At 60.8% G+C, this 115,343-nt stretch carries 102 protein-coding genes, 2 pseudogenes and 1 riboswitch (2 of these 105 running past the window's edge); of the genes and pseudogenes, 46 read left to right on the top strand and 58 right to left on the bottom strand.

The genetic code is table 11. The features are described 5' to 3' along the window. The 8 genes from QWU43_RS05465 to QWU43_RS05430 all read right to left on the bottom strand — a co-directional run. Positions 1–581, bottom strand: the 5' portion of a protein-coding gene (locus tag QWU43_RS05465) for a hydantoinase B/oxoprolinase family protein (protein ID WP_370917332.1). It extends 1,738 nt beyond the left edge of the window; 581 of the gene's 2,319 nt are visible here — the first part of the coding sequence; its start codon is at positions 579–581; the stop codon falls past the left edge of the window. 25 nt (positions 582–606) lie between these two features. Then, positions 607–2,733, bottom strand: a complete 2,127-nt coding sequence (locus QWU43_RS05460) for a hydantoinase/oxoprolinase family protein (protein WP_370915110.1) — start codon at positions 2,731–2,733, stop codon at positions 607–609. Positions 2,734–2,760: 27 nt separating this feature from the next. Next, positions 2,761–3,195: an acetone carboxylase subunit gamma gene (locus QWU43_RS05455; RefSeq protein ID WP_370915111.1), complete on the bottom strand. Its 435-nt coding sequence runs from the start codon at positions 3,193–3,195 to the stop codon at positions 2,761–2,763. Between the two features lie 30 nt (positions 3,196–3,225). Further along, positions 3,226–5,133 carry a hydantoinase/oxoprolinase family protein gene (locus tag QWU43_RS05450; protein WP_370917331.1) on the bottom strand — a complete coding sequence of 636 codons (1,908 nt, stop codon included), beginning with the start codon at positions 5,131–5,133 and terminating at the stop codon, positions 3,226–3,228. Between the two features lie 639 nt (positions 5,134–5,772). After that, entirely contained in the window at positions 5,773–7,002 is a 1,230-nt protein-coding gene (locus QWU43_RS05445; protein WP_370917330.1) for an MFS transporter, read from the bottom strand. Between the two features lie 557 nt (positions 7,003–7,559). Beyond that, the gene (locus QWU43_RS05440; RefSeq protein ID WP_370915114.1) at positions 7,560–8,390 is read right to left on the bottom strand and encodes a hypothetical protein; all 831 of its coding nucleotides are present in this window, start codon (positions 8,388–8,390) and stop codon (positions 7,560–7,562) included. Positions 8,391–8,567: 177 nt separating this feature from the next. Beyond that, complete coding sequence (locus QWU43_RS05435) at positions 8,568–9,392, bottom strand: (2Fe-2S)-binding protein (protein WP_370917329.1); 825 nt, start codon at positions 9,390–9,392, stop codon at positions 8,568–8,570. 47 nt (positions 9,393–9,439) lie between these two features. Then, on the bottom strand, positions 9,440–10,999 hold the full coding sequence (locus tag QWU43_RS05430; RefSeq protein WP_370917328.1) for a carboxylesterase/lipase family protein: 1,560 nt from the start codon (positions 10,997–10,999) through the stop codon (positions 9,440–9,442). Positions 11,000–11,290: 291 nt separating this feature from the next. Between QWU43_RS05430 and QWU43_RS05425 the strand changes: the two genes are divergently transcribed. From QWU43_RS05425 to QWU43_RS05415, 3 genes are all read left to right on the top strand, one after another. Then, a complete protein-coding gene (locus QWU43_RS05425; protein ID WP_370915117.1) occupies positions 11,291–12,148 on the top strand; it encodes a hypothetical protein in 858 nt (285 codons plus the stop codon). Positions 12,149–12,295: 147 nt separating this feature from the next. Next, on the top strand, positions 12,296–16,144 hold the full coding sequence (locus QWU43_RS05420) for an ABC transporter ATP-binding protein (protein WP_370917327.1): 3,849 nt from the start codon (positions 12,296–12,298) through the stop codon (positions 16,142–16,144). A gap of 177 nt (positions 16,145–16,321) precedes the next feature. Further along, positions 16,322–20,119 carry a multifunctional oxoglutarate decarboxylase/oxoglutarate dehydrogenase thiamine pyrophosphate-binding subunit/dihydrolipoyllysine-residue succinyltransferase subunit gene (locus QWU43_RS05415; RefSeq protein WP_370917326.1) on the top strand — a complete coding sequence of 1,266 codons (3,798 nt, stop codon included), beginning with the start codon at positions 16,322–16,324 and terminating at the stop codon, positions 20,117–20,119. A gap of 117 nt (positions 20,120–20,236) precedes the next feature. Here the strand turns inward: QWU43_RS05415 and QWU43_RS05410 are convergent, their stop codons facing one another. Continuing rightward, entirely contained in the window at positions 20,237–20,938 is a 702-nt protein-coding gene (locus QWU43_RS05410; protein ID WP_370915120.1) for a hypothetical protein, read from the bottom strand. Positions 20,939–21,182: 244 nt separating this feature from the next. Here QWU43_RS05410 and QWU43_RS05405 point away from each other — a divergent pair, with 244 nt between their 5' ends. Beyond that, positions 21,183–22,268 carry a magnesium and cobalt transport protein CorA gene (locus QWU43_RS05405; RefSeq protein ID WP_370915121.1) on the top strand — a complete coding sequence of 362 codons (1,086 nt, stop codon included), beginning with the start codon at positions 21,183–21,185 and terminating at the stop codon, positions 22,266–22,268. 4 nt (positions 22,269–22,272) lie between these two features. Here the strand turns inward: QWU43_RS05405 and QWU43_RS05400 are convergent, their stop codons facing one another. Beyond that, the gene (locus tag QWU43_RS05400; RefSeq protein WP_370915122.1) at positions 22,273–22,797 is read right to left on the bottom strand and encodes a general stress protein; all 525 of its coding nucleotides are present in this window, start codon (positions 22,795–22,797) and stop codon (positions 22,273–22,275) included. A gap of 132 nt (positions 22,798–22,929) precedes the next feature. Here QWU43_RS05400 and QWU43_RS05395 point away from each other — a divergent pair, with 132 nt between their 5' ends. The 3 genes from QWU43_RS05395 (at position 22,930) to QWU43_RS05385 (ending at position 26,130) form a co-directional block, all read left to right on the top strand. Next, entirely contained in the window at positions 22,930–24,255 is a 1,326-nt protein-coding gene (locus tag QWU43_RS05395; protein WP_370915123.1) for a magnesium transporter MgtE N-terminal domain-containing protein, read from the top strand. 56 nt (positions 24,256–24,311) lie between these two features. Further along, the gene (locus QWU43_RS05390; RefSeq protein ID WP_370915124.1) at positions 24,312–24,932 is read left to right on the top strand and encodes a DUF1003 domain-containing protein; all 621 of its coding nucleotides are present in this window, start codon (positions 24,312–24,314) and stop codon (positions 24,930–24,932) included. 67 nt (positions 24,933–24,999) lie between these two features. Further along, the gene (locus tag QWU43_RS05385) at positions 25,000–26,130 is read left to right on the top strand and encodes an Mrp/NBP35 family ATP-binding protein (protein WP_370915125.1); all 1,131 of its coding nucleotides are present in this window, start codon (positions 25,000–25,002) and stop codon (positions 26,128–26,130) included. Between the two features lie 78 nt (positions 26,131–26,208). On the opposite strand, the gene tatB is transcribed toward QWU43_RS05385, so the two are convergent. The 3 genes from tatB to sigE all read right to left on the bottom strand — a co-directional run bounded on the left by tatB (position 26,209) and on the right by sigE (position 27,963). Further along, positions 26,209–26,703 carry a Sec-independent protein translocase protein TatB gene (gene tatB / locus QWU43_RS05380; protein WP_370915126.1) on the bottom strand — a complete coding sequence of 165 codons (495 nt, stop codon included), beginning with the start codon at positions 26,701–26,703 and terminating at the stop codon, positions 26,209–26,211. A 51-nt stretch (positions 26,704–26,754) separates the two neighbouring features. Then, entirely contained in the window at positions 26,755–27,168 is a 414-nt protein-coding gene (locus QWU43_RS05375; RefSeq protein WP_370915127.1) for an anti-sigma factor, read from the bottom strand. Between the two features lie 129 nt (positions 27,169–27,297). Then, the gene (gene sigE, locus QWU43_RS05370) at positions 27,298–27,963 is read right to left on the bottom strand and encodes an RNA polymerase sigma factor SigE (protein WP_370915128.1); all 666 of its coding nucleotides are present in this window, start codon (positions 27,961–27,963) and stop codon (positions 27,298–27,300) included. Between the two features lie 176 nt (positions 27,964–28,139). Between sigE and QWU43_RS05365 the strand changes: the two genes are divergently transcribed. Next, complete coding sequence (locus QWU43_RS05365; protein ID WP_370915129.1) at positions 28,140–28,799, top strand: O-methyltransferase; 660 nt, start codon at positions 28,140–28,142, stop codon at positions 28,797–28,799. A 122-nt stretch (positions 28,800–28,921) separates the two neighbouring features. Here the strand turns inward: QWU43_RS05365 and glgC are convergent, their stop codons facing one another. Then, on the bottom strand, positions 28,922–30,139 hold the full coding sequence (glgC, locus tag QWU43_RS05360) for a glucose-1-phosphate adenylyltransferase (protein ID WP_370915130.1): 1,218 nt from the start codon (positions 30,137–30,139) through the stop codon (positions 28,922–28,924). A gap of 345 nt (positions 30,140–30,484) precedes the next feature. Between glgC and glgA the strand changes: the two genes are divergently transcribed. Together glgA and QWU43_RS05350 are read left to right on the top strand one after the other, a co-directional pair. Then, a complete protein-coding gene (gene glgA, locus QWU43_RS05355; protein WP_370915363.1) occupies positions 30,485–31,672 on the top strand; it encodes a glycogen synthase in 1,188 nt (395 codons plus the stop codon). A 56-nt stretch (positions 31,673–31,728) separates the two neighbouring features. After that, complete coding sequence (locus QWU43_RS05350) at positions 31,729–33,183, top strand: GH32 C-terminal domain-containing protein (RefSeq protein WP_370917325.1); 1,455 nt, start codon at positions 31,729–31,731, stop codon at positions 33,181–33,183. A gap of 63 nt (positions 33,184–33,246) precedes the next feature. Here QWU43_RS05350 and QWU43_RS05345 read toward each other — a convergent pair whose 3' ends face one another. From QWU43_RS05345 to dapE, 7 genes are all read right to left on the bottom strand, one after another. Further along, positions 33,247–34,113: a methyltransferase domain-containing protein gene (locus QWU43_RS05345; RefSeq protein ID WP_370917324.1), complete on the bottom strand. Its 867-nt coding sequence runs from the start codon at positions 34,111–34,113 to the stop codon at positions 33,247–33,249. A 233-nt stretch (positions 34,114–34,346) separates the two neighbouring features. Further along, the gene (locus tag QWU43_RS05340) at positions 34,347–34,514 is read right to left on the bottom strand and encodes a DUF3117 domain-containing protein (protein ID WP_198735586.1); all 168 of its coding nucleotides are present in this window, start codon (positions 34,512–34,514) and stop codon (positions 34,347–34,349) included. 104 nt (positions 34,515–34,618) lie between these two features. Then, on the bottom strand, positions 34,619–34,915 hold the full coding sequence (locus tag QWU43_RS05335) for a cell division protein DivIVA (protein ID WP_370915133.1): 297 nt from the start codon (positions 34,913–34,915) through the stop codon (positions 34,619–34,621). Positions 34,916–34,978: 63 nt separating this feature from the next. Beyond that, complete coding sequence (locus QWU43_RS05330; RefSeq protein ID WP_370915134.1) at positions 34,979–35,761, bottom strand: glucosyl-3-phosphoglycerate synthase; 783 nt, start codon at positions 35,759–35,761, stop codon at positions 34,979–34,981. Next, positions 35,758–36,570, bottom strand: a complete 813-nt coding sequence (folP, locus tag QWU43_RS05325; RefSeq protein WP_370917323.1) for a dihydropteroate synthase — start codon at positions 36,568–36,570, stop codon at positions 35,758–35,760. Before folP ends, QWU43_RS05330 begins: the two co-directional genes overlap by 4 nt. Positions 36,571–36,625: 55 nt before the next feature. Continuing rightward, entirely contained in the window at positions 36,626–37,426 is an 801-nt protein-coding gene (locus QWU43_RS05320; protein ID WP_370915135.1) for a TIGR00730 family Rossman fold protein, read from the bottom strand. Between the two features lie 123 nt (positions 37,427–37,549). Next, positions 37,550–38,665: a succinyl-diaminopimelate desuccinylase gene (dapE, locus tag QWU43_RS05315; protein ID WP_370917322.1), complete on the bottom strand. Its 1,116-nt coding sequence runs from the start codon at positions 38,663–38,665 to the stop codon at positions 37,550–37,552. Positions 38,666–38,790: 125 nt separating this feature from the next. On the opposite strand from dapE, the gene QWU43_RS05310 reads away from it, so the two are divergent. From QWU43_RS05310 to QWU43_RS05280, 7 genes are all read left to right on the top strand, one after another. Then, positions 38,791–39,714, top strand: a complete 924-nt coding sequence (locus QWU43_RS05310) for a DapH/DapD/GlmU-related protein (protein ID WP_370915137.1) — start codon at positions 38,791–38,793, stop codon at positions 39,712–39,714. 253 nt (positions 39,715–39,967) lie between these two features. Further along, on the top strand, positions 39,968–41,365 hold the full coding sequence (locus QWU43_RS05305; protein WP_370915138.1) for an amino acid permease: 1,398 nt from the start codon (positions 39,968–39,970) through the stop codon (positions 41,363–41,365). 88 nt (positions 41,366–41,453) lie between these two features. Next, a complete protein-coding gene (gene dapD / locus QWU43_RS05300; protein ID WP_370915139.1) occupies positions 41,454–42,431 on the top strand; it encodes a 2,3,4,5-tetrahydropyridine-2,6-dicarboxylate N-succinyltransferase in 978 nt (325 codons plus the stop codon). Positions 42,432–42,545: 114 nt separating this feature from the next. Then, the gene (locus QWU43_RS05295) at positions 42,546–43,148 is read left to right on the top strand and encodes a GNAT family N-acetyltransferase (protein ID WP_370915140.1); all 603 of its coding nucleotides are present in this window, start codon (positions 42,546–42,548) and stop codon (positions 43,146–43,148) included. A 148-nt stretch (positions 43,149–43,296) separates the two neighbouring features. Continuing rightward, the gene (locus tag QWU43_RS05290; protein ID WP_370915365.1) at positions 43,297–44,649 is read left to right on the top strand and encodes an amino acid permease; all 1,353 of its coding nucleotides are present in this window, start codon (positions 43,297–43,299) and stop codon (positions 44,647–44,649) included. Between the two features lie 170 nt (positions 44,650–44,819). Next, positions 44,820–45,068, top strand: coding sequence for a helix-turn-helix transcriptional regulator (locus tag QWU43_RS05285; protein ID WP_370917321.1), 249 nt, complete (start codon positions 44,820–44,822; stop codon positions 45,066–45,068). After that, complete coding sequence (locus QWU43_RS05280; protein WP_370917320.1) at positions 45,068–45,556, top strand: hypothetical protein; 489 nt, start codon at positions 45,068–45,070, stop codon at positions 45,554–45,556. The genes QWU43_RS05285 and QWU43_RS05280 overlap by 1 nt, the downstream gene beginning before the upstream one ends. Here the strand turns inward: QWU43_RS05280 and QWU43_RS05275 are convergent, their stop codons facing one another. From QWU43_RS05275 to typA, 8 genes are all read right to left on the bottom strand, one after another. Beyond that, positions 45,557–46,117, bottom strand: a complete 561-nt coding sequence (locus tag QWU43_RS05275; protein ID WP_370915143.1) for a GtrA family protein — start codon at positions 46,115–46,117, stop codon at positions 45,557–45,559. 192 nt (positions 46,118–46,309) lie between these two features. Continuing rightward, complete coding sequence (locus tag QWU43_RS05270) at positions 46,310–47,056, bottom strand: pseudouridine synthase (RefSeq protein WP_370917414.1); 747 nt, start codon at positions 47,054–47,056, stop codon at positions 46,310–46,312. Between the two features lie 83 nt (positions 47,057–47,139). Further along, complete coding sequence (gene dapC, locus QWU43_RS05265) at positions 47,140–48,255, bottom strand: succinyldiaminopimelate transaminase (protein ID WP_370915146.1); 1,116 nt, start codon at positions 48,253–48,255, stop codon at positions 47,140–47,142. A gap of 82 nt (positions 48,256–48,337) precedes the next feature. Further along, positions 48,338–48,655, bottom strand: a complete 318-nt coding sequence (fdxA, locus tag QWU43_RS05260) for a ferredoxin (protein WP_198735573.1) — start codon at positions 48,653–48,655, stop codon at positions 48,338–48,340. 78 nt (positions 48,656–48,733) lie between these two features. After that, positions 48,734–49,144, bottom strand: a complete 411-nt coding sequence (locus QWU43_RS05255) for a hypothetical protein (protein WP_370917319.1) — start codon at positions 49,142–49,144, stop codon at positions 48,734–48,736. Continuing rightward, positions 49,141–50,064, bottom strand: a complete 924-nt coding sequence (gene mshB / locus QWU43_RS05250) for an N-acetyl-1-D-myo-inositol-2-amino-2-deoxy-alpha-D-glucopyranoside deacetylase (protein ID WP_370915148.1) — start codon at positions 50,062–50,064, stop codon at positions 49,141–49,143. The genes QWU43_RS05255 and mshB overlap by 4 nt, the downstream gene beginning before the upstream one ends. Before the next feature lie 7 nt (positions 50,065–50,071). Then, complete coding sequence (locus QWU43_RS05245) at positions 50,072–51,709, bottom strand: ABC transporter family substrate-binding protein (protein ID WP_370917318.1); 1,638 nt, start codon at positions 51,707–51,709, stop codon at positions 50,072–50,074. A 301-nt stretch (positions 51,710–52,010) separates the two neighbouring features. Further along, positions 52,011–53,924 carry a translational GTPase TypA gene (gene typA, locus QWU43_RS05240; RefSeq protein ID WP_370915150.1) on the bottom strand — a complete coding sequence of 638 codons (1,914 nt, stop codon included), beginning with the start codon at positions 53,922–53,924 and terminating at the stop codon, positions 52,011–52,013. Between the two features lie 461 nt (positions 53,925–54,385). Here typA and QWU43_RS05235 point away from each other — a divergent pair, with 461 nt between their 5' ends. The 4 genes from QWU43_RS05235 (at position 54,386) to QWU43_RS05220 (ending at position 57,702) form a co-directional block, all read left to right on the top strand. Beyond that, positions 54,386–55,129 carry a hypothetical protein gene (locus QWU43_RS05235; protein ID WP_370917317.1) on the top strand — a complete coding sequence of 248 codons (744 nt, stop codon included), beginning with the start codon at positions 54,386–54,388 and terminating at the stop codon, positions 55,127–55,129. Positions 55,130–55,135: 6 nt separating this feature from the next. Continuing rightward, positions 55,136–55,678: a DUF402 domain-containing protein gene (locus tag QWU43_RS05230; protein ID WP_370917316.1), complete on the top strand. Its 543-nt coding sequence runs from the start codon at positions 55,136–55,138 to the stop codon at positions 55,676–55,678. A 172-nt stretch (positions 55,679–55,850) separates the two neighbouring features. Next, positions 55,851–56,690, top strand: a complete 840-nt coding sequence (locus QWU43_RS05225; RefSeq protein WP_370917315.1) for a formate/nitrite transporter family protein — start codon at positions 55,851–55,853, stop codon at positions 56,688–56,690. A 130-nt stretch (positions 56,691–56,820) separates the two neighbouring features. Next, positions 56,821–57,702, top strand: a complete 882-nt coding sequence (locus tag QWU43_RS05220; protein ID WP_370917314.1) for a trypsin-like serine protease — start codon at positions 56,821–56,823, stop codon at positions 57,700–57,702. A 93-nt stretch (positions 57,703–57,795) separates the two neighbouring features. On the opposite strand, the pseudogene QWU43_RS05215 reads toward QWU43_RS05220, so the two are convergent. The 12 genes and pseudogenes from QWU43_RS05215 to QWU43_RS05160 form a co-directional block, all read right to left on the bottom strand. Continuing rightward, positions 57,796–57,978 (bottom strand): annotated as a pseudogene (locus tag QWU43_RS05215) (ABC transporter ATP-binding protein); the annotation flags it as partial. Positions 57,979–58,161: 183 nt separating this feature from the next. Further along, positions 58,162–58,383: a hypothetical protein gene (locus QWU43_RS05210; RefSeq protein ID WP_370915155.1), complete on the bottom strand. Its 222-nt coding sequence runs from the start codon at positions 58,381–58,383 to the stop codon at positions 58,162–58,164. Further along, entirely contained in the window at positions 58,380–59,123 is a 744-nt protein-coding gene (locus QWU43_RS05205; RefSeq protein WP_370917313.1) for a hypothetical protein, read from the bottom strand. The genes QWU43_RS05210 and QWU43_RS05205 overlap by 4 nt, the downstream gene beginning before the upstream one ends. 1,912 nt (positions 59,124–61,035) lie before the next feature. Continuing rightward, complete coding sequence (locus QWU43_RS05200) at positions 61,036–62,718, bottom strand: dipeptide ABC transporter ATP-binding protein (RefSeq protein WP_370917413.1); 1,683 nt, start codon at positions 62,716–62,718, stop codon at positions 61,036–61,038. Positions 62,719–62,765: 47 nt separating this feature from the next. Further along, positions 62,766–63,773 (bottom strand): ABC transporter permease, encoded by a 1,008-nt coding sequence (locus tag QWU43_RS05195; protein ID WP_198735564.1) that lies wholly within the window; start codon positions 63,771–63,773, stop codon positions 62,766–62,768. Then, positions 63,766–64,692, bottom strand: a complete 927-nt coding sequence (locus tag QWU43_RS05190; RefSeq protein WP_198735563.1) for an ABC transporter permease — start codon at positions 64,690–64,692, stop codon at positions 63,766–63,768. Before QWU43_RS05190 ends, QWU43_RS05195 begins: the two co-directional genes overlap by 8 nt. Positions 64,693–64,899: 207 nt before the next feature. Beyond that, a complete protein-coding gene (locus QWU43_RS05185; protein ID WP_370917312.1) occupies positions 64,900–66,486 on the bottom strand; it encodes an ABC transporter substrate-binding protein in 1,587 nt (528 codons plus the stop codon). Between the two features lie 308 nt (positions 66,487–66,794). Then, positions 66,795–67,187: an NUDIX domain-containing protein gene (locus QWU43_RS05180; RefSeq protein ID WP_370915158.1), complete on the bottom strand. Its 393-nt coding sequence runs from the start codon at positions 67,185–67,187 to the stop codon at positions 66,795–66,797. An 11-nt stretch (positions 67,188–67,198) separates the two neighbouring features. Continuing rightward, a complete protein-coding gene (locus QWU43_RS05175) occupies positions 67,199–67,729 on the bottom strand; it encodes a hypothetical protein (RefSeq protein WP_370915159.1) in 531 nt (176 codons plus the stop codon). Positions 67,730–67,740: 11 nt separating this feature from the next. Then, entirely contained in the window at positions 67,741–68,499 is a 759-nt protein-coding gene (locus QWU43_RS05170; RefSeq protein WP_370917311.1) for an energy-coupling factor transporter transmembrane protein EcfT, read from the bottom strand. Next, a complete protein-coding gene (locus QWU43_RS05165) occupies positions 68,492–70,033 on the bottom strand; it encodes an ABC transporter ATP-binding protein (RefSeq protein ID WP_370917310.1) in 1,542 nt (513 codons plus the stop codon). Before QWU43_RS05165 ends, QWU43_RS05170 begins: the two co-directional genes overlap by 8 nt. A 6-nt stretch (positions 70,034–70,039) precedes the next feature. Next, positions 70,040–70,675 carry an ECF transporter S component gene (locus QWU43_RS05160; RefSeq protein ID WP_370915162.1) on the bottom strand — a complete coding sequence of 212 codons (636 nt, stop codon included), beginning with the start codon at positions 70,673–70,675 and terminating at the stop codon, positions 70,040–70,042. Beyond that, positions 70,673–70,810, bottom strand: a riboswitch (TPP riboswitch). It overlaps the preceding gene by 3 nt. Before the next feature lie 191 nt (positions 70,811–71,001). Between QWU43_RS05160 and QWU43_RS05155 the strand changes: the two genes are divergently transcribed. The 3 genes from QWU43_RS05155 to QWU43_RS05145 all read left to right on the top strand — a co-directional run bounded on the left by QWU43_RS05155 (position 71,002) and on the right by QWU43_RS05145 (position 73,318). Continuing rightward, the gene (locus tag QWU43_RS05155) at positions 71,002–71,652 is read left to right on the top strand and encodes a DUF4232 domain-containing protein (protein WP_370917309.1); all 651 of its coding nucleotides are present in this window, start codon (positions 71,002–71,004) and stop codon (positions 71,650–71,652) included. Between the two features lie 200 nt (positions 71,653–71,852). Then, entirely contained in the window at positions 71,853–72,278 is a 426-nt protein-coding gene (locus QWU43_RS05150) for a DUF3592 domain-containing protein (protein WP_370915164.1), read from the top strand. A gap of 107 nt (positions 72,279–72,385) precedes the next feature. After that, positions 72,386–73,318, top strand: coding sequence for a DUF808 domain-containing protein (locus QWU43_RS05145; RefSeq protein WP_370917308.1), 933 nt, complete (start codon positions 72,386–72,388; stop codon positions 73,316–73,318). Between the two features lie 67 nt (positions 73,319–73,385). Here QWU43_RS05145 and QWU43_RS05140 read toward each other — a convergent pair whose 3' ends face one another. The 3 genes from QWU43_RS05140 to QWU43_RS05130 form a co-directional block, all read right to left on the bottom strand. Next, the gene (locus QWU43_RS05140) at positions 73,386–73,628 is read right to left on the bottom strand and encodes a hypothetical protein (RefSeq protein ID WP_370915166.1); all 243 of its coding nucleotides are present in this window, start codon (positions 73,626–73,628) and stop codon (positions 73,386–73,388) included. A 252-nt stretch (positions 73,629–73,880) separates the two neighbouring features. Beyond that, positions 73,881–74,231 (bottom strand): divalent metal cation transporter, encoded by a 351-nt coding sequence (locus QWU43_RS05135; RefSeq protein WP_370917307.1) that lies wholly within the window; start codon positions 74,229–74,231, stop codon positions 73,881–73,883. A gap of 269 nt (positions 74,232–74,500) precedes the next feature. Next, positions 74,501–76,609: a DUF262 domain-containing protein gene (locus QWU43_RS05130; protein WP_370917306.1), complete on the bottom strand. Its 2,109-nt coding sequence runs from the start codon at positions 76,607–76,609 to the stop codon at positions 74,501–74,503. Between the two features lie 781 nt (positions 76,610–77,390). On the opposite strand from QWU43_RS05130, the gene QWU43_RS05125 reads away from it, so the two are divergent. Then, a complete protein-coding gene (locus QWU43_RS05125) occupies positions 77,391–77,693 on the top strand; it encodes a helix-turn-helix domain-containing protein (RefSeq protein WP_370917305.1) in 303 nt (100 codons plus the stop codon). Positions 77,694–78,016: 323 nt separating this feature from the next. Here QWU43_RS05125 and QWU43_RS05120 read toward each other — a convergent pair whose 3' ends face one another. Continuing rightward, entirely contained in the window at positions 78,017–78,154 is a 138-nt protein-coding gene (locus QWU43_RS05120; RefSeq protein WP_370917304.1) for a hypothetical protein, read from the bottom strand. 444 nt (positions 78,155–78,598) lie between these two features. On the opposite strand from QWU43_RS05120, the gene QWU43_RS05115 reads away from it, so the two are divergent. The 5 genes and pseudogenes from QWU43_RS05115 to QWU43_RS05095 all read left to right on the top strand — a co-directional run. After that, a complete protein-coding gene (locus QWU43_RS05115) occupies positions 78,599–80,818 on the top strand; it encodes a hypothetical protein (protein WP_370917303.1) in 2,220 nt (739 codons plus the stop codon). Continuing rightward, a complete protein-coding gene (locus QWU43_RS05110; protein WP_370917302.1) occupies positions 80,815–81,144 on the top strand; it encodes a DCL family protein in 330 nt (109 codons plus the stop codon). Before QWU43_RS05115 ends, QWU43_RS05110 begins: the two co-directional genes overlap by 4 nt. Further along, complete coding sequence (locus tag QWU43_RS05105) at positions 81,137–81,454, top strand: hypothetical protein (RefSeq protein ID WP_370917301.1); 318 nt, start codon at positions 81,137–81,139, stop codon at positions 81,452–81,454. The genes QWU43_RS05110 and QWU43_RS05105 overlap by 8 nt, the downstream gene beginning before the upstream one ends. Before the next feature lie 29 nt (positions 81,455–81,483). Beyond that, positions 81,484–82,023, top strand: coding sequence for a hypothetical protein (locus QWU43_RS05100; protein WP_370917300.1), 540 nt, complete (start codon positions 81,484–81,486; stop codon positions 82,021–82,023). Next, positions 81,969–82,442, top strand: a pseudogene (locus QWU43_RS05095) (relaxase/mobilization nuclease domain-containing protein); the annotation flags it as partial. The gene QWU43_RS05100 and the pseudogene QWU43_RS05095, both read left to right, overlap by 55 nt. Before the next feature lie 18 nt (positions 82,443–82,460). On the opposite strand, the gene QWU43_RS05090 reads toward QWU43_RS05095, so the two are convergent. Continuing rightward, positions 82,461–82,583, bottom strand: coding sequence for a hypothetical protein (locus tag QWU43_RS05090; RefSeq protein WP_370917299.1), 123 nt, complete (start codon positions 82,581–82,583; stop codon positions 82,461–82,463). 247 nt (positions 82,584–82,830) lie between these two features. Between QWU43_RS05090 and QWU43_RS05085 the strand changes: the two genes are divergently transcribed. Beyond that, positions 82,831–83,793 carry a hypothetical protein gene (locus tag QWU43_RS05085; protein ID WP_370917298.1) on the top strand — a complete coding sequence of 321 codons (963 nt, stop codon included), beginning with the start codon at positions 82,831–82,833 and terminating at the stop codon, positions 83,791–83,793. 47 nt (positions 83,794–83,840) lie between these two features. Here the strand turns inward: QWU43_RS05085 and QWU43_RS05080 are convergent, their stop codons facing one another. The 5 genes from QWU43_RS05080 to ychF form a co-directional block, all read right to left on the bottom strand. Then, positions 83,841–84,383 carry an antirestriction protein ArdA gene (locus QWU43_RS05080; protein WP_370917297.1) on the bottom strand — a complete coding sequence of 181 codons (543 nt, stop codon included), beginning with the start codon at positions 84,381–84,383 and terminating at the stop codon, positions 83,841–83,843. Between the two features lie 114 nt (positions 84,384–84,497). After that, positions 84,498–86,072 (bottom strand): recombinase family protein, encoded by a 1,575-nt coding sequence (locus QWU43_RS05075; RefSeq protein WP_370917296.1) that lies wholly within the window; start codon positions 86,070–86,072, stop codon positions 84,498–84,500. 208 nt (positions 86,073–86,280) lie between these two features. After that, complete coding sequence (locus QWU43_RS05070; protein ID WP_370917295.1) at positions 86,281–87,234, bottom strand: hypothetical protein; 954 nt, start codon at positions 87,232–87,234, stop codon at positions 86,281–86,283. Beyond that, positions 87,231–88,220, bottom strand: coding sequence for a site-specific DNA-methyltransferase (locus QWU43_RS05065; RefSeq protein WP_370917294.1), 990 nt, complete (start codon positions 88,218–88,220; stop codon positions 87,231–87,233). Before QWU43_RS05065 ends, QWU43_RS05070 begins: the two co-directional genes overlap by 4 nt. Then, positions 88,217–89,314, bottom strand: coding sequence for a redox-regulated ATPase YchF (gene ychF / locus QWU43_RS05060; RefSeq protein WP_370917293.1), 1,098 nt, complete (start codon positions 89,312–89,314; stop codon positions 88,217–88,219). The genes QWU43_RS05065 and ychF overlap by 4 nt, the downstream gene beginning before the upstream one ends. A 332-nt stretch (positions 89,315–89,646) precedes the next feature. Between ychF and QWU43_RS05055 the strand changes: the two genes are divergently transcribed. From QWU43_RS05055 to QWU43_RS05035, 5 genes are all read left to right on the top strand, one after another. Beyond that, complete coding sequence (locus QWU43_RS05055) at positions 89,647–91,275, top strand: sodium-dependent transporter (RefSeq protein WP_370915177.1); 1,629 nt, start codon at positions 89,647–89,649, stop codon at positions 91,273–91,275. Continuing rightward, positions 91,272–91,463, top strand: a complete 192-nt coding sequence (gene metS, locus QWU43_RS05050) for a methionine/alanine import NSS transporter subunit MetS (protein ID WP_370915178.1) — start codon at positions 91,272–91,274, stop codon at positions 91,461–91,463. Before QWU43_RS05055 ends, metS begins: the two co-directional genes overlap by 4 nt. Before the next feature lie 181 nt (positions 91,464–91,644). Further along, on the top strand, positions 91,645–93,141 hold the full coding sequence (locus QWU43_RS05045) for an AI-2E family transporter (RefSeq protein WP_370917292.1): 1,497 nt from the start codon (positions 91,645–91,647) through the stop codon (positions 93,139–93,141). A gap of 36 nt (positions 93,142–93,177) precedes the next feature. Next, complete coding sequence (locus tag QWU43_RS05040; RefSeq protein WP_370915180.1) at positions 93,178–94,326, top strand: DNA recombination protein RmuC; 1,149 nt, start codon at positions 93,178–93,180, stop codon at positions 94,324–94,326. 83 nt (positions 94,327–94,409) lie between these two features. After that, positions 94,410–95,618 (top strand): DUF6542 domain-containing protein, encoded by a 1,209-nt coding sequence (locus QWU43_RS05035; RefSeq protein WP_370917291.1) that lies wholly within the window; start codon positions 94,410–94,412, stop codon positions 95,616–95,618. Between the two features lie 163 nt (positions 95,619–95,781). On the opposite strand, the gene QWU43_RS05030 is transcribed toward QWU43_RS05035, so the two are convergent. Then, positions 95,782–96,753 (bottom strand): 4-hydroxy-3-methylbut-2-enyl diphosphate reductase, encoded by a 972-nt coding sequence (locus QWU43_RS05030; RefSeq protein WP_370915182.1) that lies wholly within the window; start codon positions 96,751–96,753, stop codon positions 95,782–95,784. Positions 96,754–96,871: 118 nt separating this feature from the next. On the opposite strand from QWU43_RS05030, the gene xseA reads away from it, so the two are divergent. Then, positions 96,872–98,110, top strand: a complete 1,239-nt coding sequence (gene xseA, locus QWU43_RS05025; RefSeq protein ID WP_370915183.1) for an exodeoxyribonuclease VII large subunit — start codon at positions 96,872–96,874, stop codon at positions 98,108–98,110. A gap of 52 nt (positions 98,111–98,162) precedes the next feature. Beyond that, on the top strand, positions 98,163–98,438 hold the full coding sequence (locus QWU43_RS05020; protein ID WP_370915184.1) for an exodeoxyribonuclease VII small subunit: 276 nt from the start codon (positions 98,163–98,165) through the stop codon (positions 98,436–98,438). 27 nt (positions 98,439–98,465) lie between these two features. On the opposite strand, the gene QWU43_RS05015 is transcribed toward QWU43_RS05020, so the two are convergent. Beyond that, positions 98,466–99,032 carry a DUF4245 domain-containing protein gene (locus tag QWU43_RS05015; RefSeq protein WP_370915185.1) on the bottom strand — a complete coding sequence of 189 codons (567 nt, stop codon included), beginning with the start codon at positions 99,030–99,032 and terminating at the stop codon, positions 98,466–98,468. 371 nt (positions 99,033–99,403) lie between these two features. Here QWU43_RS05015 and glpX point away from each other — a divergent pair, with 371 nt between their 5' ends. After that, positions 99,404–100,405, top strand: a complete 1,002-nt coding sequence (gene glpX, locus QWU43_RS05010; protein WP_370915186.1) for a class II fructose-bisphosphatase — start codon at positions 99,404–99,406, stop codon at positions 100,403–100,405. Between the two features lie 381 nt (positions 100,406–100,786). Further along, positions 100,787–102,193, top strand: a complete 1,407-nt coding sequence (locus QWU43_RS05005; RefSeq protein ID WP_370917290.1) for a class II fumarate hydratase — start codon at positions 100,787–100,789, stop codon at positions 102,191–102,193. Positions 102,194–102,955: 762 nt separating this feature from the next. On the opposite strand, the gene QWU43_RS05000 is transcribed toward QWU43_RS05005, so the two are convergent. From QWU43_RS05000 to QWU43_RS04990, 3 genes are all read right to left on the bottom strand, one after another. Continuing rightward, entirely contained in the window at positions 102,956–103,486 is a 531-nt protein-coding gene (locus tag QWU43_RS05000) for an N-acetyltransferase family protein (RefSeq protein WP_370915189.1), read from the bottom strand. Between the two features lie 183 nt (positions 103,487–103,669). Beyond that, a complete protein-coding gene (locus tag QWU43_RS04995; protein ID WP_370917289.1) occupies positions 103,670–104,395 on the bottom strand; it encodes an LGFP repeat-containing protein in 726 nt (241 codons plus the stop codon). A gap of 153 nt (positions 104,396–104,548) precedes the next feature. Further along, the gene (locus QWU43_RS04990) at positions 104,549–105,259 is read right to left on the bottom strand and encodes a LysR family transcriptional regulator substrate-binding protein (RefSeq protein WP_370917288.1); all 711 of its coding nucleotides are present in this window, start codon (positions 105,257–105,259) and stop codon (positions 104,549–104,551) included. A 23-nt stretch (positions 105,260–105,282) separates the two neighbouring features. Between QWU43_RS04990 and QWU43_RS04985 the strand changes: the two genes are divergently transcribed. The 5 genes from QWU43_RS04985 to pcaD all read left to right on the top strand — a co-directional run bounded on the left by QWU43_RS04985 (position 105,283) and on the right by pcaD (position 112,643). After that, positions 105,283–105,699: a DUF5997 family protein gene (locus QWU43_RS04985; protein WP_370915192.1), complete on the top strand. Its 417-nt coding sequence runs from the start codon at positions 105,283–105,285 to the stop codon at positions 105,697–105,699. 188 nt (positions 105,700–105,887) lie between these two features. Then, complete coding sequence (locus tag QWU43_RS04980) at positions 105,888–107,954, top strand: bifunctional UDP-sugar hydrolase/5'-nucleotidase (protein ID WP_370917287.1); 2,067 nt, start codon at positions 105,888–105,890, stop codon at positions 107,952–107,954. Positions 107,955–107,965: 11 nt separating this feature from the next. Next, on the top strand, positions 107,966–110,659 hold the full coding sequence (locus QWU43_RS04975; RefSeq protein WP_370917286.1) for an ExeM/NucH family extracellular endonuclease: 2,694 nt from the start codon (positions 107,966–107,968) through the stop codon (positions 110,657–110,659). Positions 110,660–111,239: 580 nt separating this feature from the next. After that, the gene (locus tag QWU43_RS04970; RefSeq protein WP_370915195.1) at positions 111,240–111,512 is read left to right on the top strand and encodes a metal-sensitive transcriptional regulator; all 273 of its coding nucleotides are present in this window, start codon (positions 111,240–111,242) and stop codon (positions 111,510–111,512) included. Between the two features lie 333 nt (positions 111,513–111,845). Further along, positions 111,846–112,643, top strand: a complete 798-nt coding sequence (pcaD, locus tag QWU43_RS04965; RefSeq protein WP_370917285.1) for a 3-oxoadipate enol-lactonase — start codon at positions 111,846–111,848, stop codon at positions 112,641–112,643. Between the two features lie 148 nt (positions 112,644–112,791). On the opposite strand, the gene glyA is transcribed toward pcaD, so the two are convergent. Beyond that, a complete protein-coding gene (gene glyA / locus QWU43_RS04960; RefSeq protein ID WP_370915214.1) occupies positions 112,792–114,102 on the bottom strand; it encodes a serine hydroxymethyltransferase in 1,311 nt (436 codons plus the stop codon). 174 nt (positions 114,103–114,276) lie between these two features. Between glyA and coaA the strand changes: the two genes are divergently transcribed. Next, positions 114,277–115,203, top strand: coding sequence for a type I pantothenate kinase (gene coaA, locus QWU43_RS04955; protein ID WP_370915215.1), 927 nt, complete (start codon positions 114,277–114,279; stop codon positions 115,201–115,203). Between the two features lie 42 nt (positions 115,204–115,245). Here coaA and QWU43_RS04950 read toward each other — a convergent pair whose 3' ends face one another. Further along, a protein-coding gene (locus tag QWU43_RS04950) for a flavodoxin domain-containing protein (protein WP_370917284.1) crosses the window boundary here: on the bottom strand, positions 115,246–115,343 show its 3' portion. The gene runs 439 nt beyond the window's last position; 98 of the gene's 537 nt are visible here — the last part of the coding sequence; the start codon falls outside the window, past its right edge; the stop codon is at positions 115,246–115,248.

The following is a 115,343-nucleotide window of genomic DNA, read 5'->3' as shown; positions in this document are numbered from 1 at the left end:
CAGGCACCGTTCTCGCCTTCGTGAATCGTCGCGGCGACCCAGGCGATGAGCTGACCATCACGGATGATCGGCATGATCATGGACTGGTCTGTGTTGTGGACGTTTCCGTAGCGGGCATCGTTGTGGATGAAACCGTCGCCTTCGTTGATGCCGACGGTGGGCTCATCCTTCCAATACTTCATGATGTACCGGATGGGATGGTGCAAAATCGCCGAGAAAGCGATGACCCCATGGCAGGAGAGGTAGGAGACGTCACCTTCTGCGGTGTATATGGCGGTGGTGAGGTCACCCCATTTCGCTCCCGGGGCCGCTCCCTGAGCCTCACACATCTCATATCCCTCATCGAGGGCACCCGAGATACGCTTACGGATTCGTTCAACCTGGATACGGTCAATCCCTTTTCCGATGCATTCCTCCTCATAGGGGGTACGCTCGGCGATGCTGTGGCTCCGCATGATCTCCGGGTCAGGTCCGAGGAACAGCGTGGTCTCGTCCATGAAGGCGTCAACCCATTCCTGTTCTTGCGGGGTAAGGTTCTTGCCTTGGACGGAGGTTGTTGTGTCTTTGTCGACAGCGGTCATTGCATTCTCCTCGTGGTGTCAGTCATCAGTCCTGCAGGAGCCAGACGGCGCCCTGCTCGGTGGGTTCCAGGCGCCATCCCGGCTCGACCAGGAAGGTGGTGTTCTCCGTGGTGACGATCGCCGGTCCCTCAATGATCGCGGCAGCGGTCAGGGCGCTCTGGTTGTACAGCGGAGTGTCAATGGCCTTGTCTTTTCCGACGAAGTGGACCCGACGTTCCCCGATCGACTCCGGGGTTGTCCGTTCTCCGCCGTTGGCGAGTGACTCGAAGTTGACGGTGTCGCCCTCAACGTAGGAGGCGACTCGAACCGTGTTGACTCGGATTCCAGCCTCGGGAGCGGCACAGTTGGAACCGAATCGGTGGCTGTAGACATCACCGAAGGTCTTGATCATGTGCAGTACATCCCCGACGCCGGTCATCCGATTGATGTCCAGTGTCACAGCCTGGGTGAGGAGCTGGTTTCCGTAACGCATGTCCAGTTCCAGTCGGTACTTGACGTCCTCGGCCGCGAAGCCTTGTCTGCGCAGGTCCTCTCGTCCCTTGGCCTCGAGTTCTTCGACTATTTCATTGAACTCGGCGTAGTTGTCGTACAGTGCCCGGGTGGTGGCGTTGTACATCGTGATGTGTGTGCCCCGCTCATGGAAGTGGAGCTGCTGCATGTTCCCCGCACCGCAGGCGGAGAACACAGAACTGAACGGGGGAACAAGAACCTTGGTGATACCGGCGTGCCGGGCGATACCACAGGCATGGAGGGGACCGTTTCCGCCGTAGGCCAGCATCGTGAAGTCCTCGGGCAGGTAGCCGCGTACACGCAGTTCCTTGCCGATGCCGATGGCCATCTGCTCATCGACGGAGTTCTTGATGATCTTCGCGATGTCGAGGACGTCCATGTCCATCTCGTCGCAGAGAGTCTCCTCGATGGCGAACACCGAACGCTTCGGATTCAGTTTGATGTACCCGTTCGCATAATTGTCCGGGTCGAGGTACCCGAGGAGAAGGTCTGCGTCAGTGACGGTGGGACGCAGCCCGCCCCGGTCATAGCAGGCCGGTCCTGGGTTGGATCCGGCGGATTCCGGTCCGATTTTCACCGACTGGTGGATGCGGTCGTAGCTGGCAATGGATCCACCACCTGCACCGAGGGTGTCGAGGTGCACCATGGGAACGCTGACCAGCCATCTGTCGATGGTCGGCATGAAGTCGTAGTGCTTCACGCCTCCTTCAGGAACGAGTCCGATATCGAAGGAAGTTCCACCCATGTCGGTGCTGATGACGCTTCCGATGTCGGTGGATTTCGCGAGGTGCTCCGCGGCACCGACACCGGCGATGGGACCGGAGTGGATGGTCTGCAGTGCGTCTGTCGAGTTCATCTGCGCCATACCGCCGGAATTGTGGTTGACCAGCATCGGCTTGGTGTACCCGGATTCACGGAGGTTGTTCGAGAGTTGGCTCAGTGCGTGGAACATGATCTCGTGCAGGAATGCATCGACGATCGTGGATGTGGCCCGGACGTACTCACCTTTTCGTCCGGAGACCTGGTGCCCGAGCAGGACCGGGACGGCACCCAGCTCGTGAGACGGATACTCCTCCAGGATGATCTCCTGGATCTGGAGTTCGTGGACCGGATTCTCGGTGGCGTTGGTCAGCGATACGACGATGGCTTCGGCACCGGCATCCATCAGCTCCCGGACGACGTTCCGGACGTCATCCTCCCGCAGTGCAGCGACGACTTTACCCGCGGAGTTGACCCGCTCCTTGACGGAACGGATCAGTGCACGGGGAACAAGGGGTTCGGGGCGTTCCGCAGCCGGCATGTTCTGTTGCATGGAGTAGTCGAGACCTTCACCGTAGCCCCGGCCTCGGGACAACGGGATCGTGTCCTCGAAGCCGTGTGTGACGATGGCTCCGACCTTCGGTCCCTTGCGTTCGATGAGAGCGTTGGTGCCGAGTGTCGTGGCGTAGCGCACCGAGTCAACCCCGGACAGGGCGGTCTCGCGGTCGAGTCCGGCGCGTTCACACGCCAGATCGAGCGCCTCATTGAATCCGAGAGCTAGGTTGTGGTGCGTGGTCAGTGCCTTCGCCTCGACGTAGGTGTCGTCCCAGACGAAGAAGCAGTCGGTGAATGTGCCGCCAATGTCGACGGAGATGCGTTTCATGGATGTCTCCTGGTTTCGTTTCGCAACTCAACGCTGTGAGTCGGCGGCTTTTTTCTTGAGTTCGGCGGTGTACTTCTGAGCGTCCTCGCCGGGGCCGTAGTTAAAAACTTCCTCTGGATCAACACCCCGTTCCTCCCATTGCTTGCGGAGAGCAGCGACGTCGATGACCATGTCACGGGTCGGCGGGTGTCCCGGCGGGACGTACTCGGTCTCGAGCTGGGTGGCACAGCCGGGGCAGTAGAATTCCAGGATCCTGCAGTAACTCGGGTCCGGAGAGAACGTGTACTCGTAGCGCTCGGGGTCGATGATCGGCTGATGGATCTCGGTCGGATCCCGGTCGTACACCAGGCAGCCGGGTTTGTAGTTCCGGTTTGCGTCACCGATGTCGTGACCGCAGTTGCGGCACAGCCACCGTTCGGTGTCGAGATCGATGAGCAGATACTCGGTCATGGGGACTCGCACAGTGTTTTCCTTACTGTCTCGTGATGGTGGTCAGCGCTCGTCGCTGATGATGAGATCACCGTTGCTGGTCACGGTGAACACCCAACCTGGGGTGACCCGCGCGGTGAAGAACGGCCCCTCGATGATCGCCGGCCCTGCCGCCCTCGCCCCTGGAGCTTGATCTTCGAGTACGTAGACGGGAAGATCCCGGATCTCATCGGCTCCGACGCGAACGGCGCGGATCGTGGTGGAAACGGCATCGGATGCTTCGACACTGTCGTCGTCCCCGAGATCGGCGTGCGGCAGAACCTTCTTCACATCCAGGCACAACATCAGGTTTCCCTCCAGATCACCGAGATCTTCTCCGTGCCGGTATCCACGTGTCGAGATGACTTCACCTGATTCATCGTGCTGCTCGAGTGCCCATTCGGTCTCGCATTCCGCGAGGCTGTATCCCTCCTGGAACATGTCCCGTTCAGCGCGGTGCAGCAATTCATCATGATGACGTTGCAGGCTCTCAGCATCGGTACCGGTGATGCTTATCTCGTAGGTCTTCCCGATGTCGGAGAAGGAGATGCCGAACGCAGAGAACACTGCTGCCATGCGTGGAATGAGGACACGCTTCACTCCGGCTTTCTCTGCGGCACCGCACGCGCTCATTGGACCTGCCCCGCCGAACGCAGCGAGCGTCGTGTCGTCACGCACTAGGTCACGGAACGTTTCCGCCATTGTCTCGAGATATGCGTCCTCCATCCGGATCAACGCCTCTTCGAGACTGATACCGAGGGGCTCGGCAATGGTGGAAGTGATGACCGCACGACTCCGGGAAGCATCGAGGTGCATCTGGCCGTTGAGGTAGGTGTCGGGGTCGAGGACACCGAGAAGTACCTTGACATCGGTGATCGTGGCGTCTTTTCCACCTAGACCGAAGCATGCCGGGCCGGGGGCTGCACCGACGGAACGGGGACCGACGACGATCTTGCCGTCGCGGACGCCGATGATCGAACTGCCGCCCACACCGGAGCTGTGCACGCTGGACATCGGGAAAGAGATCGTCGCTTCCCCGACCTGTCCGCGTCGTTTCGTCTCGATGGTGCAGTTGTCGACGACGCCGACGTCGGTCGTCGTACCACCGACATCCATCATCAGAACATGGTCGAGCGAATAACTCCGGGCGAGGGCGGCGGTGCCCTCCAATCCACCACGGGGGCCGGAAGAATAGGTGCGCAGAGCAACTGACTTGGACACCCGCGACGATGCACCGTCATTGCGGTAGACGAGTAGTGGGTTGGTGACCTTGTTGTCCCTAAGACGGGACTGTGCCTGGTAGAGGAAGCGTTCCATCACCGGATGCAGGAACGTGTTGACTACTGATGACCAGGCACGGCGGGCGTCATCGATGTCCTCGACGAATTCCCAACTGCACAGCACCGGGACGGAGCCGAGTAGCTGCCTGGGAAAGTTACGGAGAAGGAGATTACGCACGGTCCGCTCGGATTCCGCGTCGCGCCCGACGACCACGAGACGTGCAGCACCATCGGTGGTGAGCTTGTTGACGGTCTGTACGAGACTGAACTCAAGTGTGTCATCGGAGATGTCGAATGTCTCAACCCGGGTGCCGACCAGGTCGGTGAAGAGCGCAGAGTGGTCATCGTCGGACTGCATGGCGTCAACCACCGCAAGGTCTTCGACGAGTAGTCCGATGGACGGCCCCTTGCGTTCAACGAGAGCGTTGGTCCCCTGAGTCGTGGAGTAGCGGATATGCTCCGCCTCGTGGAGCAATCGGACCAGGTGACGCTCGCCATAGAGGTTTGCGGATGCCTTCGCGATTCCCTCAAAGAGACACTCCGACAAATCAAAAGGTGTGGTGAGGGTTTTAGTGAAGGAAAATTCTCCCCCGTCCCACACACAGATATCAGTCAGGGTTCCACCGTTATCGATGTTAATGAGGTGTTTCATATGTCCTCCTCACGCGACCTTGAACGAAGATCGCGGCGTTCCAGAAACGTCCGTGTTACTGGTACCAAAACTGTAACAGCGTTTTACGCATAAAGTGAGGGCTGTCACATAAATTGGTCAGGAGTGCATTGTGACCCAGGTCATGAGATAAAACGGGGGTAGGCGGGGGTACTTTAGCTACCCCATAGATCGGCCATGATGCGCGACCGCAAAGCCATCAACCGTGAGACCACCCCACCCACAACCCCAGGGCCAACCTTCAGACCTGCAACTTCCCGGAATATGGAACGAAACTACTGCCCCATCAATGCCTACAACCCCCAACGGGGGCTAACAAACCAAACCTTGAAACCCGGCAAGATCTTTGATCAGGAATCAGATATTTGCACGGCAAATATAAATATATAGCTCAATGAATACCAACCAAATACAGGCCAACACATCGGAAATGTCCGATCAAAAAATTGCCAATTTTGCAAAGTTGTTTCAACAATGAGAAACGCTTTTCATTAACCTGGTTGTAGAAAAAACGCGCTGGCATTGGGAAGATGGGTAGACAATCACATTTCATTAGTTAGCTATCTGTAACCCCACATCACTTGCCCGACCGGACACTTCAACCAATGGGCCCGGCAGATATCAGGATGTAGACACAGGCGCTACCGTCCGCTTTCCGTCAAAGGTCTCCCGACCAAAGAACCATGCGGACGCAGCCAACAGACTCACCGCACCACACGCGGCAAAGGCGGCACGGTATCCGAGCGCGTCCGCGAGGGCACCCACAATGACAGGACCGGCGATCGCTCCGAAATCCTGCGCCATCTGGAAGTTGGCGAGCACCTTCCCCCCCGAACGGTGGTTGCCGATAATGTCCGCCAGCGTCGCCTGCTGTGAGGGCAGGAACAACCCAGCTCCCACACCCGCCCCGACCGACACCGCCAGAAGCGTCCAGGGCTGTGAGGTCAGTCCGATCGCCGCCGTAAAAATCCCGTTGACCACAAGTCCTGCAAGGATGAGCGGTTTTCTCCCGATCCGATCGGCAAGGCGACCCGCAATCTGGAGTGCAGAGGCATTCCCGACCGCGAATGCAGCGAGCGCGATTCCCGCTACTGCACCCCCGGTATGGAATGCTGCGGCCGCGAACAAGGGCAGGAGCGCGATCCGGACCCCGAGATTCGCCCATCCGTTGGCAAAACCACCGATCAACGCACTTCGATAAGCTGAGTCACGGATCGCCTCCCCGAACTGCATCGGCGGAGCCGTGTTGTCGTGGTCATAGCCATACACCGCAACCGCGCTGAGTTTCCACCAGACAATGAAGGCTGCAAGAAACAGAGCCGCCCCGTAGATCAGGAACGGGGTACGCATCCCCAGCACCGACAGGGCGGCACCGATCACGGGTCCGACGATTGATCCCGTGAGAAATGCAGTGGCATAGACCGACGACGAGCGCCCCCGTATCTCCGGCGGGGAGATTCTCACGATCAACCCCATCGCAGACACCGTGAACATCGTGGATCCGATCCCCCCGACCGCACGGAGGGCGACGAGCTGCCAGTACTCCCGGGCGAAGGCGATCAACCCGGTCGCGACTGCAACGGTAACGAGTCCAGTCAGATAGACGCGCCGCGAGCCGATACGATCGACCAGCCGCCCCGACACCGGCGCGAAAACGAGTCTGGATGCCGCGAACACGGAGACGACAAGACCAGCAGCCGCCATCGAGACACCGAAACTCCGGGCGAACTGAGGAAGAATCGGAGCTATGAGCCCGAAACCCACGGCGATGATGAATGCCGCGGACACGAGCACCCAAATTTCCTCGGGAATACGGGTTCTTGGCCGATCCTCGGCAATCTCTCTCGTCACACATTCAGGCTAACCTCGAATGCCCCCACTCACACACTCGTCAACGCCCCAGGTGTCAGACGCCACCCCCAACCCCAAGTTCGAATACATATTTGGTTCAGGAGCGGTTCATGTCCACCACGTCACATGTGGCCGGAGCCTGTTCAACACGGAAGAAATACCGGGGATCCAACCCTGTAGGTCACTTCTATCAAGGTTGTACAGCCGTACCACCCGACGTCCCCTCTCCTCCGGGAAGAGAACGCCAGTGCCGGGCATAACGGCCTTCACCGAATCCGACGAAGCCGCACACGACAAATGGAATCCGTACGCCCCCGATACGACGACCACGTTAGCTCACCCGCCCCTTCCACATATTGGCGGACACTATCCGTTCGGTTATGCGAGACTCTCAGACAACCTCCACGACAAATCACCATCCACCGGATCTGACCGCGAGAACATACACATATGAGCGGTGGCGGTCACTGGATCGGAGGGTGAGGCTGTGTGATTGAGCCGACGGGAGAAGCCCCTCCAATCTTTCTGTTGGCACGTGGAACGTACCTTATCTGCCACTATTCGTCCGTGACATCCCTGCCAAGGTCTTCCTCATCCACGCCATCGAGATCGAAATCCTCGAGATCGTCCTCCTCATCACCGTCCTCATCGCGGGGCTCCCCGAAAAAGAGGTCATCGTAGTCATCGGCGGTGCTGGAGAGTTCCTCTTCCCATTCCGCGACGTGCTCGGCTATGAAGGGCATCACCGTGAGCAGTCGCTTGAAATCCGTATAGGCGCCTAGCCCCATAGTCTGTTCCGGGAGGATCAGCCCCTCTGCGATGAAGTACCCGATGAGTTCCTCAATCAACGCGTCATCGACAGGTCCGTCGACCCCGTTGAGCTGATCATCCAGCAGAGCCTCCAAGTCCGGATCAAACGTCGTGAGAGTCACGGTAGCCACTGGTTCACCGTCAACGATGTCGATCACGATGTCGAGCTCGGAGTTCTCGGCAGCAGGAGAACGAACAGTGATCGGTTCCCCCTCCACTGCTGTGAACTGAAGTTCCCCAAAACGGCCGTCCGGGTCAGTGACGAGTTCATCGACAAGATCAACGATCGCATCCGTCGCCATGTGGTCAAGCACCGCGTCCACCGCCGCATCAACCGAGAAAACCGCTGATACGAGGACCGCCTCAAACTCCTCCTCGTCACCGGCCAGCGCGGGGTCGGTGACAGCGGCATCCGGTGCCGCTGCGATGTAGATGTTCGCTGCAGGAAGCAGTTCATTGGTCACATCGAACTGGATCTCGACACCGGACGAGATCGGTACGAACAAGGTGTCATCGTTGACGCGCGATTCAATCCCCTCGGCGTCCAGGGCGGCGGCAAGATCCTCATAGAAGCTCATGTAGGTGATGCACCCTTCCGGTGGCTGGCGTTTGTGTAGTGGGCGCCGGGAACCTCAATGCTCCTTCGACACCCGGATCCGGACTCAATCGCCGGAACACCTGACAGCCTAGTGCCGCAAAGCATGACGCGGTGCGTCACACCGACGGACGCACCGAGCCCCTCCCCCGTTCAGCAGCTAACCGCCGAATGCGGAGAGCAACTTCCGCTCCCGTTCATCTGGCTCCTGCCGAGGGCAAGACAGACACTTCCCCACCGTCGGCGAATGATAGATCATGCAGCACGAGGCTCTCTTCACCACCGTGCGGACATCATCAGGCTCATCTCCAGCAGACACCGCCGCCATGTCGGTCGGGAAAATACGCCCCCCGATGATGTCGAGAAAACGGGGCTCGGGTACCACGACACCATCCGGAACACCGGCGGCCAGTCCTGCCACCAGTTCACCGGCTACACGAACACCGAGATACGGATCGAACACCTCGTTTCCTGCTTCCACCGCAGCCTGGGCGAGGCCGTCGGCGGCCACGGCCCAGAGCGGGGCCGACCGGACTCCCGTATTCCGGGAGATCGCACACACCACCGGCTTGACAGAACGGGCGAGATCCCTCCCCGCCGCTCGCCACGCAACCGCCGACCCCGCACCGACACGACCTGGCGTGAAACCGATCCAGAATCCTTCCCCGGGGTCTCCGTACCGTTCAACGGTGCCACTGAGAAACAGTTCTCCTCGATCAAGGTCGAGGTCGGGAACACAGTCATACCCGACCATTACCGTCACCGATGGACCGACGATGGAGTTCACGGCGGAAAACCACCACAATTGGCCCCCATGTCTCGGATCGCTAACTCCGAAAAGCTGTCCGGCGGCGGCGACCGCCCGTTCTATGACATCCGACTCCGCAGCTTCTCCCACGGTGAGGGGACGACTGCCGTCACCGGGTTCAACCGCTGCACGAAAGCGCGGATGGTCCGCGAGCAGCCGGGCGAACACGCCATCCATCCGGTACCTCCTGCGACAACTTGATCTTCCCGCGCCCTCTGACCCGATCACCCAGGTTTCGTCGCCTCCGGCGACACCCCCCGAATGTCCAGCATATCCGGGCGCCCTGCCCCCCATTCCCTCATGTCGTAGTCACTCCATGCCTGCCGGAGGCGGGAACGTGGATCATAGGTTACATGAGATCGAGCATCGAAGATCCGGGTCGCACGTCCGGGACCATTGTCTCCTCCCAACCGGTACCGGGGCCATCCAGACCCCGGAACTGAGTGATGGATGAAATTTCCCCAATAGGCTTGCATCTCAGTGGTCACCCCACTCAAGTCCTCCACACCACCGAAACGGGTGATGCTGCGGGTCCGGGACTCCTTGTGTGCTGCGAAAACCGCAGTGAGTTCAAATGAGTGCATCGCACCGAGGCCGATCCACCGCAATGCCGCCGGGGCATAGTCGAACCTGTACATCCAAGTGTCGACGCAACGGGAATGATTCTCCGCGATCCGGAGCGACGGTGCCCAAAACACAGCGTCGGTAACCATCCTGGCGAAGTCGGATCTTTCGATGGCCCCGTTGTACGCCTGAAGAACTGCCGCAGAATTCGAGTGGTCGTAGGCATCCAGCATCCGGGCAGCAGCCCTGCTCCGTGCGTTCTGTCTGATGTAGAGGAGCTTCGTCACCGAAGCTTCGTCGTTGTTCGTGCCGATGAGCAGAGGAACCTTGTTCTGGCGGCCCGCTGCGAAGGTGTCAAACGGATGCTCCGGAAGTAGGTCCCCGTCCACGGTCGGGCCATAACAGGAATTGAGCTGAAGCAATTCCCGGGAACGCCACATCATCGACTGCCCGGCACGGACCAAGTCACCGGCGTCTTCGAAACGAAGTTGACCGCAGGTGGTTTCCAGGGGAAAGGCCATCGACGTAACAAGTTGCTGTGCCCAATACGCGGACTGCACGGGAGCGTGCAACGTCGCGGCGGGAGCAGACTGCACGATGGCCTTGTGGAAGAGACCTTCCGCTGCAGGCACACACAACAACGTCGTCACCGCCGCCCCACCCGCAGATTCCCCCATGAGCGTGACATTGCCGGGATCGCCACCAAAAGCCTCGATGTTCCGGTTGACCCAGTTTAGGGCGAGTAGCTGGTCATGCACAGCGGGATTGGCGACGCAATCGCCGTCTCCGAGGCTGCGGAGGTCAAGGTACCCGAAGACACCCAGCCGGAAATTGACGGAGACGTAGACGACGTCGAGGTTTCGGACGAAATTGTACCCGCGCAACATCGTTTCGTGGGAGGACCCCACGATGAAGGATCCGCCATGGAAGTAGACGACGACGGGAAGCCCGTCTTCCTCGGTGTCCGGTCGTACGATGTCGAGATTCAGGCAGTCCTCGGCTCCTCGGACCGAGTCCTTGTAGGAGTATTCGGGCTGGGGCGCGACCGGCCCAAATTCAACACAATCCCGTACTCCTCTCCATGGTTCTGGGCTCGTGGGGGCCCGCCATCGGAATTCTCCGGAGGTGTCGGATCCATAGGGCACACCGCGCCAGGTACGTATTCCCGACAGCACGGTGCCACGTACGAGTCCTGCAGTGGTGACTGTGATATCGTCCATTGCCCTACACCGTAGTAATCCCGACAGCCACCGGGGAATCGACCCGGCCGCCGGATATAAAGTCGCAGGCAGCAGGCTCTCCGGGCAGGAACCGGGGCGAATCGCCCACCGGTAACTGTCACCGTTCGGACACGAAATGGTAGCAATTATTCGGTCATATGCTGCTTGTGTCGCACCAACTTCCGGTGGCATCTACGATGTAGCGCACCACCGACGCCGAGATTCTGGCGCACCCCGGCTCAACCTCTGCCGGGGCCACCCACAAACACAAGAAATGAGTGAGTGACACCCATGGGTCTCTTTGGACTCTTCGGAAAAGACAAGAACGACACACAGGATAACCGTCCCGTAACCGACGCCGTCGGTTCCGACCCGAAGGCACTGGAAGGCCGTACCGGAGCAACAGGCCGGATGCTGATCTCAGGACTGGACAAGGCCGTACATATCCAGGCAGACACGATCGCCAGGTACGTGGACTGGATGCGTGCAAAGAATCCTGACCTCAATCCGCGGGAGCTGCAGAAGGCCATCGACAAACATTTCTCCGTCCTGGCCACCGGTTCCGGTGGTGCAGCGGGAGTCGCTGCCGCTGTTCCGGGGATCGGGCTGATCACCGGTGCCGCGGCGATCGGGGTGGAGTCGCTCGTCTTCCTCGACCTCGCCGCGTTCTACACCATGGCGTCCGCGAGACTCCGCGGTGTGGACATCCACGATCCGGAACGCCGTCGGGCGCTGATTCTCGTCGCGCTCACCGGATCTTCCGGAACTGCACTCGTCGACGCTGCAGTCGGTGATCTGTCCGCGGGGGCGGGCAGCCGCTCATTCACCACAGCGCTGTCGAGTTTCTCAGGTGCGAAGCTCACCAACGTGAACAATCGCATGGTCAATCTCGCGGTGAAGACGATGGGCAAGAAACTCCGTCGTGCATGGTTCGGCAAGATCATGCCGTTGGGCATCGGTGCGGTCGTCGGTTCTTTCGCAAACCATCGTCTCGCGGACAAGGTCGTATCCAACGTCGGTGAATCACTCGGTGGTCTGCCCGCGGAGTTCTCAACGCCGATCCCTGATGATGTCCCCGAGGACATCGACGTACCCGCCGAGATCGCCCGTGATCTGGCTGAAGCCGACAACTCGGATGAGCGAGAATAGCGCACCCCGCTTCTCTTTACCGGCACCGCACCCCATCACCGGGGGGCGGTGCCTTCGTCATTCTCCGCACCCGCCCCGGAGACAACCCGAGGTCGGCCGGTCTGGGATGATTGGTCCGAAGAAACCACGGCAGGAGGATCGGTCACCATGACGTCAGTCGACCATACGGGTGCACCCGGTGTGGGAATCCGCTCGGCCCTACTCCGGCTTCTCCGCGCAGCAACCCAGCGCCGGATCCCGGCGGTGACCGCTCTTGTGGCGACGATCCTGGTGACCCTGTTCGAGACGGCCACTCCCCTGCTTACCCGAGATGCCGTCGACATCGCGCTCGGGATTCACCCGGGGGAAAGAGTACCCGGCCTATTTCCCGGGATAACTCCGTTGAACACGGTCGTCATCATGCTCTGCACCGTGGCTGTTCTACGCTTCCTCTTTCAGTTTGCCCGCCGGTTCACCGCCGGTGCCGTGGCGTTGGAGACCCAGCGGAGACTCCGGGTCCGACTTCTGGAGTCCTTGCTGAAGTTGGATGGTCCGGGACAGGACGCACTGCACACTGGACAGGTGGTGAGTCGGTCGATCTCAGACATCAACACGGTGCAGGGACTTCTGGCGATTCTGCCGTTGACATTCGGCAACATCCTGAAACTTCTTCTGACAATGGTCGGGATGCTCTGGTTGTCACCGCTTCTCGCACTCGTCGCCTTGGCAACGCTACCGGTCGTTGTTCTGCTCGGTGCACGAGGCAGACGGAGTCTCTTCGCCTCCACCTGGTCTGCACAGCAGAAGGCTGCGGACCTGGCGACCCGTGTCGAGGAAACGGTAACCGGAGTTCGGGTTGTCAAGGCTTTCGGACAGGAAGAGAACGAGATCTCCCGGATGGACAAGGCGGGACGCGAGCTCTACGCCCACCGCATGCGCGCCGCCCGCATCAACGCGCGGTTCCAACCCGCGCTGGACCAGTTACCTATGATCGCACTGGTCGTGAACATCGCCTTTGGTGGCTGGCTCGCACTGCACGGCGGCATCACGGTGGGTACGTTCGTGGCCTTCTCCACTTATCTGACGACCCTCACCACCGTTGCACGGGTACTCACCGCAACAGTTGTCCGCCTGCAGATGGGGGCAAGCTCGGTGCAACGGGTCTTCGAGGTGATCGACCTCCGGCCTGCTGATGCTATCGCCGTGACCGACATCGGATCGCGGGTACCAGCGGGTCCACTCGGACTACGGATGGAGGAGGTCACGTTTTCCGACGGCGAACGTCAGATCCTCTCTGGACTATCCCTCGATGTACCCAGAGGGTCGACGGTGGCGGTGGTCGGTCCTCCCGGATCCGGTAAAACGATGCTCGTTCATCTGCTGGGTGGCTTCTACTGCCCGGACTCCGGCCGTATCCTGTTCACAGCACCGGGGCAACCGGACACCGGTTTCGCGGAGATCGACCTCCAGGATCTCCGTTCAGATCTCGTATGTGTCTTCGACGAGCCCTTCCTCTACTCCGCTACGGTTCGAGAGAACATTGCGGTAGGTGCTGGGGATCACTCCGTCGGGGATGACGAGGTGCTCGCCGCAGCCCGCGCAGCGCAGGCACACGAGTTCATCATGGACCTCGAACACGGATACGACACCCCTGTAGGGGAGAGGGGACTCACGCTGTCCGGTGGTCAGCGTCAGCGCATCGCACTCGCACGGGCACTGCTCGCACACCCGCGAGTGCTGGTCCTCGACGACGCAACCTCCGCAGTGGATGCAATCACCGAGGCAGCCATCTACCGGGCGCTCAAGGACTATCTCCCTGATGTCACCGTACTGACGGTCGCGCACCGCAGTTCCACGCTCGAGCTCTCCGATAAGGTCGCTCTCATGTTCGATGGTCGAGTGATCGAGTCGGGGACGTTGGAGGAGATGAGTACCGCCCCCCGTTTCGCGGAGCTCATGGACCTTGCGCTGAGGCCCCCACATACCGGGTGTGGACCAGCATCTGAGCTCTGCAGCGCAAATGAACCGGATGACGAAGACCTCTGGCCGAAGGTCCGGGCCGATAACGGGGTTCGGTGGAATCCCAGCCCCGGGATCGCCCGTGCGGTTCCAACCGCCGGAGGGTGGGGGCGCGGTATCGGGACGGTACCACCCAGTGCCCGGCTCCTCGCAGAGGTCGAGGACCTTCCTCCGGCGACTGAAGACCCGGGAATCGATTGCCGACCTCTGCGTGCGGACATCGGGGAGTTTTCTCTCCGAACGCTTCTCCGTCAGGCCCGTGGTCTGACCTGCGCGGTGATCATCCTCCTATTCGTCGCTGTCGCGACGGATCTGGCGTTCCCAAGCCTGGTCAGAACGGCTGTCGACGACGGAGTCATCGGGGGCGATACGACAGCACTGTGGTGGGCATCGGCTGCTGGCGGAGGTGTCGTATTCATCGCGTGGTTCGCCGCCGTATGGCGTACGGTGTTGACGGCCAGAACCGGGGAGCGCCTGCTGTTCGGCTTGCGACTCCGCTCCTACGCACACCTGCAGCGACTGGGACTCTCCTATTTTGAGTCGACCATGTCCGGAAGGATCATGACCCGGATGACCACCGACATCGACGCTCTGAGTTCCTTCCTTCAGACCGGCTTGGCCCAATCCGTGGTGGCGATCGGGACACTGGTCGGCATCGGCACTGTTCTGGTAGCCACCGACCCGGTTCTCGCCCTCTGGGCATTCTGGTCAGTGCCCGTCATCATCATCGCGACCATCATCTTCCGGACTATCTCGGCCCGCCTCTACACCCGGGCACGAGAGCAGGTGAGCACGGTCAACGCCGACTTCCAGGAGTCCGTTACCGGTTTACGTACGGTCCAGATGCACTGTACCGAGGAGCACCGCCTCGCTACCTTCATTTCACGCGCCGACGCCTACCGGCGGACGCGAGTCCGCGCCCAGATCGCCGTAGCACTCTATTTCCCTGGTATCGCGTTGGTCTCCGAACTATCCCAAGCCATGGTGCTCGGTGTCGGTGCGGGTCTCGTGATGGAGGGGATGATCAGCGCAGGCGTCCTGGTCGCCTTCATCATGTACATCGGACAGTTGTTTAGCCCAATTCAGCAGTTAAGCCAGATCTTCGACAGTTACCAGCAGGCATCCGTCGGCTTGACTCGCATCACCGATTTCCTCTCGACACGGAATGATGTCCCGGACACCGGTCGCCGGGAGGGGTGCGAAGCAGCCGCATCCGGGCCGATTTCCCTCGATTCAGTTTCTTTCGCATACCCGGGTTCACGGGACCGGGTCGTCACAGAAGGTCTCAACCTGCATTTCGAACCTGGGAAAACGGTGGCGGTGGTCGGTCCGACTGGTGCAGGAAAGTCAACCCTGATCAAATTGCTCGCCCGGTTCCACGATCCGGTCGCGGGTTCCGTCCGAGCCTCCGGTGTCGATATTCGGGATTTTCCGCTGTCGCAGTGGCATCACCAGATCGGCCTGGTCCCACAGGAACCGCATCTTTTCACCGGCACAATCGCGGAAAACATCTCGTACGGCCGTCCCGGAGTCGACCGTGCCACGATCACTGACGCAGCACGACGGGTGGGAGCCCTATCCGCCATCGCTCGTTTACCGGCCGGTTTCAATCATCCCGTCGGTGAACGTGGGCGGGGCCTAAGCTCAGGACAACGTCAGTTGATCGCTCTAGCCAGAGCTGAACTCGTTGAACCGAAGCTGCTGCTTCTCGATGAGGCAACAGCCACCCTCGATCCCGCCACCGAGGCCGCGGTTCTCTCCGCTGCGGAACGTGTCACCGGAGGACGTACCGCGGTCATCGTCGCGCATCGGCTTGCGACCGCCGCGCGGGCCGACCGAATCCTCGTGATTGACAGGGGCCGAATCATCGAGGACGGAGTGCACACCGAATTGTTGGAGAGCGACACCCTCTACCGCGACATGTGGGAGGCGGCCACACGTGTCGGAGCCGTCGGTCTTCGGTACGTTCGCTCAGCACCGGACACCGGAAAACGGTAACGTGAGCGCGGTGCGGTGTCCGTATTGATGTGTCCCCGCTCCCGCCGCGGCACGATTCAGATCGATCCCACGTCGCGACGATGCGACAGAACGGGGTTGCGGCAACTAGCCTGTAGTCAACGACTACAGTGGACATACTGACGTAGGTTAACCAAGGAAATGAGGCGAGCACCTGCCGTGAGCAGCGCTAGTACTTTCGGCCAGAACCAGTGGCTGGTAGACGAGATGTTCCAGCAGTTCCAGAAGGACCCCGGGTCCGTGGACAAGGAATGGCGGGACTATTTCGAGACACAAGGTGCCCCTTCAAGCACCCCCGAAAAAACCCCCGCTGCAGCCGTGCAGAAGCCCGCTGAGCCAACGTCCGGCAAGCGAGCACAGGCCCCCGCGGTCAGTGCGGCATCTTCACAGCCAACTGCCCCTGAAAAGGGGATAGGTATCCAAGCTGAGAAGGAGAAGCCTAAGGCTCCCGCCGCCAAGGCACGCGATCACGCGCCGAAGTGGGAGGGCTCTTCGACCCATTCGCGGGACAGCGCCGCAGAACGGCTCTCGAAGTCCCCGCTGGGCCGCATCGGTGATCTCCCCGAGGCCGGTAAGCAGCAACTGACGGGGATCGCGAAGGCCATCGCGAAGAACATGGATCTCTCCCTTGAGGTCCCCACCGCAACATCCGTGCGCGACATGCCCGCACGGCTCATGTTCGAAAACCGCGCGATGGTCAATGACCAGTTGCGCCGTACCCGTGGTGGAAAGATCTCCTTCACCCACATCATCGGCTACGCGATGGTCAAAGCCACCATGGCACATCCCGCGATGAACAACTCCTACGATGTCATCGACGGCAAGCCGACCATGGTCGCCCACGAACACATCAACCTCGGCCTCGCCATCGATCTTCCGCAGAAGGACGGCTCCCGTGCACTGGTCGTCGCGGCCATCCGGGAGTGCGAGCACCTCTCCTTCTCCGAGTTCGTCGATGCCTACGAAGACATCGTCGCTCGCGGCCGCAAGGGAAAGCTGACCGGTAGGGACTTCTCCGGCGTCACCATCACGCTGACAAACCCGGGCGGTATCGGGACACGGCACTCGGTCCCGCGCCTCACCAAGGGGCAGGGAGCGATCATCGGTGTCGGTTCGATGGACTACCCGGCGGAGTTCGCCGGTGCCTCGGAGGACCGTCTAGCGGAACTTGGTGTCGGCAAACTTGTCACCATCACCTCCACATACGATCACCGCATCATCCAGGGGGCGGAATCGGGTGAGTTCCTGCGCACAATGAGCCAGCTCCTCACCGATGACGCATTCTGGGACCACATCTTCGACTGCATGCAGGTTCCCTACACGCCGATGCGCTGGCGTCAGGACATCCCGAACACCGGAGTGGACAAGAACACCCGTGTCATGCAGCTCATCGAGGCGTATCGCTCGCGTGGTCACCTGATCGCCGATACCAACCCATTGCACTGGAACCAGCCCGGGGTGCCGATCCCGGATCACCGCGACCTCGACATAGCCACCCATGGCCTGACACTGTGGGATCTCGACCGGAAGTTCTCCGTCGGCGGGTTCGCCGGCCGCGAGCAGATGACCCTACGGGAGGTTCTGACGACCCTCCGGCAGGCGTACACCCTCAAGGTCGGTTCCGAGTACACACACATCCTCGACCGTGACGAACGAACCTGGCTGCAGGACCGTCTCGAGGCGGGCATCAACAAACCCACTGGCGCAGAGCAGAAATACATCCTCCAGAAGCTCAACGCAGCGGAGGCCTTCGAGAACTTCCTCCAGACCAAGTATGTAGGGCAGAAGCGGTTCTCCCTCGAAGGGGCCGAGAGCCTGATTCCCCTCATGGACGCCTGCATCGACACCGCCGCCGGACAGGGACTCGACGAAGTCGTCATCGGTATGCCGCACCGCGGCCGGCTCAACGTCCTCGCCAACATCGTCGGCAAACCGCTCCGTAACCTGTTCAACGAGTTCGAGGGTAACTTCGACCCGGCCCAGGCCGGCGGCTCCGGTGATGTGAAGTACCACCTCGGAGCCGAGGGGCAGCACATACAGATGTTTGGTGATGGTGAGATCAAGGTCTCCCTCACAGCAAATCCCTCCCACCTCGAGGCCGTGAACCCGGTCATGGAGGGTATCGCCCGCGCCAAACAGGACATCCTCGACAAGGGGGAGGACGGCTACTCCGTTGTCCCGCTACTGCTCCACGGTGACGCAGCTTTCGCGGGCCTCGGTATCGTCCCTGAGACCATTAACCTCGCGCAGCTCCGCGGGTACACCGTGGGTGGCACCATCCACATCGTGGTGAACAACCAGATCGGCTTCACCACGACCCCCGACTCCGCCCGTTCAATGCACTACGCCACGGACATCGCCAAGGGATTCGGTTGCCCAGTGTTCCACGTCAACGGCGATGATCCCGAAGCCGTCGTGTGGGTCGGGCGCCTCGCCACCGAGTATCGCCGCAGGTTCGGCAAGGACGTCTTCATCGACCTCGTCTGCTACCGTCGTCGCGGACACAACGAAGCCGATGACCCGTCGATGACGCAGCCGCAGATGTACGAGATCATCGACAACCGGGACACCGTCCGTACCCGGTACACCGAGGATCTTCTCGGCCGTGGTGACCTCTCATCCGAGGACGCCGAGGCCGTCATCCGTGACTTCCACGATCAGATGGAGTCCGTCTTCAACGAGGTTAAGCAGGCCGGTAAGAAGCAGGCCTCCGCTCAAGAGGGAATCACGAGCTCCCAGAAACTACCGCACGGGTTGGATACCTCCATCACCAAGGCCGACATCCTCGAGATTGGGGACGCCTTCGGTAGGACCCCGGAAGGTTTCACCATCCACCCGCGTGTCCAGCCGGTAGTGAAGAAACGCATGGAGAGCGTCCATGAGGGCGGCATAGACTGGGGTTGGGGCGAGCTCATCGCCTTCTCATCTCTCGCGAACTCCGGCAAACTCGTGCGTCTCGCTGGCGAGGATTCCCGCCGTGGTACGTTCACCCAGCGCCACGCCGTTCTCATCGACCCGAAGACCTCCGAGGACTACAACCCACTCAATGCACTCGCTCAGTCGAAGGGCAACGGTAAATTCCTCGTCTATAATTCCGCACTCACCGAATATGCGGGTATGGGCTTCGAATACGGTTACTCCGTGGGTAACCCGGATGCCGTTGTCGCCTGGGAGGCACAGTTCGGTGACTTTGCCAACGGTGCGCAGACCATCATCGACGAGTACGTATCCTCCGGCGAAGCCAAATGGGGGCAGACCTCCGGGGTCATCCTGCTTCTACCGCACGGCTACGAGGGCATGGGACCGGACCATTCCTCTGCGCGCATCGAGCGCTACCTGCAACTGTGCGCGGAGGGTTCCATGACCGTCGCACAGCCGTCGACCCCGGCGAACTACTTCCATCTGCTGCGTCGCCACGCACTGAGCGAACTCCATCGCCCATTGGTTGTATTCACTCCGAAGTCGATGCTGCGGATGAAGGACGCGGCAAGCCCCGTCGAGGATTTCACCGAGGTACGCAAGTTCCGCTCCGTGATCAACGACCCACGTCTCGTCGACCGCGACAACAACGTCATCGGTGATGTCGACAAGGTCACCACCATTCTGCTGGTCTCCGGCAAGCTCTACTACGAGTTGGAGAAGCGCCGGAAGAAGGACGGCCGCGAAGACGTCGCGATCATCAGGTTGGAGATGTATCACCCGATACCGCACAACCGACTCAAGGAGGCATTCGAGTTCTACCCGAACGCCACCGAAGTCCGGTTCTGCCAGGATGAGCCCGCTAACCAGGGAGCCTGGCCGTTCCTCGCCCTCAACCTCCCAGAGCGGGTCCCGGACATGCCGCCGCTGAAGAGGATCTCCCGCCGTGCGCAGTCCTCGACCTCGACCGGCATCTCGAAGGTCCATCAGTTCGAGCAGCAGCAGCTCATCGAATCGGCATTCGCACCGGACGCCTGAGAGAGCGAGAACCCGGCGAACGGAAAGACCCCGCCCTCACGTTTTCAGTGGGGCGGGGTCTTTCCGTTCACGATGCTTTCCGGTTCTTGCCTCGGTTGATCGCGATGCACTCCGTACCTATAACCCCTCAGCCTGCAGGTACGGAACCACTGCGGCAGATACCGAGTTGGAGTCCATGGCCTTACCTGTCAACTCACGGATGTCAGCGGTCGAGATCGTACCGCCAACGGAATTAAGGATGAGCCGGTCCCGACGGTCGAGCATCGGTTTCCGGTATACGGGCACAATGTTCTGCGGCAGTTCCGGACCGTCATAGTTCTCGCATCCCAGCGCATTCGACGGATCGGTCGCCATCATGTTGCCGGGAAGCGAACCCACCATCGCCGCATACACCTTCTCCCGCCATTCCCCCGAATTTCTGTCGACCTCACCTGATTCAACAGCAGCCGTGTACTCCCTGGAGAGTTCAGCCGCAGCCACGGGGTTGAGCTGATGGAGCAATTCTCCAGTGCATCCCACCACGAGGTCAGCTCTCCGCTCATTGAGCCTCTCGATACGCTGGTTGTCATTCGACGCGGTCTCCAGAGTCAGGTACGCATCACGCTGATGGGACCGTAGCGTCCGCTGATACATCTCGCCGAGTATCCGCTGCTCAATCGACGAGGAGTTCACGGATATCTGCACGGGCCGGAACTCTGATTCCCCGGGAGGGGCTGCGGGTTCGGGCGCGCAGGCGGACAGGAGAGGGGCACCGACCACCGAAGCCAGAACAACCCGGCGTACCCATCGCAAAACCTGGCGTGAGTCAGCGTGCATCATGAAGTCTCCTGGATAGTACGGGACAGCTTCGTGGCGGTACACGTTATTCGGGCATCGCCGACACCCCGTTTCAGCTCTCGGGAGACCACTCTACTGCGGATAGCGCATGATGCGCCCAATTTCCCTCCCGAAGGATGTTGTACGCGCATCGGAACTCGGTACACTCACTGCTGATCAACGGTGCCCGGAGCCCCTTCCGTGCCAACTCGACCCGCCCGCACCGCCAGAAGGAGACCCAAGCCCGATGCCCAGTATTCGTCGTGTCCTCAAACCCAGGACTTCTCCCGCCGACAAGGTCTCCCCTTCTCCGATGCATCCGGATGCCCCGGTCGAGGAAGCGATCGAACGCTGCACCGTGTACGTCGACGGAGAGGACGACGGTCACCGGCACACCTACCGCAGTGCACTCCGGCATGTCCGGAACGAGGGCCGTGGCTGGGTCTGGCTCGGTCTCCTGGAGCCCAATGAACGCCAGATGATGGAGATCGCTGACGCGTTCAACATTCACGAGCTCATCGTCGATGATGCGGTCAATGCTCATCAGCGTCCCAAAGTGGAACGATACGACCAGCAGTTGTTCATGGTCGTACGTTCAGTGATGTTCAAGGAACATGAGTCAGTAAACGACGCCTCGGAGATCATTGAGACCGGTGAGATCCAGATGATCCTCGGGCCCGATTTCATCATCACCGTCCGACACGGGAAACCCTCAAATATCAAGGGCCTACGCAAACGCGTGGAGGAGGATCCCGAACAGACAGCTCTCGGCCCCTCATCCGTTGCCTGGATGATCATGGACGCCGCCGTCGACGAATACGTCCGGATCAGCGGTGAACTCGCCGCAGACGTCGACGAACTGGAGGCCGAGGTATTCACCCCGAACGAACGATTCGATATCCAGACCATCTACATGCTCAAACGAGAGATACTCGAGATGCGGCACTCGATCGATCCGCTCGCCGCCGCACTCCGGTTACTGCTCGAACGTAACAACGACATGCTGCCCGGTGAACTCATCCGGTACTTCCGGGATGTGCTCGACCACGAGTTACTGGCCGTCGACAATGTCCGGGGTCTTGATGAACGACTTTCCGCACTGATAGATGCGGGTGTAGCAAAGATCACACTCCAGGAGAATGACGACATGCGAAAGATATCCTCCGTCGCAATCATGGCCGCCGTCCCCACCGTGATCGCCGGTATCTACGGCATGAACTTTGAATACATGCCCGAACTCGGCCTCAAGTACGGCTACTATCTAGCGCTGCTGCTCATACTCGGATCGGTGGTGTTCCTGTGGTGGCTACTCCGGCGCAAGAATTGGTTGTGACAGATCACCGCTGCACGTTGTAACGACCGACGAGGTTCGCACGGGCAATTTCATCCCGAGCACGGCGAGCATGTTCCGGGGCACAAAGGACGTCGTACCGCCCGGCGACGATCTGCGTTGTGGTCGCAAAGTCCCGGCGCCCCTTAGACGCCGCATACGGCACCGCCGCCGCAATCAGCCCGAAGATGACCCCCATCACAATGCCGTAGATCATCGGCGCCAGGAGACTACCGAAACTGTCGCTGAACAGGATCATCAAGACACCGACGAAAAGCCCCATCCACGCCCCCGACACCGCACCAGCGGCAAGAACCCGGCCCCAGGTGAGTCGGCCAACGACTCGCTCAACCTCCATCAGATTTACCCCGACGATTGTGAGCTCGTTGACCGGGAAATCACCGCGGTCACTCAACATGTCCACTGCAGCCTGTGCTGAGGCGTAGTCCTCAAAACTGCCCACTGGCCATCCCTCCGGGCGGCAACGTTCCCCGGTCGAGTTCCGGTTCGGACCGGTACCGAAAGGTGTCATGCCCACAATCTCCTCCTGCGGTGTGACGGAAGTGTCCTCCGCCGGGACCCGGCGGGTTCATCGTCCTTCCGTATAACGGCCGTACTCGGGGGAATGTTCCCCTGGCAGGCAAGCACAGTAAACTAGATTCTCATGAGCCAAATCACCCGTGTCTACGTCGGCCGCCTCTCGGGCATGATCGTCCGCGGCCCCGACACAGACGTCATCGGACGTGTCCGGGACATCGTCATCGCGGTGCGCCCCATCGGACAGACCTCTCGGGCGCTAGGCCTCGTGGTCGAGATGCTGAACAAACGCCGGATCTTCCTTCCGATGCTCCGGATCGCCGAGATCGCACCCCAGGAAATCGTTCTCGCCACGGGTTCGGTTTCCCTCCGAGCATTCCAGTCCAGGACCGGTGAGCTCAGTGTCCTGGCGGACATCGTCGGATCAAAGGTTCAGGTTGATGACCCTGAGCTTGATCATCTCCACGGACGCGCGCTGGAAATCGCAGATGTCGAGTTGGAACGCACCCGTACCCGCGACTGGGTGATTTCCCGAGTTGCCGTCTACCATGAGAAACCCAAATTCGGTCGACGCCCGAAGTTGGACGTCGTCCCCTGGACACACGTACACGGAATCTCCGCCAGTGGCACAGGTGACCCGGATGAAACCGCGGAGCTGATCGCCCAGTTCGATGACATGCGTCCCGCCGATATCGCGACACAGCTTTACACAATGCCCGCGGCACAGCGGGAACAGATCGCCGTTGAGCTCGACGACGAACGCCTCGCTGACATCATGCAGGAGCTCCCCGAGGAACGTCAGGCGGAACTCCTTGAGGCGCTCGACTTCGAACGGGCAGCAGACGTTCTGGAGGAGATGGATCCCGATGATGCTGCGGACCTCCTCGGTGAGCTTCCCGACGCCAAGGCTGCAGCCCTGCTGGAGGAGATGAATCCGGAGGAATCCGCTCCGGTCCGTCGACTGATGAGCTTCTCGCCGGACACCGTGGGTGCGCTCATGACTCCGGAGCCACTCGTTCTCACCCCGCAGACGACCGTCGCGGAGGCACTCGCCTTCGCTCGCGACCCAGAACTGCCGACTTCCCTTTCTTCCATGGTCTTCGTTGTTCGGCCCCCCACAGCGACCCCGACAGGCAAATACCTGGGATGTGTCCACCTGCAGCGGCTGCTTCGGGAACCCCCCGGGTCCCTCATCGGTGGTTGCCTCGATCCTGATCTCCCGCCGCTGTTCGCGGACGATGACCAGGAGACAGCCGCACGATACTTCGCCACCTACAATCTCGTCTGCGGGCCGGTCCTCGACGCCGACAAGCACCTCCTCGGTGCCGTCGCCGTCGACGACCTACTGGACCACATGCTCCCCGACGACTGGCGTGAACGGGGTCTCCGTCCTGCCCCCGACCCCAGTGGACAGCATCCTCTCCTTCGTTCCACCCCACGCACGACCCGCTGACAGACACACCACAATCACCCCGTTCGACCCTCTCTGACCATCGTGAAGGAGCCCCCGTGGCTGATTACCAGCGCAGTGACCTCGATACTCCGGTTGCCGGCCAGCGCCGAAAGCTGATCAACATCGACGGCGACTCGGTCGGCGCCTTCGCAGAGAAGGTTGCGCGATTCTTCGGCACCGGCGAATACCTCTTCTGGCAGACGGTATTCGTGATGATTTGGATCGCCCTCAATGTAGGTGCCTGGAAGTTTAGTTGGGATCCGTACCCATTCATCCTCCTCAATCTGGCTTTCTCCACACAGGCAGCTTATGCCGCCCCCCTGATTCTTCTTGCGCAAAATCGGCAGGAGGACCGTGACCGCGTGGTGATCGCGGAGGATCGTCGGCGTAGTGAGCAAACCAAAGCCGACACCGAGTTTCTCGCCCGCGAACTTGCAGGTGTACGGATCGCCGTCGGGGAGACCGTCACCCGTGATTATCTCCGCCGTGAACTTGAGGATCTCACCGACATGCTCGAACGTCTCGAAGCGAAAATCGACGATGAGTCCGCTGCACGCCAGGCCCGTGAACACCGGCGGCGGGGGGCCCACGACGGGAAAGACCTGCTCGCAGAACCGACCATGGGTGAGATCAACGACCGCGATGACACAGATGGTTGGCCGCATCCACAGCGATGATCCTCATCATCACGCCCACCAGCCCCGTGGGTAGTCACGGTCCGGGGCGCGCTAGGATCGGTGGGTGATGACTACCGTGACTGAATCCGAAGTCCGCGCCGCACTCTCCAGGGTCATCGACCCCGAGATCGGGCGCCCCATCACCGAGCTTGGTATGGTGAAATCCATCGTCATCGATGGTTCCTCCGTGCAGGTCGAGATTTATCTGACCATCGCCGGTTGCCCGATGAAATCCACCCTGACGGAGAATTCACGAGCAGCGGTGGCCGAAATCGATGGGGTGACTGACGTCACTGTTACCACTGACGTGATGAGCGACGAACAGCGCCGAGAGCTGCGTACCAGTCTGCGGGGCGCATCCGCTGAGGTCGTGAATCCCTTCGCGCAACCGGGATGCACCACGCGCATTTACGCAGTGGCCAGCGGAAAAGGCGGCGTCGGAAAGTCGTCCATGACCGTTAATCTGGCCACGGCGCTCGCCGCACGGGGCCTATCCGTCGGCATTCTCGATGCCGACATCTACGGGCATTCGATCCCGCACATGCTCGGTTCCGAGGAACGCCCACATCAGGTCGACGACATGATCATGCCGCCCATGGCTCACGGTGTAAAAATGATCTCGATCGGTCATTTTGTCGAGGGAAACGCACCCGTCGTCTGGCGCGGACCCATGCTGCACCGGGCGATCACCCAGTTCCTCACAGACGTGTTCTGGGGTGACTTGGACGTCCTTCTCCTGGATCTACCACCGGGTACGGGTGATGTCGCAATTTCCGTCGCCCAACTCGTGCCCAATGCTGAACTTCTCATCGTCACCACCCCCCAGGCCGCTGCCGCCGAGGTCGCGGAACGCGCAGGCTCAATCAGCCAGCAAACCCGACAGCGGATCGCCGGTGTCATCGAGAACATGGGCGCTATGGTCATGCCCGATGGTTCGACGGTAGATGTTTTTGGTGCCGGTGGTGGACAGACCGTCGCCGATCGGCTTTCAATTCTCACCGGAACCGAGATCGACCTTCTCGGCGAGATACCCCTTGACCCGGCTCTACGCGCAGGCGGAGATGTCGGTGTACCAGTGGTCATCGCACACCCTGACTCCCCGACTTCCCAGGCGATCGGTAAGGTCGCGGACAAAATTGCGGTACGGCGGGAGTCCCTCGCCGGTAGATCCCTCAACCTCGGTGTCGCTCACCGTTAGCACACTACGAGGAGTGCCCCTCCGCGGAATCGGAGGAGCACTCCTCGTCCAACAGATGATCCGGTAATCTCCCGGCCATCATGTGACATCCGACCAGTCTCCCGCAGCGACACCATCATCTGTATCGGGATGTCCGGTCGACCGCTCTGGCATATGCCGTTCTCTGTCGGGTCGTTCGACCCGAACGGTTTCCTCTGCCGCCCGTACGACTGTGGTGTTCTGCTCGGCCGCGCGCTGCCGATGAGCCTCGCCCGCAGTTCCCTCCGACATAATCTTCTTCGGGTCGAAGGAATCCAAGAAACTATCGTCTCCGTCGAAAAGGGTCTTGGCCAGAACAGCCCGCGGCCCCATTCGCTGCAGCGCAGCGAACTCCCCGATCGAACCCGTTATATCCTCGAATTCTGGACCGAACTCATCGCTCATCGAACGCTTCGCATCGTCAATCGCCCGCCGCGCCGCGAGAATCGCCGCACGGACATCCTGAATAACACGGGGGAGCCGTTCCGGTCCAATAACAATGAGACCCACGACAAAGAGAACGAATATTTCGGACCAACCGACACTGTTGAACACTCCTTCATCCTAACGGAAGGAAGGTGGTACCGTGCTCACCAGATTTTATCGTCACCATCCGCGAGATCGACGCACCGCACGGTAGAGAATATCCATCTTGTCGAGCAATGTCTGAGGCGGTGAACAGACCGAGTCTTCCACTCCTGGTCCCGCTGGACAGGACTGTGCGATGGAGTTCAATCGTTCCAGAAGGGAACTGGGCACACGGATATCATCATTCTCACCGCAGGTACGGAGCCGCTCGGCGGCGCGACGCTGCTGATCAACGTCATCCCTGCATTCCACACAGTGAACCATGTGAACCCGGGCCCGATGCGCGGCTCCCGGTGACAACTCACCGTCAACGAACGCGGCGACAGCTTCAGGACTCAGGTGTTCAACAGAAGCGAATTCCCTGGGCCGATTGCCTCGGCGCCACGGCCCCCCGTGCGGTGTCCACCCGTCCTCGGGCTGCTGTTCAACCATATCGAACCGCCTCCCTGCACATCTCTGTTACCAAGCCGAGCCACATCCCGGGTCCCTCACTGTATCTGCCGACAAGAATACGCTGTTCGGCGAATACAGTGCACCGGGCCTCCCGTTCGGGTGATCCAGTCAGCGGCTGAGAGGGATCAGAAGCTGAGCATCAGCATCGGTGCGGGCAGCCAATTCCAGACTGTTCCGAAGTTGGCTACGCCCCCGGTGGATACGTGAACGAACCGTACCCATCTTCACCCCGAGGGTGTCCGCAATCTCGTCGTAGGTCATTCCGAGCACATCACACAGTACGACGGCGACCCGAAACTCAGGACTCAGAGCATCAAGAGCCCGTTGGAGCACCGGGTCGAGGTTCGAGAAGTTGAACGCCTGTTCAGGGGTCATCTCGGTACCGGGCACACGATCATAGTCCTCCGGCAGTGCCTCCATCCGGATACGACTCCGATGTCGGACCATATCCAGGAAGAGATTCGTGGTGATGCGATGAAGCCATCCCTCAAAGGTTCCGGGCCGGTAGCTCTTGAGAGAACGGAACACCCGCATGAAGGTTTCTTGCGTGAGATCCTCCGCGTCGTGCCGGTTGCCGGACAAACGGTAGGCAAGCCGGTAAACCCCATCAGCATGCTCCTCCACCAGCTCGGCCCATGTCGGCATTTCCGCGGCACCCGCATCGAATGCGGCAGTACCACAGAGCGATACGGACCCGTCGACATCGGGGATCGCCTGAACTTCAGAAGGCCTGGGTGCTCCGGAGGGATCGGACATCATGCTTTGATTATCCATCAGAGAACTATCGTACAACGAAGCCCGCCCTTAAACCATCCTGATTTTCCCGCGTCAATTCAGTAACGCCCCCGGACCCATCCCGAGGCCATCCGTGACATTTTTCGCTGAAACCACAAACACGAAAACCGGCGGGTTGTCTCGCTTTTCGGCTCACCGGCCATACACTTGTACACGTGAGTGACACTGCCTTCAACAACCTCTGTTCCTACATCACCGGAACCACCGACACCCCACCTGAACTCGTCTGCGCCCGAAGCGATGCGGAAGAGTTCGGCCTGACCGTACCCGATGAGATCACCGGTTCACTCCTTTCTACGCTCGCCGCGACCGCCACCAGAGAAACCTCGGCAGGTGCAATCGCCGTCACTCCCGCAGCCGCTGTCGTGGGGCTGTATCTGTTAGAGGGCCTCGGCGCACGAGGTACTCTCACCTGCATCGACCCCGAAGCCGAACATCAGAAGCAGGCCCGCGCGACGTTCACCGCAGCCGGATACCGGCCAAGCCGATTTCGATTCCTCCCGTCACGTCCGCTTGAGGTGATGGGGCGCCTCGCACCGGGGTCCTATCAGCTCGTCTACGGGGACATGCGGCCGAGCGATCTCCGGGCCTTCATCAACGCCGCTTGGCCACTGCTCGGTGACGGCGGGGTCCTCATTCTCGCGGACTGTCTACTCGACGGCACACTGTCCGACGCAACCCGCCGCGATCGCGACACGGTCGCGGCCCGGGAAGCGGACGACCATGCCCGCCAGATGGATGATGCTCTGATAACAAGATTGCCCTTGGGTGCAGGTATGACAATCCTCACCAAGCGTTCCTGCCCTACCGTCTGATTTTCTCGGACATAAAGAAGTGCGTTCGGCAGAAACCCTGCCGAACGCACTTCTTTCCGTTATCGCCTTGCCACCGATGTCACCGCGCCGAGCGCGGCGACCAGTGCAACCTGCCCGGCAGGCTAGACGACGACGTTTTTTCCGATACAGACAACTCCACCGGCACTCACGGTGAAGCGCCCTGCATCCCGTTCATGGTCAACCCCGATGAACTCCCCTTCGGAGATCACAACATTCTTGTCCAGGATCGCGTGGCGGACCACAGCGTTCTTGCAGACACGCACACCCGGCATGAGAACAGACCCTTCAACTGTCGCCCCTTCCTCGACGATCACGTTCGCCGACAGCACCGAGTTCCGAACCGTTCCACCGGAGATAATCGACCCCGATGCCACCATGGACGACTGGGCGATACCTCCCTGAACGAACTTCGCTGGCGGGTAATTACCGGTATCCGTGTTATGGATCGGCCAGCGGCGGTTATACAGGTTGAACACCGGGTGCACGGAGATCAAGTCCATATGTGCCTCATAGAAGGCGTCAATGGTACCGACGTCACGCCAATAGCCGCGATCACGGTCGGTGGCCCCGGGAACCTGGTTGGATGAGAAATCATAAACGTTCGCTTCCCCACGTTCCACGAAGAAGGGGATGATATCCCCACCCATATCATGGTCCGAGCCCTCATTTTCGGCATCAGCCTTCAGCGCATCAACGAGAGCCTTCGTGGTGAAAACGTAGTTACCCATCGATGCGAAGGTCATCTCCGGGTCGTCAGGAGTCGCCGGTGGATTAGCGGGCTTCTCCAGGAACTCAGTGATCTTTCCGTCGTCACCGGACTGGATGCAGCCGAATGCATTCGCCTCTGAACGGGGTACACGGATACCGGCGACGGACACGGAGGCCCCGGACGCGATGTGTTCCTCGACCATCTGGCGGGGATCCATTCGGTACACGTGGTCAGCGCCGAAGACAATGACGTACTCGGGATCCTCGTCGTAGATGAGGTTGAGGGACTGCAGGATCGCGTCAGCGGACCCTGTGAACCATCTCTTCCCGAGGCGCTGCTGAGCGGGCACGGGCGTGATGTACTGACCTGCCAGTCCGGCGAGCTGCCAAGACTGAGAGATATGCCGGTCAAGGGAATGGGATTTGTACTGTGTCAGAACACAGACGTTCATGTACCCGGCGTTGACCAGGTTGGAAAGGACGAAGTCGATCAGCCGGTAGGTGCCCCCAAAGGGAACAGCGGGTTTCGCACGGTCTTCCGTCAAGGGAGACAGGCGCTTACCTTCACCGCCGGCGAGGACGATGGCTAGGACATGTGGTTGGCTCCTCACGAGATCCACTGTATAAGAGAATTGCTGTCTATGGAGGGGTTCGATCAAATTAGATACTTTTCGATCTGATAACCGCTATGACAATGGTCACCTCCTGCATCCGTCACAGCATCGGCTCCGATGGGTGCCAGCCGCTCACGATAGGTACGGACACCCCCGACACCTCCCAAACACACACCCGGGCACCCGGCACCTCCGAAGCACCCCCGTGCGGTGACTCCGGAAAACACATACCCGCAGTACGTAGCATTTGCACTGCCCCCTGTCCGTTCCCGGAATGTGGCATACCTCTCCCCCGTCCCGACGTCGCTGCATGCCGCGATAAGCACGGCTATCGTCGTGGATATGCGAGTAGGAATGATGACCAAGGAATATCCCCCGGAAATCTACGGCGGAGCTGGAGTCCATGTGACCGAACTGACACGGTACATGCGAAAGCTCGTCGAGGTTGACGTGCACTGCATGGGAGCGGAACGGGATGAGCCCCGGACGTTCGCCCACGGTGTCGACCCCGCCCTGGCCGACGCGAATCCGGCCATCAGGACGCTATCAACGGGACTCCGCATGGCGAGTGCGGCAACGGGAATCGACGTGGTGCACTCACACACCTGGTACGCGGGCCTGGGGGGACATCTGGCCGCCCGCCTCTACGGAATCCCGCATGTGGCCACGGCACACTCCCTGGAACCCCATCGCCCGTGGAAGCGTGAACAGCTCGGCGGCGGCTACGAGGTTTCGAGCTGGTCAGAACGAAACACCATGGAATACGCCGACGCGGTCATCGCCGTGAGCGAGAAGATGAAGGGTGCCATTCTTGAGGCATATCCACGCATCGACGCAGACAGGATCCACGTTGTCCTGAACGGCATCGACTGTGAACTGTGGCAACCACGCCCGACATTTGACGACGCCATCGAAGCCCGGGGTTCCTCGGTATTGACGGATCTCGGGGTGGATCCAGACAAACCCATCGTCGCTTTCGTCGGCCGGATCACCAGGCAAAAAGGGGTCGGTCACCTCGTCAAGGCCGCCAAACTCTTCGCCCCGGACGTCCAACTGGTTCTCTGTGCCGGTGCTCCCGACACCGAGGAGATCGCCGCGGAGACGACCGCTCTCGTGGAGGAACTTCGTTCTGTACGAGGCGGCGGAGTCTTCTGGGTGACGGAGATGCTACCCAAGGACAAGATCCAGGAGATCCTCACCGCCGCAGACACCTTCGCCTGCCCTTCTATCTACGAGCCACTCGGAATCGTCAACCTCGAGGCAATGGCATGCGGCACCGCCGTAGTAGCCTCGGATGTCGGAGGCATCCCCGAGGTCGTGGTCGACGGGGAAACGGGGACTCTCGTGCACTATGACGAGAATGATCCGGAAACCTTCGAACGGGATCTCGCGGCAGCAGTGAACGACATGGTTTCGGATAGAGAGCGTGCCCGCAAGATCGGGGAGGTCGGCCAGCGCCGCGCCGTCGAGAAGTTCTCCTGGGCGAAGATCGCCGAGCAGACCATCGACGTCTATTCATCGCTAATGTGAATGACGCCGACAGCTCCTGACCCCACCTCTGACACCGATTCCGGAGTCCATCACCCATGACCTACACCACCCACCGACCTGAACTGCATGTCACTGCGGAGCAAGGGGTTCTCAATGCCCCCGCTGGCGCGATCCGGGATGCTGATATCTGGCACGTTTTCCTGCAATACCAGCCCTCAGCGGGGGCACCCGCACGTTGGGCTCATCAGGTCCTTGACGTGACCAACCCCTATGACTGGGACATCTGCGATGATGTCCTGGCACCCGAGGGAAACGAGATTCAGGTGCGTGCCGGCTCCGTTGTTCCCGTCGGTGGGGCCGGAGCAGCAGAACTCTTCTTCACCTCCGTCACACCAACCGGAACCGAGGTACACGTCGCGGCAGTTCCATCACTCTCCGGAACGGTCACTGACCTGGATGATGACGCACTCGCACTCGATTCCTCGGTCTCCCGGCTCGGTTGTGTTGTGGGAGATCAAGACGGCTGGCACAATTTTCGGTCCCCATGCGTCCTCACGGATGGTCCCGGACGCTGGCTGATGCTCGCCGTCACCGGGCACGTCGATGAACCTCGACTCGTCATACTAGATTCTCCAGACCTCCGTGAGTGGGCCATACGGGGGCCCATGAGTTTCGACGGCGATCCGGGCGTCAGCGGTGGTCACTGCATGGTGAGTCCGAGGCTCCTCCGGCTCCGTGACGAGGTCAACGGGGAGCTGCGTGATGTCCTTCTGACCACCGTCGAACAGGAGGGGAACGGCCCCGACGTCTCCGGTTACCTCGTGGGAACCCTCAACGGTGCCCGTTTCACCGTGCACACCCCATTTACCCGAATGGATTTCGGCCACGATTTCACCCGCCCCCGCAACACCAACTTCATCGGTACCGGTACCGGCGAACAACATCAGGACAGTGCTCTCGTGTTCGGGCTGATGAACGGTATCGGGCGTAAGGATGACCCCACCAGACACAAGAGCCTGACCACAGAAAACTGGGCGAACTGCCTCTCCATGCCACGCCTGGTCACGCTTCAGGATGGAAGATTGTTCCAGACTCCGACCCCCGGTCTGCCGGAGGTCATTCCCGGAACGACTGCGGCCCGCATGTTCACCGCGATGCTCGACGTGAGGAACGGATCAGTCAGCGTCGATGTGCTCGACGGCGCCGGCGATACCGCACTCACAGTCACTCATCACGGAGATCATGTGACCCTCGACCGATCGATGAATACGGCCTACCCCGGTGACGTCGCGGCCTCCGGTCCGCTCGCAGAGGCTGACACCGACTCACTGACCGTCATTGTCGATGGCTCAACGGTGGAGGTCTTCGTTGACGGTGGAGTTGCGGCACTCGCCAGTCGCGTGTACTTCAGCAATGGGTGCACCGGATTCACCGTGCGCACCGACGGCGAGGCTCAGGTCCTTCAAACCATGAACCTAGGGCCCCTCCCACACGACTCCACCGAACTTGGTGATGTCGTGGACGGATTCGATCCTGCATCCTCAGCCTGACCGGACGAATACGACGAGGGGCGGCCCCCTTTTACTGGGCCGCCCCTCAATCGTCGGTAGGCGTCAGCGCAACTGAAGACGGGTGATCGTCGCACGCGCAGTGAGCGTCATGTGCTCCGGGATGCGCGCAGCACGCTCTGCCAGTACATCAGCCGGGATATGGCGGGCCGACGGGCTCATCCCCGTCTGCGTCGCAATGGACTCCTGATCGAGGCGCATGGTGAATTCAACCAGCTCCGGCTCACAGACCGTGTCGAACCACTCCGCTGCCTGTTCAATCGCTTTCTCAGTCTCCCCCTCCGGAACATCAAGAATACCGAGCGGCTCCCGCAGCTCCGAGAGATGTCCCACCTCCGCAGTGAGAACCACCACCTGACCACCGGGTTTGAGCACACGGGCGAACTCCGCGGGGTTAGAAGGCGCGAAGACAACGGTCAGAACATCCACCGAGGAATCCCGTAGCGGTAGTCTGCGCCGTACATCAGCCACGACAGCTCCGACACGAGGATGGCATGCAGCGAGACGTTCCGCTGCGGGAACCGAAAGATCTATCCCCACACCGCGCGCCCCCTCGACATCATCAAGCGTATGCGAGAGATAATATCCGGTGCCCGCTCCGATCTCGCAGACAACCGGATGCGCGTCATCGGTGACCCCGGCATCATCGAGCGCGAGTTGCACAGCACCTGTCACCGCTTCAACGAAGGGTGCGTAATGTCCCCGGGAGAGGAATGTCTCTCGGGCAGTGACCATTCCGTCGTCATCGGCACGATCTGCATGAACGCCATCGATCATCAACGTCACGTACCCCGAACCGGCGATGCCGTAGTAGCGCCCCGAGGGACTGCCGAACCAGGAACGGTCGCTGTCAAGGGTCAACGGACTTCCATCGACTGGATCCGCCAGGACATCGGAGACATCTGTGAGCACGTCTGGAAAACTCCTTACCGTTGGTGAGGGGAACCGCCGACGGGGGGTTCCCGCTGGCAGGCCGGAATAATGGGGGAACAGCCGTTCAGCGCGGTTCATGATACCCGTAGTACCGCAAGAGGCGGTCGATCAGTGGGGTGGTCAACGGCTCCTGAGCGATACCCCAGGAATGTTAAAAGAAGACCGTCCCGTGAAGATGTCAGGGACGGCCCGGGGTAACAAGATGAGCCGGATCAACCCGCGGCCTCGACGAGCAGAGCGCCGAGCTCCGCAGCCTCCTCCTTGTTGAGTTCCACCACGAGACGTCCGCCACCATCGGTGGGGATACGCATCACAATCTTGCGCCCCTCTTCCGCGGCTTCCATCGGACCGTTACCCGTCCGGGGCTTCATAGCTGCCATTACGTCCCAGCTCCTTCACAAGCTTGTGTTTTAAGAAGTATCGCCTTCCAGCCTAGTCTTTTTTCAGGACAACGGTCCCGGGGAACAGCCCACACCGGCTGGAATCAGGCACCTTTCCCATGGCACCGGTTGAGTTCGGAACGCAGCGCCGCAATCTTTTCCTCGTAGGTCGCCACCAGCCGATCAACCTCCTCCATACGATAACCCCGGAGCGTCACCGGGAGACGGATGTCCTCCGGCCGGTCGGCCCACACCGCCGAGTCGTTGGCTGCACCTATGTCAGGAAGCTGTTCATCGAGCGGAGGGAGACTCTCTCCCCGTCCGAACAACACCCCGAACACCACAGTGAATACGACGACGAGCACGAGCAGTACACAGATGTAGATGATCCAGGTAAGCACGATAACAACTCCTAGCAGACGATCTCCATCCGCGATAGTCGGTCAGCCTCAACGCGAACAAGGCTACCCGTCGACGGTGCCATGATGCAGCGTCGACAACGGAGGACGCTCCGGGACGATACACCCGTGTCCAGGAATAACCCCGTTTCGGGACAGAATCGTGGCGACAACCGCATCAGCGACAGGTTCAAGATCTCCCGTGGATTTGTTGCGGTGTCTCCGCACTCCGAGATCAACGGAGGTTACGGAGTCTGGACCAAATCTGGCGGAGACATCGAGAAGCAGTCCCGCTTCCACCCCCCAACCCGAGACGAACGGTAACTCCACCGCGGTAGAACGCCGTATCGCATACTCCCCGGTCAGTGGCTGACGAATATGCACGAGCTCCGGATTCAATGCCCTGAGCAGGGGGCGGGCCGTCAACGTCGTCACCCGCCCACCGCCGTCATCATCATCTCCGAGGGGACGACGATGATCCCCCTTGACGAGCTGGACACGCGAATCGACAAAGGGTGCACACAGCGCCCGGACCATACCCGGAACCGGATCGACGAGGTCAGCGTCGATGAACACCACGACGGAGCCCCGCGCCGCGGCTGTTCCCCGCCACAGCACCTCGCCTTTACCCGGACGGACCGCCACATCAGGTAACGCCGCTTCCCGGGTCAATACCATCGCCCCGGCTTCCCTGGCCCGGGCGATGGTCCGATCGGTCGAACCTGAGTCGATCACCAGGATCTCCCCCGGCGCGTCCGCCGACACCGCAGCAACGACGTCAGCCACGGTCTCCTCCTCGTTGAGTGCTGGGATGACCACACTCACGTACTCCACGGGAAACCCGGTCACGCGAGACCTCGAACCGCAGCGACCGGTGGAACATCCCCCTTAATCGCCGCTGTCATCCGGAGGACGTCCACCGTATCCGCCACCTCGTGAACACGGAAGGCCGCCACACCACGTGCCGCCGCCCAGGCCGTCGCCGCGAGTGTGCCCGCAACCCGACTCTCCAATGGTCGTCCCACAGTCTCCCCGATGAAATCCTTGTTGGAGAGCGCCATCAGCACCGGCCAACCGGTACTGACGAGCTCGTCGACGCGGCGGAGAAGTTCAAGTCCGTGATAGGTGTTCTTGCCGAAATCGTGAGTTGGGTCAATCAACACGAGATCCTCGGGGACTCCGCACGCGACGGCTCGTTCCGCAAGTGTGGTCGTCTCGGAGATCACCGCTGCGACGACATCATCATAGTGCACACGATGCGGCCGGGTCCGGGGAACGGCGCCGCCGGTGTGGGAACAGACATAACCGACACGATGCGCTCCCGCGACCTCAACAAGTTCCGGATCATGCCCGGCCCAGGTGTCGTTGACCAGACGCGCACCGGCGGTGATCGCGGCATCCGCGACCCCAGCCCGCCACGTGTCCACTGACACAGTCACACCGGGATGCCTGTGAGCGGCGGCTGCGATGAGGGGAATGACGCGATCAATTTCCTCGGTTTCGTCGACGACGTGACCAGGTCCTGCTTTGACTCCACCGACATCGATGATCGTGGCGCCGTCCGCCACCGCGGCATCGACACGGGCAACAGCATCATCAAGGGCGAAGGTCGCGCCACGATCGTAGAAGGAATCAGGGGTCCTATTGATGATGGCCATGACGGTCGGAAGAGAATCCGCCCGCCCGTAACCAGGATGACCGGGACGCACCCCGTTACATCCGCGATTCAGCATCAGCATCACGGGCAGAATTTTCCTCGGCGTCCCGTACCAGACCCTGATGGGCTCGACGAATGTGGTCGACAGCTTCCTCTGGGGAATCCGTCACCATGATCAAATCCAGGTCCTCGGGTGAGATCATGCCGTTGACAAGCAGTTGTTCCCGGATCCAGCCGACCAGTCCAGACCAGAAAGAGGTGCCCAGTAACACGATCGGATAGTTCGTGATCTTGCCGGTCTGGACCAGGCAGAGCGCCTCGAAGAGCTCGTCGAGCGTACCGAATCCACCCGGCAAGCAAACGAAGGCCTGGCTATACTTCAGGAACATCGTCTTGCGGACGAAAAAATACCGGAAATTGATCCCGAGATCGATATAGGGGTTGAGCCGTTCCTCGTGAGGTAGCTCAATCCCCAACCCGACGCTCAGCCCACCTCCCTCGGTCGCCCCCCGGTTTCCGGCCTCCATCAGCCCTGGCCCACCGCCGGTGATCACGGCGTAATCAGCCTCAGCCAGCCGTGTACCGAGTTCCCGGCCGAGATCGTAGTATCCCGTGCCTTCGGATTGGCGTGCGGAACCAAACACCGTGACTGCGGGGGGCATTTCCGCCAGGGCACCGAAGCCATTAACGAACTCGCTCTGTATGCGCAGCACCCGCCACGGATCCTCATGCAGCCAATCGGTCGATTTCTGGGTGTCCAAGAGTCGTTGATCGGTCGTGGAGTCCTGCTTCCCACCGTGCCGCACCAGCACAGGTCCACGCATGTAGCGGCTCTGATCCTTCGTTTTCTCGCTCATCGGTATCCTTCAGTCGTGTCATATCTCTGTCGGCCCTGTCCTCACGAGGGTAACCTCCGGCAGGTGATCCGGTTGCGGACCGGCGATCCGGGAGTACCGCAACCAAGTCGCCGGTGTCCATGGTCACCGGTGCAGATAAGCCAGGAGCGTTTCTGAGACCTCCGTGATCATGTGAACGGGACACTGTTCATCCCGCTTGTGGCAGAACGACGGATCCCCAGGACCGAAATTCACAGCGGGGATCCCGAGCTCCGCGAAACGCGCGACATCAGTCCACCCGAATTTCGCGCGGAATTGTCCCCCTGTCGCCCGGACAAGTTCCGCAGCAGCCGGCTTGCCAAGCCCCGGGAGCGCCCCCGGAGAGATGTCGTCGATGTCCACGGTGAATCGGCTATCCCCATCAACGCCGAGAACTTCATTGAAATGGCCCATCGCTTCATCGACGGTCTTGTCCGGTGCGAAGCGGTAGTTTACGTAGAGCAGCGCCTCGTCGGGGATGGTATTAGTGGCGACAAAGGATTCACACCGCACGATGTTGATTCCCTCACGGTAGGTGCAGCCGTCAATGTGCACCTCATCCGGCTGGTAGTCAGCGATACGAGTGATCACCGGAGCGAAAAGATGCATCGCGTTGACACCGAGCCAGGACCTCGCTGAGTGAGCCCGGGTTCCATGCGCGGTGATCTTCAGTCGGATGGACCCCTGGCACCCTGCCTCGATGACAGCTCCCGACGGTTCACCGAGGATGGCAACGTCGCCGGCGAGCCACTCCGGGTGTTCTCTGACCAAGTGGGTGAGGCCGTTGAATTCCGAGGCGATCTCCTCACACTCGTAGCAGATCAGGGTCAGGTCACGGGAGAGGTCAGGGCTCTCCGCAAGTAAGGCGAAAGCGTTGAGGAACACGGCGTCCCCACTCTTCATATCAACGGTGCCGCATCCGAACAGAGTGTCACGTCCCTGATCGTCGACGCCGCGCTTGGAGGGTACGTTGTCGGCGATCGGAACGGTGTCAATGTGCCCGGCTAAGATCACCCGGCCGGGCAGCCCCCGGTTGGTGCGGGCGAGAACGTTGTTCCGGTAGCGGAGAACCTCAATTCCGGTGCCCTCCGCAAGATCCCGGAGGGCGGACTCAATGGCGTCGGCGATGTTCTCCTCGTGATGCGAAGGGCTGGCGATGTCGACGAGCCGGGCTGTCAGGTCGACGGGATCGGCGGTCAGGTCCAGTTTGAAGTCGGTCACGCCACCACCCTAGTGCCCAACGGGCATCACGCTGTTTCCGGTACCAGAAACCATGCTCATCCGCCGGGGGTTCCTGTCAGACAGCAAGACTGGTGTCACGGAGGGAACCAGCTAAACTGAAGGAGATGATTACTTCGGGAGCAAGCGCAGTCGGTATCGCCAACATCGCCATGGACGGCACGGTTCTGGACACCTGGTATCCACAACCGGAACTCACCGTCATCCCTCCGGCCGACAGAGGGACGATCCGGCTCGGGGCATCGAAATTGAGCCGTAGGCTCCTGTCATTAGTCAAACTCGATGAAGACCGGATGGTCGAGCAGGTGGCAGTCCGCACGGTCATTCCCGACCTGTCAGCACCACCGACCGACGCCCACGACGTCTACCTGCGCCTACATCTGCTGAGCCACCGACTGATCCGCCCACACGACGCAAACCTCGACGGACTTGAATCACTTCTAGCCACCGTGGTGTGGACAAACAAGGGACCCTGTCTGCCGAAGAATTTTGAGTTCGTTCGCACCTCACTGCGCTCCCGGGGGTTGATTCACGTCTACGCGATCGACATCCTCCCCCGAATGGTGGATTACGTCGTTCCCACCGGAGTCCGGATCGCGGAGGCTGAGCGGGTCCGACTGGGAGCCCACCTCGCCGAGGGGACTGAAGTGCTACGAGAAGGCTTCGTGTCCTACAACTCAGGTTCCGTGGGGCCCGCACACATCGAAGGACTTCTGTCCGCAGGCAGTGTCGTGGGGGCCGGGACACACGTCAGCCTCTCTGCGACGGTTCTAACAGACGACGCGAGTGGTACCGACACACCCCGTCCGGTTCGCGTGGGAGCGAACTGTCGAATCGGTGTCGGTGCCGGAGTGATCGGCATCGATCTCGGAGATGACTGCGTCATCGGCAACAACGTCGTCATCGATCGTTCAACGACCCTCCGTTTCCCGCACAGCGGTGAAACCGCACCGGCGACGATGCTCAGTGGTCAGTCCGGCTGGCACATCGACCGTGAACCTGGTTCTGCGGAACCAGTCGCACGACGCTGAACGGGGCCGTCGCGGTTCCATTCGTGAGGGAGTGGGAGGGGAAGCAACATCACCCCCGGGTGCCGTCAGGGTCCACGCAGTGCGTACAACTCCGAGTCAGACAGAACCTCACGGAAAACGCGCACCACACAGCGCCAGCCGGACCGATATGGGGCCCCTCATAACCACCTCGCAGACCCGATGAGGGTACAGCAACGGAATTTCCGGGGGTTTTAAGCATTTACACAGGGGAAGCACCGGTTATTGTTTACTTATGACAATCACTGAAGCAGCGGGGACCGAACTCGGCTCCGGACTGAAGACACGACATCTGACCATGATGGGGCTGGGTTCCGCAATCGGTGCGGGGCTATTCCTCGGCACCGGTGTGGGTATCCAGATCGCGGGCCCCGCGGTTCTGCTCGCCTACATCTTCGCCGGCATCATGGTGGTGTTCGTGATGCAGATGCTCGGCGAGATGGCCGCGGCCCGCCCAGCCTCCGGTTCATTCTCTAATTACTCCGAAATGGCATTCGGCCACTGGGCAGGATTCTCTACCGGTTGGTTGTACTGGTATCTACTCGTGATGGTGATGGGGGCGGAGATGACTGGTGCCGCAGGAATCATGTCACAGTGGTTCGGCGTAGATCCCTGGATCCCGGCTCTTGTCTGCGTGGTTATCTTCGCCGTCATCAATCTCTGGAAGGTCTCCGGGTTCGGTGAGTTCGAGTTCTGGTTCGCCTTCATCAAGGTTGCGGTCATCATCGTCTTCCTCGCCATCGGGGCCCTGCTGATCTTCGGTCTGTTCCCTGGGAGTGAATCGGTCGGCTTCGACAATTTCATCGGTGAACACGGCTTCATGCCGAATGGAATCTCCGGTGTCGCGGCGGGTCTGCTCGCCGTTGCCTTCGCTTTTGGTGGGATCGAGATCGTCACTATCGCAGCGGCGGAGTCAGACAACCCGGCCCGTAACATCGCCACCGCCGTCCGCTCGGTCATCTGGCGCATCGTGGTTTTCTACCTAGGCGCCGTCCTGGTGATCACTTTCCTACTCCCGTACGACGAGATCAGCGGTGCCGATTCGGCCGCCGAATCACCCTTCACACGGGTTCTTGAGATGGCCCATGTCCCCGGCATTGTCGGCATCATGGAACTCGTCATCGTGCTCGCCCTACTGAGTGCCTTCAACGCCCAGATCTACGGAACGTCCCGATTCGCGTATTCCCTGGCTACACGTGGCAACGCCCCGCAGCGCCTCGGTCGTACTAACAAAGACGGCGTCCCGATGAATGCGGTCCTGCTTAGCATGTTCTTTGCGTTTGTCTCCGTCGCTCTGCAGTACTGGAACCCTGCGGGTCTCCTTGAGTTCTTGTTCAACGCCGTGGGTGGCTCGCTGTTGCTGATTTGGGCATTCACGATCCTGAGCTACATGAAGCTGCACCCGCAGATGGAACGTAACGGTGAACTCTCTGTCCGCATGTGGGGCTTTCCGTGGCTCGGATGGATCACCCTCGCGATGCTCGTCATCCTCACACTGCTCATGCTCTCCGACGATTCCGCAAGGTACCAGGTCCTCTCGGTCATCCTCGTGTTCGCCGTGCTTGTAGGTCTCTCGTTTATTGCCCCTGGAGCGAAGACCGCTAAAGCAGCGAAAGCCCGCGATCTGAAATAGCGCATCACCTTTCCACACCACGATGGCCGTAGCGTCCGCAACCCGGGCAGAGACTACGGCCATCATGGTATCCGGTAGGTTGTAATCCATGACTTCAGCTATCGCCACAGGACTCGCCACAATCGAGCACGATGGAACCGTTCTCGATTGCTGGTTCCCCGCCCCTGAACTCACTGACACCGATCAGACCACCGGTACGACCCGTCTCGACGTGAACGAACTCCCGGATCATCTTGCTTCACTCACGGGTACCGATGATGATCGTAACGTCGAGCGGATCGGTATCCGCACCGTCATCGCGGACCTGGACGCTGCCCCGGCCGACGCCTATGACGTGTACCTGCGTCTCCATCTGCTCTCCACCCGTAAGGTCCGTCCCCACGGGCTCAACATGGATGGGGTCTTCGGTCTCCTGACCAACGTCGTTTGGACCAACTTCGGTCCGTGCCCAGTAACTGATTTCGAGGTCACCCGGGCAAAGCTCTCTCGCCGTGGCCAGGTCAACGTCTACCTGGTGGACAAGTTCCCCCGGATGATCGACTACGTCGTACCCACCGGTGTCCGTATCGGTGACGCCGACCGGGTCCGTATGGGGGCACATCTCGCGGAGGGCACGACCGTCATGCATGAGGGCTTCGTCAATTTCAACGCCGGTACTCTCGGTGCATCGATGGTCGAAGGCCGAATCTCAGCCGGGGTTGTCGTCGGCGACGGAACAGATATCGGAGGTGGCGCCTCGATCATGGGAACCCTGTCGGGTGGTGGCAAACAGGTGATCTCCCTGGGCGAACGTTGTCTTCTGGGTGCGAATGCGGGCTGCGGCATCTCTCTCGGAGATGACTGCGTCATCGAAGCCGGCCTCTACGTCACCGCAGGAACCAAGGTAAAGGTTCTCGGCGATGTAGCGGTAGCCGCCGGGGTCGCCGACGGTAACTCCGTGAAAGCTGTCGAATTGTCCGGAGCATCGAACATCCTGTTCCGCCGTAACTCGCTAACCGGCGCGGTCGAGGCTACCGCATGGGGTTCCGCGCAGGTCGAACTCAACGCCGACCTACATGCCAACTAGTTTTCACCGGTTGGGGGATTAACCATCGTCGGGGTTCACCGGAACGGGTGTTCTCTTCCACGGATCCCCTACGTCTCCCGTTTTCGGGTCCTAATGGAAGAAAAGGCCAACCCAATGCCCTGGTTTTCCTCGCCCACGCTCACCGGCCGCATCATCGAGTTAGCTCCACTAAGCCTCGATGATGCACCTGAGCTCTCGGAAGCCGTCCTAGACGGCAATCTGCATCACGAGTGGTGGACCTCCACACCCGCACCCGATGACATGGCCAACGACATCACGGTCAAACTGAACCATGCCGCTGACGGGACCATGGTGCCGTTCATCATCCGTTCTGCGGTCGACGGCACCGCATTCGGCGTGACCTGTTACTACGATCTCGATCCGAGGGTTCCACGGGTGGAGATCGGATACACATGGCTGCGTTCCGCGGCCCAGGGCAGCGGAGCAAACCCAGAGGCGAAGCTCCTCATGCTGGGTTACGCCTTCGACGAGTTGAACTGTGCACGGGTGGGCATCCGGACGAAGTTCTCCAACACCACGTCGCGGGCCGCCATCGAGCGTCTGGGACTCAAGTGCGACGGAATACTCCGTTCACACGTGAGACTCCGCAACGGGGTACTTGATGACGCGGTCCTGTACTCCGCGCTCGCGCATGAATGGCCGGTGATCCGGGCCCGACTCAATGACCGGATCAGGCGCCATACGCCCCTGAACTGAAAACCCTGCCTGGTGTTCAATCGGTACGCTCCACGGCGTACTCTTCTTCTGGGCCCTTTTTCACAGCCGACACCCAGCAGGAGATGGCACCGCCGTGAGTACGACCACCACCAATCTAGGATCCGGTCTGAAGGTCCGTCATTTAACGATGATGGGCCTCGGCTCGACCATCGGGGCGGGACTGTTCCTCGGAACCGGCGTCGGGATCAGGGCTGCCGGGCCGGCCGTGCTGCTGGCCTACATCGCCGCTGGGGCGATCGCCGTGATGGTGATGCGGATGCTCGGCGAGATGGGGTCGGTGGTGCCTGCCTCCGGTTCGTTCTCCGAGTATGCGGAGCTCGGTATCGGCCGGTGGGCCGGTTTCACCCAGGGCTGGATCTACTGGCTCGCGACCGTCGCCGTCCTCGGCGCCGAGATGACCGGGGCCGCGGCGATCATCGGTTCCTGGTTGTCGATCCCGCAATGGGTTCCGGCTCTGGTCTTCGTCGTCTTTTTCGGGGTGGTCAACCTTCTGCGTGTCCGGGCCTTCGGTGAGTTCGAGTTCTGGTTCGCACTAATCAAGGTGCTCGCGCTCGCCGGATTCCTGGTCATCGGGTTCCTTCTCATCTTCGGCCTGCTCCCGGGGCACCCGTACATCGGGTCCTCGGTGTTCACGGCGGACGGGTTCATGCCGAACGGTCTGGGCGGAGTCGCCGCGGGCATGCTCGCCGTGGCCTTCGCCTTCGGTGGCATCGAGGTAGTCGCCATCGCTGCCGCCGAATCCGAGGATCCCGGCAGATCATTGGTCAACGCCGTGCGCACGACGATCACGAGGATCAGCGTGTTCTACCTGGGCAGTGTTCTGGTGATCACCTTCCTCCTGCCCTACTCCACCCTCGGGGCGGCCGACACCGCGGCGGACAGCCCATTCGCCCTCGTTCTGGGGCTCGCCGGAATACCCGGGGTCGTGGGACTGATGGAGACGCTGATCGTGCTCGCACTGCTCTCCGCGTTCAACGCCCAACTGTTCGCCTCATCCCGGATGATGTTCTCGTTGGCCCAGCGCGGTGACGCTCCGGCGATTTTCTCCCGGGTGAATCCCAGAAAGGTCCCTGTCCCGGCCATCATCTTGTCGATCATCCTCGCCACCGTGATGGTGGTGCTGAATTTCGCGGACACGGGTTGGTTGCTCGGGTTCATGCTCAACGCGGCAGGAGGTTCCCTGCTCATCGTCTGGGGGTTCATCACCGTCTCCGAGCTGAAACTCCGGCGCCGACTGGAGCGGGTGTCGGAGCTGCCGATCCGGATGTGGGCCTGGCCCGTGTGCACGTGGGCGACCCTCGCCGTGCTCGTCGCCCTCGGGCTGCTGATGCTCGCGGACGCGGGTGCACGCATCCAGTTGATGTCCGGGGCCGGCATGTTCCTCCTGCTGTTCATCGCGGCCCTGGCCAACTCGCGGATTCGTGGTGTCAGTCCGTGGCAGAAGGCGCTGTTGCCCGGTGAGGACCGCGGGCTGAGGTAGGTCCACGGCCCCATTTCCCCCGACCCGGCGGTACAGGTAGCCGTCCGTCCTACCGCTCCCGTACGGGGGACGGGGGACGGACTCTCTGATTCACCCTTGCGGGCCGTGTCTCCCCCGCCACTGAGTAAAGTTATATTGACTAGAAAGTAAGTATTCTTTACATTATGGCCATGGAACCGGACACAACGGAAAATCTGGTGCGTAAGCTCCGCCGATGGGCGGAGCTGTCCCAGGCCGATCTCGCGGAACGGGTAGGCGTCACCAGGCAGACGATCGCGAACATCGAGAAGGGAAACTACTCCCCGTCCGTCCACCTGGCGCTGGCGATCTGCCGCGAACTCGGAGCCACCGTCGAGCAGGTCTTCGGCGCCGAACAGAACACGACAGCCCCCGGCATCACCCACGAAAGGAACCGATGATGACCATCACCCGACACCTGGACACCGCGATCCGCTGGTCGGAGAACCAGTTCGAGGACGAATTCCAGATCAGGACGTTCCACCGCTCGCAGACACTGGGACGGATACTCTGCGGTCAGCTGTCACTGCTCACCGCGATGATCCTCGCCTGGGTCCTTCCGGACGGACGGGCACTGCTGTCCTTTCTCGCCGTGCTCCCATTCGCCGGTTCCGAGCTGATCGCCAACGCATGGTTGACCCGCCGGGTACCCCGCCCCGCACCGCCGCGGCCACCGGCACCGGTGATCGCACTGACGGGTGTCCTCACCGTGTCATGGCTGGCCGGAATCTGGCGGAACGGTCCGACCTCGGGAGCGGACTGGCTCCTCGGACTGATCGTCGGTGCCTGCGCCGGACTCGTCGCGATGTTCGTTGCGGGCCCCAGGTTGATCCGCCGCGCACGTCTGCGGGACATCCGGCGAATCGATGCGCGACTGGGATCCGACTGATCAGGGTTCCGGGACCACGGGGTCACGGGCGATGACGACCCGACTCGAGCGGAACGTCCAGAACTTGTTGATGACGAAGTTCACCGGCATCGCCACCATGATCGAGATCAGCGTGGCCCAGTAAAAGCGGGTCCGGAACCCGGTGGAATCATCGAAGATGTGCGCGGGCAACGCGAACGGTGATTCCGGATTCATCAGGGCCGTCACCACAACCAGGCTCACCACCAGGGCGATCATGCCAGTGAGAAGAAAGGGGATGAACTCCCGGAACCAGCTCAGATGTGTGGATGAACGGAACGTCCACGACCTGTTCAACTGGAAGTTCCACACATTGGCAACCAGGAAAGCGATGGTGAAGAACACGTGGTACCAGCGGATGTTGTACTGAGTTCCGAGGAGATTCAGGAAGGGTTCATGTTCGGTGATCCCGTGCCACCACCAGGCGATCTTCTTGCTCATCGCAACGGCGAAAAGATTCACCACCACGCCTGATCCACCGACAATCCCGAATTTCAGGAACTGACGGAGACTATTGGTGTAGTGGCCGATGGTTGGCTTCATGGTGTATGCGGATGTCCTTATCGATCCTGTACAACGGGAGGGGCACGCTGTCCGTCCATCGGCACGGCCCGGGGCACCTCAGACTACGGGGCTGCCCACCAGATAGAATATTCTACGTCGGCGAACCCGCCTCGTCCGCATTCAGAGGGTCGATACCCGTGCTCGAGTGGCGATCATCACCACCGGTACGGTTTACGGCCGCCGCGTACTCCGCCAGTCGCTGGATCGCCCGTCGATCGGATCAGTTACCTGCAGGCGGGTGGCCACCAGCCCCAACGGTTCGGTGAAGTCCCGGAGATCCAGACCTCTGTCCACTGGGTAGGTATCATCGCCCACGATCGGACACCCGAGGTGAGCGAGCAACACTCGGAGCTGATGCGTGTGCCCCGTGACGGGCCGCAGCTCAACGGTTCTGTCCCCGGTTCGGCGAACCTGGGTTCGGGTCGGGATACCACCGTCCATGACCCGGACGACCCGCTCGCCGGAGATCTTCCGCATCGGCAGTTCGACCGTGATCCAGTCCTCCCCCAACGGCGGTTCACCCACCACGCGAGCCAGATAAGTCTTAGTCACCTGCCGGTGCTGGAACAATGACTGATAAGCCGACCGCGTATTCCGATCCGTCGAACAGAGTAAAACCCCGGCCGTGAGCCGATCCAGACGGTGCAGAGGAACGATGTCCGGATTATCCAGTTCCACCCGTAACCTCGTCTGCACCGTCTCCCGAATCACCCGGCCATTTGTGGTTGCGGGGAGAAAATGCGGTTTATCGACGACCACGTACCGGTTCGTCCGCTCAAGCACGTCGTGGGTGAACGGGATCACCGGCTCCTGCGGGACCGCGGGGGTGAACCACGCCGGAACCGCCCCGTCGAGAACCGTACCCGCGGGAATGATCTCACCGAACCTGAAGGGCGAATCCCCAGCGGCACCGGCCACATAGGTCCGACCATCCGGAACGACTTCACGCAGTACCACCCGGCGCGGTGAGATCCCGTCGATGACCGGAAGCGGGCAGCGACTCACGCCAATCGCGCCACCGCTGCATCGACACGCTCATCGGTACCAGTCAAAGCCATCCGTACATGCTGCGCTCCCTTGGGACCGTAGAAATCCCCCGGGGCGACGAGTATCCCACGTTGCGCGAACCAGTCGAGGGTCGCCCGACAGTCCTCGCCACGCGTGGCCCAGAGGTAGAGCCCAGCCTCGGAATTGTCCACGGTAAAGCCTGCCCCGGTCAGGGCAGCGAGAAGTTTGTCCCGCCGCTCCCGGTACCGTTCCCTTTGCTCCGCTTCCTGGGCGTCATCATCGAGCGCGGCCACCATCGCGGCCTGGATCGGACCTGGCATCATCAGGCCGCAATGCTTGCGCACCTCAAGTAACTGACCGATCAGGTCACTGTCCCCGGCGAGAACACCGGCGCGGTAACTGGCCATGTTCGAGGACTTCGACAACGAATGGATCGCGATGAGACCGGTGTGGTCGCCACCGCAGACCCTCTCATCCAGAATGGACAGTGGCGGATTCTCCGGATCCCACCCCAACCCGATGTAGCATTCGTCGCTGCACAGGATCACACCCCGCTCCTGCGCCCATCCGACGACTTTCCGCAGATGCTCGATGCCGAGCACCTTGCCCGTCGGATTAGACGGGGAATTGATGAACATCATCGTCGGTGTCGCCGGACCAATCTGGGTCAAAGAATCCGCCCGCTGCGGGCGGGCACCGGACATGAGCGCCGCCACCTCGTAGGTGGGGTAGGCGACCTCGGGGATGATCACCGTGTGGCCCGTACCAACACCCAGCAACATCGGTAACAGTGCGATGGCTTCTTTCGTACCGATGACCGGTAGAACCGCCTCAGCCACGAGTCCAGACATGTTGTATCGACGCGACAACGACTCCACCAATGACCGGTTCAGTTCCGGGGTACCGGTCGTCTGCGGATAGCCCGGTTCAGCGGCCGCCTCCGCCAACGCGACGCGGATCGGTTCCGCGACGTCGTCGACCGGGGTACCCACGGAGAGGTTGACAATACCGTCCGGATGCTCCGAAGCCTTCTTCTTCACATCGGCGATCGTGTCCCACGGGAAATCGGGGAGGGCGTTGCCGGGAGGAGTGCGGGTGAGAGATGCCATACCACTGTTTATACCCGTCCACGGGCAGAAGACGGCCCAGCGGGCTAGATGAATCCCCGCCGCGGGCCCTCACCGCCAGATGTCAGGCCTGCGGGGGAAGTTTGTCCACCAGCGGTGGGTCGAAGTCCTGTTGCCCCAGACGGGCAGCACCACCAGGCGACCCGAGATCGTCGAAGAACGCGGCGTTCGCGTCGGTGTAGTCGATCCACTCGTCCGGAACGTCATCCTCGTAGAAGATCGCCTCGGTCGGGCACACGGGCTCGCAGGCACCACAGTCGACGCACTCGTCGGGGTGGATGTACAGCGAACGCTTTCCCTCGTAGATGCAGTCGACAGGGCATTCTTCGACACATGCCTTGTCCATGACGTCGACGCAGGGCTGCGCAATTACGTAGGTCATCGTGGTTCGGTTGCTCCAGGTGGAAACGGTTCGGGTGGTCGGACGACAGGGGCTGGTCCGTCGCCGGACCCCATTGTGTCACTTCCCCCGTATCAACGGCCAACCGCCGCCCATCGTGCCCGCGAGAAGAAGCGCTGCACCACTGAGCGTCTGCGCGACCAGCACGTCTCCCGTCACCTCCGGCCAGAGCAACAGAGCGAGGTATCCCACCAGCCAGACCCCGAGCGGGATTCCCGCGACGGCACGGTTCTGCGTCCACAACAATGCTGTTCGGGAGAGCACCAGCGTAAAACCGAAGGCGATGGGAAGAGTGAATGGAAATGCGATTATCTGTCCCGCCGGCAGGGTGATACGTGTCCCGACGTACACCACCTCCAGCAGGACGGAAAGGAGAGCCCCGAGCGATAGCCAGGCAAGCCCGACGGCCGTCTCCCCCACCGTATGCTCGCGATAGATGTACCGCTCGGTCCCGTAATCGGCGGCAGTCACGGAAACTCCAGTCCGGCAGTCACATCCGGGGTCCGTACTACCGGGTCGACCCCCCACCCAATCCGGTAATGCTCATTCCGGAGGAGCGGCTGCGCGATGAGGTTACTCAAGGCAAATACTGCGGGAGTCACCGCAGGATCTGATACCGCCGCGAATGCGGCCACCGGATTAACATCACTCACCGACCCGTCCGCAAACCAGATCTGGGTCGCATGGGCCGCCATCGCCGCCTTCTTCGCCGCGAGGCACTCATCATCGAGGACGACGGTGAGATCATGTGTATCGACGGAGGCAAGCTCCCCGTCCGTGGCGCGGCTCCAGCCGTCCGGAATCTGAGAGATACCGTCGAGCCCCGCGCGCTGGTCCGCCCGATCAGTCACCGCCCAGAGGATCCGCTGTGGCACAGCTCCCGGAATCTCCTCCGCAAGCAGTGCTTCGACAGCCGCATGGGTGATCTCGTGTGCACGAATGTGGTCAGGGTGCCCGTATCCCCCGTCTGGTCCGTAGGTCACGATGAGCTGTGGTCGGTATTCTCTCATCAGATCGATGAGCTGCTCCACCGCTGTGTCCCCCGAGTTGATGAACGCCCTGGGGTGCCCGTTGGCTGGATCACCCGCCATCCCAGAATCCCGCCAACAGCCCGCTGACCCGAGATGAACACCCCGGACACCGAGGTGGTTCAGTGATTCCCGCAATTCAGCGATCCGGAAACCACCGAGCTGATCAGCGCTATCCGCGACAAGCCCCCGGTAGGGATCTCCGATCACCTCACCCTGCTCACCGAGCGTGCAGGTGACGACAGTGACGGCCGCTCCACGGCGGCTGAGCTGCGCCAACAGTCCCCCCGTCCAGATTGCCTCATCGTCAGGATGAGCGTGCACGGCGAGGACTGTAAGCCCTTTGAGGTCATTGTTCAGCATGAGATCCCTACTCCTCTTTCGCGGTCCAGCCTGCAGCAGTGGACAGGAGGCCGGTGATTCCACCCGGATTCGCGGACCAGTTCTCGATATCCGCATCCGGGACCACGATACCGGGGCCCAGGACGATAACACGGTTCTCCGTGACCAGCGGGATGGAGAGTACCTCACTCTGCTCGACCCTGCGGAGTTCGGGGATCACATCTTCCGGATTCATGGTGCCCGCGAGCATCGACAGAAGCGTACCGTCAAGTTTCCTCGAGCAGATCCCAGAGAGATTCCCCGAACGGATCGAGGTCCGCTTTCGAGACCGGGACGACATCGACGAGACGTCGTTGGGGGATCCCGTGGACGCGGTCACATCATCCGGATCGAGCGCGACCGGACACAGAAACCGGTCAGCGAGGGTAACCGGATCCATAGTCGTGCGTTGGTGGCCGACAACGGCGTCTGCGTCACCGGCCGGAAGCAACTTTCCGGCGATATCGGTGAACGGTGCGAGTACAACTTCGGCGTTGATACCCTTGCTTCGGAGGATGTCGACGATGGTGTTCGCGGCGGCGGTAGCCATTCGATCGGCTGGATCAACAGCAATGCGGAGTGGAGTACTTCGGGTGGCGAGTTCCAAAGTAGGCCCGACTGTCCCGATATCTGCGGAGGAAAACTTGTTATCGCCGTTCAGGTCCTCCTCGGGTCCGTCGTCTCCGAAATCCCCTGCACCGATGTCCCCTGGTTCCGATACTGGGAAATCCGGGATCACAAGGTTCGTGGAACGCCCCGTGGCCAGCCTCGCGACCTGGTTCCGGTCGATGAGTCCAACGAGTTCCCGACGGACCGCGGCTGTGGACAGCACCGGAGAAGTAACGGATAGGGTTAATTCGAGTACGGTCTCGCGTTCGCGGACCGACACGCGAGTCTCGGGCAGCAGGCTGAATGCGTCGAACGTGGTTTCCTCCGGTGTCACGTCGAAATAGCTCGCTTGACCGGAACGCAGCATCTGGACTCCCTGCTGCACCGACCGGACCTCTCGAAAGTTCAGGGTCTCGGTCTTTGCCGGATCCGGCCCCCAGAAACGATCGTTACGTACGAGAGTCACCGCACCACGTTGTCGGTCGACCCGAGCCACGGTGTAGCGCCCACCTGCCGCTGGAATAATATGATCCAGCCCCGTTGTGAAACCGTCAGCGGAGTCTCTGAGCAGATGGCTCGGAAGCAGGTGGTTGAACAATCCACTGATGTCAGCGACTCCGCGACGGAAATCGACATCGATGGTCCGCCCACCCCCGGATGTGCGGATGGCGCTGATCTGTTCATATCCTGCGGCCCCGATGACTCCAGGGGTGGATACCATCGAGTCCCTCAGAAAACTGAAGTCGGCACCCGTGATAGGGGCACCATCCGACCATTGTGCGGCAGGATTCAGTACGTACCTCACGGTCTGTGCGACACCGGGTGCCGAAGGTTCCACAAAATCCACCGACTCGACGAGATCAGTGTTAGGTCTACCATTGACGTGAGTACTCGGGAGAACGAGATCAGCGAGTGCCCGGACAAAAGCCGAATCCTCGGAAATAAGGTGCGGATTGAAACCGCCGTCGAGGGGGTCTATACCGATGGTGATCTCCGAGGCCAGCGATGAGGTAGCCACTTCCTCCCCTCTCTCCTCAAATCGGGGGTCTGGAGGAACACTCGAAGTACCGGCTGCCGTATCGACGGGCAACGGTGTGGGGCCATCAGCCGAACATGCGGTGAGAGCAAGCGAAAGCACAAGCACCACCGCCGGGACGGTCCGGAATGGCGCGGAAACCGGCACCGGAATGGATCTCGGGAGAACAGACACATGTCCATCCTAGTCTCCGTACGTCTCGGGACCCCGGCAATACGACGATACCCCGCTCCAGACACCAGGAAGGTGCGGAAGCGGGGTACACGTGAGCGATGCTGTGAAATCAGCCCTTGTTGCGCTGCTTGTCACGGGAGCGCGCACGACCGCGCTCAGTGGCATTGAGAATAGCCTTACGGACACGGATGATGTCCGGAGTGACCTCGACGCACTCATCCTGACCACAGAACTCCATGGCCTCATCGAGAGTCAGGTTGCGTGCCTTAGCGAGAGTCACCGTGGCATCAGCGTTCGCCGAACGCATGTTGGTCAGCTTCTTCTCGCGGGTGATGTTAATGTCCATGTCCTCCTCACGGTTGTTCGCGCCGACGACCATACCCTCGTAGGCCTGCGTTCCGGGTTCGACGAAGAAACCGCCACGATCAGACAACTGCTGCAACGCGTAAGCCGTGATCTGGCCGGTACGGTCCGCGACGAGAGAACCGGAAGCTCGGCCCTTGATCTCCCCAGCCCAGGGCTTGTATCCCTCGGAGTAGTGGTTGGCGATGCCTGTTCCACGGGTTTCCGTCATGAACGTGGTGCGGAAACCGATTAGACCACGGGCAGGAACGGAAAACTCCATGCGAACCCAGTCGGTACCTGTGTTGTCCATGGACAGCATCTGGCCCTTACGCGCGGCGAGAAGCTGGGTGATCGCACCCTGGAACTCCGAGGGGACGTCGATAATCATGTGCTCAAAAGGCTCATGGATCTTACCGTCGATGGTCCTGGTGACCACCTGCGGCTTACCGACGGTCAGCTCAAAGCCCTCACGACGCATGGTCTCCACGAGAATCGAGAGCGCCATTTCACCACGGCCCTGGACTTCCCAGGCATCAGGACGCTCGGTCGGCAGAACCTTGATCGAGACGTTGCCGATGAGTTCCTGGTCGAGACGGGCTTTGACCACGCGGGCGGTGAGCTTGGTACCACCACCGCGACCAGCCATCGGTGACGTGTTGACACCAATGGTCATCGCGATGGCAGGTTCGTCAACGGTGATCCGCGGCAGAGCAACCGGATTCTCCAGGTCCGCCAGGGTATCGCCGATCATGATCTCCTCAATGCCCGAGATTGCGGCAATATCACCGGCGATGACCTCATCCGTAGGAACCCTGGTCACACCGACGGTACGGAGAAGCTCACCGATCTTGGCCGTCTTGGTGTGCTGGTTCCCCTCAGCATCATAGTGGATCCAGGCTACCTGCTGCCCCTTCTTCAAGCTCCCTGCGTGCACGCGGACCAGGCCGATACGGCCGAGGAAGGCGCTGGAGTCGAGGTTGGTGACGTGAGCCTGCAGAGGACCGTCCAGGTCTGCACTAGGCTCGGGGAGAACATCATAAAGAACGTCGAAGAGATCCTGAAGATTCTCGGTGTCGGGGGCGTTGCCGTTACCGGGATTGACGGTCGACGCTTTTCCTTCACGACCCGATGCGTAGAGTACGGGAAGATCGAGGAGACTCTCAGCAGCCTCCGCGGCCTCCGGATCCTCGATGGTGGAGGCGAGCTCCAGGAGCAGATCCTGACTCTCATTCACGACCTCTTCAATGCGGGCATCGGGGCGGTCCGTTTTGTTCACCACGATGATGACAGGCATCTTCGCCGCGAGTGCCTTACCCAGTACGAAGCGGGTCTGGGGCAGCGGTCCTTCAGAAGCATCGACGAGCAGAACGACTCCGTCAACCATGGACAGGGCGCGCTCGACCTCACCACCAAAGTCAGCGTGGCCCGGAGTGTCGATGACGTTGATGACAAGATCCGCACCATCCTTACCGACACCTTTGCGACGGATGGCCGTGTTCTTGGCCAGGATGGTAATTCCTTTTTCTTTCTCCAGGTCCCCGGAGTCCATCACGCGATCGACGGGTTCAGCGCGTTCCTCGAAGGCGCCGGACTGACGCAGCATGGCGTCGACGAGGGTGGTCTTTCCGTGATCGACGTGCGCTACGATCGCGACGTTACGGAACTCTGTGGTGCTCACTGGTGGTTTCTCTCCTGGCGGAATGCGAACGGTGGGACTGAAGCGCCCGCCGTTGTGGTTAATCGGTGGTTCAGCGTACCCGCACCCCGACCAGAACCGCACCTTTTCATGTTTTTACCCCGAGTACGGAGTAACGCTAACAACGTTCCTTTCCTTCCCAATTTCCGGGGTTGTGTAACAGTACATTTCCGTTCCCCGACACACCCGGTAGCCAGGAACCAACGGTTGCAGCCTCCCTCCAGAAACTCTAACCTCTCTCGATCCATCCGCAGACAAGACCGGTAGTCGCCAACAATTCCCGGATAACTGTCCCAGGCAAGCGTCACTGGTGCAAAACTAAATGAAAGTGACTAAAGTTACGCATGCTATTTACGTGAGCGGCGTTCGTGTCGGTGCACCGTTGGCGTACCATTCACCTCTGCCCCGCCCACGATCCCCCAGATAGATGGAGTCCAGACACAGTGCCTGAAAAAACCCGCAGCACCATCCACCTCCGCGTCGCTGCCGCCACTACATCAGCGCTACTGCTGTCCACCGCTGTTCTGTCCACTGTGCCCGCAGCAGCCGCCCCCGCCAACCCCGCCCCGGTAGGCTCCAGCGTTCCCGGGCTTCCCCAGTTGCCACCACCGCCACTCGATCATCTCGGCCGCCCTGCCCCCCACATCCTCCAGCAGATGCGGGATCTTGCCGCACTGGAGTTCATTCCCGGAAACATCCGTGGAATGCTCCTTGCCGCCGTCGGTTTCTTCGAGGGGGGCGGCAAACCGGGTGCCCCAATCCCCAAGGATGCACCGGTCTTCGCCCAGTTCGGTTGGCCCACCGTCGCAGATCAGTGCATCGGAGGGAAAAATAGGGCCACCGGTACCGCCATCGCTGTTCCCGGCCCCGCAGACCTTCCTCTGCCCGGCGTCCCCGCGGGACACGCAACCTTCGTCTTCACGGCACTCGGCACCGAACGCGTCGCAGAGAACCAGCAGGACTCCATGCAGGTGCATTGGGTGAATATCAGCACACTACGCACCGGAATCACTCCCCTCGGATACACCGGCATCAATCCGGACGGTCCCGCAACGATCGCAGGGACCGCAGACACCGGGCCAGGCACCGTCGTGGCGGTCCTCGACGGGGGTGTCACAACCACCGGAGAGAACGGCGATTCCACCTGCAGGTTCTTTCCGACCACCGGCATCTTCGACGTGAGGTAGCCGACGATGACCGATCTACATCCCGTGAAGCAGGAGATTTTCGACCTCAACCGAGGTACGAACACCGACCCGAAGGGATTCATCCGTGAGGTCGACACCTACCGAATCACGGACTTCGGTCTATACATGGCCCGAGGCGCAAACCACCCCCGGTTCGGATACCTCGAGACCTGGCTCCTCCCGGGATTGGGGCTGCGCGTCAACATCTTCCACTTCCGGGAAGGCATCAACGTTCACCAGGACTATTACGTCGACGTCGCGGAAATCACCACTGATCCATCCGGCGTCTGGAGAACCCGGGACCTCTACGTCGACCTGATTTCGGTCACCGGTACCCCCGTCGATGTACTCGACATCGACGAACTAGCTGCGGCCGCCTCCGCGGGTTTGATCACCGCCGAGGACACCGAGACAGCTATCGAAACGACACTCACAGCGGTCGAGGGCATAACCCGGAACGATGACAACCTCATGGCCTGGCTCAGTCGGCTGGGAATCACCCTGGACTGGGCTGATCCTGACACCATCACTCTCGCCCCTGTGGAGTAGCTCAACCTCTCCACACGGTTATCACGTCCACGCACGGCCTGGCTACACTGACGTTCCGCCCATCCGCCGGATCATCGGACCGGGCACATACCTACCCGCCCTGGATACCCTTGATTATCCCCTGACTACATCGGGGTGTCGCCGCACACCGACACCCGGCCGAGGAGTCCGCATGTCCGACGAATACCAATCGAACCAAAGCAGCAGACCCGACCACCAGCAGAACAGTGACACCGACAATCTGTCGGAGACGATGATCAAGCAGATCAATGAAGGTACCGAACGGCTCTCCCGGCCGCTGACGGCTCTCATCGTCACCGGGATCATGGGTTCCCTCGAAGTTGGGGTCGGGTTACTCGCCGAATACATCGTGAGCGAATCGACCGGCAGCGACATGCTCGGTTCCCTCGCTTTCGCCATCGGACTCGTCATCATCCTCCTCGCCCACTCCGAATTGTTCACCGAGGGGTTCCTCGTCCCGGTGTCCGCAGTCGTGGCTGGAAGAATGCCGCTGCACCGCCTCATCAAATTCTGGGCTTCCACCTTCACCGGAAACATCATCGGTGCCGCGATCATCATGGCTCTCCTCGTCATCGCTTACCCCGACATGCACCCATATCTGGTCGAGAAAGCCAGACACTACGCACTCATGCCCCTCGACGCGGAACACGTCATTCTCGCCGCACTCGGAGGCATGTTCCTCACCCTGGTAACCCGCATGCACCAGTTCAGCGACGAAGTCGTCCCCATGATCATCGCCAGCACCATCGGCGGGTTCCTCCTCTCCGCCACCGGAATCATCCATTCCATCCTGGATACCCTTTTCATCTTCGGTGGTTTGTTCACCGGAGCCTCTGGCCTCACCATCACTGACTGGCTATCCTTCGTGTGGTGGGTCGCACTAGCCAATCTCATCGGTGGCCTCGGCCTCGTTTCCGCCCTACGCTTCGTACAGGCACATCGGGTAGTCCTCGAACAACAGAACGACTCCGGCATCAGCGGAGACCGCTGAAGCTCCCAACGGAACGGTACAGCGGTAGAGTGTGACGAACGGGGTTAACCACACCAACCTCACAGATCTCCGGGAGTAACTCCCGCCAACCGCGTAACCCGACCCCCGACCACAGAGGAACACCACGATCATGGCCCACCTCATCCGCCGCGCTCTCGCAACTACGGTTGCAGGAGTCGCGATGATCTCACCTGTCATTGTCGCCACACCAGCCGGGGCGATCATCAGCGCGCACGACGCCAACCCCGCGTTCGCCGCCTCCGCAGTCCGGCTCTCACTCGGTGACATGAACTGCACCGGCACTCTGATAGCTCCGGAGTGGGTACTCACCGCAAAGCACTGCGTAGGTGAGGGCACCACCTCAGATGTCTCGGTGGGACCGACCTATCACGCCGAACACCACCACGCCCGTGAAGTCATCCTGCATCCGAACGTAGATCTGACGCTGGTCAAACTTGATCGACCGTCCACTGCGCCAGTCTCACCGCTCTCCGGACACCACATGCAGCCCGGCGATGTCGGCCAGGCAATCGGCTGGGGTGGTATCCGAGGCAGTATCGCACCCCCGGTTCAGGAATCCTCAGTGACGGTACAGCGCCGGGTCACCAATGTACCTAGTCCAGACCGGAGCGCCACGATGGTGGAGACGTGGGTAGATGCTGGACGAATCCAACCAGGTGATTCCGGCGGCCCCCTGTTCATGGATGGAGCTGTCACGGGAATCATAGCAATGTCGAATGCAGGGACCGGGAACACGGTCGACGGCACCGTCGCCTGGTACGTACCGGTGGCGGAGAACCTGGACTGGATCAGCAGGCACTCCGGTGCCCCGCGTCCGGCTGTCACCGGTTCCCCGGCACCACTCGTCGACGCCACCGCGTACCCGACGGTCGCTCCGGTGCTTCCCCCCGTACCGGCGGTGTTCGGCAGCAGTATGCCGCAGCTTCCGCCGGAACTGTCCTTCCTCACCGCCGGAATCCCGCTGGGTGTGCCGCCTGTCGGTTCCTCGTAGAAGCGACGCGCGCACTGAGGTAGTCCCCGGAAAGCCGAAAAGGCCCGGCTCCATCCGTGTGGAGCCGGGCCTTTTCGCGCGGGCCGGAGACGGCTACCAGATGGTCGTCCCGAGTTCAATCCCGAGACCGGGGACCGAGTCAATGAGGTCCCAAGTGTAGGCCTCCTTCGCACCGGCGAAGATTTCGTCGGCGGTACCGGACTCGACGACCTACCCCTGTTTCATCACGACGCTGTCGCCTGCCGTCTGCCGCGGGGCAGCGGGATCACGGATGATGAGAGCTTCACACCATCACCCCGACCCCAACAGACAACACGAGCAGAGCATGTGGAAAAGCGCCGAACCCGAAGGCTAATTCGAGCGGCCACCGTATCTCGTAGAATAACGGTCCAGAAACTGAAACTGTGGTGACACCTCAGAATCATCAACCCATGACAATCCAGGCCAGAGCCGTTTACATCAGGCGTCACGCTTCCCGGTCACTCGACGCGCAAGTCCAACAGCCAAGGGTAATGGGAAAAGAGTGTAGACAAGAATTTTGAGGTAGGGCTCCGTTTCTTCGAGGCCCAGGACATGAGCCAGCCTGCTATCGCCCAGTACCATTTCGGCGAAGCTCCAAACAATGATTTGGGTCGCCAGCCAAATCATCAACACCACCAGGAGGAATTTCAGTGATTTCATTTCGGAGTACAGTTTCCTCGTTCTGCAACAGTATTGATTTGATAAGAACCAACTTTCCATTGGTAGCAAGTTCCATCGTTGATGTGCCGTAGATTGTCTAGGGCGACTTTGAGAGACCACAGAGCAACCGTAGACCCTACCGTCACACAGAGAAGCCCGGCAACTGCCACAACCAAAGGATGACGGAGCCTAGCGACCTGTGCACACCCATACCCTACCGCCAGCGCAAGAGAAGCGCCGCCGGCGGATTTCAAGGCACGAAGCTCCCAACCAAACCAGTTAAAATAGACTCCCCAGCCGTAGGTAATCTGTGGATCCAGAACGATTTCCCCCTCAGTCTCCTGAGTGTCTACAATTTGCCTGAGAGAAGAACCATCGGCGTTAATTTCATACCATGTCTCAAGGGGATTGCCGTCCTCATCGACAGCCCACGGTGCAGAGATTACGGTTTCCGATACTGCAGAAACACCATTCCCAGTGTCCATGCGGAATCCGACAGAACCATCATCAAACACAACAGCTTCCACCCCTTTAGGCATAGATAACCCCCATTCCTTTTCGACAAAGTCTTCATGCTTCGCGACTACTTCTGTCTGAATTAGAGTGCCAACCTCAGAAGAAGCCCGTGCGACTGCGCCAGTTTCAACATCCGCAGCGTATTCAGTCCACGCAACGTCTTCAAGCTTGACGGAGTCACCAAACGAAACTGAAATTTCACCGAAATACGTGTCTCCAGTCACTCCTTCATCAGTTATCTCCGCTTTGGACGGACGAGCAACCTCAGCACGCTCGGAAACTCCTTGTTGGATTGCCTGTTTTCCGCAGCAAGTGCCGTTTCAACAAGACTCCCCTCTTCACCACCCACTTCTTGAGCAGAAGCAGCGGAAATGTTACTAACCCCCAAGACCACAGCAGTTACTACAGTTACAATTAGCTTAATAACGCTTGAACCGTGCATGATCACACCTCCACAGGTTAACCACAGATACACTACTAAACATAGGTAAGCCTACACATATAACGAACCCCTTGTAACCAATGAAACGGTACCGCTGATCCGGTGGTGCGTGACAAGCACAACGAACCACGTCCACGGATCTGTAGCAGACCCTGGCCCACCGACTTCCGCAACCAGGTGATCATCCTGTGCGTGGATCTCGTAACGCTCCCGGCGACAATTCTCGCCGATCTATTTCCACTCGGCGATGGTGTCCTCACCAGCATGCGGATCAAACAGTTTTCAACGAGCCCCGGTTCTCACACACGGACCGCACCCTGCTGATTTCCCTGTCCGCGCTACCCCGCCCCGGTTCCTGTCTGGCGGGCTTGCTCCTCACGGGGCGACCTGAGAAACGCCGAACCATCCGATCCTGCTCCACGCCCCCAACCGCCGCAATCTCACCCACACGGGTGCTGTTGGACGGATCAGCCTGCGGCACACGCTGCGACAGGCAGATCAAGAATCGATCACTGCGGGTCGTACGGCACGGATCATGCGGGGTGTTGTCCGCATCATCTGTCGTCAGGCGTCACCTCGGTCTGACACAGGCAGTTACCCTGCCACCGACACGCCATCGGCGCATACTCCCCGGTCTTATCGACCACGGCCAGACACGCGGGACGCATCCATGACAGGCACTGGGCGGGGCACCTGGTGGGAAACATTCCAGTTCAGACCGTAATCATGCACTCAACGTCACAGTGGCATGTGTCCCGTCCGATCAGCGGCTGCTTCGTTGCGCCCGGGGCGATCTGCTCGATTACCCAACGCTGCCCGTTACGCACCATATCCCCCACACCCGTGTCGCCCCCTCACAAACGCCCGGTCATCTGACCGCGCTCCTTCACGGCCTTTAGCGCCACACGGTTCAGAGGTCCCGCTTCGGGGCCACCAGATATTGCCCACTCTCGGCGGTACCACGCTTCCAGTCGTGCGGAACACCGTTCATCATGACGGTAGTCGAGCCTGCGGCCGAGCGGTCATGATCCGGTGGAGGTCCGCCGCACTCTCCGCATCTGGCAACTCGTGGGTCAGGATGGTCAGCAGTCCACCGTGCACCTTGCTTCGCTATGCTGCTGCGCGGTACCAAACAGCGACGCGAGCCTGTGTGCCGGGTGATTTTCAGGGTGCGCACCGTCTCCCGGGGGAGCATGCCTACCTCATCCACGAGGCCACAAGATTTTCGGCGTTCCGGCCGAACATCTGCCACTGCGGCCACCGGTTCCGCATCAGTCGTGCGGCCCGGAGCCCGGGCGATCATCTGCGCCGATACGGCTACGCTCCGCCCCTCTCCCATCTCGTCAGCCACTTTTTCCCATCAGAACCAACCCAACACCAGTTTTGCCGGGGTTCTTCCACACACTCCACACCGCCCTGAGCATAGGATGTTTTGTTGGCGCAGGCCGGGACAACGACAAAGCTGACACTCGAGGTCGGGGGTTGCCCTCCTAATACACCGTGAGCGAATCAACCGGCAGCGGCATGCCCGGCTCCTTCGCTTTCGCCATCATCTTGCTCCCGTACTTTCCGAATTGTGCACGGTATCCAGCTGGACGGATCCTCCTTAGCACCCGGACCCGATCCACCGACCGGAAAGGCCCGGTCCCGCTCGGGGAGAGCGGGACCGGGCCTTTCGTCTGGGACGAACTCGTCTAGATCGACACCCCGAGTTCGATCCCCAGTCCGGGAACGGAGTCGATGAGGTCCCGGGTGTAGGCCTCCTTCGCACCGGCGAAGATGTCGTCCGCGGTACCTGCCTCGACGACCTGTCCCTGTTTCATCACGACGATGTCGTCGGCGGTCTGCCGCACGACGGCGAGGTCGTGGGTGATGAAGAGGTAGCTGAGGTCGAGTTCCTCCTGGAGGTCCGCCATCAGCTGGAGGATCTGGTTCTGCACCAGCACGTCCAGTGCGGAGACGGCCTCGTCGAGGACGATGACCTCCGGGTTGAGCGCGAGTGCGCGGGCGACGGCGATGCGCTGGCGCTGGCCACCGGAGAGCTCGTTGGTGTACCTGCGCATCGTCGACCGTGGCATGGCGACCATGTCGAGGAGCTCCGCGACACGGTTCTCGCGCTCCTTGCGGTTGCCCACCTTGTGCACCTTGAGGGGTTCCTCGATGCACCGGTAGATGGAGTACATCGGGTCCAGGGAACCGTAGGGGTTCTGGAACACGACCTGGAGCTTGCGGCGCATGGCGAACAGTTCGCGACGGTTCAGCGTCGACAGGTCGGTGCCCTTGTAGTACACCTTGCCGGAGGTGGGGTCCAGCAGGTTGAGCACCATGTTCGCGACGGTTGATTTGCCAGAACCGGATTCGCCCACCAGCGCGAGGGTCGTTCCCCTCCGGAGACCGAAGCTCACGTCGTCGACGGCCTTGAACTTCTTCTTGGCGCCCTTCGCACCCCGGATGTCGAAGACCTTCGTGAGGTTCTCGACCCGGATGACCTCCTCCGCGACCTCCGCGGAGGAGTGGCTCAGCAGTTCCGAGCTCTCCACCCCCTGTTCCTGTGCGGAACGGATGCGTGCACTCGCCAGGGACGGAGCGGCCTTCACGAGACGCTGGGTGTAGGGGTGCTTCGGGTCACGCAGGATCTCGAGTGACGGACCGGACTCCACGACGCGTCCGCGGTGCATGACGACGAGGTGCTCGGCACGTTCCGCAGCGAGTCCGAGGTCGTGGGTGATGAAGAGTACGGCGTTTCCGAGTTCATCCGCGAGCGTTCCGAGGTGATCCAGGATCTGCTTCTGCACCGTCACGTCGAGCGCGGACGTCGGTTCATCGGCGATGAGGAGGTTCGGCCGCGCGGCGAGACCCATCGCGATGAGCGCGCGCTGGCGCATACCACCGGAAAACTCGTGCGGGTACTGCTTCGCACGGCGTTCGGCATCCGGAAGTCCTGCCTCCTCAAGAAGCTCAGCGACCCGCTTGTCCGCGCGGGAACCGGTCGCGATGTTGTTGGCCTTCAGCGACTCCTTGATCTGGGTTCCGATGCGCCACACCGGGTTCAGGTTACTCATCGGGTCCTGGGGGACGAGGCCGATCTCGGATCCCCGGTAGCTCTCCATCTCCTTGGATGAGAGCTTCGAGATGTCCTTGCCCTTGTACAGGATTTCGCCGTTGGTGACTCTGCCGGTTCCCGGCAACAGCCCGATCACGGCCATGGCGGTGGTGGACTTACCCGAACCGGACTCACCTACGATAGCGACGGACTGCCCCGGGTAGATCGTGAGGTTGACGTTCCGGACCGCCTCGACGGTGCCGGTGGACGAGGTAAACGAAACGCAGAGGTCCTTCAGCTCAAGCAGCGGATCATCTCCGTGGCGGTGCCCCATGTGGCGGGTGCCGTCGGCGTCCTGGGTGGTGGGGTTCACGGGATCGCTCATCGCTTCCTCGCCTTCGGATCGAGGGCGTCACGTACGGCATCGCCCATCATGATGAAGCTCAGCACGGTCAGTGCCAGAGCCATAGCCGGGTAGAAGAGAACCATCGGCTGAGTACGCAGCGAACTCTGCGCCTTGGAGATGTCCCCACCCCAACTGACGATCGTCGTCGGTAGGCCGATGCCCAGGAATGACAGCGTGGCCTCGGCCACGATGAACACGCCCAACGCGACGGTGGAGTAGACGATGATCGGTGCCGCCGCATTTGGCAGCACGTGGCTGGTCAGAATCTTCGCCGGTGAAGCGCCGACGGCACGGGCCGCCGTGACATATTCCTCGTTCTTCACACTCATCACGGCACCACGGGTGATGCGGGCAATGGACGTCCAGCCGAATAGACCGAGCACCAGAACGACGGTGATGATGGTGCGCTGTTCCTTGAACATCTGCATCACGACGATCGCGGCGAGCACCAGCGGAACAGCGAAGAATGTGTCGGTGATACGGGAGAGAATGGCGTCGATCCAGCCACCGATGTACCCGGCGAGCGAACCGATCACCGTTCCGATGAACACGACGAGCGCGGTCGTGAGGATACCGACGGTCACCGACGCACGGGCACCGTAGATGGTACGCGCAAAAATATCGCATCCTTGCCTGTCAAATCCGAAAGGATGCCCTTCACGGGGTCCTTCGAGAGAGTTCGACAGCTCACACAGTGCAGGATCAGTCGACGTGAACATCCCCGGGAAAACTGCCAGCAACACCGCGATAAGAATCAGAGTCGCAGAGAACCAGAACAGCGGGCGACGACGCAGGTATCGCCACGACTCGCCCCACACGCTGGTGGGCGCAGATTCATCGGCGACCGCATCAACGGCACCAAGACCTGTCTCGTCGGTCTCGGCGATGAAATGGTTCTGGCCACGCCGGTTCGAGGGGAACAAGGTGCCTGCGGCGTCATCGACGGTCGGGTTGGGCAATGGCTTGTCAATGTTGTCATGCATAGCGGATCCTCGGGTCGAGTACGGCGTAGAACAGGTCCACGAGAAGGTTCGCCAGGATGTAGACGACGACCAAGACGGTGGTGAAACTGACCACCGTAGTCGGCTCGCCCTTCAGGATGGCGTTGTATATCGTGCCACCGACCCCGTTGATTCCGAAGATACCCTCGGTGACGATGGCTCCGCCCATCAAGGCGCCGAGATCCGCACCGAGAAACGTGGTGACCGGAATCATCGAGTTCCGCATCACGTGGCGAACCATGACGTTGTTGTTGCTCAGGCCTTTTGCACGTGCTGTACGAACGTAGTCGGCGGTGAGATTCTCGGATACCGATTGGCGGGTCAACCGAAGGACATAGGCGAGGGAAACGGCTCCGAGAACCAACGCGGGCATGAGGAGGTTCTTGACCGTGTCGTGAGGTCCGACCGTGGACGGCAGGAGACTGAACTTCACTCCGACGACGTACTGGAAGACGAAGCCGATGACGAAGCTGGGTACAGCAATGACGATCAGGGACATGACGAGCACGGTGGAGTCGAAGATGCCACCCCGACGGACTCCGGCGATAAAACCGAAGCCGACACCGATGATGGCTTCGAAGATCAGAGCCATCACCGCCAGCTTGATGGTCACCGGGAATGCGGTGGCCATGACCGAGCTAACGGGTTGACCGGAGAAGGTGGTACCAAAATCGAGGGACAGGATTCCCTTGAGATACAGCAGATACTGAATGATGAACGGTTTGTCCAGGTTGTACTCGGCACGGATTCGCTCGGCGGTGGCCTCGGTGAGTCCACGATCACCTCCGAGGGCTTGCACCGGGTCACCGGGCATGAGGAATACGAGCGCATAAATCAGGAATGTCGCACCGAAGAAGACCGGAATCATCTGGAGCAGACGGCGCCCTACGTAACGCAGCATGGGGGTTCCTTCTGTCGAGGGAAGTGGGGGCGGAACAATCCCGGTTAGGAAAACACCGGGCTACCGCGCCAGGCCCCGGGTCGCCGGAAAACGGAGACCCGGGGCCTGGCGTCAACCCAGCTCACCTGAGTACTGGTCCGATCCGTTGGACGAATCGCACTACGGTCGGTGAGGAGTCGGTGGTACCGGGCGAACCGGCACCTCTGATTACTTCTTGGTGATCCCGTAGTAGATGGGCTGCGAGTTCCAGCCGAACTGGACGTTGTCAACAGCCGAGGACCAACCAGCCGTGACATTGGAGTACCACAGCGGGATGACGGGGAGGTCCTGAAGCAGGATCTCCTGCGCCTCATTGTAGAGCTTCGTGGATTCCTCAACACTGGATGCACTCGCGGCCTGCTTCAACTTCTCGTCGAACTCCGCCGAAGAGTAGTCGCCGTCGTTGGAGCCGGCACCGGTACCGTAAATCGGAGCGAGGAAGTTACCCACGGACGGGTAGTCGGCCTGCCAACCGGTACGGAACGCACCGGAGATCGTGCGGTTGGTCACGTCATCGCGCAGGGACTTGAAGTCCGGGTAGGGGTTGCCCACTGCGTCGATGTCGAGGGTGTTCTTGATAGAGTTCGCCACGGCATCGACCCATACCTGGTGTCCACCATCAGCGTTATAGGAGATGGTGAACTGACCGCTCCACGGGGAGATCTCGTTGGCTTTCTGCCACAGTTCCTTGGCCTTCTCCGGGTTGTAATCGAGAACGTCGGAGCCCTTGAGTGAATCACTGTGGCCGTCAATCACGGGGGATGAGAAATCCGTCGCGGGAGTCCGGGTTCCGTCGAAGATCTTGTCGGTAATCTCCTCGCGGTTAATGGCCATTGAGATGGCCTCACGGCGGAGTTTACCTTCATCACCACTAAAGTGCTCCAGCTTCTCCGGGATGGTGAAGGACTGGAAGACTGCTGAAGGCTCGTTGACCCAGCGTCCGTCGAGCTCATTCTTGTACTTGGTGAAGGCAGAGTCCGGAATTGCATCGAGGACGTCAAGGTTACCGTCGAGGAGTGCAGCATAGGCCGAGTCCTGTTTGGGGTAGAAGACGAACTCGATGCCATCGTTCTGCACCTTGCGTCCGCCGTCGTAGTTCTCGTTGGGAACCAACGTCAGGGACTGGTTGTGCGCCCACTTCGCAACCTTGTAGGGGCCGTTACCGATCGGTTCCTGGCCAAAGGCATCCATGTCTTCGAAGGCTGAATCAGGCAGAGGATAGAAGGCGGAGTACCCGAGACGCAGCGGGAAATCCGCTTCCGACTGAGCCAAGGTAACGGTGAAGGTGTGATCATCGTTGATCTCGAGTCCGGTCAGCGGTTTGCCGTCCTCATAACCTTCGATCGGCTCAAAGAAGTAACTGGACAAGGTTTCGTTCTCGACAGCATAATTCCAGGCGTCCACAAAGTTCTTCGCCGTCACCGGGGAGCCGTCAGAGAAGGTCTCCCCTTCCTTGATCTTGATGACGAACTTCTTATTGCCATCCTCCGGAGTGATGGACTCAGCAAGGTCATTGTGCGGCTTACCCTCTGCGTCGTAGTACACCAGACCCGCAAAGATACTCTCGACGATGCGCCCACCACCGGTCTCGTTGGTGTCCTGCGGAACCAGCGGGTTCTGCGGCTCGGAACCCCAGGCAGTGATGTACTTACTATTTGACCCACTGCCGCTGCCTGTATCCGACGACGAGCAAGCGGACACGGAAACAGCAAGCGCAGCCGCGGTCATCGCGGCAATGGTCTTCTTCAAAGTCATGCGGGAACCTCCCAGTGTGGATGAACGGAAACCCGACAGTTGGGCGAGACTGAGCCCGTACCAGATTCAACTGCCTGTTTCATTGTGGGTCATTTTAACTGTGACACACCTCAATTATCGAGAACGGCACCCGCATCTGTCACATAGTTCACCTGCAGCAATTACACTCCACCACACCAAAGCAAAGGAATTACCAGCACTTTTTCGGAAACACGGCCGATGCAGACCTTACGCGCGTTATTAAATCGTTATTGACACCGAGGTAAACGGGAAGTGAAACGACCTTGTAGATCGACGGCACGAGATCGTCAACACAGTTCCGGGAACACCACGTCCCGGCTGAGAGGTGCAAGATCCGGATCCGTCGAGTCCAGAGGAAAGAACCGGGCTTCAGCGATCTCAGCCAGAACTTCCGGCACACCGTGCAACGGGTGCAGGTAGGTGAATACGTCACAGTCCACGGTGCACCCGGCCTCATTCGCAGCTTTCGCACTGAATCGCCCGAGAGCAACAAGTGAGGCAGGTTCCAGGTCAATTCCAAGTTCCTCGAAAATCTCACGGACCGCAGTCTGACGTGCACCCTCCCCTGGTTCGAGTTTTCCACCCGGAAGCATAAAAGATGCAGTTCCGCGCTTACGCACACTGAGAACATCGCCCGCCACATTACGGAGCACGACTGCCGCAATCCGTATCACTGTCATGCCAAACCAGCCTACCCGCCGTCAACAACAAGATCGACGGTGCTCAGGACGTTCTTCGGATCAGCAGCATGGCTTATTTCCTGTTCCTCCCAGTATCTCCACCAGTCAGCGAACCCTGGATCACGAGATAGCGCCCGATTCCGTCGAGTCTCAGTGGCAAGCTCCATCCTGACGGTGAAACACGGACCACGCCGGAGGGCAGCCCGCAAATTAGCCGGAGTCAGGGCCCCAACCCCCTCGACGATGAAGGTCTCCTCCGGATCCAGTGCGACCCACTCCCCCGGACGGTCCCTGCACCAGTCCCACCTGGTATACCCGGGAGCAATCGGATCCAGGACATCACGGGCAACCATCAGGCTGCCCTGTGCAAGCCCTCCCCAACCAGGGTAAAAGTCATCAAGGTGAATCACTCGGTGCCCCGTCCGTTCACCCAACCTGTCTGCGAGCGTCGTCTTGCCGGATCCCGAACGTCCCCCAATCAGAACTGTCCGGACCCCTCGGGCACAAGCATCGACAAGAACATCCACGACATCGTTCGACACATTTCTCAACATTACGCACCCAGGAAACGGAAGTCACCGGTCGCGACAGCAACCCCGAGTGACAGAAGTGACGCAGCGAGACAGACCACCATCAGCAACCAATCCCATCCGGACAACCGAGTCGGACGCGCCCAGGTGCGCGGAACATCCGTCCCGAACGCTCTGGCCTCCATCGCCGTGGCCAACTTCGCACCGCGGCGTAGTGCAAGAACCAGCAGACCGAAGAGCATCGTCACCCCCCGGATGAGGCGAGCGTCATCAGCTAAACCACGGGACCTCCTGGCCCTGCTCATCGCCTGCCAATCCCGCTGAAACAAGGTAGCAAGCCGCACCCCGGCAACGGCACCGATGACAAATCTGGCGGGTAGACGCCAGATCTGCGCGAGGCTATCCCCTAGATCCGTGGGGTCGGTCCTACCGATCAGAACCATTGCCGGAATCCCCACCGCAAACACGCGGACCATGATTGCCAACGCCAGTTGAATAGAGTTATCGGTAATGTGGATCCAACCGAAGGAGAAGTATTCGGCCCCTTCCGGTCTGCCATACAGTGCCATCGACACGCCGGACAATGGAGCGGCGAGAAACAGGGGCCAGGCACGGATCAACAATTGCCGGATACCCGTACCAGTGAACGGCAACGCGACGATGATCAACGCCAGACAGCAGGATGCAGAAACGACATCGACGGAGAGCAGCAGCGGGGTAGTCAGGAACGCCAGCGCCGTGATCCTCGCGACTGGGTTTGTACGCGCCAACAGGTCAAGCATGCCCATCAACCTCTATCCTATGATCCCCGAGAACATGGGCAAAAAGCGGATCGTGTGTGATCGAAGCCAACGTGACCCCGTCATCCACCAGATCCCGGAGCAACAGGATGAGTTCCGTGAACGTCCTGCGATCCTGTCCGAACGTCGGTTCATCGAGAATGAGGACGGAAGGAGTCGTCACGAGTGCCGTCGCCACGCTCAACCGACGTTTCTGTCCACCCGACAGCGAGAACGGGTTGGCCTCTGCCAGATGCTCGAGACGCAGCCGCTCAAGGAGTTCATCGACCCGGGCACGGTCTGCCGCGGTGACAGCGTCCGCCGGAGGGTGACCCGTGAGACGCCGCCACAGACCGAAGCGTCCTCGGCGGCCCGCGGTAACCACTGGTCCGATCAACAACTCTGATCGAACTGTCCGGGCCACGAACTGGTGCTCAGGGTCCTGGAACACGAAACCGATCCTCGTGGCCAGCTCACGGGAGGACCAGGAGTGCGGCCCCCCGGACAGCTCCTCCGCCACCCTGTCACTCGCTAGCACCTCCCCACCGAGAGGGGACATCAGGCCTGCGAGAGTGAGCGCAAGAGTGGATTTACCGGCGCCGTTCGGTCCGGTGATAACGGTGGAACGTCCCTCGGGAAGGCGGAGGTTGTGGGGCGATCCCACAGGGCGTCCTTCCTCCCATCCGACGGTGAGTTCCCTGGCTTCCAGGGCGGGATCGGCATCCGTTCCTGGAGCGTGAGATCGTACCGGAGGAAGATCGAGGGGGATACCGGGGATCCAGACCCCTTCCTCCGCCAACCGGAGGCCCTCGGACGCGATGACCTCGTCAAGTGGACCAGCCGCGACTAGTCCCCGGTCAGCGCCCCCAAGAACCAGCGCGTAATCAATGATCGGGGACCAGATCTCCACCCGGTGTTCGACAACAATCAGGGTAGCCCCGGTTTCCCGCACGACCCTGTCGACGGCGTCACGAACCTCGGCGACGCCGTCCGGATCAAGGTTGGCGGTCGGTTCATCCAGGAGAATCAGGCGCGCCCCCATAGCGATGACACCCGCGAGGGCGAGCCGTTGTTTCTGACCACCCGATAGTTTGGCCGTGGGGTGATCGAGTGGAAGATCCAAGCCGACCATTTCCAGTGCACGGCCGACGCGACGCCAGATCTCGGAACGCTCGACCCCGAGGTTCTCACAGCCGAAAGCGACGTCGTCACCCACACGTGATGAGATGACCTGGGAGTCTGGGTCCTGGAGGACCATGCCAACAACACCCCGAGCTTGTTCGGGAGGACGTCCCTCAACGAGCAACGAACCTGTCCGGTCACCTTCGTCATCACCACCAAGGACACCAGCGATCGCAGCGAGTAGGGTGGATTTTCCGGATCCGGATTCACCGAGCAGGAGAACCCGCTGCCCAGGTTCAATGTCAAGATCAAGATCCGAGATAGTGGGGCGGAGTCGACCAGCATGCCGCCAACCGAAACCGACGGCTCGGACTGTAGCTCCCCGAGGTCGATCACCGTGATACGACTCCGGCACCACGTTCTAGACCTGCCGCTGACGTTCACGCCCAGCAGCGAAACGGTCGAGTGCACCGGTCGCCGCAAGTGCCCGAACGAGCAGCCAGGAGAAAACACCGGCGATGACAGCACCAGAGATCAGGAGCGTGACTAGGTAGGTGACCTGGAACTCGGTGGATTTGGCAAAGTTACCGGAGAGGAAGCCCTCGAGAATCCACGCACCTGCACCTGCACCTGCACCGGCGAGTGCCGCGATGACCGGGCCAAAACGGTGGTAAAGGAAGATCGCAAGAATGATCTCGGCACCAATGCCCTGTGCGATACCGGAGTAGAGAGTACTGATCCCCCATTGGTTCCCGAGCCCAGCAGACACCGAGGCCGCGATAACTTCACAGAGTAGTGCGGCACCCGGTTTGCGAATCACGAGGCCTCCCAGAACCCCAGCGAACAGCCAGGGGCCGACTGCAAGACCACCGAGTCCGGGGGTCACTGCGTCGACTGCCTCGTAGAGTGCGTACCCCGGCCCGTTGTAAACCCAAAACACAAAACCTGCGGCGACACCGAGGACGGCGAGCGCAATGATGTCAATCACCCGCCAAGCCTTCCTCGACGGTGCGGTGACCGTGATCGGTGTACGGGATTCAGGCACAGATGTGCTCATTATTTTTCCTCTTCTCCCTAGCGCCGGCATTACCCGGATCAGGTTGTTACGGTCACCGATACGCCACGCGGTGTGCACCGCGCGGTCAACCGACGTCTCAGCCCGATTCACGCTCGGGCACCCGTGGGACCGGACCAATGATACAGACCGCTATCAACCAACGCGAGGATGCCCACTGCAGCCATGTTCGCAGTAAGGTGGCGATTATTCCCCCCGATCACCCCACCCGAGAGCATGACCCCAACATCGGCAGTGAATATGCTATCCGGCGGCGCATGCCCAGCCCGAAGAATGCCACCACCGCCTGCACAGGCTAACCTTAAGGAATGAAAAGCCACAGCAGTCCCGGCGGTAACACCAGTCACCGACTGCGCACGCTCCGGATTCACAACGATCGGAGTCTGATCATCACGGCCGCTGCCCTCGCAGTGGGATCAACCTTGATTACCGGATGTATAGGGCAGAACGCATCCAAGGTGTCGCTCATGGGAGACACCGGTACTGACCACATAACGACCAGTGGATCAGCCCCTTCCTCCCCCGAATTACCCGATGTCTCCCCTATCTGCTCCGCGGATCGACTCACAGCAACAATTGATTCAACCAGCGCCGGGGCCGGACACACCTTCCACGTCATCCGGCTGACCAACATCGGTGATCCTTGCACACTATCCGGATACCCTGGAGTATCGCTCATCGATGCGACCGGCAGCCAAGTGGGAGCGGCATCTGACAGGGAAAGCGGGGCGGAAGGATCCCCTGCGCTGCTCTATACCGGTGGTTCAGCGGTCTTCTCCGTGAGCTTCAGTCAGCCCTACGCCTACGGCCGTGATATCTGCGAACCCACCGAACGTGCCCGGCAACTGAAGATCTACCCACCGAACGACACCGGCTGGTTGACAGTGCCGATGAATGAACCGACCTGCGGATCGGAACAGGTTTCCACAATCTCCGTTACCGGGGTGAAACCGGGCTGATCGAGCTCCCCGAGATCTGTCATGGCAGCCACCTTTGGCTTCGTGCAATCGTGGGGCGTCTCAGCCCACACCCATAGAGTTCGGGGATTCAGGCATATTGCCGTCACCGTCGGCAGTCCGGGGCACAGATCCGGATTCAAGTCGTGCGCGCACAATCGCACGGTACCGCACGCCCCTCACCACGGGTAGGTTCTTCAGACATGGCCAGTGGACTCCTCGATTCAGCAGTACTACTCGGAACCGGTCTACTTGGAATCTGCATCGCAGCAGGTCTCCTGGCCCGCCGCGTCAGAATCCGGCGCACCTGGTATCACACCGAAGGAACGGTGATAGACGCCATCCCACGTCCCGGCGCGCCCTCTGACGACCCATTCCTCTGTGCGGTGGTCAGCTTCACCGCCCCGGACGGCAGCCTGAGCCAATGGATAGACCCTCACCACACGACTTTCGCACGGGAACAAATCGGACAACGGGTCGAGCTGTTCATCACAGAGCACGGATCCGGCAAGGTTCTTCGCCCGCCGACTGTGGACCCGTTCTTCTTCCTTCTCACATTCCTCTCCGTCGGAGGTCTCGCCCTGATCATGACCGGTGTCGTACTCGGCACCGAGGCGACACTGCGTTAGCCCGTCTCCGGTCAACGACACGGTACGAGGCATTCGCCCGGGTGGTCCTCCGTCAGTAATACTGTCTCCATGCACACACCCGAATCCGAACGATCGCGGTCCATCTGATGGCCGGTGGACTCGCCGCTCTGCTTGATGACGTCGCTCTCATAGCCCGCTCAGCGGCAGCCAGCATCGACGATGTCGCGGTGGCAGCCGGTCGTACCAGTGCGAAAGCCGCCGGGGTGGTCGTCGATGATGCGGCGGTGACACCACGCTTCGTCCAAGGGGTACGCCCTGCAAGAGAACTGCCCATAATCTGGCGGATCGCCAAAGGATCCCTATTCAACAAACTCATCATCATCCTGCCGCTGGCCCTCCTGCTCAGTGCTGTTGCACCGTGGCTACTCACCCCGATTCTGATGCTGGGCGGCACCTACCTCTGCTACGAGGGCGCGGAGAAGGCGTGGGAGAAGTTCGTCGGTACCGGTGAGGGACACGACACCCCTGTCCGGGAATCCGGACCGAATGCAGAAGACAAATTGGTGAAAGGGGCGATCACCACCGATCTCATCCTAAGCGCCGAAATCATGGTGATCTCCCTCAACGAAGTATCCACAGAACCGTTCTGGACCCGGACATCAGTACTGATCATCGTCGCCCTGGGCATCACCGCCCTCGTCTACGGAGCTGTCGCCATCCTGATCAAGATGGATGATGTGGGTCTGAGATTCGCACAACGCCCGGGCCGCAGGTCAAAAAATTTCGGTCGTGGCCTAGTGACGGCAATGCCGAAGGTTCTGGACACCATCGCGGTCATCGGCACCTTCGCCATGCTCTGGGTAGGCGGGCACATTCTCCTCGTCGGACTGGACGAGCTCGGATTCCATGCCCCACACGGGTTCGTACACCACCTCGAAGAGGGTGTACGCGGCTGGTCCGCTATCGGAGGAACCGCGGCATGGATCGTGAACACGTTCTTCTCCATGATCCTCGGTGCAATCTGGGGCGGCATCGTCCTCGCCGTCATCCATGCGCTTCCATTCGGGAAGAAACACTGACCTGAACAACGACAACGGCTCCACCCCAGTACAGAGGGCGGAGCCGTTTTGTCGTGCAGCACAGAATCTAGCGGGACGTACCGAGTCGACGGTAGAGGATGTAGCAGCCGACGAGGATCAACAGAATCGGCAGAATCTTGAAGATTCCTACAACCGCACCAACGAAAGCAAGGATCAGCGCAATGGATGCGAGAACGATGGTCGCGGCCCCGAGAGCAAGCGAGTACATCTTGTTGCGCTCCCAGGTGAAGAAGCCTGCCACTCCCGTAATCACGGCGAGGACAGTAAAGGTAACGGTGGCACCGAACATGATGTGGTTCTCCTGTGTTTTTGTCTGCCCAAATGGGCTTATCAACGTCGCAACCGTGAAAGGACCGGCCGCGGATGTTCGATCATACGTTACTTTCCCGTCCGATCCGCACTCGCGGTACACAGATCAGAAATCACGGGAAACACTACTGCACGAACGTCAGGTAGACGAGCAGGAAGTTGAGGGCCACGATAGCCACCGAGATCACGACCATCGCCAACCGCACCCACATGTTGTCCCGCCACTGCCCCATCACAGCCCTGCTCCGTCAAGCAGAATGATGGTGAGCGGGATACCGAAGGAGGGCGCAACCTGCGAGAGAACCAGCGCCCAGCTCGGGTCCGGGTAGAGCCAGAGGATCAGCAGGGCGGGAATCAGGGTGATCGCCCGGCGGAGGACCAGCGGAACCCGGACGTGCAGGAGACCAGCCATGATCTCCGAGCCGGCGTAGGCACCGACGGAGGTGGACGCCAGACCGGAGGCGAGGAGTCCGATGGCGAAGATGACGCCTCCCCCTGCCGCCTGTTCGATGGCATGGTGCGCGCCCTCGATACTGTTTTCAGGTACAGCAGGAGGTATCCAAAGGAGTTCGCGGCGGTTCACACGGAATGCGAGGCGAGAGTCGCGGAGTCACGGACGTGGAGGTAGCGTGCAGGTTCCACGCCACCGCGAAACGAACGTTGCATGCGTGAAATCTACGCGTCTGCAACCGACCCTACGAACCCCCACTAGGTCGCCCGGATTGAGGGAACAACGGGCCATGTCCCGGACCGCCCATTAAGGATCGACAATCCGTTGGCCGGGCTTCTCTCTCATTCACGCCCCACCTCCGCGACTCAGATCAGTCGAAGGACAGACCGTGACGGACCGGGTCACCGTTGGAGGCGACCGGCCTCAAGCACCAGGTCCTTGAGTGGCCTGATCCCCTCAGGAGTCTCAAGTGCCCAAAACGCGAGACCACCCATGTTGGTCACGCCCAGGAAATGGGCGGCTTCTTTGAGCGACTCGAACTGCTCCATACCGTCGATCACCAGAATCCCGTCATCATTGATGACGGCATCGACGACCCAGTCCGGAGCCACAGGGTCGAGAAGGTCGCCGGGAGCCAGGATCCCGGACTCGATCAACTCGGACAGAGAAGGTTCGTCGATCGGACCGGCAACCTGTGGAACCCGCTCCATCGTCTTTCCCGCGGTCGATCCACAAAGAAGCTGATAAGCGTCGCGGGTGACCCCGGCCATGAGGATTCGCCTCTCGTTGAGGAACTCCTCGTAGCCCATGTTCTCCCAGTCCCGGGGAAGTGCGTGCCAGTACATCTGCTTCTCCAACCACTGAGCAGACAGAGAACGTTCCTCGACGAGCTTCGGCCAATAGTCGGACGGCGGGCCATCCGCGATCCTGATGTTGGTGTTCCAGTCCGTCGGAGCGAAGTTGGCGGCCTGGTTGATCCGCTTGATGTCGGTGATTCCCAGTACCTTCTCCTGGTACGCCCGCGGGAACAGGTGATGCGCTTCAGTTCCCTTGACCGCAGGTTGGGAGGGATCCATCCAATCGACCACGCGATCATCCAGCATGAACATCTTCGCGTCGAGCACGTTGAGAGCCGCCAGGTAGCACTGATAGTGCGGGGACAGTCCCGGTCCTGAGGTGATGAGATTCTGCGGAAGGTTGTACTCCCAGAAATCCGGCGTCAGCTGTGATCCGATGATTTCGTCGAGCAATGCCACGAAGCCTCCGGCATCCCCCTCATCAACACCGGAGATACGATCGAGATCCTTCTGGATCTGGGATTCCGAGGAACCCGTGTACCGGCCGGTCAGCTGGGCCATGAACAACCAGCGTGCAATGAGATTCCGTAGGACAGCCAGTTCCACCTGGTGCCGCGTTCGCCCCAGGAGGAAGACAACATAGGAGTAGATGATGTTCATGTTCGACGTCAGGTTCGCGGCCTGACGGAAACCCGCCGTCCTGATCGCCCGCACATACTCTGTCCAACTGACCTGGTTCGTGACCACCGGAAGTGCGGACCTGAGCTTCTCGAGCTCGACTTCCTGACGGGATGAATCGACCTGGCCCGTGGTCTTGTCTTTCGCCTGCAGTGCAGCGTACGCATCCTGGAGTCGACCGCGCCCCTGCCCGACCGCGACCAGGGCGCGAACAACGTGGCCGGTCTCGACCTCGATGTAGGGGTTCTGGGCCGTCCAGGTGACCGGAGCACCGGCGATCTCCGAGGCTCGTTGCGGGCTGATCCTCGAATTCCTCGCGAACGCCTCGATCTGTTCGCGCCCCTCCGACCAGAAGACACTGAGCCACGTGAGGATGTAGTCGTAGGCCTTCAGCCGTACCCCCTCAGAATTGATCCGGACGAATACGTCCGCCACGAGCTTCTTGTCCACGTCCTTCTGAATGTGCACCACATTGAACTGATAGTTTTTGAGCTCGGTGAGCCGTGCGAAGACCGACTCCACACGCTCCTCCTCGTCCTCCGAGAGTTCGACCTCCGCATTCTCACAGCGTTTCAGGAAAGCTTTACGGGCAGCGATGGGCGAGGTGAAGCAGGTCGAGATGTCCTCGACCCACTGCACTGATTTCGCCAGCGCGGGTGTACGGACCTCAAATCTCTCGCTGAACGGGTTGAAGGAGATGACGATTCTGCGCTGTCGGTACGCCTCATCCCGGACAGGATGCCCCTGCATGGCCGCATAGAGACTGGTCAACCGCTGTTGACCGTCGATGATCTGATGGCTCGCGGACAATTGCGCGGAAGCACTGATTCCTCGCGTCTCACCCTCCGCGGGCACATCCCAGAACATCAGTTCCCCGACCGGGTAACCGCGATACATCGAGTCAAAGAGATCCCGAACCTTGGTCGCGGGCCAGACGAAGGGCCGTTGAAGATCCGGAAGTTGAATCTGTCCCGTACTGACACCATTGACGAGCTGCCCCACCTGCCAGGGGACGGTCTTGAAGATTGCGGTCATGTTCTACCTTCCACCGGGCTTCGGCGCCCTCGGATATATCGGGGAGATGAACACATTCAACCATCAGCGCGCCGACGGCGAACATACACGGGGAACACCGTGGCTGACTCGTCCGCCGGACAGTTCCCGAGACTCACTGTTCAGGCTATTTTTCCATCGTAGGACCACTCTTCCCCCCCGTGAACGCCCCTGACAGCTACCCTGCTTTCCTGAAAAGACACGGAATAGCCCCTCTCGCCACTTCACAGGTGAAGCGCCAACAGGGGCTGTGCAGCGTGAATCAGACGTTGAACTTGAAGTCCACCACATTTAGGACGCAACTAACGTTATAGATTACTTTGTGGCGCCCCAGCTTGACAGGACTTGACAAGGCGAGTAGGATCGCGAAATAGGAACCAAGGCGCGTCCTAGAAAGAAATGCTAGCGCCAAGGTTGGGATCACCCCTGCGACGATGAGCTAGTCGGCCCTCCCCTAACCAGGAGGCATGGAGGTAGGCACTTCATATCGCACCGAGATCACGTGTGGGGTCTCGTAAGCCCCTTAGGAGAATGCGATAGGCGGGCTATTGCCCCCCGCCCCCCTCTGACGAAAGATCTGGAGGGTGCCAAGACAGGTTGGTTCCTAGTCGAAGCTGAGCCATTGGAAATAGGGCGGGACAGGCGGGTGGTAAATCCGCAGCAGATCCCTTCTGGCGGCACGGATGCCACCGAAGAGCATCGCCTATGAGCGGGCCAGCCAGAGATAGCAGCACGTTTGACGTGCCTGTCTCTGGAGACTCCATTGTCAGGAAACCCTTCTACTGTCGCACCTCCCGACGGCCCCCGTTACCTTACGCTTCACGAAGCCGTAGCCGAAGGCTACGGCGCATACTCGACCCTTCGCTCGTGGATTGCCAAGGGCAAGCTACCCGCATATAAAACGGGCTCGCGCGTCAAGGTGCTTCGCGCTGACCTCGACGCGCTAGTCATCCCCGCCGGTGGCGACCCGGTTGACGCTGCCATCGACAAGGTAGTTGCTGCTGCACCGTCACTCACTGCCGAGCAAACACGTCGCTTGCGCGATCTCCTCGGAGGTGCGCGATGAGCGGGGTGCGCAGAGCCTCAAAAGGTGCTACCGATGGCACCTCGCAGACCCCGGTTGCGTCCAAGAAAGACCTTATTGGGACGCGAGAAGGGGCACTTTTCGCTGGTATTCCAACACTGGCGGCACTCGCATATGGGGAAGGCCCCATTGCCGCCGCTGCCGCCGATGGGTGGCAAGTGGAGCGTGTAGGCGACACCTCGACCTCGCGCAAGTACCCGGCCCAGTTCTTCGTGCTAACCAGGACGGTCGAAAGGACTGCTACGCGTGCAACGGGCGGCTTCGGCTCATATCCGTCAGTGCTGGGGATGCGCTCTGGTAGGGGATCAATCGTCATTGGATTCGACACTGAGTTCGTTAGCGCAGAAGTATTTGACGCTGAGCGCGGGTGGATCGGCGAGAGCGAGCGCGTTAAGCGCCGCATCCTCTCCTACCAGTTCGCTGCGATCGACCCCACTGACCATGATCGACTGCGCCTGGCTGTTATCTTGCCATGCGTCTACGAGGGACCTGTTGGTCCTCGAATCGCGCGATTGTCGTTCGACAGGGCGCTGGAGCTGGTTATCACCGCGCTAGGTTTGCATGAACATCCGCTGGCCGAGGGCTGGACGCACAAGGGCGTACCTCGGCAGGAAGTTGTGGACGATAAGGGCATTTTTCACCGAGGGTGGTGGTTTCGGCAGAAGGGTGAGCACGCGCACGCGCTGCCGATCACGCTGGTGGCTCACTTTCAGCACGCCGACCTCACTGCGTTTGTCGACCCCGTGAAAATGCATAACACGTGGGACGTCTCTTACCCGAGTCGGAAGCATCGCTCGAAGAGTGCTGGCTATTCCGGCTATCGGAACCGCCGACTCGACGAGCGTGAGCCAGACATCTTACGTGCGGTTATCTCGGCGAGCGCGGGCATGGTTTCGCCCAAGCCTGTCGAGAGGGTTCTTCCCGGTGATAACAAGCGCTGGGCACGTCCTGTCATTGTCTCGATCCGAGACACGATGGCGCAGTCGGGTGCATCGAAGCTCTCTGAACTTGGTGACGCGGTTGGCGTGCCGAAGCTGGATGTACCCGATAACTGGATCAACCGCATGGACGAGTACCTGCTCGTCTACCCTGTCAATTTCCTGCAATACGCCTCGAATGACGCTGTGATCGCTTTGGAGTACGTCAGCCAGATGTACGGCGAGGACCAGGAGGTTGCGCTCACGCTGCCGACAGCTGCGGCTCGTTCTGTCCGGGGCATCATCACCAAGGAACTTGTAGGGCGAGGAACCGCTTGCATGCCAAAGAGCCCCTTCAATAGCGTGTTCGGCGGGCTGTCGAAGGTCACGAAAACGACTGAGCTGACCTGTAGCGTTGAGAATCAGCTCCCCTACTACCGCCAGCGCGAGCTTCAACCGCTTGACGGTGCTGCGGCCACATGGATTCATGCCTGCGCTCTAGCCTTCCGGGGCGGTTACAACATGAGCGCCGAGCTGGGGCTGTTCGAGCAGACCACACACGATCTCGACCTCCAGTCGTGCTATCCGACGGCAAGCTCGACAATCTGGGACGTCGACTACCTGCACCCCGAGGGCGTCATCCTCGACACCATCAACAACGTTGACCTGTCTCTGGACGACTTCTGCGGAGGTGGCCCACTCACTCCATTCGTTGGCTTTGTCAACTTCGAGTTTCCCGAGTCAGTCGCCTTCCCGTGCTTGCCTGTGCCTGTCGAAGGGTCGATGGTCTACCCCCGCACGTCGGGTGGTGCACGTGGTGTGTGGGCGATGGCCCCGGAAGTGTGGTTGGCTCTCAGGCTGGGGGCTCGTGTGACGTGCCAGATTGGTCATTTCGGGCGCACACTACGGCTTGAGGACGGTGCTCCATCACGTTTGCTGCGTCGCCCATACAAGACGCTGTTGGACGACCGGGCGCACGCTAAGAAGGAGTTCGGCAAGAAGTCCTTCCAGCAGACAGTACTCAAGCTGATGGCTAACTCCCCCTACGGCAAGCTCGCCCAAGGCGTTATGGGCCAGCGCGGGTGGGACGCGTGGGCCCAGGAGCGCGACGAGGTTGGCGGGTCTGCCATCACGTCCCCATGGCATGCCTCCATGACGACTTCACTGCCCCGTGCGGTTCTACTAGCCGCTCTCAACCAGTTGGACAACCTCGGTTACTCCACGCCAAGTTGCACGACCGATGGATTCATTACCGATGCACCGTTGGATGTCGTTGATGGACTAGATCTTTACGGGCTCTCCGATATCTGGCGTGAGACCCGCGAAGCCCTGACGGGGTCACGAGGTATGTGGGAGGAGAAGCACACCCAAACTGACCTGCTCAATGTCACCACGCGCGCCAACTTCTCCCGCCAACCTGGCGGTGTGCTCGCGCACGGCGGGTACAAGTTGCCTGAGGGTATCGAGGCTGACAGTCAGGCTGACCGTGACTACATGTACGACTTGATGGTCTCGCGAGACGAGGCGCTGCCAGTGACGATGAAGGTTTTCCCGTCGTTGCAGGAGCTGACTCGGGTCAATAACCGTCTTGACTTCTCGCCTGTTGTCGTCCGCAAGCAGCAGACCATCGAGTTCGATCGCAAGCGTCGCCCCGTGCCCGATGGCATGACAACAAACATGGTGATGATCGGTGACGAGGTTTTCGAGGTTGCCCACGTACGGACCGTGCCATGGAACTCGCCCGAGGAGTGCGAACTCGGTAGGTCTGTCGACAAGGGACTGAAGCGCTGGGACGACGAGTTGGGAGAGCCGGCCTGGGAACGCTCGCCTGTACGTCGTACGCGTGAGCAGTGGCTGGATTACTTCGATCGTCTCCAGGTGCTGCTCGACGAGGACGGCTCTATTGCCGAAGGTGAGCGACTAGATCGTATCTCGAAGGGCATCGTCATTGCGCAACGTCAGGGAGTTATCGACATTCCGTGGCTTGGGTCTAACCGCCCACTGGCCGAGCGACTTGACGTGTTCGAGAAGTTCAGCTTGCCCCGTCCGAAAGAGAGGTTTTGGTCGCATGCAAGGTCGAAAACTGAACGACAGATCGAGGTCGACCTGGATGCCATCGAGCCCTACGTCGAAGCCATGCTCGCTGTTGATCCGTTCGTGACATCTGAGATATGCGAGGAGTCGTCGTGAGTTACACCGTCGGCGACTTGACCTTTGCCACCAAAGACGACGTCCGCGTTCACGCCAGTCGGGTTCTCAAGCTCACTGGCATCGGTGAGATCCTCACTAGCTCTGATGACACGTTCGCTCGGGCGCTTCTTGCCCATCATCCCGAAGCCTCACGCAAGCAGGGTTCTGGCGTTATCGCCATCGTTGTTGCATCAATCCCCAAGTGGGGAACTCGCAACTTCCTCGTTATTCGCGAGGACTGGTCGACTGACAACTGGTCGATCAAGAAGTGCATTACAAATCTGCGACCTGATGGTCGCTCGACCGAAAGGATTAACAATGACTGAGACCAGCAATCTTGACGAGCTGATCGCCGCTGAGCGCGCCAAGGCGAACGCGAGGATCGCGAAGCTGCGCAAGCAAGCTGCTGCCGAGCAGCGCAAGGTCGACACGAAGGTCGTCGAGCTGCTGAAGGAGCATCACCGCGTGTCCTACGAGGAGTTGGTCGAGCAGGCGCGTGCTGTCTTGGATGCTGAGAAGGCCGAGCGCTCTCGCAAAGCTAAGGCATCAACAGCCGCGATCTCAGCTGAGCCCGCGTCTGAGGTTGGCAACTCCTCCGAGAAAAGCGATGAGGTGGGGCAGTCATGGAACGGGTGATGCTTGACGAGAGGAGCGCGACGCGGCACTTGAGTCCCCCTCCGCCCGCAGTACCCGCAGGGTGCGAGGACGGAGGCCAGCGGGGATTGGATGACACGAACGAAGTGAAGTTGTCGGACAATCTCCCTGCTGGCCGTAGTGGATACCCTTCTAATGAGTCCTGTGATTCGGGGGTATCCACTGAGCGGGAGAGGCTGACAGCTCATCTGGATGTGCGTCTCTCCCGCTCCGAGCACGGTGAGGTTACTCAGCGTGCGAGTGCACTCGGTGTGAAACCGAGTGCATGGGCGCGTGCCGTCATGCGTGATGCGTTGGACTCTCGCCGTAGCGGGGTTCAAAACATTGAACGCATGGTGGCTCGTTCCCGCCGGAACCGTCAGGTCGACGGCGCAAAGGTCGAGACGCTCCGCAGGATCGGAACGACCTTCGAGGGGCTGCGACGCGACATTGCTCGCGCTCGCAAAGATGGTGCGTCGATCACTGTGGAGGTCGACGACTCTAAGCTGGACAAGGCATGTGCTGCGTTGGCCGAGCTGCGCTCTCACCTCGGAGACGAGACACGGCTATGAGCGCGAATGTGAAAATCGCGAGCGGTCTAAGTGCTCGTAGCTCTGTGGCTTACTCGCTCTACGGGCGTGGCGAGCAGAACCGTCAGCACATCAGCGACGGTACGACGCGTGCAGCAGGGTACGCCTGCACGATGGAGTCTCCTGAGGCGTTCATCGAGTATGCCGAGGCTCAGGCGCGTAGCCACGGACGTAAGAACGAGGTCTACAACCTCATCCTTTCGTTCGATCCGACCAAGTTCGACGTCTCCAAGCCCGGGGATATTGCCCGTGCTGTCGAGATTGCTGAGCAACTCGCGTCGGCGGCTTTTAGTGTTGAGTACATGGTTGTGGTCCATGACGATGCCGACGGCGGGCACGTGCACGCGCACATTACCGTCGTCAACCATGACGAGCTGACCGGTAAGGCTTTGAAGCGCAATACGTCGTGGTCGCATGGCTTACGTCAGCTCAACGACAAGATTCTTGTCGAGAATGGGTTGGAGCCGAATCCTGACCCTGCGGCTCCGAAGCCTGACTGGGAGTTGCGTCGCGAGCAGTTCACGACTGGCGGGTTCGAGCAAGTTCTGGGCGATCAAGTCTACGAGTCGCTAGCCGACTCCCGCAGCGTAGACCGTAAGGCTTTCGAGCAGGTGCTTAGCGAGCACGGGGTACGGCTCAAGGTGACCGACCGAGATGGATGGACCTACTCGATGAGGCGTTCTGACAATGGCAAGTGGGGCAGGAAGAAGGCCTCCGCGCTCACACCAGAGTTCACTGCCGATGGCGCACAGAAAATCTTTGACTACAAAACACAAAAAGGAGCTACTCATGGGGTTGCTGGACACAATGAAGGAAGCCGACGAGCAGCAGTCGACTTTGGAGAAATTACAGAGCTTGACGTCACTGCTCGACGCGCAAGCCAAGCAGATGAGAAGGCTAACGAACGCTGTGAACAGCCTGAGCAAGTATGTGGAGGTGATGGACGAGGCGCACATGTCCAAGCTGAAGGCGTTGACCTCGCAGCAGTCCGAGCTGCCCTCGCACGCGCAGCTCGACGACGTGACGAAGAACAGGCTGAGCGAGATCGAGAAGACGCTCGGCGAAATCGGAAATCAGCTGAGCGCAAGCGCCGCAGTGAAGCTGAGCGACGGAGAAGTCGTGAAGCGTTCCGATATCGATTCGTACAGGATGATGCAGGTCCTGGAGTCTCGGCTGAAAACGACGACTTCGAGCTTGGATAATCTCACCAAGACCGTCGGTAATGGCAGAACGGTCAAGTTCGACTATGCCAAAGTAAATGCGTATGTCATCGAGCAACTCGACAAGAGCCTCACGAAGGCCGTACAAGCACCTGTGCAGCGTGTTGAATGCGCGGTGGAGGGGTTCGAGCAGCGCGTAAGCAAAGTTGGCGTTGAAAAGATCTCCGAGGCGGCTCAGAGAGTTGATGTAGTTCTCGACAAGGCTGATGACCTAGTGGTTGAGATGGGGCGCGCTGAGCGCCGCCTACAGGCTCTGGAGGGCAAAGTGACATGGGCCGCTGTTGGGAGGCTCTGCCTTGCACTGCTACCTCTGGCTGCGACCTTACTTGTCATCGGTGGTCTTGTGATGGGTGTGGCCTATGCCGCCGGGTTCGGTCCACTTCTTGGTTGGGCATGGTCCTCTTTCAGCGCAGCCCAGGCGTGGTGGGCTAAGTTGCTCATCGCGCTGGGCACATTGACAGGTGTGGTCGGGTTCGGAGCACTGGTCTGGTGGCTTGCCAAGCGTCTCGGGGAAGATTTTCGCCACTGGTGAGCCGTGGAAAAGAAGAACCCCGCAGCCTTGTGGCTACGGGGTTCTTCTTAGCAGTTTCTGAACACAAACACCCCACCGTCCGGGGCGTCTATCACTGTGTAGTCGAAGGCGAGGTCACGAGACCATGCCTCCCAGTTAAAGTAGCGCTGGGCTTCCTCCGGCCAGTCATCGGTCAAGGCGATGTCCTCAGCGAGCTGGGTAGCGTAATCGTCGAACGAGTCCCACTGGCCTTGGTATGCATCTTCAAACTGCGACATCGATGGGATATCTCCAGTGCCCTCTGCGATGTAGCATCCCGAGCTGACCCAAGCGCATACGGCGGGCCACTGGTCGGGATCTGCCTCCTCGAAGCAGTCACCCCATCGGCCAGACTCAGCAAGACCTATCTCGCCTTTCACAGGCAAGTTTTCGTGGTCTATACACCAGATTTCCTCACAGCCTGAGTAGGGGCCTCTAAAGCCATCGTGGAGCGATGTGATGGTGACGTCGGAGACGTCAGTGCAGTCGACCCACCGGCCGACGAGACGACCGTTGTTGTAGCAGTTCAGACACGCTGGCCAAACGCGAGGCGTGGTATCAGTGATGGTCATGGCGATCTCCTCCAAGTAGTTGGACGAGAGGGACCTGACCGGCAGTGCTCAGAGAATCGGCGCTTACGCCAGATCCGCTCTCACACGATCACCCGACGCGGCTGCGCCGCGTTCTCACCGCCACTTAATGACCACAGTGTCAGGGTTGAAGGCTTTCTTGCCACGAGGATGAGGGAGCAATGTCACGGTCGCAAGGACATCAATCACCTGCCGCTTGACCTCCAACGAAGCATCGAGGAACGCCTGAGACGGGTCATCCGATCCAAGGACGGGCGAAAGACCAGCAGCCTGTCCACGCATGAGGCGCTCGGACTCTAGCTGGGCGATTCGGGCCTCGGCGGCATCACGGATACGTTTAAGGTCCCGGCCCTCGATGATCTCTTCGTCGTAGTCACGTTGGGCTCTCAGAATGCGAGCACGCTGTTCAGAGATGGCCGCATTGATACCCGAGCTTGTCGAGGCTGAGTCGACCACAGCTTCCATACGCACAGCATCCGGCTTCTCGAGGCGTTTAGCGATCGCCTTCAAAACGAAAGCGTCGACTTCGGTACCGCTGCGCATGAGGCTCGTGACAGTAACATTGGCCTGTTCATCGCGCTGGATATGCTTGGAACACCTGTAGCCTCGCGGAGCTCCGGTGACCTTGGCATCGCAGACGCCGCAGCGGTAGAGGCCGGAACCGAGGTGCTTTCGCTTCGTCGATCCAGAGGTGTTGGTCGCGCGCTCGGTGTCGTCGAGGATGCTCTGAGCTCGCCACCACGTCTCATCGTCGACAATCGCGTCCCATTGCCCGCATATCGGCTCTCCCGCGTCGTCTCGGAGAATCTGGGCACGCCATGTGCGACGGCGTCCGCCGTCGGGTTGAGCAGTCTTGGGTGTGTAGGTAGACATCTGGGCATACCGGGGGTTGCGCAGAATGCCGAGGATTGTCGAGGGGCTCCAGTCACCGTCGGGGGCCACCGGTCGCGGTTGCTTACCCTCGGCAATACGTCGCTGGGCACGCTCAACAGAAACGACATGGGAGTGCTTGGGACGGGGCGAAATGCCGGAGATAGGCTGAGTGCCGCTGAGTGCACGCGCCAGAGAACGCAGGGACTCAGGATGGTCGGCACGGGTGAACAGGCGGTAGATAGCGCGAACAACTTCGGCCTCGTCGGGAATGACATCACCGTTGACGGCGTACCCCAGCGGTCGCATACCCTTGGGTGCTCGTCCCTGCTTGGCACGCTGGAGTTGCGCGGCTGACTGGCGAGCGCCCTTGCGCTCTATCTCGGCACGAGCGACAGCGGCCTTGATACGGGCATACATACGTCCACCGTCGGTTGATAGGTCAGCATCACCGTTGGCAGTAACAAGGGCTAGGCCCCGCAATTCAGATGCGTCGATCCAGTCTTCAAGTTGACGGGGCTGGCGAGTGAGACGGTCAAGGTCGTAACAGATGATGGCGTCGAAGGCTCCTGCCTTGTAGTCAGCAACCATCTGGCCATAAGCCGGGCGAACCTTGGTGCGGTCGGTGGCAGACTTCGACTGATCTACGTAGGTTTCAACGACCTCCCACTGGCGATACGCGGCGAGCGCCTCACACTGCTCGCGCTGGCGGTCGATGGCCAGGCCATCCATCTCACGGTCGAGAGAGATACGAAGGTAGATAGCGGCCTTGCGGGGCGCAGAACTGTCACTCAATTGCACACAGTCATTCTACGCCTATGACGTAATCAGTGTTCAAAATAGCTGACGATATTCTTCAGCGTCTGCTTCTACTGGTTCAAGTCCAACTGCGTGGCAAACGAGACCGTGAGATCGAGGGCATCGACGAGTCTTTTCCAGCCTGCTCGGCAACGCGCACATCGGGTCTAAATAACCTCATCCCGGAACGCGAGAGCGTGGTGGTGTTGTGTCAGCGATCCTTGAAGGTGTCCCCCTCAACATCAGCCTTGACCAATGGGGCGGCCACCACGAACGCACGTAGATCCTCGGCGAAGAAGCGGTCAATGCGACTGATGTGCTCGGCGAGCAGCGGGTCGGTCTCCATCTGCGGAAGTAGGTCGCAGTAGTAAACCCCGTCGAGCGGGTTGAGCTTCACCGTGTAGCCCTTGAAGTGCCCGCGAAGGAAGGTCTGACTCGTGCCATAGTTCGGTTCCCTCCCCTTCCGCTGCACATCGTTGAGGAAAATGGCGAAGTGCGGTGTGGCGACTCCGGTCAGTCGGTTGTACAAGAACTTATCGATGAAGACCTTGTCGATACGGTCCTTACTCGAAGTCTTGACGGAACCGATTGCCTTCAAGTCGCCTTCAACCTCCACCATCAGGTCGTGCTGGTAATTCATCTTAAACTGCTCGACGCCATCGTCGTCCATCACAGGAACCTGGAGCACGCCCGACCGACACTCCACTCCACAATGGTTGATAGCCAGGCCGATGAACCGCTCAAACAGGTTGCCGTTGATCTTTCGGGCCCTGTTCGAACTTCCTGCTGGCAGGGCGTCCAAGGCAGCTCCAATTGACTGCTGCGCGGTATAAATCACCCGGTTCAAGGAGTCCCGATGCGCAGCGTCGGGCACGAATCCGTCGTCGAGAACGCCGTCAAGCGCCTCGTAAAACGTCTCGACTGCAGCGTCAAACTCATCGGCCCCGTAGTAGAGCTCACTGTTGATAGGACGCGTCAACTGGTAGCCCGCGTCGGCCTTGTACTGGAAGAAGCGGTAGTGCGGAGTGTTGCGCGCAACCAATTCGGCTTGAAACCCATGGTCACCGCGGTACTCAAGGAACGCTTTAGCGAAGTCAATGTAGTGCCGCATCGTAAGAAAGCGATCTTGGTCCGTCGCCCACTCGCGGAGGCCCGTAATGTTCATCGGATCGATCCTCGTCTCTGCATGTTGGATCTGTCGTGCTCAAACCACTCCATTGGCGTGCGCTGATGCATCAGCTGCAGCCGCTTTGCCGCCCAGCCGTTGTATTGCGGGTCGAGTTCACACGCGAGGAATCGTCGCCCCAGTTGCGCGGCAACCACCGCAGTGGTTCCAGAGCCTGAGAATGGGTCGAGAACAACCTCCCCTGGGTGCGAGCTCGCGAAGACAAACTTCCGCACCAACTCCTCCGGCTTCTGCGTCGGGTGAGGGGTCTTCTCGTTCATGCCGTTGCAGGTTGTTGGAACTTCGATTACATCCTTAGGCTTGGCCCCCATCGGGTGCGGCGTCCATTCCTCTCGCTTAACCTGCCCTTTGCCGTAGGCGGACGTCTCCGCCTGGGGGTGGCCGGGGTATTTAAGCGTGTGCGCGCCGTACGGAATACGAACGAAGTCGATCTCCGCGAGCTTCTGTCGCTTGGACTTACGCAGGTGCAAGATTGACTCGTGCGAACGACCCCAGTCACTGCCGAGGTTGGCCTTGTTCTTGTAGTGCCAAACGAGCCAGCGAGAGGCCGCGAAGTTTCTCGATGCGGGGTGCTTGAGGTCGGCGAGAATCTCTGAAAAGCCACAGATGTACAGGCTGCCGGTCGACTTGAGCACTCGACTGGCCTCAATGATCCAGCTCAGACTCCACTCAATATAGGCCTCCTGAGACTCAAAATTATCCCAGTCAGCTTTCTTGATGTTGTAAGGAGGGTCGGCAAAAATCAGATCGATCGAGGCATCCTCTACCGAGGCGAGCCACGCGATCGAGTCTCCCTGAAAAATAGTGCCTTCTGGGGCTTCGATTTGCGGTTGAAACTCACCGAGCCCAACTGCGTTGAAGTTCTCGTCTCGAGCTAGATCACGCACCGTGCGCGACGAACCCTCGGCGACAGTGAATAGAGCAGCACTGCCATCAGCACCCAACTCGTAGTCAGCAGCACTCATTTCCTACTTCCAGACGTTAGTCCTGTTCGGAACGTCACCACGTCGCCGTCGGCCATGACGTAGTCCTTGCCTTCCTGGCGGACCTTGCCGCGGGCCTTGGCTTCCGCCATGGAGCCGGCCTCGTCGAGGTCGGTGAAGGCGACGATCTCGGCCTTGATGAAGCCGCGTTCGAAGTCGGAGTGGATCACGCCGGCGGCCTGGGGGGCAGTGTCACCCTTGTGTATGGTCCAGGCGCGGGATTCCTTGGGGCCTGCGGTGAGGTATGTCTGCAGGCCGAGGGTGTCGAAACCGGCGCGGGCGAGGGAGTGCAGGCCGGGTTCGTGCTGGCCGACGGATTCAAGGAGCTCGGCGGCTTCCTCCTCGTCGAGTTCGAGGAGTTCGGTCTCGGTCTTGGCGTCGAGGAAGACGCAGTCGGCGGGTGCGACGAGGTCGCGGAGTTCCTGCTTGCGGTCATCGTCGGTGAGGACGGTCTCGTCGGCGTTGAAGACGTAGAGGAACGGCTTCGCGGTGAGCAGGTGGAGTTCGCGGAGCGTTCCGAGGTCGATCTCGTCCTTGGCTTTGAACAGGGTGCGGTCGTCCTCGAGGATCGTCTGCGCTTTCTTGACGGCCTCGACCTCGGCGGCCTTGGACTTGTCCTTGCGGGCTTCCTTCTCCAGCCGCGGGATGGCCTTCTCTATGGTCTCGAGGTCCGCGAGGATGAGTTCGGACTCGATGACGGCCATGTCGCTGACGGGGTCGACGCGTCCGTCGACGTGGATGACGTCGTCATCGCTGAAGACGCGGACAACCTGGCAGATGGCGTCGGATTCACGGATGTTAGCGAGGAACTTGTTACCCATGCCCTCGCCCTGGGACGCACCCTTGACGATGCCGGCGATGTCGACGAAGGACACGGTGGCGGGCAGGATGCGCTCGGATCCGAAGATCTCGGCGAGACGCTTCAGGCGCGCGTCCGGCAGTTCGACTAGCCCGACGTTGGGCTCGATGGTGGCGAACGGGTAGTTCGCCGCCAGCACATCGTTGCGGGTCAGTGCGTTGAACAGGGTTGACTTGCCGACGTTGGGCAGTCCGACGATTCCAAGAGTAAGGCTCACAGTCGCACATCCTATCAACCTCGCCCGTACGGGCCGGACACCGCCAGATCCGCAGCATCCCGGGAGGAGTGGTGGCGTGTCGTAAAGCGCTCGCCGATCACCACACCCGGGTTCCCACTTGGTGGACACCATGTTTTACCCAGTGAAATGTGGTGCTAAAATCATCGGCGGTTAAGAAAAACCGTAGAACGCGCTGAAGGTTACCGGCGTGGCGCCACACCTGCCACCAGGTACCTGCGTGGACACATATCCGCGGCCGTGTCTCACAGTCACCACCCCGACACCCTCCCACTGCCGTGGCCCCTCATCCGACTTGATTCGAAAGGCCGGCAATGGCTGCTGACACTTCTCAAGGTCGCGAAGTATTTTCCACCCGCATAGCGTTCCTGCTTGCGGCGATTGGTTCCGCTGTGGGCCTGGGCAATATTTGGCGCTTCCCCTACGTCGCCTATGAAAACGGTGGCGGAGCATTCCTGATTCCCTACATGGTGGCTCTGATCACCGCAGGTATCCCCCTCCTCTTCCTCGACTACGCGTTGGGCCACAGGTTCCGCGGTTCCGCCCCCCTCGCCTACCGTCGTCTGCGGACTTGGGCGGAGCCCGTCGGCTGGGTACAGGTGGGCATCTGCTTCATCATCACCATCTACTATGCCGCCATCATCGGTTGGGCAGCTCTCTATACGCTGAAGTCCTTCAACACAGCATGGGGCGATGACCCCAACACGTATTTCTTCGAGGATTTTCTGAAGTTTGACAGCACACAGATGGTCTCGATGGACATCGTGCCGCAGATCGCCCTCGCCCTGGCTTTCGTCTGGGTTCTGGCGATCATCGTGCTCGCGATGGGTGTCGATGAGGGTATCGGCCGAATCTCGAAGGTGTTCATGCCGGTTCTGACGGTACTGTTCATTCTCGTTGTCGGATACTCCGTCACCCTGGAAGGCGCAGCGGAGGGGCTCAACGCCTTCTTCACTCCGAACTGGTCCGCACTGAGCGATCCGGGTGTGTGGGTTGCAGCGTACGGTCAGATCTTCTTCTCCCTATCCATCTGCTTCGGCATCATGCTGACGTACTCGTCATATCTGAAGCCCCGCACCAACTTGACCGGCACCGGTCTGGTCACAGCGTTCGCGAACTCCTCCTTCGAGGTTCTCGCCGGTATCGGCGTGTTCTCCGCCCTCGGCTACATGGCTGTCCAGCAGAACGTTCCCGTCGACGAGGTCGCGACCTCCGGCATCGGTCTGGCGTTCATCGCGTTCCCGGCGATCATCAACCAGATGCCTCTCGGCCCCGTCTTCGGTGTCATGTTCTTCGGTTGCCTCACCGTGGCCGGTTTCACGTCTTTGTTCTCCCTTCTTGAGGTCGTTGTCTCCGCTGTGAAGGACAAGCTCGCTCTACCCCGCAAGGCCACCGCTTTGGGTGTCGGTGTTCTCATGACGCTGATTTCCCTGACCTTGTTCGCCACGACCTCCGGTCTCGCAACCCTGGACATCATGGACAAGTTCGTGAACAACATCGGCATCGTGGGTATCGCCCTGATCGCGATCATCATCGTGGACTGGGTTCTGCGTCGATCGGATGAGATGGCCCTCCACCTCAACGCAGTTTCCAGCTTCCGGGTCGGTAACCTGTGGCGCATCTGCGTCGTGAACATCACGACGATCGTTCTGGGTTACACGCTGCTGCAGGAACTGATCAGCCTGGTCCAGGAGAACTACGGTGGATACACCGACGTCCAGGTGAATGTCTGGGGTTGGGGCGTCGTCGCCCTGATCCTGACCACCGCCGTCGTCATGAGCCTCGTCCCGTGGCGCGGAAACATCGCCCTGGTCGGTCCTCCCGGTTCCGACTTCGGTGTCGACCCCGACCTGCAGCTCGAGATCACCACCCCGCAGAAATACGATCCGGAACGCCCGCGGCACGCAGGCTTCGCGGTTGAACAGTTAGGAGCCCGCAAATGAGTGGCATCGCAATCATGATGATGGTCCTTTTCATGGTCGTCATTTGGGGCGGCCTTCTGGTCAGCATCCTCGCCCTGCGCAAGCATCCCGATGATTCCTCCGGGGTGCTCGGCACGTCCCATCTCGCGACGGACGATGTCCTGATCGAACAGGAAAAGGCCGGCCTCCCGGCCCGCCCGACCGACTAGACACATCAGCTTCCCAGCCGTACCCCGACCGCCTCAGTGCTGTCGGGGTACGGCTTTTCCTCCACCAACCCGGGGATTTTCCATCCTGCTAAATCCAAGGTCGGAGCAGGCATCACGACACTTACGCCGTCCTTCGATCACGATGTTCAGAAGCACGGTGTTTTAAGGCAATATAGGGGCTGTGACCGACCCTCGCGAACCTTCCACCCCCGACTCCGGACGTAATCCCGGAAATGGCCCAGCGCTGTCCGGAGTAGTCGATTCCCCGGGTGTAACCCCCCTCTCCGGAACCGATCACCCGCCCGCTGCAGAAACCCTCGCGGAAGAGGCTTCCCGGGCTTTCGAGGAAGTTCAACCGGATGCACCGATCGACCGGTCGGAGGTCATCGCCGAAGGACTACGGGAGTTCGCGGCATGGTGTCTCCGATTGTTGATCGTCTCTGCAGCCGCCTGCATGGTCGGTTTTGTTCTCCTGAAGTTCTGGCAGGGCGTTCTCCCGGTGGTTCTCGCCCTCATCGTCTCATCCGTACTCCACCAACCGGCGTCGTGGCTTCGACGCCACAGGGTTCCCGCCGCACCCGCAGCCATCATCACGATTCTCGGTACGATCGCACTTTTTGGCGTGGTCATCGCCCTGATGGCACCCAGTGTCGCCCGCCAATCCCAGGCTCTCTACTACCAGGCGTTTGAGGGCGTTCAACGTGTCCAGTTGTGGTTGCAGGATCCCCCGGTCCAGCTCCAGGGCAATGATCTGGGCGACTGGTTAGCTGAGGGGGCAACGTGGATGCAAAATCAGGCTTCGGCGATAGCCGGTGAGATCTTCGCCGGACTCGGAATCGCGTCGACGATTCTCATCATGCTCGGCATCGTTCTCGTGCTGACCTTCTTCTTCCTCAAGGATGGGGACCGGTTCCTACCCTGGATGCGGGAGGTCACCGGGCCCAGGGTCGGGTGGCATCTGACGGAGCTCCTGACCCGGGCTTGGAACACGTTATCGGGTTTCATTCGCGCCCAGGCGATCGTGGCACTGTTGGATGCGGTTTTCATCGGTCTCGGGCTGGTTCTCCTCGGCGTGCCGATGGCCCTTGTCCTCGCCCTACTGACTTTTATCGCCGGTTTCATCCCCATCATCGGCGCGGTCGCGGCGGGGGCTCTCGCGGTGCTCATTGCCTTCGTGTCCCTGGGTGTCACAGAAGCCGTAGTGGTACTCGTTCTGGTAATCATCGTCCAGCAGGTCGAAGGCTACGTTCTTTCTCCTTGGCTGCAGTCCAGGGCCATGAACCTGCACCCCGTCATCGTGTTGGTCTCAGTCACCGTCGGAGGTGGCCTCTTCGGCATCATCGGGGCTTTCCTCGCAGTACCGACCGCCGCGATGGTCGCGGTTCTACTGCGCTATCTCTCGGATATGGTTGCACTGCGTGCCGGGGAGAAAACCGCGGATGAGATCGTGTTCGCCACTGTTGCCGGTTCACTCACCGCCCGCCACGGTGAGGAGGCCGGTCGTCGGATGCGTGCAGCGCGTCGATCCGGGGACAGGTTCTCCAGCGGGTTACGCACCGCAGAGGCAGGTACCGATATGGGGGCATCGCCGCGGCGGGGTTCACCCACAGCTCCGCAGAACCGAATCCAGGATCTCACCTCGAAATTCGTACATATTTTCGACACGCCGCGCCGGTGACACCACCGTGTCCGATGCAGATGGCACAGTGGTGTCATGAGTCCGTCGGCAGGTTTTCTTCTCACGCTTCTCCTCGGCATCGTCATCGGTGCCCTTCTTGGTTGGTTCGCCCGTGGGCAGACGACGGGAACCGCAGCTCCGGACATCGACCGCCTCGCAGAACTTGCGACGGCACGTTTGCGGGCAGACACCGCAGAGCGCACCTCAGACGCGGCAGAACAACTCACTGGGAGGGTAAACACCTCCCTCGCACCTCTCCAGCAGGCTGTCGTTCAACTGAGTCAGCAGGTTCGCGCACTGGAGCAGGAAAGGGTCGAAGCCTACGCAGCACTCAGCAGCCAGGTTCAGTCGATGACACGCACCTCGACGATGCTGTCGGATCGCACGGGCAAGCTCGTCACAGCACTCCGGGCACCTCAGGTTCGAGGAAGATGGGGCGAAATGCAACTGGAACGCGTGGTGGAGATGGCAGGCATGGTTCGGTATTGCGACTTTGACACCCAAGTACACACCCGCGGCACCGATGGGGCCCTCCGCCCCGATCTCGTCGTACGGCTTTCGGGCGGACGCACCATCATCGTCGACTCCAAGGTGCCATTCTCCGCGTACCTCGATGCCCTCGATACGGAAGATCCGGAAGAGCATGCCGCACACCTTCGTCGACACGCCCATCATTTGCGCCATCACGTGAATCAGCTTTCCTCGAAGAACTATGCTGCCGCATTCGATCGGACACCGGAGTTCACCGTGCTCTTCGTCCCCGCAGACCCATTCCTCGACGCCGCACTGACCACCGATCCTGAGCTTCTCGAGCACGCATTCTCCCGAAATGTAATCCTCTCCACACCGACAACTCTGGTTGCGTTGCTCCGCACGGTCGGGCTCGGGTGGCAGCAGGAGGCCGTGAATGAGCAGGCTGCGGAGATACACCGGCTGGGCAGGCAACTTTACTCACGCTTGAACACGATGGCGGAACACTACAATAAGGTCGGAGCCGCTTTGGACCGCGCTGTGGACGCCTACAATTCGACGCTCGGGTCCCTGGAGTCGAGGGTCATGGTCACAGCCAGAACCCTGGACGAAATGGATGCCGGTCCCGTCACAAAGTCCCGGCCGGTGAGTCTTCATCCGGCGACGACACGGAGCCGACGGATCACCGGTCCGGGGAACATCTCCGCTCCCTGATCAAGCACGTTCCCAAGTCTTCGACATCCGCCACGGGGTGAGGCTACCGAATTTCAGGCCTGGAGTCGGTAACATAGCCTTCCGTGCCCCAGCAGCCCATGAATCGGTCGAAGACCCGACGCCCCGGCCAATCCGGTCTGCGTGCCGGTTTCCCGATCTGGATTTGTCCACTCATCATGGTGCTGACGCTGGTCACCGGCACGGCGATCAGCGTCGATCAGCAGCAGATCGGTGTCGTCTATCTCGGCTTGTTCGCCGCAGCAGCCCTCGGCTGTACGCTAACAGTGTGCCCCCGGGGGCTCTGGTTAACGGTCACCGGAATGCCGCTGTTCTTCGGTGTCGCCACCCCCATCGCGGCGTGGACCGTCGCCCGTTCCACAGCGGCTGAAGGAAGCGACGCATTCTCCACCACCGGAATCGTCACGGCGATCTACCCGTTGGCCCAGCATTTTCCGGTTCTTGCGGCAACAACCGTCGGATGCATTCTGATAGCTATCCTCCGACTGGCCCGTGTCCGTAAACTACAGATCGCGGCCCAACGAACCCATCGTCAGACCAGACGCAAACTCACCGTCGCCGAACAGCGCAACATCGCTGCCGCGTCTCGCGCTAGGAGAATCGGAGCAGCACGGGACGTCGATTCCAGGGCTCGCCGCGAGAAGATCGATGGGGATACTCGACCCACGGTCGCCGAGCTACGGCAGAAAGCACTTGAAGAGAAAGCCGCAGCAGCAAACCGGAAGCGGCCACGCACCAGTGAATCCCCCTCAGATAGTTCCCCACTCCCCCGCCGTCGACCTTCAAGGGAACACCCCCACCCGCAGACAACCGGAGATGCCGGTCGGCACACCGTGACAGAACGTGCCTCAATCCGTCGTCCTACGGAGAACAGCCATCCCCGGACCCCACGGCCACGTCTCCCGGAACGCACAGCCGGGACAACCGACCGTCCCATCAGAGTGCGGCCCGCGCCTCGCCCTGGGTCGGTGTCCGGCGCATCGCAGCGCCGCCCTGATCTCAGGCGAGACCGGTACATGATCGGGGAGACCGCACGCGGTCGGATCCAGGATCCTCGAGGCACCCGATCCCGTCACGCGGAATCCTCCGAATATCCGCGAGATTCCCGCCAGCGGCGCGCAGCATCACGTCCGCTACGATCTCGGGACGACCGCCCAGCGGGCAACGGTCCGGCACGACCCCAGGCTCCGGCACCCGGCCCGTCGTCTGAGAGCTCTCCGGAGCCCGAACCCAGGCGTCGCCCGACATGGCTGGACGACGATCTCTACACCTGACCTGTGTCGCACAGGTGTTCAGTGGGCGTTGCCCACTCGGTCTAACACCCCTGATTTTGTGCCCCAGTACCCCACATAGGAAAACCGGGATCTATCTTTCTTCTGCACGAAGATGAGATCCCGGCGCCTTATACGGCTCGCCGAGCTTGAGGAGCCGGGTGTTTTATCTGCGTCCGACGGAGTCCTTCGGGCGGAGATCCCGTGGTAGTGCGAAAACCAGTTTTTCAGCCGCTGTAGTGACCTCCTCAACAGTGGTGTAACCATGTTTGGCAAGGAGCTCGAGCACATCTCGGACGAGGATTTCCGGGACGGAGGCGCCTGATGTCACGCCAACGCATCTGACCCCCTCAAACCAGGCTGTGTCGACCTGGGAAGCATAGTCGACGAGGTAGCTGGCGTCGGTTCCAGCTTGGAGTGCGACCTCGACGAGGCGCTTGGAGTTCGACGAGTTCTGCGAACCAACAACGATCATGAGCTGGCACTGTTCCGCGATAGCCTTCACCGCAACCTGACGGTTCTGGGTGGCATAACAGATATCGTCCGAAGGAGGATCCTGGAGTTGGGGGTACTTCTGTTTGAGTAGATGGACGATGGTCATCGTCTCATCCACCGAGAGAGTGGTCTGGGACAGCCAGATCAGTTTCTCCGTGGCCTTCAGATCGAGTTTATCCACTCCCTCCACACCGTCAACGAGATGGACGACGTCAGGGGCCTCACCGGCGGTTCCCTCGACTTCTTCGTGTCCTTCATGTCCGATGAGAAGAATCTGGTATCCCTGGCGCGCGAAGCGCTTCACCTCATTGTGGACCTTCGTGACGAGGGGGCAGGTGGCGTCCAGTGTCTTCAGGTCGAGAGTCTTGGCTTCTGCGTGCACGGCGGGGCTGACACCGTGCGCGGAGAAGACGAGGTGAGATCCCTCGGGTACCTGGAAGGTCTCGTCGACGAAGATCGCCCCGCGCTCGGCGAGAGTGTCCACGACATAGCGATTGTGCACGATTTCTTTACGTACGTACACCGGGGCGCCGTATTTCTCGAGGGCCCGCTCGACGGTCTCGACCGCACGGTCAACTCCGGCACAATAACCGCGCGGGGCGGCAAGCAGAACCTTTTTTTCAGTGGCAACGGGTGACGTCATGGGCTACAGCGTAACCAAAGGTGCGGTTGAACGCCTACAATGAGGCTTTCGGAACCGGCTCTTCGGGACAGGTTCCCGCCGCACCTGATGCCGAGCATAATCAAGGAGTAGTGCGCCTGTGACTTCCGCCGCCCCATCCGCTGATCGGCCTTGGCCGGTTCGTGAAGTGAACGCGAAGGTCAAAGCCTGGATCGAACGCTTGGGGCACGTCTGGGTGGAGGGGCAGCTCACACAGATCAACGCGAAACCTAGCTGGAAACTCTCCTACCTGACCTTGCGGGACACGGAAGCCGACGCGAGTGTGCAGCTCACCTGTTACACTTCGCTGCTCCGCAACTCTCCGACGCCGTTACGCGACGGGGAACGGGTCCTCGTACACGGTAAACCTGCTTTCTATCCCGGGCGCGGCAGTTTCTCTCTATGGGTGACGGAGATCCGCCCGGTGGGGATCGGTGAACTACTCGCCCGAATCGAGATGTTGCGGCGCAGTCTGGCCGCCGAGGGCTTGTTCGATCCGGCACGGAAGAAGCGGATCCCCTATCTTCCGAATTGTGTGGGACTGATCACAGGTAGAGGGTCGGCAGCAGAGCGGGATGTGCTTTCGGTTGCGAAGGACCGGTGGCCGGAGGTCCGGTTCCGGGTGATCAATACTCCCGTACAAGGGGCGACGGCAGCGCCGGAGATTATCCGGGCACTGGGTACTCTCGACGACGATCCGGAGGTCGATGTCATCATCATCGCTCGGGGAGGTGGGTCAGTGGAGGATCTCCTGCCGTTCTCAGAGGAGTCCCTGCAGCGGGCCGTCGCCGCGGCATCGACACCAGTGGTGAGTGCGATCGGTCATGAACCGGACACACCCGTGCTGGACAATGTCGCGGATCTTCGTGCCGCCACCCCGACGGACGCCGCGAAGCGGGTTGTTCCAGATGTCGCGGAGCAACGCGCACTGATCACCGAGCTTCGTGGCCGGAGCGCCCAGGCATTGCGTGGGTGGGTGGAACGGCAATACCAGGGGCTACGTGACCTGCGGAGCCGTCCCGCATTGTCGGATCCGATGCTTCCGATCAATAGGCGCTCCGAAGAGGTGGTGCAGTTCGTCCGCCATCTGCGCATGCAGGTAACTCACGATCTGGACCGCCAGGAAACCCGAGTCCAGGCCCTCCGCTCCCGAATTTCCACGCTCGGCCCCTCCGCCACCCTCGCCCGCGGCTACGCTGTCGTACAGGTGGGGCCCGTTACAGCGGAGCCCGAGGTCGTGACATCGATTACTCAAACCCCTCCCGGTAGTCAGCTCCGGATCCGGGTCGCCGATGGCTCGATCACCGCTGCGGCGATGGCTGTCCGCCCATCTGACTGAAGTGGGTAACGCCTCCGTGGAACTGATTCGACACCAATACAGGAGAGAAAACGTGAACAGTGATGCAGTAGGTACGGGGCGCCCGAAGGAAGATGCCTTTCCTCCGGTTTCGGAACTCAGTTATGAGGCGGCGCGGGATGAGTTGGTCGAGATCGTGAAGATCCTCGAGCACGGGCAGATGCCCCTCGATGAGTCGCTGAGATTCTGGGAGCGCGGTGAGGCCCTGGCCAAGCGCTGTGAGGAGCATCTCGATGGAGCGCGGCACAGGGTTGAGGCTATTCTCCGGTCCGACGCGGAGATCACGTCCCGGGCGGCTGATGACGCCTGATACCCAGGGATACACCTGCGGTGGTGATCAGTGGCGGAACGGTTCCGCCACGAGTGTGTTGTGTATGAGTTCAGTGAATTCCTCGTCACTGGCGCTGCCCGCGAAAATGAGGTTCACATCTCTGTAGGTCGTGGTCCACACGGTGTCTGCGGTGTCCTCAAAGGGGGTCCAGACAGTGAACTCTCTCCCGTCCACGTCGCGGGTGTCGGCGATCTCACGAGGGTGGGAATCCAGGCCCTTCACCGCATCCTCCACAGGCTGGTCCGTCTGTAAGAGCTGCAGGTATCCCCGTTTCGCCGTAACCCAGCCTACGAGTGGTGCGGGAGTGTTGTTGACCGGGTGCCGACGCGCTGAGTTCGCGATCCACCCCTCGGGACTCTCGGGGAGCCGGACCGGGAAGGTCATGGCACGGGACTGGAGTTCCAGGAAGCTCTCCGCATCCACGGCATGGATCGGCCCGTTCTCGACAGGATCTTTGCGGAGCGAACACATCCCGGTGAAGCTGACTACGACGGCCATGATGACGACGATAACGACCAGAGACATGATCATGTCCCTGCTGTCCTGGAAGATACGGGGTTTATTCTCGGCCACGGTGACCAGTATGTCAGAACCCTCTTTTCCACCCGCCCCCAGTATCCGGCCGACACTACGGTGATCAGACGGGGGTAACGCAATTATCTGAACCGTACAGGTTGCCCCCAACGGTGGTCAGAAAGTGCAACAATGGAGGCAGCGGACGCACGGACAGATCCCGGACGCAGTACCGCGCGTGCAGTTCGTGCGGGATACGTCGGGGGCGTCTCCTGGTGGAATATGACTGCGCGCCCGTAGCTGAAAAATATTTGACCTACGACTACAAACAAGCGGTCGCATCCGTACCGCCTGCTGTGCCGGGTGTTTTCCGGGTCACTGTGGGCGGGATGATGGCCGCACATGAGCGCCTTACAGGAGGCACTGACATCATGAGCATCCAGAAACCCGAGCTTCCGGACCGCAACCTCGCGATGGAACTCGTCCGTGTCACCGAGGCGGGCGCACTCGCATCCGGCCGGTGGGTTGGACGCGGTAAGAAGAACGAGGGCGACGGCGCTGCAGTCGACGCGATGCGGAAGCTCATCAACTCCGTGAACATGCGTGGTGTCATCGTCATCGGTGAGGGCGAGAAGGACGAAGCCCCCATGCTGTTCAATGGTGAGGAGGTCGGCACCGGTGAAGGGGCCGCCGTGGACATCGCCGTGGACCCGGTCGATGGTACAACGTTGATGGCGGAGGGCCGTCCGAACGCCATCTCGGTGCTTGCGGCGGCAGAGCGCGGTTCGATGTACGACCCGTCCGCGGTCTTCTACATGGACAAGATCGCCTGCGGCCCTGAATCCGCCGGTAAGATCGACATCCTCGCCCCCGTCGAATACAACATCAAGGCCGTGGCGAAGGCGAAGAGCATTCCCGTACACGACGTTACGGTCGTCGTACTTGACCGTCCCCGCCACCGCTCGCTGATCGCGGACATCCGTGAGGCGGGCGCAAAGGTCCGTCTCATCCGTGACGGCGACGTAGCCGGTGCGGTCGCCGCCGCACAGACCACCAACTCGGTGGACCTGATGATGGGTATCGGCGGCACCCCGGAGGGCATCATCACCGCCTGCGCCATGAAGTGTATGGGCGGTGAGATCCAGGGTAAGCTCCACCCCACCAGCGACGAGGAGCGCCAGCGCGCGCTCGACGCCGGCCACGATCTGGATAGGATTTTGTTCACCGACGATCTGGTCCGTTCGGACAACTGCTACTTCGTTGCGACCGGTGTGACCAAGGGCGACATGCTGCGCGGTGTGACCTACCGCGCGTCGTCCGCGACAACCCGTTCGCTGGTCATGCGGTCCCGCTCCGGAACGGTGCGCCACATCGAGTCTGTACACCAACTGGCGAAGCTCCAGGAGTACTCCGTGGTGGACTACGGTTCCTGATCCGTCACCGGGGAACACCATCCTGAACACAGGGTATCGACACCCTGCCCCTGGAAATCCGGCACGGGTGTCGTCGTTCTCTCGGGCACCGAAGGCTTGAGGTGTGACGGCCGCGGTTTGTGGGGAACCGGCTTGGAGAAGACCGAATCACCCCCGGATGTGTGGACCCGATGACGCTCCGTACGGCATTGCGCTGCGATCTGTTTCACAAGCCACCCACCACGGTGATGGGAACCTGACGACACCCCCGTTTTCGGCCATACTGGGAACGCGTGCACCGCATGGTGTCCGGGTCCGAGCGACTGATCGACCCCGGTTGAGCACAGCGCTATGCAACCAGCATCGAGACATTCATTCACACGACAAAGAGGTTGGTTATTCATGACTGAGCAGGAATTCCGCATCGAACACGACACAATGGGCGAAGTGAAGGTCCCCGTCAATGCTCTCTGGCGCGCCCAGACTCAACGCGCCGTGGAGAATTTCCCGATCTCCGGGCGCGGCCTGGAGTCCGCGCAGATCCGGGCCATGGGCCTGCTCAAAGCCGCCTGTGCGCAGGTGAACAAGGATCGTGGACTTCTGGACGCGACGAAGGCTGATGCGATCATCGCCGCCGCACAGGAGATTGCGGAAGGTAAGCACGATGGTGAATTCCCCATCGATGTTTTCCAGACCGGTTCAGGTACCTCGTCCAACATGAACACGAACGAGGTCATCGCTTCTCTCGCCAAAAAGTCTGGCGTTGACGTCCACCCGAACGATGACGTCAACATGGGTCAGTCCTCAAACGACACCTTCCCCACCGCGACCCACGTCGCGGCCACGGAGGCAGCCGTCAAGGATCTGATTCCGGGCCTTCAGGTCCTGCATGATTCCCTTTCCGCAAAGGCGAAAGAATGGGAAAACGTCGTCAAGTCCGGCCGCACCCACCTGATGGATGCAGTTCCGGTAACGCTGGGCCAAGAGTTCGCCGGCTATGCGCGCCAGGTCGCCGCCGGCATTGAGCGTGTGGAAGCGTGTCTGCCCCGTCTCGGCGAACTCCCCATCGGTGGCACCGCCGTCGGCACGGGTCTGAACACCCCGGTCGGATTCGGTGAGGATGTGACTCGGGAACTGGTGAACCTCACGGGGGTTGAGGAACTGCGTGAGTGCATCAACCACTTCGAGGCGCAGGCTGCCCGGGACGGCCTGGTCGAGTTCTCCGGAGCCATGCGGACCGTCGCGGTGTCCCTGACCAAGATCGCCAACGACATCCGGTGGATGGGATCGGGCCCGTTGACCGGCTTGGGCGAAATCCATCTCCCGGATCTCCAGCCGGGTTCCTCGATCATGCCGGGCAAGGTCAATCCCGTGCTGTGCGAGACCGCAACCCAGGTTGCGTGCCAGGTCATCGGCAATGATGCAGCCGTCGCATTCGGCGGCGCACAGGGTGCTTTTGAACTGAACGTGTTCATCCCGATGATGGCCCGTAACGTCCTGGAGTCCGCTCGGCTCCTGGCGAACACCTCCCGGGTCTTCGCCGAGCGTCTGGTCGACGGCATCGAGCCGAACACCGAACACATGAAAACCCTGGCTGAGTCCTCTCCCTCAATCGTGACCCCGCTGAATTCCGCGATCGGCTACGAGAACGCCGCGAAGGTCGCCAAGACCGCACTGAAGGAGGGCGCCACCATCCGTCAGACCGTTATTGACCTGGGCTTCGTCGACGGCGACAAGCTCACCGAGGAAGAGCTGGACAAGCGCCTCGACGTGCTCGCGATGTGCAACACGGACCGCGATTCCGAGTAGTCAACGCTCAAGACATGGGCAACGCTGTCCCGGCCCCCGCAGGTGTATGGAGCACCGGTGGGGGCTTCGTCTCCTCCGCATCCGGCAATGTGGCTGAGACGATGAGCTGTCCGTCCGACGACTGAATGTACTCGGTGCATTTTGTCGCACCCGCGTTTTTAGCTGCGCTCAGCGCCATACGCACCAGTGATCACCATTACTCGAGACGAAGGGACATGTGCAGTGCGAGCCGTAATTGATGGTCACACAACCTGACCTGTAATTGCAGTGCAGGTTCTCCGCTGCGACGACCGATAACATCTGTAGCACTGCGGGGATCTCCTCCATGCCTTCTTCAATTGCATCGATTTCAAGGAAAACACCGTCATTGGCAAGTAGCCCCATCCACTGGCCAGTACCAAAAACCCGGAACACATTAGCGAAAAGCTACCGAATCTTCCGTAACCGGTGACGAACGCTGCCTTTCTGATGAGCAATCGTCTCCGTCCGGACAACGGGAGTGCCACGGAACCCGGTGTGATCGATACAGGTGAATTACTGCGCCGACAGAGGAGAAACTGTCACACCAACCCCCGGTCGACACTGGAGGGGCGGCGCGCGAGCTGGCCGGACCGTCCACACGAGTCTCGTTGATGCCGCGAGTAGCTATCTGGAGACCCATCCGGGGAAAAGAAACCGTCGACGGTGGAAGTATCCTCACAGCAAAAACCGATGGCGCCAGTTCAGCACACATCGGCTTTTTGTGTCTTTACGGGTAACCAGTTACACAGATTCAGGCTTCGGCAGGAGTTTCTCCCAGATGACGGTGTCTCGCCACTGACCCGCGAGTTCGCCGTAGGGCATCTTCGCGAGATGGCTGAGTGTGCCGGCTTTTTCAAAACCCCGGGACTGGTGGAGTTTCGTGGATCCGGTGTTCTCCGGGAAGATCCAGGAGTGGATCGCCCACTTCTCCAGCTCGATGCATTTCGCGATGAGGGTATCCAGCAACGCGCCCGCCACCCCGCGCCCCTGAGCTTTGGGATCGATGTAGATCGAATCCTCGACGACGCCGTGGAACACCTCGCGCTGCGAGATAGGAGCGGCGGAGACCCAACCAAGGACGGTCTCGTTGTCGGAACGTTCAACCGCGACAAAGGCGCAGTCCATGATCTTGTGGCTGTTGAATTCCTCCCAGCTCATGGCGTGGCGCTCGTAGGTCGCGTGGCCGGTGTCCAAGCCTCGCTCGTAGATGTACCGGACCTGACCGTAATCGTCTTCGGTCAGCGGTCGGATGATGAAGTCGCGTTCAGACATGCCACGAAGAATATTGCGTGGGGGCACCCACGGCAACCTGAGAAAAAGGTAAGCTCTTTGACCAGCACAGTCTCGGAAAAACATCTGTCCCTGCATGATGCGAAAACGAGAAAATCCCCGGAGATTGCCGGGGATTTCTCAGTGCATTGCACCCATCAGAGGGAGAGTGGTCTCATTCTCCGATCAGTGGGTCTCAACCTTGGCGCTCCAAGTGCCATCGGTCTTGGACCAGATGATGTCTCCGTGCTCGAAGTTCTGCGCCCAGCCATTGCCGTCCTTGCGCTCAATCTCATAGGCGGTGGGCAAGCCCAGATCCGAGTCGAGTCCCCCCTCCTTCATCCATGCCTCGGCGATCTTGCCGTTAAGACGGTGGGCACCGGTGTCCTTGGAGTAGGCGATGTAGTAGCCCTCGTTGAAGGCGGCGAGGTAACGGCCGTCCTTCTCCTTGACCTCCGTCAGCTTACCGAGGTGACCTGCAGTGCCGCCAAGGGATTCGTACATGTCGACGATCGGGGTAGGCACGCTGACGTTCTTACCGGATGCATCCGTGACATCGGTGTTCTGGTCGTCTCCGTCGTCCTGTGCGTCCTTCTTAGCATTCTTAGCCGTATCCTTGGCATCCTTAGCCGCGTCCTTGGCATCATCCTTGGCGTCCTTGGCCGCATCCTTGGCGTCCTCGGCTGCGTTTTCAGCGCTGTCCTTGACGTCTTCAGCGCCATCCTTGACGGCATCCTTGGCGTCCTCGGCGGTGTCCTTGATCGCATCCCCGGCATCTGAAGCCGCGTCAGCGACCTTGTCGGTCGCGTTATCCAGGTCTTCCTTGGCTTCCTGAGAGCAGGCGACGGCGCTCAAAGAGATGCCCAGTGCCGCAACACCAGCAAGAATTCGGGTACGGGTTTTCTTGGTCATGAGAATCAAATCCTTAGATTCAGGGGAGTTCAGTGCCGAGTACCTACTATGACACCTCTGCTTCACCTAATGCCAATCCTGATACCAATGCGTCACAATCCCGTCACTGACTTGTAACACCATTATTCTTGGCGGCGCGTGAAAAGAAGCCGATTATCTGCGGCGGCGTTGACGCTTTGGGCCGCCGCTCCCCTTCCTGACGCCCGGCTGGCGGCGCGTGCCCCCGACGCCTTCCCGTCGCGCCTTCTTCACCGCCGCTTTCTCCGCCGCACTCCGTTTAGGCTGCACCGTTCTTGAACTTCCCCCCGTCCGCCCCCTGGCGATACCCACAAAATCCTGAATTTCGTCACAGTCGTCCCGCATGCGCCAGACGAGAGCGACGGTTGTCGGGATACCTCCGAGGTAGTCACGGTTTTCCGTTCTCCGTGATCCGAGCCTGCGCAGCAACGGTCTCGGCCCAATGGCGACGCCGACCCCGGTCGCGACAACGTCGATCCCTTCATTGAGTGCCACGATATCCACAACACCATCTTCCCCGGGAGAGTAGAAGATACTGTGGCCCGCAAGATCATCATCCCCCAACGCCTCGGTGAGCGTGAGTTCACTGTCCTTCGGAACCGCAACTCCGGGTTGTTCTTCGTAGAGTTTCACCAGGTGAAATGTGTCGTCTATGCGGAGATCTGGCAACCGGACGAGCGCAATGTCCGCCAGCCCGTCAATGAGTCGGCCGAGAGGATCGGGGCTCTCTTCGGTCAGCGGCTCCCGATGACCCGTGCGCTCAGTGAATCGAGTGAACCACTTGCCGGGTGCGGTTCCCGTGGCGAACGCGATGGAGAGAGCCGACTCGGAGCTACGGAGATTCATACGCGGAATGTTACCGTGATGCAATGACAGAGCCTGAAGCACGCACGCCGTCGAGTACCGCAATGAAGCCGCTCACCGCAGCCAAGAAGCTGGGCATCTACCTGCCTGCGGCACCGGAGGAGTTCCAGCGCAATGCGCTGACCCACGCGGAGTTCGCCGAACTCCAGCACAATCCGCCGCAGTGGCTGACCGACCTGCGGGCCACCGGACCGCATCCTCGGCCGGAAGTTGCGCGGAAACTCGGCGTCACCGTCGCCGCGCTCAAGCGCAATGACATGGACCGACCCCTGACCACCGATGAGATCAAGACACTCCTCGCCGACCAGCCTGAGTGGCTGCGGAAGGCCCGGACCACACTCGCAGAAGAGCGTGCAGCGGAATCCCGCAAAGCCACCGCTGGGGACCCCACGGAAACCGGTGACACCGCGGAGGAAGGATAGCACTCGCGCCAGGTACCCCGTTCCGGGGCTGATATGGATGACAGAAAGATGAATTAACGGTAACCAAACGAAAAATCCCCAGCAGAAAAAGCAGCGCATTCGATATGACGCCATTGGTAATATGATCCACTGATTAACTGCAAGGGACCGTGATCCGTATCTCATTTCCCCATCGGAGCGACCTTGCAATGAATACCCACCGCCGTTCCCTCCTCTCCACACTCACCGTGGGCACACTGACATTCAGCGGTCTGGCAGCGCCGACCGCGAGCGCTGAGGAAGTGACGCCAGTCACCCTCAACATCCTGGCTACCAGTGACTTCCACGGTCACATTTCGGTGGCCCGGGACCGCGATGGTTCCCTCCTCGATCCCGGGGCCGCAGCTCTCGCCTGCTTCATCAATGCCGAACGGGACAGCAATCCAAACACGAACTTCGTCGCCGCCGGTGACCTCATCAGCGGCTCTCCCTTCGTTTCCTCGATTCTCCGCGACAAGCCCACCTTGGATGTATTCAACGCCATGGGCCTCGATGTGTCAGCCCTGGGCAATCACGAGTTCGACAATGGCTTCGAGGACGTCAGCACCCGAGTCTCCTTCGACGGCACGGGCCAGGCGCGATTCCCCTACATTGCGGCGAACATCACCGGCGCCGATCCGGCACCAGCGCCCAGCCACATCATCACCACCGAGTCCGGGATCCGGGTTGCATACATCGGTGGAGTGACTGCGGAGACCCCCTCCATCGTCAACCCCGACGGCGTCGCAGGCCTACGGTTCAGCGAACCCGTAGCCGCGATGAATGCCGAGGCCGAACGGATCGCCAGGGCCGATGTGGCAGACATCATCATCGGACTCGTTCATGAAGGAGTCCACGTGAACTCCGGATTCAGCGACGTGTTCGACGCCGTCGTCGCGGGGCACACCCACAAGGAGACCCTCGAAACCGGCCCTGAACGCAAGGGCCGCCAACCTCTCGTCGTTGTGCAGCCCGGCGAATACGGGCGCCTGCTCTCCGACATCGACATCGTGATTGATCCCTCGACCGGTGAGGTCACCTCCGTCACCGCCTCAAACCACACCGCCGACGACATCTGGGCGAAGTGCAGCAAAAACCCCGACACCGAGGTGCAGGCGATAGTGACCGCCGCAGAGGAAGCGGCCGCCGAGGAGGGGCAACGGGTCGTTGCGACCGTCCCGGATGCCTTCCTGCGTGGTCGGGATTCCACTGACAGTGACACCGGCGGCAACCGGGGCGTGGAGTCCTCCCTGAACAGTCTTCTCGCCGATGCGGCACTCGATTCCATTAACGCGAAGACAGCACTGAAAGCCGACATCGGCATCATGAACGCCGGTGGTGTGCGGGCGGACCTCGCGGCCGGCGAGGTGACCTTCGCCGACGCGTACCAGGTCCAGCCCTTCGGCAACCCGATCGGCACGGTCGACATGACCGGTGCACAGTTCATCGAACTCCTGGAGCAGCAGTGGAAACCCGGCCAGTCCCGGACCCGTCTCGCCCTGGGGCTCTCATCAAATGTCACCTACATTTACGATCCGGCCGGTGAACAGGGTGCCCGGATCACCCGGGTACTGGTCAACGGTGCCCCGATCGATCCCACAGCCACCTACCGTGTCGCCGGGAACCGGTTCCTGCTCAACGAAGGTGACAGTTTCACCGCTTTCGGCACCCAAACGGGATCGAACACCTTCACCGACACCGGTCTGCTGGACGTTGATCTGTTTATCAGCTACCTCGCGGCTAACCCGAACATCGCGCCCCGTAACCAGCAGACCTCCGTCGGCGTCCACCTGGACGGAGCAGCCGACGACGGATCGGTGAAGGCGGGCTCCAAGATCACGGTCAACCTGTCCTCACTCTCCTACACCGGCGGGGAACCGGTTCCGGACAACGTCACCGTCACGCTGGGCAACGAGAAAGTGACCGTCCCGGTCGACAACACCATCGTCGCCGGCAACGATGAGACCGGCCGTGCGACCCTGCCCCTGACTGTCCCGGTCGGCTCCGATACACTCACCCTCCACATCGAAACCGATTCCGGCACCATCGCAGAACTGCCTCTCACCGTCACAGGTGGTGACACCGGTGAACCGGAGCCCCCGACCCCCGGCAGTGCGTCGGTCCTCAGCTCGGGTATCCAGAAGCTGAGCAGTCCCCTCGGTAACCTGGCGTACATCCTCAACGGAGGTCTCGCGGCTCTCATCGAGCTGTTCATCGCCTGGTTGGGCATCCGGTGAGGTACACGGTCATGACACGACGACTCTCACTCCCGACCACCGCCCTCATCACTGTCGGTGTCTCCCTACTCGCGGGAGTTCTCCCCTCGACAGCGACACCCGCCGGAGACAACATCGTCATCAGCCAGGTCTACGGTGGTGGCGGAAACAAGGATGCCGCACTCACTTCGGACTTCATCGAGCTGTACAACCCGACCAGCTCCCCCATCAGCGTCGACGGGTGGACCCTGCAGTACCTCTCCGCGAAGAACACGACGGCGAAACCCGGACAGATCAGTGAGCTGACGGGGACAATCGCACCGCACTCCCACCTGCTGATCCGCGGGGCACGGGGATCCGGTGGCACCGTCGACTTCGCGGCAGACATCGACGCACCACAGCTCGCGGTGGGAAGCAGGGCCGGTGCGGTGGTCCTGGCCACCGACGCCACCCCGTTCAACGCCGACACTGCCGGCGGTTCCGCCATCGACATCCTCGGCTACGGCGGCGCAGCGGTTTCCGAGGGAACCCCGGCACAGTCTCTGGACAACACTCTGGCAGCCACCCGCGGTGACGACGGGGCGGACACCGATGACAATGCCACGGATTTCACCGCCGCCGTCCCCTCCCCGAGGTACTCGGGCGGCGCAGCCATGGGCGCCACGGTCCCTGATCCCGAACCGGATCCCGGAACACCCGCCCCAGCCGATCCCCGAGAGGTGACGATCGCGGAGATTCAGGGCGTGGGTGACGTCTCCCCGCTCGTCAATGAGAAGGTACGTACCACCGGAATCATCACCGCCACCTGGCCGGACGGCGGACTCGGCGGTTTCGCACTGCAGACCGGAGGCACCGGTCAGCTCCACGGCGCGAATGCGGCATCCACGGGTGTCTTCATCTACACCGGGCGGGGTTCCGAGCCCTCTACTGATCTCATCGGTTCCTGCGTGAGCGTCACCGGAACGGTTTCGGAATTCCACGGACAGACCCAGGTCGCGGGGCAATTCGTCCCGATCGACGCGGCGACCACACACGACTGCGCGGAACCCGTCACCCCGGTCACCGACACGATCCCCGAGGATCCGGCACTGCGGGAAGCCCACGAAGGTATGCTCTTCCAGCCAACGGGCGTGCACACGGTGACCGAGAACTACAACCTCAACAGATACGGCAGCTTCGGTGTGGTCGCGGGTGACACCCCGCTGTACCAGGCGACCGACGTTGTCCAGCCCGGCGCGGCCGCTATCGCGTACGAGCGGGACAACGCACGCCGACTGCTGACAATCGACGACGGCAGTTCCCGTGATTTCCTCCGCAACAATGAGGCCCGCGACGTGCCTCTGCCGTATCTCAGCGCCGGTGGAGAGCCCCGCCCCCTTCGCACCGGGGATCACGTGACCTTTTCTCGGCCGATGGTGCTCGGCTACTCCTTCGGGTCATGGACCCTGCAGCCGACCACCCCCGTCGATGGTTCGACCCCGGCAGACGGCCTACCGGTGGATTGGACCTCCGGCCGGGATGCGGAACGCGGCGGGCCGGACGAGGTCGGTGGCGACACGAGCCTGGCGAGCTTCAACGTCCTCAACTTCTTCACCGATCTCGGCCGCGACGAACCGGGGTGTGCTCCGGTCACGGACCGTGCCGGTATTCCGGTAACCGGTGACCGCTGCACGGTCCGGGGCGCCTATACACCGGAGGCGCTGGCGGACCAGCGGGCGAAGATCGTCTCTGCGATCAACACCCTGGACGCCGATATCCTCGGATTGGAGGAGATTGAGGACAGTTCCCGGTTCGGACACGACCGCGACGCCACGCTCAACCATCTCGTCGACGCACTGAATGCAGCCGGAGGGAACTGGGCCGCGGTGCCTTCTCCAACGACCATTCCGGTTGGGTCGGGTGCTGGTGACGTGATCCGCACCGCCTTCATCTACGATCCGGCGCGCGTCCGTCCGGTCGGTGAGTCCAGGATCCTCATGGACGAGGCCTTCACCGGCATCGCCCGGGAACCACTCGCCCAGGAATTCGCTCCGGTGGACGGCGGCACACACGTCGTGGCGGTGGTCAACCACTTCAAGTCGAAGGGTTCTGTCGCTCGCGGTGACGCGGACACCGGCGACGGTCAGGGCAACAATGCCAGGTTGCGTGCCGCCCAGTCCCTGGCGCTGGTGTCCTGGCTCGCGGATCAAGAGGACTGGGGTGACCTCCCGCAGTTCATCATCGGGGACCTGAACTCCTATTCCCGCGAGGACGCGGTGCGGATCATCGAGGACGCCGGATTCACCAACGTCGGCCGGCACTTCGACGCCGGGACGAGCTACCAGTACGGGGGCCGTCTGGGTTCCCTCGACCATGTCCTGGCCAACCGGCGGGGTATGGCGGTGACCACGGGAGCCGATGTGTGGGACATCAACTCCGACGAGTCCACCGCGTTCGAGTACTCGAGGCGGAACGTTAACGCGGTCGATTACTTCGCCCCCGACCCGTTCCGTGCCTCCGACCATGATCCGATCAAGGTCGGGTTCTCCCTCGGTGGAGGCGCACCGGACGACGTGGATCCCGGAACGGGAGTTCCCGATCCCGGAACACCGGACGGATCGACGGGGGCGGTGCAGAGTTCGACGTTCCGGGCCGTGATAGCGGGCGTCCTGGCACTGCTGGGCCTCGGTGGACTGATTGCGTGGATCACCGGACTCCCCGCACTAAAGGGACTGCTCCACCCCTGAGCACACGGTGCCCAGGGGGCGGCCCCGCACATCCGGAAGTAACGGTGCGGGGCCCGTTCCGTGTTTCCGCAACTCCGATGGAGCAGTGGACTACTTGCACCCATATACCCCGGGGGGTATATAATTCCGTATCGGTACTCCCGTCAACACACCATGAGACTCATCATCGCCGGAGGTGTCACAGTCGGAATCATCTGCGCCCACACTCCCGCACCCGGCCAAATCCGTCAAAATCATCGCCCTCGAACTTGTTCTATCACCTTCGCGAGCTACAGACTCCTCTACTAGACGGAAAAGAAAAACACCGCGGGCATCTTGCCCATCCAGGCCCTGGAATCACTGCACAGCACCGCGGACGGAAGGCCAATCCCAGATCCTGTACACGTCCAACGCGTATTCGTATCTGGCCTACCGTTTCCGCGATCAGAGATCAGAACGGTATCGACGCCGTGCCCCTCTCCGGCGGCATACTAACCCTCGAAGCCCGAATGGGGGCACAACCAACGTCGTCCTCAAACCCAACCGGTCCTGACGGCAAACTGCACGAAAACCCACCTCAATCCCACGGAGCGACACCACCATGACCGACTTCCAGCCCGAGGACAAGAAACGCATACTCAACCGGCTGCGCCGCGCACGCGGACAACTGAACGCCGTCATCGAAGCGGCGGAATCTGGCGCGCCCTGCCGGGACGTCGTCACCCAGTTGGCTGCCCTCAGTTCGGCTCTCGACCGGGCCGGCTACGCCATCATCTCCGGAGCGATGAAAGGGTGCCTCCGTGACGAAGACTCCCGGGAGGACGGCGACCTCACCCCCGAGGAACTGGAGAAACTGTTTCTCATGCTCGCCTGAGCACCCGACCACACCTCACAGAAACCGCTAACCCAATCAAGGAGAACACGATGTGTAGAGCAGTCACCTGCCGCAAATGCGGGAAAACAACCTGGGCCGGATGCGGCCAACACGTCGAACAGGTCATGCGCAACGTCCCGAAATCGGAGCGGTGCCCGGGACACGCCGATGAACCGCCAACCGGATTTCTCGCTCGCCTCTTCAAGCGGAGCTGAGTCTGTCCGTCTCCACTCCCGGGTACAGGCGCTACACTCGGCGATGATCCGACTAGCAGAGACCAGACGAGACCACACCGCCGGTCCCCCGTGCGGTGACGGAAGGATGATCGGCTCCATGCCCGAGAAAAACAACAACACCTCACGTTCCACCGTCCGGCTCAACGTGAAGGCAACCGGCGAAACGGCAGACGGCATCCCGGTGGTCCTCATCGGATCCCTCGGCTCCGACCGTTCGATGTGGGAGGAACAGATCGGACCGTTATCGGAGAAGTGGCCCCTGGTGGCCGTGGATCTTCGTGGTCACGGTGCCTCCCCGGTGCCGAACGGGCCCTACTCGATGCCGGATCTCGCGGCGGACGTGCTCGCGACCCTCGACGACATGAGAGTCCGACGTGCACACATCGTCGGACTCTCCCTCGGCGGCGCAATCGCCCAGCAGATCGCGCTCGACGCACCCGAGCGGGTGACCAGTCTGACCCTGGTGTCCACCGCGGCGAAGTTCGGCGAGGAACAGACATGGCGCGACAAGGCCGCCACCGTGCGTGCGGAGGGGACGAAGGCCCTGGCGGACACCGTCGCACACAACTGGTTCACACCGACGTTCGGTGAGGCCGGAGCCTTCACTGACTATGAGGCGATGGTGTCCGCCTCCCCGGACGAGGGCTACGCGGCGTGCTGCGAGGCACTCGCCGAGTTCGACTCCCGCCCCCGGCTGGGTGAGATCAGCGCCCCGACGCTGGTCATCTCCGCCGCCGACGACCCCTCCACCCCGCCGGACGTGGTGCGCGTCCTCGCCGATGGAATCCCCGGTGCCCGTCTCGAGTCCGTGAGCCCGGCCGCCCACCTCGTCAACGTGGAGCAGGCCGCCGTGGTCAACCAACTGCTCGCCGAGCATTTCACCACCGCGGTCTGATCCAGCCCGGACAACAACCGGACACGAAACCGCCCGCCCCACCCGGGTGCAAACGGTGGGACGGGCGGTTTTCCACGTCACGGGTCGGATCGGTCATCCGGCCGATGAAGTGACTGTGTACCTGAACCGTCCGGGAATACGGGAAGGATCAGAGCATCTTCCACTCTTCGAGGCCCTCGTACAGCGGGTAGGACTCGGCGAGCTTCGCGGTGCGGGCACGCAGCGCGTCGACATCGGCGTTCTTTCCGTTCGCCAGGGCGGTGCCGATGATGTCGGCGACCTCGGTGAACGCGGCGTCATCGAAGCCACGGGTGGCGAGCGCGGGGGTGCCGATCCGCAGGCCGGAGGTGACCATCGGCGGGCGCGGGTCGAAGGGCACGGCGTTGCGGTTGACGGTGATGCCGACCTGGTGCAGCAGGTCCTCGGCCTCCTGGCCATTGAGTTCACTGTTGCGGAGGTCCGCGAGCACGAGGTGGACGTCGGTGCCGCCGGTGAGGACGTCGACGCCGGCCGCGGTGCAGTCGGAGCCGGTGAGGCGCTCAGCGAGGATACGGGCACCATCGAGGGTGCGCTGCTGGCGGGCGGCGAACTCCTCGGAGCCGGCGATCTTCATGGCGACGGCCTTCGCGGCGACAACGTGCATGAGCGGTCCGCCCTGCTGTCCGGGGAACACCGAGGAGTTGAGCTTCTTGGCCCACTCCTGCTTCGCCAGGATCATGCCGGAACGGGGTCCGCCCAGGGTCTTGTGGACAGTGGTGGACACGACATCGGCGTGCGGGACCGGGGAGGGGTGCACGCCACCGGCGACGAGACCCGCGAAGTGGGCCATGTCGACCCAGAGTTTCGCGCCGACCTCATCCGCGATGGACCGGAACGCGGCGAAGTCCTGGTGCCGCGGGTAGGCGGACCAGCCGGCGATGAGGACCTGCGGCTTCTCCTTGATGGCCTGCTCGCGGACGCGGTCCATGTCGATGCGGAACGTGTCCTCTTCAACGCCGTAGGCGGCGACCTCGTAGAGCTTGCCGGAGAAGTTGAGCTTCATGCCGTGGGTGAGATGCCCACCGTGGGCCAGCGAGAGGCCCATGATCTTGTCGCCTGGGTTGGCCAGGGCCATGAGGACCGCGGCGTTCGCCTGCGCACCGGAGTGCGGCTGGACGTTCGCGAATTCCGCCCCGAAGACCTCCTTGGCGCGATCGCGGGCGAGTTCCTCGACGACGTCGACGTGCTCGCAGCCGCCGTAGTACCGGCGTCCGGGGTAGCCTTCCGCATACTTGTTCGTCAGGACGGAGCCCTGCGCCTGCAGTACTCCGCGTGGGACGAAGTTCTCGGATGCGATCATCTCGAGGGTGTCCCGCTGACGCGCGAGTTCATCGCGGAGAACCTGTTCGACGGCGGGGTCGAGTTCAGCCAGCGGAAGCCATCGTGAATCGGTGGTCGGGGTGGAGCTGGATTCGGTCATGTGTGCCCGGTTTCCCTTCGTGTCAGCACCTCCCGGGACAAGACCACGCCCCGGGATATTCAAATGCCACGCCAGTCTATCCCGCACGGCGGGGAATGTGGACAGAGAGGTCTGCTCACGGGCACACCCGGCCCCCGTGTCGGGGTGTTCATCGGTGTTGTGCACAATGGATGCATGGCACGCCCACGGGAGATCAGCCCGTATCTGGATTTCGATCGGACCGAATGGCGGCATCTGCGTAAGTCTATGCCGCAGGTCTTGACGGCCGACGAAGTCATCCAGTTACGGGGTATCGGCGAAAATATCGACCTCGACGAGGTTGCGGAAGTATATCTGCCGCTGTCCCGTCTCATCCATCTGCGGGTGAAGGCACGGCAGAAACTGATCGGCACGACCTCGACGTTCGTGGATAAGCCCGCAGAACATGTCCCGTTCATCATCGGTGTCGCCGGTTCCGTTGCCGTGGGAAAGTCGACGACGGCGCGTCTGCTGCAGGTGCTGTTGCAGCGGTGGGAGTCCCATCCACGGGTGGATCTGGTGACCACCGACGGGTTTCTCTACCCCACTGCAGAACTGGAACGTCGCGGACTGACAACACGCAAGGGCTTCCCGGAAAGCTACGATCAGCGTGCGCTGATGCGTTTCGTCACCGATGTGAAATCGGGCAGCCCCGTGTGTCACGCGCCGGTGTACTCGCATGAACTCTATGACAGGGTACCGGGTGAGATGATCGAGGTCCGACAGCCGGACATTCTCATTCTGGAGGGGCTAAATGTCCTGCAGACGGGGCCCACGCTAATGGTGAGCGACCTCTTCGACTTCTCCGTGTACGTGGACGCACACACGGATGACATCGAAGACTGGTTCATCCAGCGGTTCATGGCATTACGCGCGACGTCGTTCAGTAAGCCGGGATCACATTTCGCGCATTTCGCCAACCTCAATGACGAGGACTCACGGCAGGTCGCGCGGGAGATCTGGCAGTCGGTCAACCTGCCGAACCTGGTGGAGAATATTCTTCCCACCCGCGTACGGGCGTCATTGGTCCTGGTGAAGGGCCGCAACCACCTCGTGCAGCGAGTTCGGATGCGCAAGATCTAGGGGTCGGCTGCCGACGCCGTCTCCCACATCCGGGATGCAATGTCAGGCCCGGTGACGGTGAACCCACTGTTCCACAGGACCAAGCTCCGCATCATCGACACGGTCGATGTCACGCCCGTACTCGTGGACGATCTGCTCCT

Origin of the sequence: Corynebacterium sp. CCM 9204 (assembly GCF_041357695.1) — a bacterium.
In the GTDB taxonomy this organism is placed as follows: Bacteria; Actinomycetota; Actinomycetes; order Mycobacteriales; family Mycobacteriaceae; genus Corynebacterium.
This window is presented reverse-complemented; position numbering and strand designations above follow the sequence as displayed.

Excerpts from the sequence above, each read along its gene's own strand:
- QWU43_RS05230 (WP_370917316.1), top strand. The coding sequence starts at position 55,136 with ATGACCGATCTACATCCCGTGAAGCAGGAGATTTTCGACCTCAACCGA.
- QWU43_RS05220 (WP_370917314.1), top strand. The coding sequence starts at position 56,821 with ATGGCCCACCTCATCCGCCGCGCTCTCGCAACTACGGTTGCAGGAGTC.
- QWU43_RS05160 (WP_370915162.1), bottom strand. The coding sequence starts at position 70,675 with ATGAGCACATCTGTGCCTGAATCCCGTACACCGATCACGGTCACCGCA.
- QWU43_RS05180 (WP_370915158.1), bottom strand. The coding sequence starts at position 67,187 with ATGACAGTGATACGGATTGCGGCAGTCGTGCTCCGTAATGTGGCGGGC.
- QWU43_RS05225 (WP_370917315.1), top strand. The coding sequence starts at position 55,851 with ATGTCCGACGAATACCAATCGAACCAAAGCAGCAGACCCGACCACCAG.
- QWU43_RS05375 (WP_370915127.1), bottom strand. The coding sequence starts at position 27,168 with ATGGTTGAACAGCAGCCCGAGGACGGGTGGACACCGCACGGGGGGCCG.
- QWU43_RS05420 (WP_370917327.1), top strand. The coding sequence starts at position 12,296 with ATGACGTCAGTCGACCATACGGGTGCACCCGGTGTGGGAATCCGCTCG.
- QWU43_RS05030 (WP_370915182.1), bottom strand. The coding sequence starts at position 96,753 with ATGACGTCACCCGTTGCCACTGAAAAAAAGGTTCTGCTTGCCGCCCCG.
- QWU43_RS05430 (WP_370917328.1), bottom strand. The coding sequence starts at position 10,999 with ATGGACGATATCACAGTCACCACTGCAGGACTCGTACGTGGCACCGTG.
- QWU43_RS05055 (WP_370915177.1), top strand. The coding sequence starts at position 89,647 with ATGGCTGCTGACACTTCTCAAGGTCGCGAAGTATTTTCCACCCGCATA.
- QWU43_RS05130 (WP_370917306.1), bottom strand. The coding sequence starts at position 76,609 with ATGACCGCAATCTTCAAGACCGTCCCCTGGCAGGTGGGGCAGCTCGTC.
- QWU43_RS05275 (WP_370915143.1), bottom strand. The coding sequence starts at position 46,117 with ATGAAGCCAACCATCGGCCACTACACCAATAGTCTCCGTCAGTTCCTG.
- QWU43_RS05115 (WP_370917303.1), top strand. The coding sequence starts at position 78,599 with ATGGTTTCGCCCAAGCCTGTCGAGAGGGTTCTTCCCGGTGATAACAAG.
- pcaD (WP_370917285.1), top strand. The coding sequence starts at position 111,846 with ATGCCCGAGAAAAACAACAACACCTCACGTTCCACCGTCCGGCTCAAC.
- QWU43_RS05320 (WP_370915135.1), bottom strand. The coding sequence starts at position 37,426 with ATGAGCGAGAAAACGAAGGATCAGAGCCGCTACATGCGTGGACCTGTG.
- QWU43_RS05305 (WP_370915138.1), top strand. The coding sequence starts at position 39,968 with ATGACAATCACTGAAGCAGCGGGGACCGAACTCGGCTCCGGACTGAAG.
- fdxA (WP_198735573.1), bottom strand. The coding sequence starts at position 48,655 with ATGACCTACGTAATTGCGCAGCCCTGCGTCGACGTCATGGACAAGGCA.
- QWU43_RS05460 (WP_370915110.1), bottom strand. The coding sequence starts at position 2,733 with ATGAAACGCATCTCCGTCGACATTGGCGGCACATTCACCGACTGCTTC.
- QWU43_RS05350 (WP_370917325.1), top strand. The coding sequence starts at position 31,729 with ATGACCTACACCACCCACCGACCTGAACTGCATGTCACTGCGGAGCAA.
- dapC (WP_370915146.1), bottom strand. The coding sequence starts at position 48,255 with ATGGCATCTCTCACCCGCACTCCTCCCGGCAACGCCCTCCCCGATTTC.
- QWU43_RS05295 (WP_370915140.1), top strand. The coding sequence starts at position 42,546 with ATGCCCTGGTTTTCCTCGCCCACGCTCACCGGCCGCATCATCGAGTTA.
- QWU43_RS05200 (WP_370917413.1), bottom strand. The coding sequence starts at position 62,718 with ATGGGGCACCGCCACGGAGATGATCCGCTGCTTGAGCTGAAGGACCTC.
- glpX (WP_370915186.1), top strand. The coding sequence starts at position 99,404 with ATGAGCATCCAGAAACCCGAGCTTCCGGACCGCAACCTCGCGATGGAA.
- QWU43_RS05170 (WP_370917311.1), bottom strand. The coding sequence starts at position 68,499 with ATGCTTGACCTGTTGGCGCGTACAAACCCAGTCGCGAGGATCACGGCG.
- QWU43_RS05405 (WP_370915121.1), top strand. The coding sequence starts at position 21,183 with ATGCCCAGTATTCGTCGTGTCCTCAAACCCAGGACTTCTCCCGCCGAC.
- QWU43_RS05105 (WP_370917301.1), top strand. The coding sequence starts at position 81,137 with ATGACTGAGACCAGCAATCTTGACGAGCTGATCGCCGCTGAGCGCGCC.
- mshB (WP_370915148.1), bottom strand. The coding sequence starts at position 50,064 with ATGCTGAACAATGACCTCAAAGGGCTTACAGTCCTCGCCGTGCACGCT.
- QWU43_RS05440 (WP_370915114.1), bottom strand. The coding sequence starts at position 8,390 with ATGAGCTTCTATGAGGATCTTGCCGCCGCCCTGGACGCCGAGGGGATT.
- QWU43_RS05395 (WP_370915123.1), top strand. The coding sequence starts at position 22,930 with ATGAGCCAAATCACCCGTGTCTACGTCGGCCGCCTCTCGGGCATGATC.
- glyA (WP_370915214.1), bottom strand. The coding sequence starts at position 114,102 with ATGACCGAATCCAGCTCCACCCCGACCACCGATTCACGATGGCTTCCG.
- QWU43_RS05085 (WP_370917298.1), top strand. The coding sequence starts at position 82,831 with ATGGGGTTGCTGGACACAATGAAGGAAGCCGACGAGCAGCAGTCGACT.
- QWU43_RS05385 (WP_370915125.1), top strand. The coding sequence starts at position 25,000 with ATGACTACCGTGACTGAATCCGAAGTCCGCGCCGCACTCTCCAGGGTC.
- QWU43_RS05190 (WP_198735563.1), bottom strand. The coding sequence starts at position 64,692 with ATGCTGCGTTACGTAGGGCGCCGTCTGCTCCAGATGATTCCGGTCTTC.
- QWU43_RS05155 (WP_370917309.1), top strand. The coding sequence starts at position 71,002 with ATGAAAAGCCACAGCAGTCCCGGCGGTAACACCAGTCACCGACTGCGC.
- QWU43_RS05080 (WP_370917297.1), bottom strand. The coding sequence starts at position 84,383 with ATGACCATCACTGATACCACGCCTCGCGTTTGGCCAGCGTGTCTGAAC.
- folP (WP_370917323.1), bottom strand. The coding sequence starts at position 36,570 with ATGGCCATCATCAATAGGACCCCTGATTCCTTCTACGATCGTGGCGCG.
- QWU43_RS05145 (WP_370917308.1), top strand. The coding sequence starts at position 72,386 with ATGGCCGGTGGACTCGCCGCTCTGCTTGATGACGTCGCTCTCATAGCC.
- QWU43_RS05195 (WP_198735564.1), bottom strand. The coding sequence starts at position 63,773 with ATGCATGACAACATTGACAAGCCATTGCCCAACCCGACCGTCGATGAC.
- dapD (WP_370915139.1), top strand. The coding sequence starts at position 41,454 with ATGACTTCAGCTATCGCCACAGGACTCGCCACAATCGAGCACGATGGA.
- QWU43_RS05310 (WP_370915137.1), top strand. The coding sequence starts at position 38,791 with ATGATTACTTCGGGAGCAAGCGCAGTCGGTATCGCCAACATCGCCATG.
- QWU43_RS05450 (WP_370917331.1), bottom strand. The coding sequence starts at position 5,133 with ATGAAACACCTCATTAACATCGATAACGGTGGAACCCTGACTGATATC.
- coaA (WP_370915215.1), top strand. The coding sequence starts at position 114,277 with ATGGCACGCCCACGGGAGATCAGCCCGTATCTGGATTTCGATCGGACC.
- QWU43_RS05290 (WP_370915365.1), top strand. The coding sequence starts at position 43,297 with ATGATGGGCCTCGGCTCGACCATCGGGGCGGGACTGTTCCTCGGAACC.
- QWU43_RS05120 (WP_370917304.1), bottom strand. The coding sequence starts at position 78,154 with ATGGTCAGTGGGGTCGATCGCAGCGAACTGGTAGGAGAGGATGCGGCG.
- sigE (WP_370915128.1), bottom strand. The coding sequence starts at position 27,963 with ATGGATAATCAAAGCATGATGTCCGATCCCTCCGGAGCACCCAGGCCT.
- QWU43_RS05150 (WP_370915164.1), top strand. The coding sequence starts at position 71,853 with ATGGCCAGTGGACTCCTCGATTCAGCAGTACTACTCGGAACCGGTCTA.
- QWU43_RS04990 (WP_370917288.1), bottom strand. The coding sequence starts at position 105,259 with ATGAATCTCCGTAGCTCCGAGTCGGCTCTCTCCATCGCGTTCGCCACG.
- metS (WP_370915178.1), top strand. The coding sequence starts at position 91,272 with ATGAGTGGCATCGCAATCATGATGATGGTCCTTTTCATGGTCGTCATT.
- QWU43_RS05040 (WP_370915180.1), top strand. The coding sequence starts at position 93,178 with ATGAGTCCGTCGGCAGGTTTTCTTCTCACGCTTCTCCTCGGCATCGTC.
- QWU43_RS04970 (WP_370915195.1), top strand. The coding sequence starts at position 111,240 with ATGACCGACTTCCAGCCCGAGGACAAGAAACGCATACTCAACCGGCTG.
- QWU43_RS05410 (WP_370915120.1), bottom strand. The coding sequence starts at position 20,938 with ATGATGCACGCTGACTCACGCCAGGTTTTGCGATGGGTACGCCGGGTT.
- QWU43_RS05005 (WP_370917290.1), top strand. The coding sequence starts at position 100,787 with ATGACTGAGCAGGAATTCCGCATCGAACACGACACAATGGGCGAAGTG.
- QWU43_RS05400 (WP_370915122.1), bottom strand. The coding sequence starts at position 22,797 with ATGACACCTTTCGGTACCGGTCCGAACCGGAACTCGACCGGGGAACGT.
- QWU43_RS05435 (WP_370917329.1), bottom strand. The coding sequence starts at position 9,392 with ATGGATGGCGTGTTCGCCCGGCTGCTCGCGGACCATCCGCGCTTTCGT.
- QWU43_RS05070 (WP_370917295.1), bottom strand. The coding sequence starts at position 87,234 with ATGAACATTACGGGCCTCCGCGAGTGGGCGACGGACCAAGATCGCTTT.
- QWU43_RS04985 (WP_370915192.1), top strand. The coding sequence starts at position 105,283 with ATGACAGAGCCTGAAGCACGCACGCCGTCGAGTACCGCAATGAAGCCG.
- QWU43_RS05000 (WP_370915189.1), bottom strand. The coding sequence starts at position 103,486 with ATGTCTGAACGCGACTTCATCATCCGACCGCTGACCGAAGACGATTAC.
- QWU43_RS05285 (WP_370917321.1), top strand. The coding sequence starts at position 44,820 with ATGGAACCGGACACAACGGAAAATCTGGTGCGTAAGCTCCGCCGATGG.
- QWU43_RS05140 (WP_370915166.1), bottom strand. The coding sequence starts at position 73,628 with ATGTTCGGTGCCACCGTTACCTTTACTGTCCTCGCCGTGATTACGGGA.
- QWU43_RS05210 (WP_370915155.1), bottom strand. The coding sequence starts at position 58,383 with ATGAAATCACTGAAATTCCTCCTGGTGGTGTTGATGATTTGGCTGGCG.
- QWU43_RS04975 (WP_370917286.1), top strand. The coding sequence starts at position 107,966 with ATGACACGACGACTCTCACTCCCGACCACCGCCCTCATCACTGTCGGT.
- QWU43_RS05280 (WP_370917320.1), top strand. The coding sequence starts at position 45,068 with ATGACCATCACCCGACACCTGGACACCGCGATCCGCTGGTCGGAGAAC.
- QWU43_RS05065 (WP_370917294.1), bottom strand. The coding sequence starts at position 88,220 with ATGAGTGCTGCTGACTACGAGTTGGGTGCTGATGGCAGTGCTGCTCTA.
- QWU43_RS05340 (WP_198735586.1), bottom strand. The coding sequence starts at position 34,514 with ATGGCAGCTATGAAGCCCCGGACGGGTAACGGTCCGATGGAAGCCGCG.
- glgA (WP_370915363.1), top strand. The coding sequence starts at position 30,485 with ATGCGAGTAGGAATGATGACCAAGGAATATCCCCCGGAAATCTACGGC.
- QWU43_RS04980 (WP_370917287.1), top strand. The coding sequence starts at position 105,888 with ATGAATACCCACCGCCGTTCCCTCCTCTCCACACTCACCGTGGGCACA.
- QWU43_RS05425 (WP_370915117.1), top strand. The coding sequence starts at position 11,291 with ATGGGTCTCTTTGGACTCTTCGGAAAAGACAAGAACGACACACAGGAT.
- QWU43_RS05185 (WP_370917312.1), bottom strand. The coding sequence starts at position 66,486 with ATGACTTTGAAGAAGACCATTGCCGCGATGACCGCGGCTGCGCTTGCT.
- QWU43_RS04995 (WP_370917289.1), bottom strand. The coding sequence starts at position 104,395 with ATGACCAAGAAAACCCGTACCCGAATTCTTGCTGGTGTTGCGGCACTG.